Raw genomic sequence first — 115,343 nt, forward strand, 5'->3', positions numbered from 1 at the left:
TGGTCGGCGTGGCTGTTCCTCGGCTTCGTACGCGGCCGGGTGCCCTTCGCCCGCCTGGAACGCTGGCAGACCCGGTACGTGATCGTGTACGCCGTCTGGGCCTGGGTCGTCGTCCTCGCCTTCCCGCTCGTGTTCAACTTCGGCTGAACCCGAGCCGGCCCGAGCCCGGGGCGGTCCACCCGGTCCACCCAGCCCGGCCCGCTCGTCCTGCCTCTCCTCACGGGACAGGGCGCGGCGGTCCGGGCGGGCTGGGTGGACCCGGGCGGGCTGGGTGGACCTTGTCGGCGTCTGCCAGGCTCGGGTGGTGACAACCGGCCGTCCGAACCGCCCCCGTACCCACCGCCCGGTCCGTAACCGCGTCGGACTGGCCGTTCTCGCGCTCGGCGTACTCGCGGCCGTCCTCGTCGTCGCCGTGGTCGTCGTGCCGCTGCTGCGACCACCGGGCCCCCGACCGCTCTTCCAACTACCGGTCGCCTGCGGCGAGACCTGGCAGCTCGGCACCTATCCCGGTCACGACGACTACGACGTCGACATGTTCCCGACCGAGGGCGAGGCGTGGGGGCGGCCGGTGCTCGCCTCCTACGCCGGCACGGTGACCGAGGCGGGGATCAACGGCTCCCTCGGTGGTCGTACGCCCGACGATCCGGACGGTCCACGCGGCCGGGGCGGCGGCTACTGGGTCAAGATCGACCACGGTGGCAAGTGGGAGACGCAGTATCTCCACCTGCTCGAACCACCCCTGGTCCGGGCCGGGGACCGGGTCGCGCAGGGTGAGCAGATCGGGCGGGTGGGCAGCACCGGCAACTCGGGCGCACCGCACCTGCACTACGAGCAGCGTCAGGGTTGGCAGAAGGTGGAAGCGCACTTCGCCGGGGCACCGTCCGGCATCACCCACGACAACACCGAGTACACGGTCACCCGTACCAGTGAGAACTGCGTTCCCGGCCAGCCGTAGCCTCGCCGGTCGGTGACACTCGGCGCCCGAGTGGCGGCAAACACCCCCTGTTCCGGCCCCGCCCGTCGGATGCTCGATGGTGAGCGGAGCGGGGGCGAACAGCATGGAGAACACCCGACCGGCGGACCACCCCGGTGCGCGGGAGGATCTGGACCGGGCCGTGGAGATCTTCACGGGCGTACGGCCACGCCTGTTCGGCATCGCGTACCGCATGTTGGGCAGCGCCGCCGAGGCGGAGGACCTGTTGCAGGAGGTCTGGCTGCGTTGGCAGGGCTACGACCGGGGCAGCGTGGCCGAGCCCGGCGCGTTTCTCGCGACGGTCACCACCCGCCTGGCGATCAACGCGCTCCGGTCCGCACGGGCACGCCGGGAGACGTACGTCGGCCAGTGGCTGCCCGAACCGGTCGACACCAGCGCGGACCCGTACCTCGGTGCCGAACGCGGTGAGGCCCTCGGCCTCGCCGTCCTGCTGCTCCTGGAGAAGCTCACGCCCACCGAGCGCGCGGCGTACGTGCTACGAGAAGCGTTCGACTACCCCTACCCACAGATCGCCGAGATCGTCCAGGTCGGCGAGGCTGCGGCCCGACAACTCGTCAGCCGGGCCCGCAAACACCTCGTCTCCGAGCGCCGCGCCCCGGTGAGCGAAGCCGAACAACGCCGGTTGCTCACCGCGTTTGTCGCCGCCGCCCGCTCCGGCGACCTCACCGGACTGGAGGAACTCCTCGCGGCGGATGTCGTCAGTCACGCCGACGGCGGTGGGGCCGTCCGCGCCACCCGTATCCCCGTCGTGGGGGCACTCCCGGTGGCCAGGTACGTCCGGGCGTTCGCGGACCGGTTCTGGCCCGGGGTCGAGGTGGACTGGGGCGACGCGAACGGGCAGCCGGCCGCGTTGTTGCGCCGGGACGCGGGAGTGTTCGCGGTCCTCACGGTCGACGCCTCCGACCAGGGCATCGACCGGGTGTTCTGGATGTTGAACCCGGCGAAGATCGCGTGGTCGGTCCCCGGGAACGGTGGCCACGGGGGCATTCGGTGACGACCGGGGAACCGGGGGAGCCGCCGGCCCGGCGCCGACACCAGCGGTGAGCTGCTCGCCGTCGGCCGCGCGGGTCGGTGGGCGCCCGGCCGGGCGCGGCCGTTAGCCTGTGCGGGTGCAGCAGGCGGATTCCCGGAGCGGCATCGATGGCTGACGCCGACGACCTCCGTGCCCTGGCGCGGGCACTGCCACACGTGGCCGAGATCGACAGTGACGGCTTCGACTTCCGGGTCGGCGACAAGGGGTTCGTCTGGTCCTACCCCGAGCGCAGACCCGGCGCCTCCCGCGTCATCCGGACCGACATCGCCGTGCTGTACGTCGGCGACGAGGCGGAGAAGCAGGCGCTCCTGCTCGGCGAGCCCGACACCTTCTTCACCACTCCCGCGTACGACGGGTTGCCGCTGGTCATGCTGCGGCTGGTGGCGGTGGACGTCGAACGGCTACGGGAACTCGTCACCGACGCCTGGCGGATGCGGGCCCCGGACGGGCTCATCGAGGACGTCGACGACGGCGTCAGCAGGTTCGACCCGGATCAGCGCGGGGCCGTTCGGTAGGTCCAGGTGACGTTGATCGGCGTCGACCGAGTGCTGAAGATCATCTCGGCGGACGCGGTGGACGCCGCCGGTCCGGCCTAGGATCACCAGCGATGATCACGGAACCTATCGGCATCGACGGCGTGGCCGGTCCGATTGTCGTCACCACCAACGCTTTCTGGGGGCGTCCCGCCGTCACCGTCGGCGGGGTGCCGGCGCCCAGGACGGGCAGGCACCGGTACGCCCTGCCAGCGACGGCCGGCGGTGCGGTCGAAGCCACCGTACGCAGTGCGTTCGCCGATCCTTATCCGACGGTGCAGGTCAACGGCGTACCGCATCGGACCGGGCCCTCGGCGCCGGTCGTCCTGCGGGTACTAACCCTGCTGCCGCTCCTGCTGCTCGCCGTCGGGGGCGCCCTCGGTGGACTGGTCGGCGCGCTGGGACTCGGGGCGAACCTGGCTGTCGCCCGCACCCGGACGCCGACCGTCGTCAAGGTGCTGATCATGCTCGGCGTCAGTGTTGTCGCGTACGTCCTCTGGCTCGCCATCGCCGTCGCGCTCGCCGGGGCGATCAGCGCGGGTTAGGCGTGTGCAGGACGGCGCGGGCCTGTTCGGCGGCACGGGTGATGCTCTCGCTGATGAAGTCGAGGAAGCGGGCGATGTTCTCCAGCCGGTCGCCGGCCGGGGTGTGCGGGCCGAGGATGGTGACCCCCTGGCGCGCGGTCGCGACGAGCAGGTCGTTGGACCGGGCGCTGGCGATCGTCGCCTGGTAGAAGAGTTCGTCGTCGACGACGTACCGGTCGCGGCGGCGTTCGTCGCGCTCCCGGCGGACCAGGCTCTGACTCTCCAGGAAGGCGATCGCCTTGGAGATGGACGCCGGGCTGACCTGGAGGCGCTGGGCCAGCGCGGACGCGGTGAGGCTGCCCGCGTCGGTGGTGAACAGGCAGGTCAGCACCCGGGCTGTCATCTTCGGCAGACCCGAGGCCATGAGGACCGTGGTGAGCGTCTCCTCGTACTCGGCCACGGCCTCGGCGGCGCGTCCGTTCGACGCGGGCACCGGATCCGACCCTCGTGAGGAGACCGGCCTGCGCCGGTGGGCGCGGCGTTCGGTGGCACGGTGGGCGAGATCCGCGCGGTAGGCGGTGGGGCCACCGTTGCGCATCACCTCGCGCGTGATCGTCGAGGTCGGCCGGTCGAGGCGTCGGGCGATCTCGGCGTACGGGAGGCTGTCGGTCAGCCCCAGCGCGATCTGTTGGCGTTCCTGCTGGCTGAGCCTGCCTCCCGGCATCGTGATCTCCTCGCTGGTTCCCGTGCTGCTCGCTGACCCCTCGACAATAGCGTTCATCTCCTAGTCATTGCAATGCTCACCTGCTCGTCGTTGCGTTCTATTCCTAGCCGTTGCAACAGTTTCATGTCGTTGGCCTGGGAAAACTCTGGTCTAGTGCAACAAGCGTGTTGCCGTGATTTGGAAAGCAACGTAGCGTTTCCGGTGTCAGAAACAAGAGCGAGCACGGGAGAGCACGATGCAGAAGTTCGACACCCCCGCCCCGATCTCCGCCGTTCTGGGCATCCCCGCCGGACGCGTCCAGCTCATCGCCGCCGACCGCGCCGACACCACCGTCGAGGTCCGGCCCGCCGACCCGGGCAAGAGCCGGGACGTCCGGGCGGCCGAACAGACCGCCGTCACCTACGTCGACGGCATCCTCCGGATCCACACCCCCGAGCCCGAGAACAAGCTCCTCGGCCCCTCCGGATCGCTCGAGGTCACCGTCCAACTGCCTGCCGGCTCCCACGTCGAGGCAAAGACCGCAAGCTCCGAACTCCGCGGCGTCGGCCGCCTCGGTGACGTCGCGTTCGAGGGTGCGTACCGCCAGATCAAGATCGACGAGGCCGAGAGTGTCCGGCTGACCGCGATCGACGGTGACGTCGAGGTCGGCCGGCTCAACGGCCCTGCGGAGATCAGCACCGCGAGGGGTGACATCCGGATCGGTGCTGCCGTACGCGGCGAGGTTGTGCTCCGTACCCAGTCCGGCGACATCTCGGTTGCCGCCGCCGCTGGCGTCTCGGCCGCCCTGGACGCCGGCACCGGTTACGGACGGGTCAGCAACGCGCTCAAGAACGACGGCACCGTCGAACTCGACATCCGCGCCACCACCTCCCACGGCGACATCAGCGCCCGCAGCCTCTGACGGCAGCGCGACCGCAACTGGTCCGGCCACATGTGCAAGGAAGGGCCCCTTATTAACGCTATGCGTTAATAAGGGGCCCTTCCTTGCACTCAAGTGAGGCACGACCACGCCAACGTGACGGCGCACCACCGGGAACTGGCCGCCGCGCTCACCGACGAGCAGCGACTGAGAATCCTGCGCATCAAGGACGCCTGGCACCGCCGCCCGGAGTACCCGGGCGAGGTGAGCGGCTTCGAGATCTACACCGCCGTGCTGGAGCACGGCGTCGCCACGCCCGAGGAGTTCGGGGCGTGGCTCGGGCCGCCCGCCTGACCGACCGCGACGGAAATGCCGGTGCGTTCCCACGCTCCTCCCCGGTAGGGTCGCCGCCGGCCGTACCGGTCCCCGGACCGAGGTCGCGATGCCCAGTTAGAAACCGGAGGCACCAGCAATGGCCGAGAAGACGTACCAGGTGATCGTGCGTGGCAAGTTCGCGCCACTCGACGACGAGCAGCGGGCCGCGCTGCGCGAGAGGGCCGACGAGCACGACGTGTTCCGGGCGAAGTTCACCGAGGCGGGCACCGTGACCTACGAGCGCTCCCTGGCCGGCTTCACCTTCCGCTGCCTGGTGCCGGCCACCAAATACGAGGACGAGACGGCGGTGATCGGCAGGGCGGAGGCGCTCGCCGTGGCCGCCGTCGCGGGACTCGGCGCCGACTGTCGCGACCTGAAGTCGGTCTCGACCGACCTCGACGACATCAGGATCCGTCGGCGGGTCACGCCCGCTCGGTGAACTCCCATGCCGCCTCGACCAGGGCGGGGAGAACCTCGGCCGCGGGTCCGCGCAGGTTGACCGCGCAGATCTCGTCGAGTGGAGTCGGCCGCGGATTGATCTGGATCACGGTGGCGCCGAACCGTGCCGCGATCCGGGGAATCTCGGCCGCCGGGTACACCAGGCCGGCGGTGCCGACGGTCAGCAGTACGTCGCACGAGGCGGCGGCGGTGACGGCCGCGTTCAACGCCTTCTCGGGCAGGGCCTCGCCGAACCAGACCACACCGGGACGGACGAGCGCTCCGCAGCGTACGCAGAGGGGTGGCGTGATCCGTTCGCCCTCTCCCGGATCGGTCGCCCCGCCGTTCCCGGAGGGAAGGGGCGCGGGATGGGCGGCCTCGGTCACGCAGCGGGGCGCGAAGAGGCTGCCGTGCAGGTGGATCGGTGCCCGGGAGCCGGCCCGCTCGTGCAGGTCGTCAACGTTCTGCGTGATTACGACACTGCCGGGGACGAGGTCCTCGATGGCGGCGGTGGCGAGGTGCCCGGCGTTGGGCTGGGCGCGGCGTACCCGGGCGCGCCGCCACTCGTACCAGCCCCAGACCAGGTCGGGGTCGGCGTGGAACGCCTCGGGGGTGGCGAGTTGCTCGGCGTCGAAGCGAGCCCACAGCCCGGTGAGGTCGTCACGGAAGGTGGGCACGCCACTCTCGGCCGAGATGCCGGCACCGGTGAAGACGACGACCTGACGAGCCCGACCCAGAAGCGCGGCGACACCGGGCGGCGGCGCGTTATCCATCGAGGACATCCTGCCACGACGCCGAAGTCTCCCGGTGGAGCGGCTCCTTTCGGTGCCCACCCGTCCGATCCCGCCCGATCAGGGTGCTGAGGGTGCCCGCGCCGCTGCCGGCGACGGAGAACTCCGCTAGCATTGCCGCGTTCTGGGCAGGCTGACGAATCGAGGCGACATGCGGTGGCTCGGGCTTGTGCTGGGTAAGCGGGAGCAGCAGGTCCAGCACGATCCGGGCCAGCAGGCGGCGTTGCTCCAGGACGTCCGGCACCGATTCGGCGCGCACGCGCAGGTCCGCTTCTCCGACCAGGTCGACGCGATCACCCGGATGCTGAACAGTGACGACGGCCTGGTCGTGGCGGCCGGGATCGTGCGTGAGTTCGCCGAGGACGCCCAGACGGACTTTCTCACCCAGGCTTTCGAGCTGCACCGGCGTACGGGCATCCAGCTCACCGTCGACCGGCGCAACTACCGGCCACTGTGGCGGGCGGCCGGGCCGCAGCTACGCTGGCCGCTGTTCGGGCTGCCGTGCGGCTTCCACCCGTACGCGCAGGTCGCCGCCGCGGTCAAGGTCCTCGGTGCGCAGGCGTCCCGGCTCGCCCGGGTGACCGACCCGATTCCGGTCCTGGCCCAGGTGTTCGAGGTGCTCGACCTGACCGTCGTCGGCTGGGAGTACGGCCGGGCCCGGGTGGACACCGACGCCGCGTCCCTGGCCCACCAGCTCATCTCCACCGCCCGGGACATCCGGGGGACCATGGACGACCCGCCCCCGCTGCCGCCGCCGGTTCGGGAGATGATGCGGCGCAACAACGTCACCGACGTGTACGACCCGGCCGTGAACCGGGTGGTCGGTGCGATCAACCTGGGCGGGGAGATGAGGCCGGCCCTCCTGGTCTGAGGCGGCCCTCCTGGTCTGAGCCGGGTGTCGTCGGCGACCGACCGGCGACCAGCGGCCGGTGACCAGCGACCAGGCCCGAGCGGGATGAGCCCGGTCACAGACCGGCCGCCGGCTGTCACAGAACGCCGGGCTGCCCGGTCCTCCTGGTGAGTGTTCCGAGGAGGTTGCCATGCGCAGGATCCTGATCGTCGGGGGCGGCTACACCGGCTTCTACACGGCCTGGCGGCTGGAGAAGAGGCTTCGCCAGGGCGAGGCCGAGGTGACGATCGTCGACCCCCGGCCGTACATGACCTACCAACCCTTCCTGCCCGAGGTCGCCGTGGGCTCCGTCGAGGCGCGGCATGTCGCCGTCTCCCTCCGGCGCCACCTGCGGCGGACCACCGTCATCGCCGGCAGCGTGACCGCGATCGACCACGCGCACCGGACCGCCACCCTGCGGCCGGTCGACGGACCCGACCGGCAGCTCGGCTACGACACGATCGTGGTCACCGCGGGAGCCGTCACCCGTACGTTTCCCATTCCCGGGGTGGCGGAGGGCGCGATCGGGCTCAAGCACGTCGAGGAGGCGGTCGCCATCCGGGACCGGCTGCTGACCGCGTTCGAGCGGGCAGCCGGTCTGGAGCCGGGAACCGAGCGCTCGCGGCTGCTGACCGTCACGTTCGTCGGCGGGGGGTTCACCGGGGTCGAGGGCTTCGGGGAGCTGCTGTCGTTCGCGACGGCGCTGCTGCGGTCGTACCCGGAGCTGACCTTCCCGGAGCTGTCGTTCCACCTGGTCGAGGCGGAGGACCGCATCCTGCCCGAGGTCACCGGGGACGTGGGCCGCTGGGTGGTACGTCACCTCGAGCGGCGCGGCGGGCGCGTCCACCTCGGCACCCGGCTCGTGTCGGCCGAGAACGGGCACGTCGTGCTCTCCGACGGGGAGGAGTACGACACCGAGCTGTTGGTCTGGACCGCCGGCAACGGCGCCCATCCGGTCGTGGCCACCCACACCGACCTGCCCGTCGACGAACACGGCCTGCTCCGGGTACGGGCCGACCTGCGGGTCGGTACGGAGCACGCCCCGGTTCCCGACGCCTGGGGAGCCGGTGACAACGCCAGTGTTCCGGATCTCGCCTCGCCCGTCCCCGGCGCCCGTACGGTGCCGAACGCGCAACACGCCGTACGTCAGGGCAAGCGGCTCGCGGCGAACCTGGTCGCCGACCTGCGTGGCGGGCGGGTCAGGCCGTACCGGCACCGCAGCCTCGGTGTGGTCGCGACCCTCGGTCTCGGGCGCGGGATCTTCCAGTACCGCCGCCTGGTCGTCCGGGGGTTTCCGGCCTGGCTGATGCACCGTGGTTACCACGTGCTCGCCGTGCCGACCTGGGAGCGCAAGGTGCGCGTCCTGCTGGTCTGGCTGAGCGCCGTGCCGTTCGGGCGGGACATCGTCTCGTTGGCCTCGGTCCAGCATCCCCGGGCCGCGTTCACGGCGGGCGGCAGACCACGCCCCGCCACCGGATTGGTTGCCCGCCGGTCGGGCAGGACGGTGCCCGCCGTCTCCGCCGACCCGGTCACGGGACGGTCCTCGTCCGCCGGCCGCCCCGATCAGATGCCGCCGCAACAGCGAACCGCACCGCGTTCGATCGTGCCCTTCCGCCGAGCCCGCCACCTGCGGCGCCACTAATGCGAGAAACCTCCGTTTTCCGATGAAATCGGACGTAGCCTGGCGTTGGCGGACGCGGGCGCACGAGGGGGCGGCATGGCATCGGTACGGGGTGGACGGGCGTCGACCGGCCGGTACCGACGCCGCTGGCTCGGCCTGGCCGGTCCGGCCCACCTGCGGCTGATCGTGGTCATCGGGCTGGCGGTCGGCGCCCTGCTCGGCGGCGGGTACGTGCTCGGGCACGCGCTCGGCACCCCCGAGCCGGCCAGCGAACTGCTGGGCGGCCCGCCCTCGGCCCCGGCCGACACCGGGGCCGGCTCGCCAGCCCCGGCCCTGGAAGACCAATCGTCGTCGCCCGGCGCCCCGGCCAGCGCGTCCGCCCCGGCGGCCACGCCCGCGCCGACGGCGTCGGCCGGTTCCGATCCGGCGCTGGCCCGCGAGGACGAGCGTCCCCGACTGCGTCTGGCCGGCGGAGGGCCGTACACCAGCCGGGTCACCACCGGCTCGTACGGTGTCGCACTCACCTTCGACGACGGGCCGAACCCGCAGTACACCCCGCAGGTCCTCGCCGAACTCGACCGGTACCGGGTCAAGGCGACCTTCTGCCTGGTCGGCGAGCTGGCGCAGGCGTACCCGGACCTGGTGCGGGCGATCGCAGCCGCCGGTCACACCCTGTGCAACCACTCCTGGTCGCACGATCCGACCCTGGCCAGCAGGACGAGGGCGGCGATCCGTACCGACCTGTCCCGTACCAACGCGGCGATCCGCGCCGCGGTGCCGGACGCCCGGATCGCCTACTACCGGCAGCCGTACGGGTCGTGGACGGCCGGCGTGGTGGCGACCGCCTGGGAGCTGGGCATGACCTCGGTGCACTGGGACGTGGACTCGGTCGACTACCACCGGCCGGGCGCCGGCAGCATCGCGTCGAACGTCACCGCCCGGGTCGGCGCCGGCTCCATCGTGCTGATGCACGACGCCGGTGGTAACCGGCAGCAGACCGTGACGGCGCTGCGGACGATCCTGCCCAACCTGCTCCAGCGGTTCGGGCTGGAATCCCTGCCGACCGGGCCACTCGAGGCCGACCAGAGCCGTCCCGGCTGATCCGGGACGCCGTTCGGGGATCACGTCGGATGCGGGGAGCCCGCAAGGGCAAGCTGCCGACGCCGGTCAGCGCGTTGGTCCCCTGTGGAAGGCACGGGCGAGGCGGCGGACGGCCTCGTCCATCAGGTCCGGTGGCGCGGCGGCGTAGGTGAGACGCAGGTGCGGTGCCGGGGGTTCGGCGGCGTACCAGGGACGGCCGGGGAAGACGACGACGCCTTCGGCGGCCGAGGCGGTGGCCAGCGCGACGTCGTCGACGCCCTCGGGCAGTCGGGTCCAGAGGTGCAGCCCGCCGCGTGGGGTCGGCGAGGGGACGAGTTCCGGGAGATGTCGGCCGAGCGCGGTCAGCAGCGCGTCACGGCGGGCGCGTAGCGCGGTGCGCAGCGCCCTGCGGTGCCGCGCCCAGGCCGGCGCGCTGACGAACTCGAGCGTCGCCTGTTGCAGCGGTCCGGCGACGAAGAAGTCGTCGAGCAGCCGGGCGGCGCGCAGCCGGGCGCCGGCCGGGCCGCGCGCACCGATCGCCGCGACCCGCAGCCCGGGGGCGGCCGACTTGGCCAGTGAACGCAGGTAGACGACGTGCCCGTCGGGGTCGTCGGCGGCCAGCGGCGGCGGGGCTTCCCCGTCGATGGTCAGGTCGCGGGCGTAGTCGTCCTCGATCAGGAACGCTCCGGCGTCGCGTACCGCCCGGGCGACCCGGGGCCGGCGGTGGGCCGCCAACGTGCCGCCGTGCGGGTTGGCGTGCAGCGGCTGGCAGTAGAACAGCCGTGCCCCGGTATGCGCGAACGCGGCGGCGAGCTGGTCGGGTCGTACGCCGTCGGCGTCGGCCGGCACCGGCACCACCCGTAGCCCGGCCGCCCGGGCGGCGGCCAGGGCACCCAGGTAGGTCGGCGACTCGACCAGCACGGTGTCGCCGGGGGCGGCCAGCGCCCGCAACGCGGACGAGAGAGCGGCCTGCCCGCCGGGGCAGATCACCATGTCGTCGGCGCGCAGCCCGGTCCCGGCCTCGCGGGCGAACCAGGCGCGCAGGTCCTCCCGCCCCTCGGCCGGTCCGCGCTGCCACGAGGCGGGTTGGCGGGCGGCGCGGGTGAGCGCGGCGCCGAGTGCCGCGGCCGGTTGCAGGGCCGGCTCCAGGTAGCCGCCGGAGAGCGGGATCGCCCCCGTGGGTGGTAACGCCAGTAGCGCCTGCATCTCCTGCTCGCCGGCTCGGCGGGGGCCGAGCGCCACCGTCTGCCAGGACAGGTCGGGTGCCCGCCGCCGGTCCGGACCGGCGGCGACGAAGGTGCCCCTGCCGGACCGTGTCTCGACCAGCCCCTGGGCCACCATCTGCCGGATGGCCTCGGCGACGGTGACCGGCGAGGCCCGGTGCCGGACGGTCAGCTCACGCACCGAGGGCAGTCGTGTGCCGGGCTCGGCGCCGGCCACGAGCCCACGTAGATCTTGGACAACGCGTTCGGCAGCGTTACTGTTGTTCATGAAGGTACAGAGTAGCGCTACCGTGTCCAATGCGATAACGCCCGAACGGCTCACCGGGCTCGCCCTCGGCGGGCTGGGGGTGCTCGCCTTCAGCATGTCGCTGCCGGCCACCCGGATCGCCGTGCAGCAGCTCGACCCGTGGTTCGTCGCCTTCGGCCGGGCGGTCGGCGCGGCGCTGCTGGCCGGGGCGTACCTGCGGTTCACCGGCGCACCGCGACCCACCGGCGGCCAGTGGCGGCGGCTGTCGCTCGTCGCGGTGGGCGTGGTCGTCGGCTTCCCGCTGTTCACCTCGCTGGCGCTGACCACGCAGACCTCGGCGCACGGGGCGGTTGTGATCACCGTGCTGCCGGCCATGACCGCCGTGTTCGCGGTGGTACGGGCCGGTGAGCGCCCGCCGCCGCTGTTCTGGCTCGCCAGTGCCGGCGGGTTGCTGGCGGTGCTCACCTTCCTCGCCGCCAGCGGCGCGGTACGCGGTGGCCTCGCCCCGGCCGACCTGTTCCTACTGGTGGCGGTGGTGCTCTGCGGCCTGGGGTACGCCGAGGGCGGCGCGCTCGCCCGGGAGTTGGGCGGCGCCCGCACGATCTGCTGGGCGTTACTGCTCTCGTTGCCCGTCACCGGCACCGTCACGCTCGCCGCCGCCGTGGCGAACCCGCCGCACGCCGACGCCGGTGCCTGGTCGGCCTTCGGCTACCTCACCCTGGTCTCCATGTTCCTGGGCTTCTTCGCCTGGTACGCCGGACTGGCCCGGGGCGGGGTGGCCCAGGTCGGCCAGGTCCAACTGGCGCAGCCGGTGCTCACCCTGCTCTGGTCGGCGTCGCTGCTCGGCGAGACCGTCGGTGCGGCCTCGGTCGCGGCGGCGTTGGCGGTGCTGGTCTGCGTGGTGCTGACCCAGCGCACCCGAAACGGCGCCCCGCCCCCGGTGGTGGACCGGGTCTGATCGCGCAAGCCAATGTCGCGCGGAGGGAGTTCGGGACAGTGACGTACTGCGATTCTCGTCACTCGCCGGGCGGGTTGTTCGGGGCACGCACCCACCAATCCGGCCTGACCTGGTGCGAATCACCGGCCTCCCCGATGACCCGTACGGCACCCGGGGGACGGCGCGTTTCCGTGCGGCGTCGCCGATCCACCGACTGCGCGTACCGTCGAATCCGTCGGCTCTTGCCCGTCCGCCCGAGGTTCATTCGACGGCTGGTCGGTGTACGGGTCGTCTTCACGCGTCTTCGGCAGTTTCGGTAGCGTCTCAACGACAATCAGCACTCGCGCGGTCGAACGGCTCTCGCGCGGTCGGAGGATTCACAGACCATGGACAACGCCCCTCAGCTCACCCAGGAGCGCAGCGCCCCGCCAGCCACCCTGGTGATCTTCGGCGCTTCGGGGGACCTCACCCGGCGCAAACTGATCCCGGCGGTGGCGAGCCTGGCCCGCCACAACCGCCTTCCCCGCGAGTTCGCCCTGGTCGGTGTCGCCCGTACGGTGATGAGCGACGAGCAGTTCGCCGACTCCGCGCTCAACGGCCGGGGCCTGCGCGAGAACCCGCAGCTCGACGGCGGGATCAGGTACGTCTCCGGCGGCTACGACGACCCGGAGACGTACAAGCGCCTGGCCGAGACGCTGGACGAGCTCGACGCCCAGCGGGGCACCTCGGGCAACCGGCTCTTCTACCTGTCCACCCCGGCCGAGGCGTTCGAACCGGTCATCAACGGTCTGGCCGGCGCTGGGCTCAACCGGGCCCGCGAGGGTTCGTTCACCCGGCTGGTCATCGAGAAGCCGTACGGCCGCGACCTGGCCACCGCCCGCGAGCTGGACGCGATCGTGCACTCCAGCTTCGACGAGCCGCAGGTCTTCCGGATCGACCACTACCTGGGCAAGGACACCGTCCAGAACGTGATCGCGCTGCGCTTCGCCAACTCGATCTTCCAGCCCATCTGGGACCGGAGCTGGGTCGACCACGTGCAGATCACGGTCGCCGAGACGCTCGGCGTCGGCACCCGTGGTGGTTTCTACGAGAGCGCCGGCGCGATGCGCGACATCGTGCAGAACCACGTTTTGCAGGTGCTCGCGCTCGCGCTGATGGAGCCGCCGGCGTCGTTCGACGCCGAGGGGCTGCGCAACGAGAAGGTGAAGCTGCTCCAGGCGATCCGGTTGCCCACCGATCGGGACATCGCCGACCTGGCCGTGCGTGGCCAGTACACCCGGGGTGGCACCCGGGACGACCTGATGGCCGGCTACCGCGACGAGCCCGGCGTCGACCCGCTGTCGCGGACCGAGACGTACGCGGCGATGCGGCTCAACGTCGACAACTGGCGCTGGGCCGGGGTGCCGTTCTACGTGCGTACGGGCAAGCGGCTGCCGGCCCGGGTCACCGAGGTCGCGTTGCAGTTCCAGCGCCCCCCGCACCTGCCGATCCCGACCAACCAGCTCACCGAGTTGGAGGCGGACGCGCTGATCCTGCGGATCCAGCCCAACGAGGGGATCTCGCTGCGGTTCGGCGCCAAGGTGCCCGGCCACTCGTTCCGGGTGCGTACGGCCAGCATGGACTTCTCGTACGACAGGACGTTCCGCGAGGAGTCGCCGGAGGCGTACGAGCGGCTGCTGCTGGAGGCGTTGCTCGGGGACCCGACGCTGTTCATCCGTACCGACGAGGTCGAGCAGTGCTGGCGGATCGTGGACCCGATCATCGAGCACTGGGCGAAGGACCAGTCCCCGATCCCGACGTACGAGGCCGCCTCGTGGGGGCCGACCGACGCCGACCGTCTGATCGGTCGCAGTGGCCGCAGGTGGCGAAACGACCTCGGCGACTTCTGACGTACCAACCCGACCGACCGGTCCGTCCCGCCCACGGAGGGTGAGGACGGAGACGGATCGGTCCGGATTTCGAGCGGCCACAGTGGGCGGTGTCGGGCTGATGTTCCGGCGCCGCCCGTTGCCGTCCCGCCCTTCGGGATTGTGATCTGCGACGCTCCGCCGTCGCGACGGCGGAGCAGGGAAGCGTCCGAGGCGGTGCCGCCCGGGTGCTTCCGGCTTGTTTCGTGCAGGTTGCACCGTGGCGGCCGGGCCAGCTCAGGCGGCCTGTCGGTGGGATCGTCGCTGCTGCCCGGCGGGTGCGGGCGCCGGATGCCCGGCGCGGTGCGGATCGGGGACCGCGCCGGTGGCCCAGCAAAGAGATGTCGATCGATGACTAGACCGCGTTCGAAGATCGATCTACAGTAGCGCCGATCAGTGCGATGGATCTTCCACGGGGGTGGTGTCCAATCGGTCGTCACCGGTCGTCACCGCCGCCATAAGCGGTAGGGGCAAACCGGAGCGACGTCTTGGAGGTGGCCCCGATGTCCGAGTCGGCGTCCGGTGTCGCGGCCCGGAACCTGCCCTTGCGCAAGCTTCCGGGTCTGCTCCGTCATCCGTTGCGGGCGCTCGTGGAGGCGGGCAACGAGGCGAACGGTGAGATCGTAAGGCTCGGTGTCGGGTCGGTGGGTCCGTACCTGGTGACCTCGCCCGAGCACCTGGAGACGGTGCTGCACAACCCGGAGAGCTACGTCCGCGAGGGGCTGCTCTGGAACGGGGTTCGGCGAGCCGTCGGAGAGGCGATCCTGGTCACCGAGGGTCCGGTCTGGAGGTCCAGCCGGGATGTGCTGCGCCCGCTGTTCACCTCGGCCCGGGTCAACGCGATGACCGACCGGATGGCGGAGGCCATCCAGGACGCGGTCGACGCGTTGGAGGAGCCGGCCCGGGACGGCACGGTGGTCGACGCGGGCGCCGAACTGGCCCGGATCGTGTGTCAGGCGACGACCCGGGTGCTGTTCGGCGACAAGATCAGCGTGGCGGACGCGGTGCGGATGGTCGACGCGTTCGGTGTGATCGCCACGGAGATGATTCCCCGGATCGTGGCGCCGTGGGCACCGCAGTGGTTACCGCTGCCCGGTGACCGCGCCTTCGCCGACGCGGTCGCGACGATCGACGACATCGTGCTGCCGGTCATCCGGGCGGCCAGGCGGAACCCGGACGGCGGCGACGACATCATCTCCGCGCTCTGCGCCCCGCGTCGGGTCGACGGCGAGGAGGTCACCGAGAAGCAGATCCGGGACGACGTGGCGGCCATGGTGTCGACCTCGACCGAGACGACGATCGCCGTACTGTCCTGGCTCTGGCCGGTGCTGGCCGCCCACCGGGAGGTCGCCGACCAGCTCTACGCCGAGATCGACCAGGTCGTCGCGGGAGCACCGGTACGCCGGGCCCACCTGCCCGAGCTGCGCTACACCCGGATGGTGCTGGACGAGTTGCTGCGGCTCTGGCCGGCCGGCTGGTTCATTCCCCGGATGGCGGTCGGTGACCAGGTGCTCGGCGGCACCCGGATCGGGGCCGGGTCGACCATCCTGGTCAGCCCGTACGTCACCCAGCGGATGGCGGCGTACTGGTCGCGGCCGGACGATTTCGACCCGGGTCGGTTCGACCCGGCCGGGCCGAAGCCCGAGCCGCACTACAGCTACTTCCCGTTCGGCGGGGGCCCGCACCGGTGCCTGGGGCAGTACCTGTTCGCGGTCGAGGCCCCGCTGGTCATCGCCACGCTGCTGAACCGGTTCCGGCCCGAGCTGGTCGGGCCGGTGGACTTCACCCCCCGGATGGGCGCCTCCCTGCGCCCGGCGACCGAGGCGAAGCTGGTGCTGCGTCGGGTGCGGCAGGCGGCGTCGTGACCGTCGGGGCGCCGGTGGAGGGCGCGCGGTACCACATCCGGCTCGGTGGTGAACTCGCCGCCGTCGGTGCGCTGACCGTGGCGGGGCAGCGTGACCTGGCGGGCCGGGTGCGGGCCCATCCGGACCTGTTCGCCCCGGCGCCGTTCGACGCCGCCCTGATCGGTGGGGTCGCGTACGCCACCGCCTGCAACGCCACCGGGGCGACCTCGGCCGAGATACGGGTGGCCAACCGGGCGGCGCTCTGGGTCTTCGCGCTCGACTGGCAGGTCGACACGGTGGCGACCGCCGTCGAGCGGGTCGACGAGATCGTGGCGGGTTGCCTCGCGGTGGCGGACGGGGACGTACCCGATCCGGGGTTGCCGCTGGCCGGTTTCCTGGCCGAGATCCGCGACGAACTCGCCACCTCGTCGGCGGCGTACGCGGGGTACCGGTCGCTGTGGCGCGAGGAACTGCGCCGCACGCTGGTCGCGATGGCCCGGGAGTGGGACTGGAAGTCGGGCCGGGCAACCGGTGCCGGGGCGGTGCTGCCCGACCTGGAAACCTATCTCGACTGCGCCGACAACACCGGGCTCGCCTGGGTCAACCTCTGCCACTGGTTGCGTACCGGTGGACCGGACTGCCTGGACCGGCTCGACGAGCTGCGGGCGGTCGGTGGGCAGGTGCAGCGGGTGCTGCGACTGGTGAACGACCTCGCCACCTACGACCGTGACGTCGCCTGGGGCCCCGGCGACCTGAACGTCCTGATGCTCGGGGTCGACCGGGCCGAGGTGACCAGGCGGGTCGGCGACCTGGTCGACGGGTGCGTGCGACTGCTCGCGCCGCTGCGGGCCGCCTGCCCGGACCAGGCGTCCTACCTGGCCCGTCAGCTCGGGTACGTCACCCGTTTCTACGACAGCGGCGTCGATTTCTGGGGCGAGCTGTGAAGACGTCCGTCCGGTGCGGGCCGGCGTGGGACCCGGGCAACGTGCTGGCGGACGTGGAGCACCTGCTCGCCGGTCTGGTCCGCCAGCCGTGGGGTCGGGTCGAGCCGTCGGTCTACGAGACGGCCCGGTTGGTCACCCTCGCGCCGTGGCTGGACGGGCACGGGCGGCGCCTGCGGTTCGTCCTGGCGGCGCAGCGCCCGGACGGCGGCTGGGGCCCGCCGGGCGGTTACGCCGTCGTGCCCACGTTGAGCGCGGTGGAGGCGTTGCTGACCGTACTGGAGCGCGGTGGGCCGTACCCGGTCGGCGCGGCGGAGCTCTCCGTGGCGGCGGGGCGTGGGCTGGTCGCGCTCGCGGGTTGGCTCGGGGACACGACGCTGGTCCTGCCGGACACACCGGCGGTCGACCTGATCGTGCCGGCACTGGTCGAGGCGATCAACGTACGGCTGGGGTGCCTGTCTTCGGCCCCGTCCGGCTGGCGGCCGGACGCGCGGCTCGGGCTGCCGTCGGGTATGACCACCGAGCGGCTGCGCGCGGTCCGGCGTCTGATCAGTTCCGGTGCCACGGTGCCCGCGAAGCTGGCGCACTCGTTCGAGGTGGTCGGGCCCTCGGCCGGGCTGTCGTCGGCGGTCGGTCCGGGGCGGCTCGGCACGGTGGGGGCGTCACCGGCGGCCACCGCGGCGTGGATCGGCGCCGCCGGGGCGGCGGAGGGCACCGTGGAGGCGTGCCGTCACCTGGCGGCGCTGGCGTCGCGCGACGGTGGTCCGGTGCCCTGCCCGGTCCCGATCACCGTCTTCGAGCGGTCCTGGGTGGTGAGCGAACTGGCCCGCGCGGGGGTGCCGTTCACCGCGCACGGCGACCTGGCCGAGAGTCTGGTCCGGGCGCTCGGGCCGACGGGCGCGGCCACCGGGCCGGGGTTGCCGACCGACGCCGACACCACCGCCGTCGTGCTGTACGCGCTCGGGCATCTCGGTACGCCGACCGACCCGGCGGTCCTCTGGGGTTACGACACCGGTGGCCACTTTGTCACCTGGCCGGGTGAGGACGGTGCCTCGGTCACGACAAACGCGCACGTCCTCGACGCCTTCGGTCAGCACCTGGCGGTCCGACCCGGCGCGGGTCCGCGCTACCGGCGGGTCCTGGGTCGGTTGTCGCGGTGGCTCGCGGAGCAGCAGCGCGCCGACGGGGCGTGGCAGGACCGTTGGCACGCCTCGCCGTACTACGCGACCGCCTGCGTGGTGTTGGCCCTGCACGAGTACGGTCGCGGGCCGGTGGCCGCCGGAGCGGTCGACCGGGCGGTCGACTGGGTGCTCGGCAGCCAGCGGTCGGACGGTTCGTGGGGCCGGTGGTCGGGAACGGTGGAGGAGACCGCGTACGCGCTCCATGTCCTTTTGGGAATTGGCCGCCCGCTCGAAGGCGCACTGAACGACGCCGTCCTCGGCGGCTACGTGTACCTGCGGCAGACAGCCGAGCGGCCGTCGCATCCCGCTCTGTGGCACGGCAAAGAACTGTACGTTCCGTCGTCCATTGTAGAGTCGTTCAGGTTGGGTGCGATCCACCTCGCTGCCAGTAGAGCCGACCTGGAGGCATCTGCGGTGTCGTTCTGAGCCCATGCAATCTCATTGTGTGGGCTTGAGGTGACTTGTCCGAAACTGCTAGCGTGTCCGCGCACTCCCGGACAGCCCAGTCAGCGTATCCGGCACGCCGTATCGCTAACTGGTGAAGAGAAACCACAACCCGGCCTGGGACGGTGTCATGGCTCCCCGCACTCCGCGCGGAAGTAGCGCGAATCTGCGTACCAAAGTGGTCGCACTCCTGGTGTCACTCGCGGCCCTGTGGGTGTTCGCCGCGTGGGTGACGTTGCGCGAGGGGACGAACCTCCTCTTCGCCCAGGCGCTGAACACCCATGTCTACGAGCCGAGCGAGCCGCTGTTGCAAGGGCTCCAGACGGAACGCCGGCTCTCGCTGACGTACCTCGGCTCGACCAAGTCCTCCCGCGAGGAGTTGGAAGCCGCGCGGGCCGCGTCCCGGGACCGGGCGGGCGAGTTCCGCCGCTCCGCCCGGGACTGGCAGGCCGACCTCGCCGGCACGTCGGTGCTGCAGGACCGGATCGCCACCACGGTGGCCCAGCTCGACCAGTTGGAGACCCTCCGGACCCAGGTCGACGACCGCTCCATCGACCGGGCCGGGGCGGCGGCCGCCTACACCGACGTGGTGGACAGCATCTTCCACGTCTACGACGCGCTGGGCAGCCTGGACGACGAGACGATCGCCACCCAGGCCGCCGCGCTGATCGACCTCAACCGCCAGTACGAGCTGATCTCCCAAGAGGACGCGTTGGTCGCCGGCATCCTCGCGGCGGGAAGGATCACCCCGGCGGAGTACGCGGCCTTCGCCAAACTCGTCGGCGCGCAGCGGTTCATGGGTGACAAGACGGTCGGCGACCTGGAGCGGCAGGACCAGGCCCGGTATCACGCGATGCTCGACGGCGACGCGTTCACCCGGCTGCACGCCGCCGAGGACCGGCTGATCCTCGGCACCCGGACCGGTACGGTTCCGCCGGTCAGGGCCGACGAGTGGCAGGGCGCGGTCGAGCCCGCGTTGGCGCAGCTCCACGACGTGGTGATCACCGGCGGCGACGGCATCGTCGAGCGCAGCACACCGGGCGCCATCCTGGTCATGGTCCGGATCCTGCTCGCCGCCGTCCTCGGGGCGTTCGCGGTCATCGCCTCGATCATCGTCTCGGTGACCACGGCCCGCGCCCTGGTCGCCCAGCTCGAACGGCTGCGCGAGGCGGCCCGCCAACTCGCCAACGAGCGGCTGCCCAGCGTCGTCGAGCGGCTCGGCCGGGGCGAGGAGGTGGACGTCTCCGCCGAGGCACCACCGCTGGACTTCGGCAACGACGAGATCGGCCAGGTGGGCCAGGCGTTCAACGCGGTGCAGGAGACCGCGATCCGTACCGCTGTCGAGCAGGCCGAACTGCGGCGCAGCGTACGGGACGTCTTCCTCAGCCTGGCCCGACGTACCCAGGCCCTGGTCCACCGCCAGCTCACCCTGCTCGACGCGATGGAGCGGCGGGAGAACGACGCCGAGGAGCTGGAGGACCTGTTCCGGGTCGACCACCTGGCCACCCGGATGCGCCGCAACGCCGAGAACCTCATCGTCCTGTCCGGGTCCCGTCCGGGTCGCGCCTGGCGCCGCAACGTACCGATGGTCGACGTGGTACGCGGCGCGGTGGCCGAGGTCGAGGACTACGCCCGGGTCACCGTGCTCCCGATCGGGCCGGTGGGGCTCGCCGGCCGGGCCGTCGGTGACGTGATCCACCTGCTCGCCGAGCTGATCGAGAACGCCCTGTCCTTCTCGCCCCCGCACACCACGGTCGAGGTCCGGGGGCAGATGGTGGGCAGCGGCTTCGTCATCGAGATCGAGGACCGTGGCCTGGGCATGAGCGAGGAGGAACTCGCCGAGGCGAACCGGCAGATCGTCAGCCAGCAGGAGTTCAACCTCGCCAACGCCACCCGGCTCGGACTGTACGTGGTCAACCGGCTCACCGAACGGCACGGCGTACGGGCACAGCTCAAGGAGTCGCCGTACGGCGGCACGACCGCCGTGGTGCTCATCCCGCTGGTCCTGGTCACCGAGAACAGCACCGAGCCGGGCCGACCCGACGCGCCGGCCCGGCGACCCTCGGCCGACGAGGCGGCGACGGAGCGACGGAGCGGCCCGGCGAGCGCGACCGGCGTACCGGAACAGGCGCCCGCGCCCCAGGCCCCGGGGTCGGTGGCGGTGGCCGACCAGACCGACATGCCGCCGTTGCCGGCCCGGCCGGCGCCGTCACCGCTGACCACCCGGCGGGGGGAGAGCCTCATCCCGCAGCAGCGCTCCCGGTCGATCCTGCCGCCGTCCAACCTGCCACCGGCGACCCCGGTCGCCGCCGTCCCCGCGCTCCCGGTCGTCGACACCACGCCAACCGAGGCCCCGGTGGAGCCGGTGGCGGACCAGGCCGGTCAGACCCCGTCCGGGCTGCCACTGCGGGTCCGGCAGGCGAACCTGGCCCAGCCGTTGCAGCAGGAGAACACGGCGACCGAGGCCGGCGACGAGGCGCCTCGGCCGCCGGAGCGAATCCGCTCGATGATGAGCTCGTACCAGTCCGGCACCAGGCGTGGCCGTTCCGACGCCGCCCGGCTGCTCGACGCGGAGGGGCAGACACGCCCGGCGGCAACTGACGGCGAGGACGACGCGCCCGACCAGCCGCGTACGTGACCGAACCAGGACATCGACTCGGCGCCCCGGCGCCGACCGAGAACAGAGGACAACAAGTGGTGCAAAAGACAGCGTCGAGCGCCGACCTGACCTGGTTGTTGGATGACCTGGTCGGCCGGGTGAAGGAGGCTGAGCATGCCATCGTCCTCTCCGTGGACGGCCTGCTCGTGGCCTCCTCGAAGGGACTGGGCCGCGACGACGGAGAGCACCTGGCGGCGATGGCGTCGGGAATCCAGAGTCTCGCCAGGGGCGCCGGCAGACGGTTCGGCGGCGGTACGGTGCAGCAGACCATCATCGAGATGCAGTCACAGTTCCTGTTCGTCACCGCCGCGGGCCGGGGCGCGTGTCTGGCCGTACTCGCCGAGGAGGACGCCGACATCGGACTGATCGCGTACGAGATGGCGATGCTCGTGACCCGGGCCGGGAAGTTTCTCGCCTCTCCGGCGCGGGAGACCGGGCCGGCGTCACTGTCCGCTGAGGAGAAGTGACACACCATGACCGCCCCCGAGGCAGCATCCACGGAGGACCAGTGGGTTGACGACCACGCGGGGCCGGTGGTCCGTCCGTACGCGATGACCCGCGGACGGACCAAACCGGTCCGAGGCAGGTTCGACCTGATCTCCCTGGTGCTGGCCACCAGGGCCAGCGCCTCACCGGAGGTCGGTGTCGGACCCGAACATGTCGCCATCGTCGGCCTCTGTCAGCGGGCACTCTCGGTTGCCGAGGTCGCGGCGCACCTGAATCTGCCCCTGGGAACCATCCGCGTCCTGCTCGGCGACCTGCTCGAGCGGCACCTCGTCGAGGTGCGGGAACCCCGGCCGGCGACCGCCCCACCCGATGAAAGCGTATTCGAGGCAGTGATCAATGGACTACGAGCACTCTGACGCCCCGGCCGGCGGTCTTCCGCTGCCGACCGCCATCAAGATCCTGATCGCCGGCGGCTTCGGGGTGGGCAAGACCACCATGGTCGGCGCGGTCAGCGAGAGCCAACCGCTGCGTACCGAGGAGGTCCTCTCCGAGCAGGGCATCGGAATCGACGACCTCTCCGGCGTCGAGGCGAAGAACACCACCACCGTGGCGATGGACTTCGGTCGGATCACCATCAGCGACGATCTGGTGCTCTATCTCTTCGGCACCCCCGGGCAGGACCGGTTCTGGTTCGTCTGGGACGAGCTGACGCTCGGCGCGCTCGGCGCGGTCGTACTCGCCGACACCCGACGGCTGGCCGACTGCTTCCCGGCGATCGACTACTTCGAGCGGCAGGGCACACCGTTCATCGTGGCGGTGAACTGCTTCGAAGGCGCCCGTCAGTACCGGCTCGACGAGGTCAAGCTCGCACTCAACCTCGACCCGGACGTACCGGTGATGCTCTGCGACGCCCGCCGCAAGGAATCCGGCAAGCAGGTCCTGATCGCGCTGCTGGAGAAGGCGATGCAACGCCGCAAGCGGGACCACGCCCCGTCGCCGAACTGACCGGCGGACCGGCGACGCGCCGTTGGCGAAGGAAGGGCCCCTTGTTAACGCTATGCGTTAACAAGGGGCCCTTCCTTCGGGTTTAGGTGCCGGCGGTGGGCACCGCGCTGGCACCGGTTCGGCGGGAGTCGGTTTGGCCGGCGCCGCAGCGGGTAGCCCCCGTGGTCGAGGCGGAGCCGCCACCGGGGGTACCGGCGGCGTGGGAGCGGGAGGGCACCATGGGCGACACCGGAGCGGGGCAGCGGCCGGAGGACGCCGAGCGGGACGCTGTGCCGGTCGACTACCAGGAGACCCGCCCCGTGCCGGAGGACGGCGCCTGGCCCGACGAGATCAAGCCGGACGAGGTCACCGAGGACGACGGTTCGGGTGTCGCCGGCGGCAGTTCGGGCGGCAGCGGTGGCGGCTCCACGATGCCCGGCCACCCGGACGCCACGAGGTGACCGGTACGGCGACCGGCCGTCGACAACAGTGCGTACGCCGGTACGCCGACCCTGCGGCGCCGACCCTGCTCGTGGTCGCCCGGTAGTCCATCAAGGAAAGGGCTTGTCCCAGGGACTTCATGGTTGACCGGGCCGATCGTGGGCGCCTAGCATGACGACACTTCGCAGAGAGGTGTGTCGATGAAGAGGCGTACGTTGGCGTCGTTGCCCGTAGTGGCCCTGGCGCAGGCGCCACTGCCCGCCGCGCCGGTCGAGGCATCGCCGGCACCACACCCGGCCCCGGTCACCGTTCCGGTGCCACCGGTCGAGTCACCCGCCGTTGTCGAGGGCAACCTCCCGGTCTTCTTCGAGCGGCTCAAAGCCGAACTGCGCTACCCCCTCGCCTGGGAGAACTCCCGGATTCGCGATTTCCGCACCTGGCAGCGGGCGGCGGCGGCGAAGGTGGAGGAACTGCTACGGCAGGCACCGGACCACACCCCGTTCCGGCCCGAGATCGTCGACGAGCGACCCGCCGACGGATATCGCCAGCGCAGGCTGCTGTTCAACGTGACCCGCCACAGTCGGGTCCGGGCGAGCATGCTCGTGCCCGACGGGCCCGGCCCGTTCCCCGCCGTACTCCTGCTGCACGACCACGGGTCGAAGTTCGACATCGGCAAGGAGAAACTGGTCCGGCCGTGGTACGACGACACCCGCCTCGCCTCCGCGCGGGACTGGTCGGCCCGGTACTTCGGCGGCCGGTTCGTCGGCGACGAGCTGGCCAGCCGGGGTTACCTGGTGCTCGCCGTCGACGCGTTCGGCTGGGGCGACCGGTCCGGTCTCACCTACGACGCGCAGCAGGCACTGGCCAGCAACCTTTTCCACCTCGGCTCGTCCCTGGCGGGCCTGATGGCCCGCGAGGACGTCCGGGCGGCGGCACTGCTGCACAGCCTGCCGGAGGTCGACCGTGGGCGGATCGCCACGCTCGGCTTCTCCATGGGTGGCTACCGGGCCTGGCAGACCGCCGCCCTCTCGCCGCACGTGTCGGCCCTGGTCTCGGTCTGCTGGATGACCACCCTCAAGGAGATGATGGTGGTCGGCAACAACACCCTGCGCGGGCAGTCCGCGTACCACATGCTGCACCCGGGCCTCTACGACCACCTCGACATCCCGGACGTGGCGAGCATCGCCGCGCCCCGGCCGGCGTTCTTCCTCAACGGCGAAAGTGATCCGCTGTTCACCGCCGCCGGCACCACCGGGGCGTATGCGAAGATGCGCGCGGTCTGGCACGCACAGCGCGCCGACAACCGGCTTCGCACCACGATCTGGCCCGGGGTGGGGCACGTGTTCACGCCCGAGATGCAGGACCACGCGTACGCCTGGTTGGACCGCTGGCTGAAGCGTTGACCTCGGTGAGGCGCTGAGCTCGGTGAGGCGCTGAGCTCGGAGCACCCGTACCGACCGTCCGTCCGGAACTCCGACGGTCCACTCCCTACCCCTGCGCACAGATGGGTTCGCGATGACTGAACTTCCCCGACGGCAGGTCATTGCCGGTGTGGCCGGCATGGCCGCGAGCGGCCTGTTCGGCGCCCCGGCACGGACCGCGGCGTTGCCTCCGGCTCTGTTCGCGGTGGCGCATCCGGACGACGAACTCCTGGCCATGGGAGTCGCGATCGCCGAGCATCTGGCGTTGGCTCAGGACGTGCACGTGCTGTGGCTGTCCCGGGGCACCGCCTCCGGTGCTCGTCACCACATCAACGGCACCACGCTGTCGAGTTGGTGGGGGGTCGCCCACGTGCCGGCCGACGAGGGCTACCAACCCCTCGGTCCGGACGAGTTCGGGGCCGCGCGGATCGCCGAGGGCACAGTCGCCGTACGTTGCCTGGCGGCCGGCACTACCGGCACGCTCACCCTGCACGAGGCGGGCTTGTTGGACGGCGAGATCACCCAGGCCCAGGCACAGGCGGCGATCGTCGCCTGTGCCGACCAGATCGCGCCCGGTGGCCCGGTGCGGCTCAAGACCCACTCGCACGTCGTCGACAACCACCCCGACCATGTCGCGGCCGGTCGCGCCGCCCGCGCGCTCCACGACGGGAACCCGGGCCGGTTCGGTGACCTCAGGCAGTACATCCTGCCGCCGTACTGGTCAGATGCCCGGCTCGACCAGGTCAGCGAATCGTGGGATCTGCCCACCGACGCGGCCATCACGCAGCGGGTCCGCAACGCGAGTCGGGCCTACGGGGCGTGGTCGCCGACGCTCGGCTCGTTCGCGATCGGCTGGCACAGTGTCCCCACCTTCTTTTCCGCGCTCGAAACCAACCCGCGCTGCATGGTGCACACCTAGTCGGAACTCCCGGGCGACGCCGCCATAACGCATTCATTGGCACATATGTGGCTCCGGGACGGCTATCCGGAGAACTTCGTCGACTGGATGTTCGCGATCTGGGCCGAATCGGTCCGTTGTCCCGCTCCGCGCAACGAGGAGTGGGCGGCTGTCGTACCCCGGCTGACCGGCCGACCCGGTCGTACGTTTGCCCGGTGGGCCGCCGACCACGCGGCCGACTTCCGGTAGGTCCACGGTGGAGACGGCGGCCACGCGTCGCCGTCTCCACCCGGCGCACTGCCACGTCTGCCGGTGGATCGTCACCCGCTCGCCGTGGGAACGTACCGGCGGGTGGCGTCGCCGCGCCCGGTGACGGTACGCGCCGCCCGGATCAGGGCGGCGAGCGCGGGCTGGTCGCGGCGGTCGGGCAGCCAGGCCAGGGCGGCCGTGCACACCGGCAGGTCGGTGACGCCGACGTACGCGATGCCGGGGCGGGGGTAGAGCTGGCCGGCAGCGGCGGGCAGGAACGCGATGGCCTGCCCACGGGCGACGGCCAGCAGCATCGCCTCGATGTCCGCGACCGGTGGCCCGAACCGCACCGGTCGGCCGTCCGGTCGGGGGTTGACCGTCCAGTGGTCCCACCAGGCGCGGGCCTGTGGCGGTACGTCCACCACCAGGTGGTCGCGAAGCTGGGCCAGGGTGAGTGGTGCCTGCCGCACCAGCGGGTCGTCGACGGGCAGACAGGCGACGCTCGGCTCCGTCGCCAGGTGAATGCTGCGCAGTACGGGCGGCAGCGGTGGACGCAGGAAGGCGTCGTCGAGCTCCCCACGGGTGAGGGCTTCGACCTGGTCGGCGAAGCCGACCGCGCGGATCTCGACGGTGACCCCGGACTCCTGGGCGGCGAGTTCGGCGAGAATGGCCACGGTGTAGGGCATGGCCGCCTCACCGCCGATGGCGCCGATCCTCAGGTGGCCGTTGGCCTGCCGGGCGAAGGACGCGGCGAGTTCCCGCACCCGGTTCATGGCGGTCAGGAGCTCGCGTGCCTCGGGCACCAGGGCCTGACCCGCGGGGGTGAGGTCGACCCGGCGCGAGGACCGCTCCAACAGGTCGACCCCGAGTCGTTCCTCGAGTGCGCGGATCTGCTGACTGAGCGTCGGCTGGGTCACGAACAGGCGTCGGGCCGCGCGGCCGAAGTGCAGTTCCTCGGCCAGCACCAGGAACAGTCGTAGCTGGTGTCCGCTCGGCTCACGGAGCGCGGGGCGGGCCCGGCGGGGCGGTCGCTGCGCGGCGCCATCGTGCGTCATAGAGGAAAGCCTATTGATTTGCCGCAAGAGGCATTGATCGACCGTCCCATGAACGTTGGTGACTGGGTCAGGATGGGTACGGGCAAGCGATTGCCCGTACGGCCGTGCTCGCGACGAGCGGGGCCGGGGGAACGGGGGGCTCACCGGCGACGGGCTGCCGACCCACGGGGGGTCGACAACCCGTCGTACGCCACGTGATGACTCTTGTGCCCTGCGTACAGAATCCATAGGGTTTGATCGACGTCACGTAGCGACACGGGGGAGGGGCGCGTGGCTGAATCCTGGGCTGCCATTGTCCGTACAGGTCTGATCGCCGGCATGGCCGCGCTCACGGTGGTGGGGACACTCGCCGTGACGGGCGAGCCGGTCACCTATCTCGCCGCTGGTCCGGACGGTGTGACCGGCGGCGTGGAAAACCGCTCCGACGAGGCGGTCTCGTTGCGCAAGGCGCGCGAGACCGGCAAGTCGGTGCAGGTCAAGAGCCTCACGTCGGAGACGACGGAGGTCTGGGCACTGCCCGACGGGCAGGTCCGGGTCGACATCGCCGCGGGTGTGCAGCGATTCCGGCGCGGTGCGGACTGGGTCTCGGTCGACCTGACGCTGCGGACCGCGGCCGACGGTGCGGTCGAGCCGGTGGCACACCCCAACGGGCTCCGGATCTCCGGGGCACGCGGCGCGGGCGACCACGAACTCGCCGCGGTCGGCGTCGGTGACCAGCGGGTCGCGATGGGCTGGGCCGGCGCCCTGCCCACCCCGAAGCTCGACGGCCACCGGGCCACCTACGTCGAGGCACTGCCCGGAGTGGACCTCGTGGTGGAGGCGACCCGCTCCGGCTTCGAGCAGTTCCTGGTGGTCAAGCAGCGCGACGCGGTCGCGCAGGTGGAGAAGGTGCGCTTCCCGTTCACCGGACCGGGGGTCGCGACGGCCGAGCGCGAACCGGACGGTGCGGTCACCCTGACCGACCGGGCCGGTCGGGAGACCGCCCGGATCCCGGCGCCCCTGATGTGGGACGCGAAGAGGACCGTCATCGGTGAGCCGCAGACCCGCGAGCCGGTACGGACGGAACTGGTGAACCGGGCCGACGGCGTGGAGCTGACCCTGCTTCCCGATCCCGCCTGGCTCCGCAGCGACTCCACCGTCTTCCCGGTGACGATCGACCCGACGGTCAACCCGTTGACCACGACGTTCGACACCTACGTGCGGGAGCAGGTGAACACCGACCAGAACCAGGAGCCGGACCTGCAGATCGGTCTGCTGGCGACCACGCCGATGACCCTGGCCAGGTCGTTCATCACCTGGGACACCACGGTGCTGGTCGGCAAGCAGATCACCGCGGCGACGGTGTCGCTGTGGAACTTCTGGTCGGACACCTGCACCGCGACCTCCTGGGAGATCTGGTCGACCGGCACCTCCACGTACAGCACCCGGTTCGGCAGCCAACCGGCCTGGAACCACAAGGAGGCGACCTCGACGGCCACGTACGGGTCGACCGACTGTGCGGACGGCTGGGCGACGATCAACGGCAAGAGCTTCTTCCAACGGGCCGCCGACGAGAGCAAGACCCGGGCGGGCATGGGCATCCGGGCCACCGACGAGACCTCCAGGACCGGCTTCAAGCAGTTCCGGTCCCGCGAGGGTGGCAGCGCGGCGGAGGACCCGAAGGCGTCCATCACCTACAACTCGTGGCCGACCGTCACCGCCCGCGCCACCGTGCCGGCATCCACCTGTACGACCGGCGCCGGCCGTCCCCTGGTCAACTCGCTCACCCCGCAGTTGCGGGCCACCGTCTCCGACGGCGACGCCACCGCCATGTCGGTGAGCTTCGAGTGGTGGGCGCTGAGCGCGAGCGCGCCGATCGGCACCACCACCCTCACCGGTGTCGCGTCGGGGGCCACCGCCGCGGTGACCGTACCGGCGGGGGCCTTTGTCGACGGCGGGACGTACCGATGGCGGGTCAAGGCGGCCGACGGCGTCGCCGGCAGTGACATCTGGTCGTCCTTCTGCGAGATGGTCGTGTACGTCACCGCGCCCCCGGTCGCCGGCTGCACGGCCGGCACGGACAGCGACTTCAACGGCGACGGGGTCTCCGACGTCGCCATCGCCGATCCGGAGGCCACGGTCGACGGGCAGGCCCGGGCCGGTCGGGTCCACGTCAGCTACGGCGGCACCGGCACCGTGCAGACCCTGCACGAGAACAACTCCCAGGTCTCCGGTGGGGCCGAGGCGGGTGACGGCTTCGGTACGTCGATCTCCAGTTACGACGCGAACAACGACGGCTGCACGGATCTCGCGGTCGGTGTGCCCTACGAGGACCTCAACGGCCTGGCCGACGTCGGCGTGGTGTACGTGCTGCTGGGCACCCCGACCGGGCTGGCCGCGGGTCCCGCATCGCTGAACTACCACCAGGACGTGGGGGCCACCCCCGACGCGCTCGAGGCGGAGGACTGGTTCGGCTACTCGATCGCCGGTGGTCGTACCGCCAGCGGGGAGCCGTACCTGCTGATCGGCGTGCCCGGTGAGGACCTCGGCACCGCCGTGGACGCCGGTCTGGTCCACTACCTGCGCGGCACCGTCAACGTCGTCCTCGACCAGGCGGTGACCGGCTCCACCGACAGCAACGAGACCGACGACCGGTTCGGCTACTCGGTCACCGGGTCCACGAACCACCTGGCGGCCGGTCACCCCGGCGAGACAACCGCGAACGGGGCGGTGTTCGCCGGCGCGGTCACCATCTACACCCACGAGCTGGTCTCCGGTCGCCCGAAGTGGGTCAAGGACCAGACCGGCGGCGTGGGCTCGCCCAACGCCCAGTTCGGCAAGTCGGTGTCGATGGCCAGCTACCGGCCCACCGGCGCGCCGGCCGGGCAACCCGACTCGTTCATGGTGGTCGGCGCACCGGGTGACCACGCCGGAGGGCAGGCCGACGCGGGCAAGGTCCACCGCTACCACCTGACCCCGACCGCGGCCAACGGCGTCAACGGGGTCCAGCAGGGCTTGGAAGGGCTGCCCGGCGTCGCCGAGGACGGCGACTACTTCGGCGAGCGGGTGGTCGTCGTCAACACCGCGCCCGGTGAGGTCGCCACCCCGGCGACACTGCTGGTCGCCGTCGCGGCACCCGGCCAGGACCTCGACGGTACGACCGACGCCGGCACGGTGTACGTCTTCGGCGCCGCCGCCAACCCGATCACCAGTTCCGTCCTGCTCCGTCGTGGCGCGAACAGCCTGCCGGGTGGTGCGACCGAGCAGGAACTGTTCGGTCTGGCCCTCGGCGCGACAAAGCAGCACCTCTACCTGGCCAGCCCGTACGGGGACGACTCCGTCCACGCACTGGCCTGGTCCGACCTGGCTGCCGGCAACACCGCACCGGTCGCGCAGTGGCGACCCGGCGTGGGCGGTCTTCCCGCCGACGCGGTCGCGCTCGGCGCGGCGATCACCTGATGAAGAAGATGACGATGCGCAGCTCGACGGGGGAGGAGCGCACAGTGACTGTTGACGTACGGAGGAGGGGCCGGCTCTTCACACTCGGCCTCGTGGTCGGACTCGCCGGCCTCGTGTCCACCATGGCGTACGTGTCGGCGGAGCGGCCGGCGCCGGCCGCCGCCCAGGTAGCCGTGGTCGAGGAGGCGCCGGTCCGGGAGACCGAAGCGGAGGCGTTGGTGGCGGCGGCGTCGCTGAACCAGCCGGTGGAGGTGCTGGCGTACCGCAGCGAGTACCGTGACGTCTTCGCCCAGCCGGACGGCACCCTGGTGGCCAACGACCACGCCCGACCGGTACGGGTCCTCCAGGGCGACACCTGGGCACCGGCCGACGCGACCCTGGTACCTCGGACCGACGGCACCATCGCTCCGACCGCCGCGCTGATCGACGTACGGTTCTCCGGCGGCGGTACCAGCGCGTTGGCCGCGATGGACCGTGACGACCGGAGCATGGCCCTACAGTGGCCCTATCCCTTGCCGACGCCGGTGCTCAACGGCGACCAGGCCATCTACCCGGAGGTCTTCCCGGACGTCGACCTGGTGGTCAACGCGACGATCGAGGGCTTCTCGCACGTCATCGTCCTGAAGACCCCCGAAGCCGCGAATCTGCCGGAGTTGCAGGAGTTGGAGCTCGGTGTCTCAGCCACCGGCCTCACCATCCAGGAGACCGAGGACGGCGGCGTCTCCGCGCTCGACCCGGCCACCAGCAACCCGGTCTTCGAGGCGGACGCCCCGCTGATGTGGGACAGCGGCGAACCGCAGGACGCCAGGGCCGCCGGCGCCGAGCCCGCCGACGACCGCGACCCCACCTGGGGGCCGTCCGACAGCGCGACGGTGGCGCCGATCGACCTCAGTCTCGGCAACGGGACGCTCACGCTCACGCCGGACGCCGCCATGCTCGCCGACCCGAACACCACCTGGCCCGTCTACCTCGACCCGGTCTGGCAGTCCACCAGCAAGAGCTCCTGGGCCATGGTGGACAGCGGCTACCCGAGCGAGGAGTACTGGAAGTTCGACGGCAAGCGGCACGAGCGGGTCGGCCTCTGCCCGGAATCCTGCAACAGCTCCAAGGTCAAGCGGCTGTTCTACACGATCTCCACCCCGTACTCGGGTAAAACGATTCTCAGCGCGGAATTCCGGGTCACCATGCAGCACGCCTGGAACTCCACCGCCCGCGCCGCGTCGCTCTACCTCATGCCGAAGGGCATCAGCGCGTCGACGAACTGGGGCAACCAACCGGGCGGAACCAACTGGGACTCCGGCGCGAACCTGCTGGAGACCAGATCTCCGAGCAGCGTCCAGTCGAGTTGCACCTCGAACAACCAGAACGCGGCCTGGAACGCCAAGGAGGCGGTGCAACTCGCCGCCACCAACAAGTGGAGCTCGGTAACCCTGGGGCTGAAGGCCACCAACGAGACCAACTTCCAGCACAGCAAGCGCTTCTGCGACAACGCCCTGCTGTCGGTCCACTACAACCGCGCCCCGCTGATCCCGAACCAGGCCGACCTGAGCCAGTCCCCGGGCGGCCTCTGCGTCTCCGGCACCCCGCCGTACGTCGACACCCCGCCCCGGCTCTCCGCGGTGCTCCGCGACCCGGACCACTCATCCGCCCACGCCGAGCCGATCAAGGGTGAGTTCCGGGTCACCTGGACACCGACCGGGGGGACCCTGCAAACCCGCAGCTACACGACCGGACTCAAGTCCAGCGGCTCACGGTTCGACTACACCGTCCCCACCGACATACCCCAGAACGTCGTGATCTCCTGGGAGGTACGGGCCAGCGACAACACCACCTGGGGCCCATGGAGTTCCGACGGCACCCGCAACCCGTGCGAGTTCGTGTACGACCGCACCAGCCCCAGCGCTCCCGACGTCGACTCGGCACAGTTCCTGCCGCTGGACGCGGCGGACAACGGCACCCCCGAGGCGCACCAGTGCCTGACCGACGACGAGTGGCGTGGCTCCATCGGCGTCTACAGCAGCTTCACCTTCGACTCTGCCGCCACCGACGTGGTCGAGTACCGGTACGGCTTCAACATCAACCCGTCACCCACCAACGTCCTACGCCCGGCGACCGCCGGCGGGCCGGTCACCGTGCAGTGGCTGCCGGACAAGGAGGGACCGCGATCGGTCAACGTCCAGGCCGTCGACCGGGCCGGACGGTCCAGCAGCATCGCCTCCTGCACCTTCCGGGTGGGCAAGCGACCGCCGACCGCGCAGTGGTCGCTCTCCGAGGTCGCGGGTGACCGCAGCGTGGACGACGCGTTCGGCGGGCACGACGCCACGGTCGGCGACGGGGTGACGCTCGGGGTGCCAGGTCCCGGCGGCGCCTCCGACACGGCCGCCCGACTCGACGGCACCCCGAACGGCTACCTCGCCACCACCGGCAACGTCCTGGTCGACACCGCGCAGAGCTTCGCACTGACCGCCTGGGTGAAGGTCACCGACACGAGCAGGCGGCAGGTCGCGATCAGCCAGGACGGTACGGGTGAGACCGGGTTCAGCCTCGGCGTCGAGAACGGCTCGTGGGTGTTCCGGACCCCGGTCAGCGACGTTGTCTCCCTCGGCGAGTGGAAGGTGACCGTCCCCGGTGCGACCACCGGCTGGACGCACCTGGCCGCGTCCTACGACGGCACCCAGCGGACCATGTCGTTGCAGGTCGGGGACTCCGCCCCGGTCACCGCGAGGCGCGGCTCCGTGACCAAGTCACGGGGCTCGCTGCAACTGGGCCGCCGGGTCACCAAGAGCGGCTACACCGACCACTGGGCCGGGGAGTTGGCCGACGTCTCGGTCTTCGACCGACTGATCCAGTCCGCCGAGGTCACCGGGCTGCGCAAGACCGCTCCCCGGCGGGTCGCGTACTGGCAGTTGAACACCGAAGCGGGCCGGGTCAGCCCCGAGTACGCCGGCGGCATCGGCCTGTCGCTCGGCACCGGAACGTCCCTGTTCCGTCATCCGGTGACAGCGGTGCTCGGTGGCGGCCACCTCGCACTCAACGGCCAGCCGACCGCGTACGCCGGCACCACGGCCAACGCCGACACGGCGGGAAGCTTCACCATCGCCGCCCGTGCCCGGCTGAACAGCAGTTGTGTCGGCGCTCCGATGACGGCTCTGTCGCTCAAGGGCACGCACAACAGCGCGGTGGTCGTCCGGTGCAACACCGAGGGCCGGTGGGAGCTGGCGGTGCGGGACGGCGACGCGGTGGCCACCGAGCCGACCGTTCGCGACACCGGGGTGGCACCGAAGACCACCGGTAAGGGCGATCACCTGGCCGTGGTCTACAACGGCTACACCCGGGAGATCCTGCTCTACCTCAACGGCCAGGTGATCGACGCGATCGACCTGATCACCCCGTTCCAGGCCACCGGTGGGTTGCAACTCGGTCGAGCCTTCGTCGATGACGCCTACCGGGAGAACCTCTCCGGCGCGATCGACGACGTCCGCATCTACGACGGAGTCGCCGACCAGACGCTGATCCAGCGGATCAACCTCTCCACCAAGGAACAACCGAGCCTCTGAACCACCTCTCCACCAAGGAACAACCGGGCCTCTGAACCACCCCGTCGTCGGGCCGCCGAATCCTCGGCGGCCCCACGGCCCCTGCCCAAACTCCTTGCCCCTCCCTGACCCCTGGAGCAACCGATGTTCTCCCGAGTCATGGCCGTGTCGAGCGTGTTCCATCGCCAAGTCGTACGACCCGGTGCCTGGGTGGTGGCCGGTCTGATGGGCGTCACCCTTCTCCAGGCGACCACCACCCCCGCGTCGGCCGCCCCCAAGGACGGCAACCGGCCCGCCGTCACCGACCCCACGCGGGTTGTGCCGGCGCGGCCCGCGCTGCCGGTCGAGCCGCGTAAGCCCAACGCGGCCGTCGCGGCGGCGGCCACCAAGCCCGCCCCGGTCGTCTGGCCGGCACCCGGATCGGCGGAACTCGCCGTTCCGAGGCCGGACGCGGGCCGCTCGACCGCCGCGGCATCGTCCGACGCGGTCACCACCGGGAAGGCCGGCGGCCTCACCGTCGCCGTGTCCGCCCCGTCCACCCCGACCTCAACCGACACCGGCAACCGGTCGGCGGTCGCTGCCTCGACGCCGGGCACGGTCAAGGTGGAGATGCTCGACCGCAAGGCGTCCCAGACCGCGGCGGTCGACGGGCCGGTGGTCCGGGTCGGCCGCACCGATGGTCAACCCAGCGCCGGCCAGTTACGACTCAGCCTCGGGTACGAGGGCGTCGCCGGCATGTTCGGCGGTGACTTCGGCGCCCGGCTGCGACTGGTTCAACTCCCCGAGTGCGCGCTGACCACGCCGCACGCGGCCGGGTGCCTGGCGCAGCCGCTGCCGACGGTCAACAACGGCGAGGGCCGTACCCTTTCCGCCGACGTGGCCGCCACGAGCACCGGCGCTCTTTACGCCATGGTCGCCGCCGACGCCAGCTCACAGGGAAACTACGGCGCGACCAAGCTCGCCCCGTCGGCGAAGTGGTCGGTCAGCCCCTCCACCGGTGGCTACTCGTGGTCGTACCCGCTGACCACGCCACCGGTGCCCAGCGGCGGCGGTCCCGGCATCAGCCTCGCCTACTCCTCGCAGTCCGTGGACGGTCGCACGGCCACCACGAACAACCAGGGCTCGTGGATCGGCGAGGGGTTCAGCTACGAGCCGGGGTACATCGAGCGGCGCTACAAGCCCTGTGCCGAGGACGGCCACGAACTCTCCGGCGACCTGTGCTGGGCGTACGAGAACGCCACCGTGATGCTCAACGGCAAGTCCACCGAGCTGGTCAAGGAAGGCAACACCTGGCGGCTCGGCAGCGACGACGGCTCGAAGGTCGAATGGCTCACCGGTGCGACGAACGGCGACGACAACGGCGAGCACTGGCGGATCACCACGGTCGACGGCACCGAGCACACGTTCGGGCTGAACCGCCTGCCGGGCTGGTCGTCGAACAAGGAGGAGACCGACTCGGCGTGGACCGTACCGGTCTTCGGCGACGATGACAACGAGCCCTGCGAGAAGGAGACCTTCGCCGAGTCCCACTGCAAGCAGGCCTGGCGATGGAGCCTCGACTACGTCAAGGACCGGCACGGTAACGTCAGCTCCTACTTCTACGAGCGGGAGAGCAACCACTACGCCCGTGGCGCCCGGGCCGACCTCGACGGGGTCGAGTACCACCGGGCGGGTTGGCTCAAGCGCGTCGACTACGGCCAGCGCGACGGACAGGTGTACAACACCAACGCGCCCGCCCGGGTGCGGTTCGACACCGCCGAACGGTGCCTGCCGACGACGGGCGTCGACTGCGACCCCCAGGACCTGAACAACTCCACCGCGTCGCACTGGCCGGACGTGCCATGGGACCGCAACTGCGCGGCGAACACCAAGTGCAAAATCGACCAGGTCGCTCCGTCGTTCTGGACCCGTAAGCGGCTCACCACGATCACCACCGAGATCCGGGGTGCCAGCGGTTGGAGCCCGGTGGACCGGTGGAAGCTCGACCACCTGTTGACCGACAACGGTGACGGCAGCCGCACCCTGTGGTTGCACAAGATCACCCACACCGGTCTGGTCAACGGAAGCGCCGCCACCCCGCCGGTCGAACTCGCCGGTCTCCAGATGCCCAACCGGATCGACCGTCCGGACGACTTCATCGCACCGCTGATCAGGTTCCGGCTGACCACGATCTACACCGAGACCGCCGGCCAGATCGACATCTCCTACAAGGACCGGGACTGCGCGGCAGGAAACACACCGACCGAGGGCAACAGCACCCGCCGGTGCTTCCCGGTGAAGTGGAAACCCCTCGGCAGCGGCCCCAAGGTCACCGACTGGTTCCACAAGTACGTCGTCCACCAGGTCACCGAAACCGACCGGACCAACAACTCCCCGGACTCCGTCACCCGGTACGACTACCTCGACGGCGCCGCCTGGCGGCACGCGGAGAAGGACGGAATCAGCGACGACGAGTACCTCACCTGGAGCGACTGGCGGGGCTACGGGCGGGTTCAGGTAACCGGCGGCGACGGTCAGACGATGACCACCAAGACCGAGTATCGCTACCTACGGGGCCTGCACGGCGACAAGGACCCGGACGGCGGCACCCGCACCGTCACCGTCACCGACTCGGCCGGCACGGTGCACACCGACCACGAGGAGTTCTCCAGCTTCGAGTACGAAAGCAAGACCTTCGACGGCGCCACCGAGACCAGCAAGACGCTCAGCACGCCGTGGCGCCACACCACCGCCACCGAAACACACAGCTGGGGCACCAAGAAGGCGTACTTCGTCAACACCGCCTCGACCCGCAGCCTCACCTCCACCGGCGCGAACGCCTGGCGGGAGACCAAGACCTCCTCGGTCTTCGAGACCTCGTTCGGACGCACCACGCAGGTCGAGGACGAGGGCGACGTCTCGAAGACCGGCGACGAGGACTGCACCCGTACGACGTACGCCGACAGCTCCTCGGCGTACCTCTACTCGCTGGTCTCCCGGGTCGAGACGGTGGCGGTGAAGTGTTCCGCCACCCCGAACCGCAAGACGCAGGTGCTCACCGACAGCCGGACCTGGTACGACGGCAAGGCGTTCGGCGTCGCGCCCACCAGGGGCAACCCCACCCGGACCGAGCAACTGGCGAGTCACGACGGCACCACCCCGACCTACGTCCGGGCAGCCGAGGCCACCTTCGACACCTTCGGCCGCGCCCTGACCACGACCGACGCGGCGGGCTCGGTCGCCAAGACCGCCTACACCGAGACCAACGGCCTCACCACCAAGGTGGTGCAGACCAATCCGTTGGGACACGAGACCGTCACCGAATTCGCACCGGCACGGGGCAGCCCGATCAGCCAGGTCGACCCGAACGACTTCAAGACCCTCTCCGAGTACGACCCGCTCGGCCGGTTGACCAAGGTGTGGCTGCCGGACACCAGCCGGGTGCCCGGACTCGAACCGAGCATCAAGTACACGTACCTCGTCCCCGCCAACAAGGCGACGGCCGTCAAGACCGAGACGCAGCAGAACGATCTCAGTTACAAGGCCGAGTACCAGCTCTTCGACGGGTGGCTGCGGCCGAGGCAGATCCAGGCACCGGGGCCCGACGGCACCCGCCTGGTCTCGGACACCTTCTACACCCCAACCGGCGAGACCGCCAAGACGTACGCCACGTACCAGGCGGCCGGAGTGCCCTCGGACGAGGTGCTTCCGGTCGACAACGGCGACGTCGACGGACAGACGCTCTACGTCTACGACGGCGCCGACCGGGTCCGCGAGACGATCTTCGCGGTCGCCGGGGTGGAGAAGTGGCGGACCTCGACGACGTACGGCGGTGACTGGACCTCCGTCGACCCGCCCGAGGGCGGAACGCCGCGCACCACGATCACCAACGCCCTGGGACAAACCACCGAGCTGCGCCAGTACAAGGGCGACTCACCAACCGGGGACTTCGAGAAGACCGAGTACACCTACACCCCGGCCGGTCAGCTCAAGACCGTCAAGGACCCGGCCGGCAACCTCTGGGGGTACGAGTACGACCAGCGTGGCCGCAAGGTTCGCTCCGTCGACCCGGACGCCGGCACCACCACGTTCGCGTACGACGACCTGGGCCAGATGGTCAGCTCGACCAACGCGCTGAACGCGACGATCAGCTACACCTACGACCCGATCGGCCGCAAGAAGGCAACCTACAAGGGGTCGGCCGGCAGCGGGCAACTGTTGAGCCAGTGGGAGTACGACGAGGAACTGGTCGGCACCCTCTTCGCCGCCAAGCGCTACGTCGACGGAGCCGCCTACACCACCTACTCCACCGGCTACGACGAGTTCTACCGCCCGCACGCCACCCTCTACGAGGTGCCGGAGCAGGCGGGAGCCGAACTCGCCGGCATCTACACCTTCGGCGCGGAGTACAACCGGGACGGCACCGTCCAGGTCATGGGCATGTCCGACGGCGGTGGTCTGCCGTTCGAGAGCGTCGCCTACACCTACGACGGCGTGCAGCGCCCGGTCGCGATGACCGGCGACGCGCCGTACCTGACGGCGGTCGACTACACCGGAACCGGCGAGGTGCTCCAGAGCGAGGCAGTGCTCGGGACCAACCGGGTCTGGTCGACGTACGAGCGCGAACAGGGTTCCAAGCGGTTGACCCGGCAGCGGCTCGACCGCAGCGGAGCCCCGGTTGTCGACATCGACGCCCGCTACCGCTACGACCCGGCCGGCAACGTCACGTCGATCGTGGACACCCCGACCGGCAACCGCGACGCGCAGTGCTTCACCTACGACCACCTGCGTCGGCTGACCGAGGCGTGGACGTCGGCCAGCACCGCGGCCGAGCCTTGCGTCGGCGGGCCGCAGACCACCGGTGTCGGCGGGATCGCCCCCTACCACCACTCCTACACCTTCGACGCGGGCGGCAACCGCAAGACCGAGACCCAGCACCCGGCGGGCGGCTCGACGCTGGTCGAGCGGACCTACGAGTACCCGCAGCCGGGTCAGCCGCAGCCGCACACCCTGAGCCGGATGACGGAGACGACCTCCGTCGGGGACCGGCTCCACAGCTACGAGTACGACGACGCGGGCAACACCACCCGGCGTACGGAGGTGGCGGACAACCAAACCCTGGCCTGGGACGCGGAGGGCAACCTCGCGTCGGTGACCGAGGCGGGCGTCACCACCAGCTTCGTCTACGACGTGGACGGCTCACGCATGCTCCGTAAGGAGCCCGGCACCACCACGCTGTACCTGCCCGGAACGGAACTGCGACTCGATCACACGACAAGGGTCGTCAACGGCACTCGTTACTACCCGCTCCCCGGCGGCGGGACCATCGTCCGCAAGGTAAACGGTTTGTCGTACATCGCCGCGGATCACAACGGGACCGGACAGGCATCGGTCGACCAGGCCGGAGGCGTGGTCCACCGGCGCTCGACCCCGTTCGGCGGGCCGCGTGGCACCCAGCCGGGCCTGGGGGAGTGGCCGTCCGAAAAGGGCTTCGTCAACGGCAACCAGGACTCCACCACGGGCCTGGTGAACATCGGCGCTCGGGAGTACGACCCGGTCATCGGCCGGTTCATCTCCGTCGACCCGGTGATGGACCTGACCGACCCGCAGCAGATGCAGGGTTACGCGTACGCCAACAACAACCCTGTCTCCTTCAGCGACCCCACCGGTCTGCGACCGGAGTGTGGTGGAGGAACCGGCACCTACTCCTGCGTCAACCCCAACGGCAGCGTCAGCTCCAACGTCGAGCTGACCGGCGAGCAGAAGAAGCGGTACGACAACCACCTCGACGACATCCGAAAGCGCAACAAGTGCCAGGAAAGTTGGTACTGCCGCAACAAGAGCAAGATCGCCGGTGCCGTGGCCGGCACGGTTGTCGGCGTGGGCTGTGGGCTCGCGATCGGCTGGACCGGGGTGGGCGCGGTCGGCTGCGGTGCACTGGCCGGTGCGGTGGGAGCGGCGGTCACCGGCTGGATGGACGGTCAGCGCGGTTGGGACCTCGCGAAGACCACCATCATCGGCGGGGCCGTGGGCGCGGTGACGGCGGGCGTCTTCTCTGCCGCTGGCGCAGGTGTACGCGGCGCCGTCGGCGCCGGTGCGGGCAGCCGAGCGAGTGGATTCGCCAGCGGGTTCGGAAAAGAGGCCAGGAACATCGTCGGGCGTGGCTGTAAGCACAGCTTCGATCCGGAGACGCCGGTTGTCATGGCGGACGGTACGACCAAGCCGATCAAGGATGTCGAGGTCGGTGACAAGGTCCTCGCCACCGATCCGGCGACCGGCGAGACGGTGCCGAAGGAGGTAGTCGGCACCCACAAGAACCTCGACAAGGAGCTCGCCGAGGTCAAGGTCCTGGACCCGAAGACCGGGGTCACGGCCATCCTGAGCACCACCCAGAACCACCCCTTCTGGAACGACTCCGCGAAGGTGTGGAACGAGGCCAAGGACTTGGGCTCGGAAGACCGGCTCGCCACTGTCGGCCCGCGGGCACCGCCGGAGGTTCTCTCCGTCAAGGTCTGGGACGGCGCGGCGGAGATGCGGGATCTCACCGTCGCCGACATCCACACGTACTTTGTGGTCGCTGGTGAAATGCCCGTGCTCGTTCACAACTGTGGCGAGAGCTTTATTGCGAGCGCCAAGGGTGATCGACTTTATGGGCCTTACCACCGGTTGGAGTCACCTACGCAGAAGCCCGAAGTGGCCGATCAAATGGTCAAAAGCGGGGAGCTGTGGGGCAGAGTCTCACGGGTCTCGTTCCAAGATCGGCCTATGGTTCAGGCATATCGTGGCGCTCTGCCGGACGGAAAGCGCGGGGTTGAGTTCTACACACCGATCAAGCCGCTATCGCCGAGAAACTCGCCGCCTGGGGAAGCTAGATGGGTTGCTGGGATGCCAGGTGTGCGAGAGGAAGGTGACTTCGCAAAGATCCCAATTTTCATCACGCGAAACACGCAGAGGTAAGATTCGGTCATGGTTGGCGATAGATTCGGGACGCTTGTGGAGCGAAGTGATGGGGCCATACGCATTTCGATGGATCCGGTAACGGCCGAATGGTTATGGGAAGGTCTGTATGCGCTGGGTGAGCATGTCGCTGCAGGCGTAAGGGTCGAGACCATGCCCACGGACATGGCGGAAAGGCTGGGGTCGTTAATGGATCGTCTCTCGGAGGTCGTCCACCCAAAAGACGGCGACAGTTGATGACCGATCAGGCCGCGCACGTCGTGCAGGGCGTTTGGACCAAGTAAGCAACACGGTTACGTCCGGAAGCCGGGTCCCGGAAACGGGACCCGGCTTCTTGCGTACCCGAAAATGTGTCGGTGTTACTTCGCGAAGACCTGGCTCTCGTCCCGGAACGCCTTGAACTCCAGGGCGTTGCCGGCCGGGTCGCGTACGAACATGGTCCACTGCTCGCCCGGCTCACCGGCGAACCGCAGGTACGGCTCGATGACGAACCCGACGCCACCGTCCCGGATCCGCCCCGCCAGGTCGTGGAAGTCCTCCACCGACAGCAGCAGGCCGAAGTGCGGCACCGGCACCTCGTGCCCGTCGACCGCGTTGCGCCCGGCGTCGACCCGCTCCGCCCCCGGCACGACGTGGGTGACCAACTGGTGGCCGTAGAAGTTCCAGTCCACCCACACGTCGGTCGAACGGCCCTCGTCCAGCCCGAGCACGCCGCCGTAGAAGGCGCGTACGCGTTCCAGGTTGTCGACCGGGATCGCCAGGTGGAAACCGGGACGGGTCACGGCGTACTCCTTCGTTGTCATGAGTTGAGCAACCCTTCAGGACAGCGCCGCGCCGGCGGCCTTCACCAGGGTGATCGTCTGCTCGATGGTCTGCGCCCGGTCGGCGGCGAACGGGCCGTCGATGATGGCGAGCGGGTTCTGCGGGTAGACCAGCGCCGAGATGTGCAGGTGCCCACCGGGTACGTCGGTGGCGCCGAGCGCGGTCCGCAGCCGGTTCGAGCGGTACATGCTCTCGTTCGACAGGTAGTTGCCGCCACCGCCGGCCTGCGCCTGGGCGTCCGCCGAGGGGCCGTTGTTGTGGCAGGAGACCCGCGCCGGGTCGGGGCGGGTGTTCCCGGTCCACTCGCAGATCCGCGGGTTGAGCGCCACCGGCCACGGCGTCGTACCGGCGTCGATCATCCGCTGGTACGGCAGGGTGGTCTCGATGAACTCCGGGTTCGGGGTCGGCTGGGGCCAGTTTGTCACCTGGGGAACCAGCTCGGGCGTGCCCTCGTTGTTGTTGTCCGGGTTGCCACCGCGCCACGCGCCGGCCCACTGTTCGATCGCCATCTGACCGCGCAGGCCCTGGCTGATCGTCATGATCAGGTCGGCGCGCTGTTTGCCGCCCCGGGTCAGGTGCGGGCCGAAGCTGTCCTCGACGTAGCCGAGGTTGAACCCGCTCCAGGTCACCGGCAGCGACACCGCCTGGATCTGCACCGTACGGTCGTTGACCTGGTACTGCTGCCCGTCGAGTTGCAGGGCCGAGGCGCCGGACGGGTTCGACCGCCGGATCTCGCCGTTGAGCTGGTACGGGTCGAAGCCGCTGACCAGCACCCTGGTCACCGTCCGGCTGGTGGAGAAGTCGGTCGAGGAGATGCCCCGGGAGGCGTACTCGAAGGTCTTGAGCAGTGTCGCGCGGGCGGCGGGGGAGAGGGCGAACCGGGGCGTCCACTGTCGCAGGTCGCGGGTCAGGATCAGCCTGGACCAGTAGAGCGGACGGTCGTCGTACCGCTCGATGCTGCCCATCCAGCGCTTGCCCTGGGCCCGGTCGACGGCGGTCCGCCAGAGCTCCTCGCCACGGTTCTGGAGCAGCTTGTCGGCGTCTCGGACCGACCGTGCGCGGCACAACTCGCCGCTGATCCGCTGCACCAGGCCGGTGAAGCCGCCCAGTTCGACAAGCGTGGACGGAACCTGGTTGCCACCGGGGAGCGCGGGTGTGTCGATCCGCGTCTCCTCGTACGTCGTCGGCAGGGTCCGGTCGTGGCAGGGCCCGCTCGGCTGGACGGGTTGCGCGGTCGCCGGGCCGGGCAGCAGCACCAGCGACGCGGCGATGGCGGTGGCACCGAGCCACCGGGTCTTGCGCATGCTCACAGTTGTGCCTTCCTCGGTCGGTGCGCCGGCCGTGGTGGTCGGGTCGCTACCGGCGCCGCAGGGCCGGTGCGACAGGTACGGTGCCGGCGCTGCAACGGCGATGATCGGGCGTGAGTGTCGCCCCGACAGGTTGTCAGACTGATGATCAATCCGTCAATGTCGATGCCGAGATGCCGAGCGGGTGCCGGGCGGTGGCGGGGTGGCGCTGGGTGCCCCGTGCCGGGGCCGGTGGACGACAGCAGCGAGGATCGGCCGGTCAGGGGTCGAGGCGGGCGATCGCGCCGGTCTCCAGGGCCGCCCACACCACGCCGTCCGGGTCGACGACGATGCCGTGTGGTTCCGAGGCGGGGCTGGGCAGGTCGTGGTGGGTGAACTCGCCGGTCGCGCTGACATGTCCGATCCGGTTCGCGCCCCACTCGGTGAACCAACACCCGCCCGCCGGGTCGGCGGCTATCGCGTGCGGTCTGGCCGTGCGTACCGGCAGGGGGAACTCGTGGATGGTGCCGTCGGGGGTGAGCCGCCCGATCTGGCCGGCGGCGATCTCGACGAACCAGAGGGCGTCGTCGGCGCCGAGTGTGATGCCGACCGGCCCGGCGTCGGCGGTGGGCAGGTCGTGCAGCACCGTCGACCCGTCGAGGTCGATGCGGCCGACGGCGTTGGCCTGGTTCAGGGTGAACCACAGGCCGCCGTCCGGCCCGCTGGTGATCATCGACGGGAAGCCGCCCCTGACCGGGAGGGGGAACTCCTGGATCACCCCGTCGTCGGTGACGCGGCCGATTGTGTCGCTGTTCATCCCGGTGAACCAGAGGGCGCCGTCCGGTCCGGCGGTGATGCCGTACGGGGCGCTGTTCGGCGTCGGCACCGGGAACGAGTCGATCTCGCCGTCCACGCCGATGCGGCCGATGCGGTGGTCACGGGAACGGGTGAACCAGACGGCACCGTCCGGCCCGGCGGCGATGATCGTCGGCCCGCTCTCCGGCGAGTCCAGGGGGTGCTCGCTCACCCGGCCGTCGGGGTGGAGGCGGCCGATCCGCCCCGCGTGGACCATGGTGAACCAGAGGGCGCCGTCCGGACCGACGGTCATCCCGTACGGGCCGGAGTGCGGGTCCGTCACCTGGATCTCCCGGATCGCCATCCCGCCCGCCACCTGCCCCTGGCCTCGTTGCCGGGTCGGCCCCGCCCCGGTTCCGCCCGCTGTCGGGGCCACTGTTGTCGCTGTCCGGTCTCGGCGCAACCGATATGCCGGCGTACGGGGGCACGGTCTCGCGGACCGCGCCCCCGCACGCCACGTGCTCCCCGACGGGGTACGCCGATCGGTGTTCAGCCGATCGGGATCTCGTGGTTGGCCTGGAACAGGCCACCGGGGTCGACCGCCCGGCGGATCCTGACCAGCGTCTCCCAGTCCGAGGCGGCGAACCCGGTCGACGGGTCCACCGGCTCCTCCTGGAAGTTCAGGTACTGCCGGCCACGTGAGTAGGGTGCCATCGCGTCGAGCACCCGTTCGCAGTCGGCGATCGTCTGCTTGGCCATCTCGCCGACCATCATGCCGCCGCAGATCAACTGGAATCCGCCGTCGATCCGGGCGGTCACGCCCGCCCCGGGCTGCGGGCGCCCCAACGCCCCGCCGAGCTGCCGCAGCTCGGCCATCAGGAACAGCGAACTGCCGGAGTCGGCGCCGGCGGCCTCGACCAGGCGGTCCACCGCGTCCGGCGGCAGCTCGTCGAGCAGGGCGGACCGGCCGCCACCGGGGGTGGGCTGCTCCGGGTCCATGTGCAGCCGGACCAGTGAGCCGGCCGGCACCCGGGCGAAGGTGTCCAGCTCGGGTCCGAGCTCCCGCAGCGGCGCCAGGATCCGTTCGGCCTCGGCGTCGTCGCCGAGCACCGCCCCGTCGATGATGACCAGTTGGCGGCCCCGGAACGGCTCCGGGATCTCGGGGATCGGCGGGTACTGGAGGTGCCGGTACGACGTGGTGACCGCGTCCGGCGCGTCGACGGCCCACTCTGCCCAGCGGCGCAGCACCCGGTGCGCGTCGCGCAGGTCCCAGACGAGCATGCCGGCGTATGCGGTCCCGATCGGGTAGAGCGTGAACTCGATCGCCGTGACGACGCCGAAGTTGGCGCCGCCTCCGCCACGTACGGCCCAGAACAGCTCCGGGTCGTGCTCGGCGTCGACCCGGACGAGCGAACCGTCGGCGGTGACCAGCTCGACCGCGGTGACACTGTTGGTGGCCAGGCCCAGCGACCGGGCGTACCAGCCGATGCCGCCGCCGAGGGAGTAGCCGACCACGCCGGTGTCCGGTGACGATCCGTGCAGTGCGGCCAGGCCGTGCGCGGCGGCAGCCTCCACCACGGCGGCCCAGAGCGCACCCGCCTCGACCCGGGCCCGTCGGGCGTCGGGGTCGATCGTGACCCCGGCCATCCCGGACAGCCGCACCAGTACGCTGTCGGACAGATCGCCGAGCGGGTGGGCGTTGTGCCCGGTGCCCAGCGGTGCCACCCGCAGCCCGGCCGCCGCCGCGGCGCGGACCACCGCCGCCACCTCCCGCGCGTCGACCGGGAAGGCCACCGCCGCTGGGCGCAGGTCGAGGGCGAGTGCCCAGGTTGTCCTGGCCCGGTCGTAGTCCTCGTCACCGGGCAGGTGGACGCCTCCACCGGCCAGCCCCCGCAAGGACGACAGGTCGCGTCCGGTGCTCTCGGTTGTCACGTGCTGATCCCCCTGAAATAGGTTAATCCCCATCAACCTGCGAATTTTTGAACAAATGTCGCATTCGGTTGTCGCGCGTCAACTGTTGCCGACCGTGTCCGCCGTTAACAGGGGAGAGACTCTCCCCCGGAACCGGCCACGTACGGCGGCTCGACAACCGGCCGCCACCGGGGCGTGAATTCGTTCACACCGCACCCGCGCCGGTCCGCCTCCGCCCCGGTGACCTCGGAGAACGCCGGTAACAATGGTGGCGTGAGCTCCGACGAACTGGCCCAATTCCTCCGTTCCCGGCGCGCGGCGATCCAACCCGAGGAGATCGGTCTGGACGCCCGGTCGCGTCGGCGTACGCAGGGGCTCCGACGCGAGGACGTGGCCGACCTCGCCGCCATGTCCGTCGACTACTACCGGCGGCTCGAACAGGCCCGCACCGGGCCACCGTCGCCGCAGATCCTGGACGCCATAGCCCGCGCACTGCACCTGACCGCCGACGAACGCGACTACCTGTACCGGGTCGCCGACCAGGAGCCGCCACCGGCACCCATCACCAGCCGCCGGGTCGCACCCGCGCTGCGACAGGTCGTTGACGGGCTCGCTGACTCCCCGGCCCAGGTCATGACGCTGCTCGGCGAGACGATCGCGCAGAACCCGATGGCCGTCGCGCTCCTCGGCGACCACTCGGTCTACACCGGCGACGCCCGTAACAGCACCTACCGCTGGTTCACCGACCCGGCCTCACGCTCGGTCCACCCCGTCGAGGAACACGAGGAGGAGAGCCGCGCCCGGGTGGCGGAGCTGCGGGCGAGATCGGTGCGGTTCGGCGACCCGGAGGCCGACCGACTCATCGGTACGCTGCGCGCCCGCAGCACCGAATTCGAGCGGATGTGGCGGGAACAACGGGTGGCGATCTGCCGATCCGGCACCAAGACCCTGGTGCATCCCGAGATCGGCACGATCGACCTGGACTGCCAGATCCTGCGGGCCGAAGGCCCCGACCAACTGCTCGTTGTCTTCACCGCCGCCGCCGGCAGCCGCGCGGCCGAACAACTGCGCCGGATCTCGCCCGTACGCCCGGAGCCGCTGGGCGGGCGGCAACGGCTCCCCGGCGCACGGGCGAACCGCACCCGCGCCCTGGCCTGACGACCGGTGCCGCACCGACCGCCGAGGGGAACCGGGGGCTGGTCCGGACATGCCACGATCTTGTCGTGGACGGCTTGATCGTTGGCCGAGACGCGGTGCTCGACAAGGCATGGCGGCTGCTCGCCGTACCCCCGGCGGTGGCACTGGTGGACGGCCCGGCGGGGATCGGCAAGACCGCGCTCTGGCGGACGCTGGTGTCCCGGGCCGGGCGGGCCGGCTGGCTCGTGCTCACCTGCGCGCCGGCCGAGTCCGAGACCGGCCTGCCGTTCGCGGCCCTGGCCGACCTGCTCCGGCCACTGACCGGGCTGCTAGCCGAACTGCCCCCACCACAGCGGATGGCCGCCGAGGTCGCGCTGCTGGCCGCCGACACCGCCGGGCCGGTCGACGAACGGGCGATCGGCGCGGCCACCCGCGCGCTGCTGGACACCGCGGTCGCCCGCGCCGGGAGTACGCCGGTGCTGGTCGCGGTCGACGACGCGCCGTGGCTGGACCCGCCCAGCGAACGGGCACTGCGGTTCGCGCTGCGCCGGGTCACCCCGGCGATCACCATCCTGGTCACCTGCCGGACCAGCGACCCGGCCCCCGGACCGGTGCCGCTCGGCCTCGACCAGGGACCGGCCCGGGACCGCCTGGTCCGGTTCGGGCTCCCGCCGCTCGGCGTCGGCGCCCTGCACCACATCCTCCGGGACCGGTTGGACACCACGCTGAGCCGTCCGCTGCTGGCCCGGATCGCAGGCGGCGGTGGGTCGGTCCGTTCGGTCACCGACGACGGGCTGACCTGGCGGTTGGACCCGTCGGCCGACGGGGCTGACGAGTTGGCCGTCGGAAAGGTCATGTTCGTCACCGGGCGGGGCGTCGGACGGGTGGTCGACGTACGGCGCGAGGGGGACGATCTCGCCGTGACGATCGGTCCGGTGCAGATCACCGAGGTGATCAGGGACGGCACCTTCGGCAGCGACAAGCCGATCTCGTTCGAGAACGTGGTCACCTACCAGGTCGGTACCCCGTTCTGGAGCGCGGGCGACGGCGGCACCAGCGACTCCGGCGACGGCGGCACAGGTGGCGGCACAGGTGGCGGCGTGGCCGGCGGGTACGTGCCCGTCGCCGTACCGGCGCGACCGGTGCTGCCGGACCCGGGCGACCGGGCGGCGCAGCCGGGACCCCGGGTCGGTGGCGGCGCGTCCCCGGTGGACCTCAACGGGTTCAACGTCACACCGATCTGCTGCGACCACGGGGCGGGGGTCCGGTTCGGATACGACCGGGAGGGGATCCGGCTGCTCGGCGAGGCCGCGTTCACCTGGAACCGGCCGTCCGGAACGTTCAACCTGGACATCAGCGGCGGCACGGTCAGGACGGCGACGTTCCGGATCACCGGGGGAGCGGGCATCCGGTTGAAGATCGAGGGGGCCAGCGCGGTCGGCGCCGGTCACAACATCGATCCCGTACTCAAGCTTCCGGTCGACTTCACCGTCCCGCTCGGGGTCTTCCTCGGGGTTCCGTTCTCCGCCACCGTGAACCAGACGCTGAACATCAGGACCGCGTTCAGCGCCAAGAACGGCAACATCAAGGCCGAAGGCGAGTGGAAGGTCGACGGTGGGCTCGGGTTCGGGTACGCCAACGGCTCCTTCGGCGTCCAGCAGCCGACCCTCAACACCACCAGCAACATCGTCGACTCGATCGAGGGCATCTCGGTCGGGGTCAACGGGATCGTCTTTGTCTACCAGGCGCGGTTCCACGTCGGCATCGGCGCGTTCGGGTTCAACACCGGCCTCTACGCCGCGCTGACCACGAGTGTCGGGCTGACGGTCGGCTCGGCGGCGGGCTTTCCGATCACGTTCTGCCGCAGCGCCCAGGTCGGGGTCTGGCTGGACTACGGCGTCGGTTACAGCATGCCGCAGGTGGTCGCCGACGTGATCAACTTCTTCCTCCGGGTCTTCGACGCGAAACCGATCAACCGCCAGGGCGGCATCGGCGCCACCGAGAACATCTTCAACTCGTACACCGTCGACCCTCCGGACAAGCCCATCTGCCGCAAGTGAGCCGGCGGGTCCGCCGACAGTTCCGCCGGCAGGGGTACGGCAGCCAACTCCCCGCACTCAGCCAGGCATAACCGGAACAATGACCATGTGCCGGACTTTCTGCCCCCCGTACCGTGGCCGCTCGGCCCGAGCCTGGGCGTGTTCGCCCTCGCCGCGCTGGTCACCGTGGTGGGAAGCATCCGGCTGGTCACCCTCGGCGACACCCTCGCCGACCGGACCGGCTGGGGCGAGGCGGTCTTCGGCGTGGTCTTCTTCGGCGTCGCCACCGGCCTGTCCGGGATCGTGATCACCGCCGTGACCGCCGCCACCGAACACCCGGACCTCGCCTACAGCAACGCCGTCGGCGGGATCGCCGCCCAGACCACCGCCGTCGCCGTGGCCGACGCCTTCTACCGGCGCGCCAACCTCGAACACGCCGCCGCGTCGCTGTCGAACCTGCTCTTCGGCTGCCTGCTGATCGGACTGCTCGCCCTGGCCCTGATCGGCAGTTACACCCCGAACGTCACGCTCGGCGGGATCCACCCGATCTCGATCATCATCGTCGCCTGTTACGTCGGCGGCCTCCGGCTGATCCGCACCGCCGGAGCCCAACCCATGTGGCAGGCGGTCGGCACCACCGAGACCCGACCGGACGTACCCGAGGACCACGGTGCCCTCGACGGACACGGCAGCGTCTGGCTCTGGGGCCAGTTCGCCCTGGTCGGCATCGTGGTCGCGGCCAGCGGCTGGGCCACCGCGCTGGCCGCGGAGAGCCTCGTCGACATCACCGGGCTCACCGCCGGCCTCACCGGGGGTGTCCTGCTCGGCATCGTCAACGCCCTGCCCGAGACGGTCACCGCCATCGCCGCCGTACGCCGGGGCGCCGTCACCCTCGCCGTCGCCGCCGTCCTCGGCGGCAACATCCTCGACGTGCTCACCCTGGTCGTCGGCGACCTGTTCGATCGGGGCGGATCCATCTACCACAGCGCCAGCACCGACGAACTCTTTGTCACCACCACCGGGCTCTTCATGACCGCCACCCTGCTCGCCGGCCTCCTGGTCCGGCAGACCGGAGGATGGGGGCGGCTCGGGTTCGAAGGCGTCCTGCTCTTTGCCACCTACGCCGCGATGGCCGCGATCCTCGCCACCTGAGCCGACCCGCCACCCGAGCCGACCCGCTACCCGATTCGCTACGTGACGCGGGCCCGGGACCACCACCTGGCGGTCCCGGGCCCGAGTCACGTACGAGCGTTCGCGACGGTCGGCGTCAGCGCGCCGGAGGCGTCAGGATCCGCAGGTCGGTGACCGTGTAGGAGAGGGAGCTGCGGAACCCGAGCCCGGTGCGACGCGGCGCCAGGTCGGCCAGTTCCTCGCCCGGCGCGGGCAGGAACGTCAGGTTCCCGCCGCCGACCCAGGTGTTCGCCACCTGCGGCGTGTCGAGGATCGACATGGTCAACTCGTGCACGGCCGGGTTGTCGTGCTGACCGGCGGAGAGCCGGGGGAAGTGCCGGAGGTTGACGATCGGCCGGCTCAACGCGGGCAGCGTCGGGGAGGTCTTCTCCAGCGTCACCTTCGCCTCGGCCAGCCGGCGTCCGGCGGCGGACATGCTGGCCGCGAACTTGCCGCCGACGCCAACGGTCGGAGCCGCGTGGCTCGGCACCCCGAACGCCCGGGTCTGGTGGATCTCGCCCATCTTCTTCGGGAAGCCCTGGACCCAGCCCCGCGCCAGCGCGGCGTCGTTGTCGACGTAGATGAACGGGCACCAGGCGACCGGGGTGCCCTGCCAGACGGCATCCATCAGCACCAGGAACTCGCCGTACTGGCTGCGTACCGGGTCGAGGTACTCCTCGTGGTCACCGGAGAACTGCCAGTCGATGAAGAGGGCGTACCCGTGGCCCGACGACGACGGGTCCCGGTCGAGCCCGGTGGGCAACGACGCCTCGGCCGCCTCGGGCGAGGTCCAGAACTCGACCCCGACGATGTCACCGACGTAGTGCCACGGCGGCGCCGAGGCGAGATTGGCCGTACCCCGTGCGCTGAGCGGGTACGTGTAACCCTTCAGCCGCTCCGGGGTGGTCGTGGTGCTGCTGGTGCCGGTCGCCGTACCCGTCGAGGTCTCTCGCGCGGAGGCGGCCGCCGGGGCCGCTACGGCCGTGGTCGCGATCGCTGCCAGCCCGCCGGCGAGAAGGTGCCGCCGACCGATGTCCATTTGATCCACGATATTCATCCTTTGGGTCGTTCGTGCGAACGCTCCGACACTATGGCCCCACCGTTCACGTTCTATGCATAATTGATCTACATGCGGCGATGACCTGGCCAGATCACGTACGGTGAACCCGATCCAGCCAGGCCATCCGCAGTGGATCCGCACTTCACCGCGTCACCCACGGTGGACACGAGCCCGAATCCGACGGCCCGGCCCGGGGTCGGCCCCGGACCGGGCCCGTCGGACTGCCGGCGCTACCTGGTCAGCAGGAAACGCAACGCCTTGACGACCTCTGCCGGCGCCTCCTCGGCCATGAAGTGACCGCAGGTGACGGGCGTGTGGTCCAGGTCCGTCGCCCACTCCCGCCACAGGGCAGCCGCGTCGAAGCCGAGTACGGCACCCCAGTCCTGCTGCAACACGCTCACCGGCATCCGCAGCCGGTTACCGGCCGCCTGGTCCACCCGGTCGTGCTCCACGTCGATGATCGCCGACGCCCGGTAGTCGGCCACGATGGAGGTGACCGCCTCGCGCGACGCCCGCAGGTACGCCGCCCGCACGTCGGCCGGGATCGCCTCCGGGTCACGCGCCCAGATGTCGAGGAAGTGGCCGAAGAAGGCGTCCGGGGCGGCGCCGATGAGCTGCTCGGGCAGGCCGGGTGGTTGGGCCATCAGGTAGAGGTGGAAGCCGACGGCGGCCGTCGTGCCGTGCATCACCTCCCACATGTCCAGCGTCGGCAGTACGTCGAGGCTGGCCAGGTGGGTGACCACCCCGGGGTGGTCCAGGCCGGCGCGGATGGCGACCAGGGCACCACGGTCGTGACCGGCCAGGGCGAACCGATCGTGCCCCAGGGCACGGGCCAGCGCCACGACGTCCGCCGCCATGGTCCGCTTCGCGTACGCGGTCCCGTCGGTGTCGGCGGGCTTGTCGCTCGCCCCGTAGCCGCGCAGGTCGGGGCAGATCACGGTGTGGTCGGCGGCAAGATCGGCCGCCACGTGCCGCCACATCAGATGGGTCTGGGGGAAGCCGTGCAGCAGCACGATCGGGCTGCCCGAACCGCCGACGGCGACGTTGAGGCGGACACCCTCGGCGACCTCGACGCGCCGGTAGTCGAATCCACTGATCCTTGGTTCCACGGACGGAGCCTTTCTGCTCATGACGTACGGTGACGATCTGTCGGAGCCAAGGCTGCGGCGCGGTGATCAGTGCTGGATCAGCGACGGATGAGTGCCTGCCAAGATTGGGGCCATGACCAGGCACTCGACGGCACCGGCGGTCGCCTTCGGCGTGCTCGGACCGGTCGAGGCCAGCACCGACCGGGGGCCGCTCGGGCTGAAGGGCCACCGCCAGCGGGCCGTCATGGCCCGCCTGCTCGTCGCCCGGGGCCGGGTGGTGCCGCTCGACCGGCTCGTCGGCGACCTGTGGGAGCAACCACCGGACGGCGCGGTCGCGGCGATCCGTACCTTCGTGTCCGATCTGCGCCGCGCCCTGGAACCCGGCCGGTCACCCCGGCAACCGGCCCGCCTGCTGGTCACCACACCCCCGGGGTACGCGCTGCGCCCCGCGCCCGACGCCGTGGACGCCTGGCGCTTCGAGACGCTGACCGGCGATGCGGGCCGGCTGCTGGCGGCCGGCGACCCCGTACCGGCGCTGCCCCGCCTCGACGAGGCCCTCGCCCTCTGGCGCGGCCCCGCCTACGCCGAGTACGCGGCAGAGGGCTGGGCGCGGGGCGAGATCAACCGGCTGGACGAACTGCGGATGCTCACCGTGGAGCGGCGGGCCGAAGCGCTGCTCGCCACCGGACGGGCCAACGAGGCGGTCTCCGACCTCCGGGGCCACGCCGACAACCACCCGCTGCGCGAGGATGCCTGGCGGCTGCTGGCCACCGCGCTCTACGCGGCCGGACGCCAGGGCGACGCCCTGGCGGCACTGCGCCGGGTACGCGAGTCCCTGGCGGCCGAACTCGGCGTCGACCCGGGCCCCCGACTGCGCCAACTACAGTCCGACATCCTCACCCAGGCGCCACACCTCACCCCGCCCACAGCAGCCGCCCCCGCACCGGCCGCGCCCGCGCCGGCTGTCTCGCTGTCGGCCGCCTCCGTACCGGTCGTCTCGGTGTCGATCTTCCCGGGCGGGTTTGTCGGCCGCGACGACGAACTTGCCCGGCTCGAGCAGGCGGCCGAGCAGGTCACCCGGCACGGCCAACCGACCCTCGCCCTGGTCTCCGGCGACGCGGGCGCCGGCAAGACGGCGCTGGCCGAGGCGCTGACCCGGCGACTGTCCCGACGCGGCTGGATCACCGCCTGGGGCAGGGTGCCCGAGTACGAGGGCGCCCCCGTCGCCTGGCCCTGGGTGCAGATCACCGAGGCGCTGGCCATGCAGCCGCCGGTGCGGTCTCCACCAGCACCGGCCACGCCCGTCGAGCCGCCGCCGGCCGGGCCTGTTGAGCCATCGCCGGCCGGGCGCGTTGAGCCATCGCCGGCCGGGCGCGCCGAGCGCGTCGAGCCACCGTCGGCCGAGCGCGTCGAGCCACCGTCGGCCGAGCGCGTCGAGCCACCGTCGGCCGTGCCCGTTGAGCTATCGCCGGTCGAGCGTGCCGAGCCAGCGCCAGTCGAAGATTCCGTGCTGGCCCGGTTCCGGCTGCGCCGGGCCACCATCGCCCAGCTCTCGGCGGTCGCCGCTCAGGGGCCGCTGCTGCTGGTCCTGGACGACCTGCACCGCGCCGACGACGGCACACTCGACCTGCTCGCTGCCCTGGTCGGCGAACCCGAGCCGGTCACCGGGCCGGTGTTCGTCATCGGCAGCTACCGGGCCACCGAGATCAGTCCGGAGCTGACCACCGCGCTCGCCCGGCTCGCCCGTACCGAGCCGGTCCGGATCTACCTCGGCGGACTCTCCGAGACGGCCACCGGCGAACTCGCCGGCACCGTCGCGGGGCAGGCCCTCGATCCGGCGACCGCGCACCTGGTCCACCGACGCAGCGGCGGCAACCCCTTCTTCGTACGTGAACTGGCCCGGCTGCTCGCCGCCGAGGGTCCGCAGGCGCTGCGGGACGTACCGGTGGGGGTTCGGGACGTGATCCGGCACCGCCTGGCCCGGCTTCCGGAACCGGCGCGGAACCTGCTGCGGCAGGCGGCGGTGATCGGCCGGGACGTCGACCCGGACGTGCTCGCCGCACTGGCCGGCGACGGGGCACCGCAACTCGACGCCCTGGACGACGCCCTCCACTCCGGATTCCTGACCGAGCAGGAACCCGAAGGGCGACTACGGTTCACCCACATTCTGGTCCGCGACACGATCTACCGCGACCTGTCCGCACTGCGCCGCGCCCGCTGGCACGCCACCGTCGCCGAGGCGCTCGAACGGCTGCACCCGTACGACATCGGTGCCCTCGCCCACCACTTCGACCGGGCCGCCAGCCGCGACACCGCGCCACGCGCCGCCCACTACGGTCGGCTCGCCGCCGAGCAGGCCGAACGCCGCTTCGATCCACACGAGGCCGCCCGGCTGTGGCGGCAGACCGTGCACGCCCACGACCGGGCCGACGGCACCGACGTACGCGACCGGCTGCACGCCGTGCTCGGCCTGGGCCGCACGCTCGCGGTGACCGGACACCTGGCCGAGGCACGGCGGCACCGGTCCGAGGCGATCGAGGCCGCCGAACAACTCGACGACCCGAATTTGGTCGTGGCCGTGCTCGCCGCGTTCGACGTACCCGCGATCTGGACCAGCAACGACGACGCGGACCTGTCCCAGCAGATCGTCCGGGCCGCCGAACGCGCCCTGGCCACCCTCACCGGGAACGAGTCGCCCGCCGATCACCGGCCGCAAACCTCGGACGAGTCGCCCGCCGATCACCGGCCGCCCACCTCGGACGAGTCGCCCGCCGATCACCGGCCGCCTGCCCCGGACGAGTCGGCCGCCGATCATCGGCCGGCACTGCGTAGCCGGTTGCTGAGCAGCATCGCGCTCGAACTGCGCGGCACCACCACCGACCGCGGCCGTGCGGCGGCGACCGAGGCGGAGGCCATCGCCCGCGACGTCGGCGACCCGAGGCTGCTGGCCTTCGCCCTCAACGCCCGCTTCATGCACAGCTTCCACCGCCCCGGGCTGGCCACCGAACGGGCCGCGATCGGCACCGAACTGGTCGCCCTGGCCGCCCGGCACGAACTGGTCACCTTCGAAGTGCTCGGCCACCTCGTCCTGCTCCAGGCCCACAGCGCACTCGCCGACTTCCGCACCGCCGACGCGCACGCCCAGGCCGTCGACGGGCTCGCCGAACGGTACGAGCTGCCGCTGGTCGGCGTCTTCACCCACTGGTACGCCGGGCTGCGGCTGGCGGTCGACGGGCACCCGGCCGAGGCCGAGGCGGCGTACCGGGCGGCCAACGTCCGGCTCACCGGCACCGGCATGTCCGGCATGGAACGGGGCCTGCTGCCGCTCGCCCTGCTCTCGCTGCGCCTGCCGCCGCCAGCCGCGTCCACGGGCGCCGGCCCGGACCCGGGCGAGTGGGAAGGGTGGGACTTCGGCCCGTACGAGCCGTGGGTCCGTCCCCTGGCCCTGGTCGCCGCCGGCCGCCGCGACGAGGCCACCGCCGCCCTGGCCGCCCTCCCGGAGTCGCCGCACGACCTGCTGTACGAGGTCCGGCTCTGCCTCGCCGCCCGCGTCGCCCTCGCCCTCGGCGACCAGGCGACCATGGAACGGGTCCACCGGCAACTTCTCCCCGCCGCCGAAGAACTCGCCGGAGCCGGCACCGCCGCCCTCACCCTCGGCCCGGTGGCCGATCACCTCCGTGCCCTCGGCCATATGATCCGCTCCGGGAGCGATCGAGAAAGCGGGAGCGGCGGATGAGAGTCGGGATCTCCGGGACGCACGGGACCGGCAAGACGACCCTGGTCGAGGCGTTGTGTGCCCACCTACCCGGGCACGTGGCGGCCGAGGAACCGTACTACCTGCTCGAAGAGGCAGGGTACGAGTTCCAGTTCCCGCCGTCGCCGGAGGACTTCCGGGCCCTGCTGGCAGCCTCGCTGCAAAACCTCAACTCGCCGTCGTTCCCGTCGGGGGTCGTGTTCGACCGGACCCCGGTGGACTACCTCGCGTACCTGGCGGCGGGCGGTGTGGCCCCCTCGGACGCGGTCGACGCCGGCACACTGCGCCCGGCCCTCGCCAGCCTCGACCTGCTGGTCATCACCCTCGTCACGCCCGAGACGGAGAGGGTGTTACCGGCCGCGGAGATGCCGGGTCTGCGTACCCGGATGAACGACGCGCTGTTGGAGTTGGTCTACGCCGATCCGTTGGACGCCTGGGAGGACGTACCGGTGTTGGAACTGAGCGGGTCGCTCGACGGCCGTCTCGACGCGGTCCTCGCCGCCCTGGGCCAGCCGGCCGCGTCCCGCCGCTAACCGCCGCCCCGCCGCTGGTCTCCGGCGGCGACGAGCCAGGCGTTGGCGGCGGGCGGCGGGTGAGGCGATGGCGGCGCCGGCTGGCAATGGCGTCCGGAGGGTCAGGCGACGAGCAGGCGGAGGCCAAGCTCCGCCGCGTCGAGACAGACAAGGTCGCGGTTGCGTTCGGCCCAGCGACCCGACGCAAGGTCGTCACGCAGGGTACGCACCACCCGCTGCTCGGCCTCCGATCCGATCCTGGCCCACACCGATGTCCCCCGACGAACATTGTTGTCCAGGTACGCCTCCGGCCGACGCCAGTACGCCTCGAAGAAGCCGTCGGCGCAGTCCCACGGGACGGGCACCGGCTCCACCCGGGCGCCGATCGAGTCGGCCAGCTCGGTCAGCGAAGGCCGCTCGACGAGAAGGTCGGCGATCTCGGGCAGGTAGTCGCGGGTGAGCCAGAACCGATCACGCCACCCGGTGTCACTGGTGTCGTGCGTGAAGACCACCACGCGGCGAGCCACCCGCCGCATCTCACGCAACCCCGCGACCGGGTCCCGCCAATGGTGAAGGGTGGCAAAGGCCATCGCGGCGTCGAAGGACTGGTCCGCGAACGGGAGGTGTTCGGCGGCGGCGGCCACGCACGGCGCCGTCCCGGCCGCCCGCTGCGCGCGCATGACCGTCGACGGTTCCACCGCGGTCACGTGACGGTCGGAGGGCTCGTACGAGCCGGTGCCCGCCCCGACGTTCAACACCGTACGCGCGTCGCCGAGCGCGGCCCAGACCTGCGCGGCGATCCGTGGCTCGGTACGTCGCGTCACGGTGTAATCGGCCCCGATGGTGTCGTACAACCTCCTGCTGGACACGCCGCCGTCCCTTCCTGGCTCTCGCCCCTCACCCACCGCGCACGGGGCCGATCGCGCCGGCCGGGGTCGGTGCACAGGTCCTCGACCACACCGCCGACCTCGGCGATCGGACCGTGCGCCGAGGCGCCGCCGGCCGACGCGTCATCACATCAGAGTCGCATGAATCAGCCGCTGGCGGACGCGTCATCACATCAGAGTCGCATGAATCAGACTCGCATGAAGTCGAGCAATTCGGCGGCGGCTGGAAACGGGGCCTCCTCGGCGAGCCGGCCTATGTAGACGACGGCCTCCTCGTCCTGGCTGTAGGAGTAGCTGTCCAGGGCCGGGCCGATCACGAGGACGTTGCTGCCGCGTCGCCAGGCGGCGTACCGCCACGAGTACGAGCCGAGGGAGATCCGCCTGCCCTCGGCCCTGACATCCCACTCCGGCGCACCGAGCCGTCCGGCGAACTGGTCGATGACGGCGTCGACGTGCGCCCCGAACTCGGCGCGGCCGGCTCCCCGCCGGCTGGTCCAGCCGGGCAGGGTCCCCCAGAAGTCCTCCGAGCTCAGCTCTCCGCCCACGTCGTACGAGTGGACAAACGGCATGTAGAGCCCGGAGCCGGTGTAGACGGCGTGACCGGCGGCGGTGACAAAACTGGCGCCGTCGATCGGAACCCTGGTGGACCAGCCGAGGTCGCGGACCGCCCGGTCGGCGACACCCGGTTCGTCCCACGGCAGAGCGGCCAACTCGACGATCTGACCGACCAACTCCGGCCCGACCGGACAATCCGCGACGTAGCTCTCGATCTCCGGCTCGTCCGCGCCGCCGCTCTCAAACAACTGATCCTCCGACACGACCGACGATTCTCCAAGTGCTCGCCGCCGCCCCGCAAGCCCGTCCACACGTTAGGAAGGGCCCCTTCCTATACAGAATGCGATAACAAGGGGCCCTTCCTTCACATGATCGCGGCGGAGAGGCGCATGGTCAGGCCCGGGACGACGCGCGGTCCGTGGCCGAGGCCGCGCAACGCCGCGTACGCGACCTGGTCCGGCGTACGGGTGCCCGGGGCGGGGCGGCTCTTCGCGCCGGCGAGGTTCGGGGTGGCGACCGCACCGGCGACACAGGTGACCACGTCCACCCCGGTGCCGCGCAGTTCCGCCCACAACCCCTCGGCCAGGATCGCGCCGAACGACTTGGTCGCGGCGTACACACTGATCGGCGGCGAGCCCTGCATCCCGGCCAGCGATGACATGACCACAAGACCACCGCGTCGCCGCGCCACCATCGGGGGAAGGAAGTGGTGCGCCAGCTCCAACGGCATCCGACAGTTCAGGTCCAGGGCGCGGCGGCTGCGCGCCGGGTCCATGTCGACGAACCGGCCGATCGGCGAGTAGGCGGCGTTTGCCACGACGAGCCCCACCTCACGCCCCCGCGCCGCCTCGACCACCCGGCCCAGTCCCTCCACCGTGGACAGATCGGCCGGCACGGTGAGCGTACGGGACGTACCGGCCAACGCCCGGGTAGCCGAGTTCATCCCGTTCGACCAGTTGCTGCCGTACACCGACGTCATGGTCAGCAACGGCGGGTACGGTGGCGTCCAGCAGGCGCTCAGCCTCGGCGTGCCGCTGGTCCTGGCCGGGCTGAGCGAGGACAAGGCCGAGGTCACCGCCCGCGCCGCCTGGACCGGCGCGGCGATCAACCTGGCCATCGAACGGCCGGAGGAAACTCAGATCCGCGCCTCGGTCGAGAAGGTGCTGAACGACTCCAGCTACCGGAAGCAGGCCAAGCGGCTACGCTCCGAATACATCACCCACAACCCGTTCGACGCGATGAGCGCCGCGATCGAGGAACTCACCGCCGGGCCGGAGGCGTAACGAGCCACCATCGGCCGGCGCGGGCAGCCATTCACTCCCCGCCGGCCGAGCCGACCGGCGCTCAGATCGAACGCGGCCGGCGGCGTGCCGGTCGGTCGTCGACCCAGCCGAGGAACCTGGTCTCGGCCTGTTCGCGGGTCAGGTCGGGCAAACTTGCCAGTGCCTTGTCCCGGAAGCCGGCCATGACCCAGGCCAGGCGTCGTCGGTCCGTTTGGTACCAGGTCCACATCCGGCGTTTGAAGGTTTGGCAGGGCCATTCGTCGCCGTCGTCGGTGCAGCGCCAGTTGGTGCCGGGCCGGTGTGGTACGCCCTGTGGTGTGTCGTCGTGGTCTTGGTCGTTGGGTTCGGTCACGGTGTTGGGCTCCAGGTCAGACGAGGTAGACCTCGATGGGTGTGCCGCCGTGTGGGGTGATCGAGAATCGGTGACCCGGGGCGAGATCGAGGAGCATCGCGGAGACGAGGACGGCGCGGTTGAGGGTGTCGGTCTTGGTCATTCGTTGGGTGGTGGCGAGCCGGGCGAGGGCTTCGTTGGCGGCGGGGGTGAGGTTGACGGTGACCTTGACCAGTGGCACCCGTTCCGGGTCGGTGGCCGGTGCCGCCTCGTCGTCCGGTGTTCCGCTCATACTCGGGCTCCCATCCGGTCGGCGAGGTCGGTTACCAGGGCGGGTGGGGTGCCCGGGGTGCGGCGCAGGATTTCGGCCATGACGTCGCTCGCGATGGGTCGGGTGCGGATTTCGGCCGGGGCGATCTGGTCGGCTTCGACCAGGCATTCCCCGGCACGTCTCATGTCGCCTTCGATGACGTGACTTCGGGCGATGTCGAGGAGGTGTTGTGCCCGGCGTTCGGGCATCAGGGCGTCGAATCGGCGCTGGTTGAGGCCGTGGTGGATGGCGACCGCGCGTCCGCCGTCGCCGAGTTCGACGGCGGCTGCGGCGACGTGTAGTTGCAGGTTGGTGGGGCCGAAGGAGGTGCGTAGGTGGTTGTCGTCCTTGCCGATGCTGTCGGCCGCTACTTTCGCCTCGCGTAGGAGCTCGCGGACGCTTGCATGGTCGCCGAGGTGCGCTGCCGCCATCGCGGCCTGGAGCAGTAGTGATCCGTACACCGACACTCGGTCGGGGTCGGCCCAGGTGGCGCCGTCGGGGGCGAGGCGGTGGGCGGTGACGATGTTGGCCTCGAATGCTTGTCGGGCGTGGCCGGCGGCGAGGAGCGCGTTGGCGAAGCGGGTGGTGCCGGTCCCGGCCCGCAGCGCGTCGCCGGTCCGGACCGCGATCGAGATCGCTCGTTCGGCGGTCAACCTGGCCAGGTCGTACGCACCCAGCTTGCGTAGTACGCAGGAGGTGACCTGGTACACCTGCCCGAGCAGGCTCGCGGCCCGGTCACCGTTACTTCCGCTGTGGTAGGCGTCGGCGGCCTGGACCTGGCCGAGTAGTCCTGGTAGGTCGCGGACGAGGGTGTCGTACCGGGCGTGTTGGAGTGTCAGCCACGCGTGCGTGACGGCCTTGTTCAGGTCGGTGAGCGGCAGCGGTGGTGCCGGGTTGCCGAGGTACGCGGCCGGTGCGAAACGCGTCAGCGCGAGCCGGAGCCGGTCGAGGTCGACGTGGTCGGTAGTGACCACGGTCTGGGTGTTCTCGGCCTGGCCGATGAGCGTGTCGACGCTGATCTGGAGGACGCCGGCCATGTCGAGCAGGACGCTGAACTTGTCCAACCGCCGCTCGCCACGCTCGACCTTGTCCACCCAGCTCTTCGACTTCCCGAGCCGGTCGGCGAACACCTGCTGGGACAACTTCCGCCGCCCCCGCCAGTACGCCACCCGCCGCCCGATCGGCAGCTCCTCACCCACCGGCTCAGCCCGCAGAGTCACGTCGTACGCGTCCGGACACCCCGACCGCGAAGAACTCCAACGGCAGAGGCTTACTCCCGGCGTCGAACCGGCCCTGGTTCGGCTGCCGACGACGAGTGCCAGGAGCCGGCGGAAGGTCAGGCGTCCGCTCATCAGTGCGCGGATTGTCCACGGGTGATGTTGTCTTGTCCTCGTTCTTGTGCACGGCGTGCCTCCATGTCGATGTTGGAACGGGGCCGTTCCGATGGGGAAGGGAACGGCCCCGCGCAGTCCCGCCCGTCCTGCTTCTCGGGGAACGAGGTGGATGGATCCGAGCGGGCCTGTCTGAGTCACACCTTGTCGGCGAGGGTCGATGCGTGCAATCGTCCTGACTGAGACAGTTCAGAGATGGCGTTGCTTTCGCAGCAGCCACTGGCGAACAGTCTCATGCTCGCTGTGATGGTTGCGTCATCCTGAGACAGGAGTCCGAATGACTGATGCCGGATCGTCCGTTCCACGCAGGCAGCTAGGGCGATACCTGAGGCAGGCGCGAGAGCAGGCAGGGCTCTCGCTGGAGGCGTCCGCGAAGGAGTTGGAAGTCTCGCGGGCCACCATGTACCGCATCGAGGGCGGACAGACAGCCGTGCGTAAAGCTGACGTCGTAGCCATGTGCACCACGTACGGCACGCCACCGGAGATGGCATCGGTACTGATCGCGTTGGCCGCCGAGACCAAAGCCAAGGGCTGGTGGCACGCCTACGGCGACGCCATCCCCGCTTGGTTCGAGCTGTACGTCGGGCTGGAGGCAGCCGCCTCACGGCTGCGACACTGGGAGCCGGCCTCACTTCCGGGCCTACTGCAGACGAAGGAGTACGCCGAATCTCTGCTTTGCTCCAACCCGGACACCCCCGGCCAGGAGGTCGACCGACTGGTCACGGTCCGAATGGAGCGCCAACAGATCCTCGCCCGCAGGTCACCCGCTCCGCCAAAGCTCGAAGTTATCCTCGATGAGATCGTGCTGCGCCGGAAGGACCCGGCCATGCCCCAGCAGCTTGTTCACCTCAGCGAGCAAATAGCCCGGGGTGCTGCGGTCATCCGGGTGGTGCCGACGCGGACCGCCGGGATCAACTACGCGTTAACCGGCGGAGGGTTTGTCATCCTAGACTTCCCTGCGATCGGGATCCGGACCCCGGAACCGACCACGGTCTACAGCGAGTCACTGACGGGTGCCCTCTACCTGGACAAGCCGACGGAAGTTGCGGCGTACGCTAGGGCATGGCGAGCGCTTGAGGCGATCTCGCTGGATCCGATCCGGTCGGCCGACCTTATAGCCATGATCGCCAAGGAGAGTAGCGATGAGTAACCTAACCGGCGCCGTGTGGCGGACGTCGAGCCGCAGCAACGGTTCGGGTGGACAGTGTGTAGAGGTTGCCGACAACCTCTCCGGCGTTGTAGGAGTCCGCGACAGTAAGAACCGCGATGGCGGCACCCTGACCTTCGGGTCCGAGGCGTGGCGCGCGTTCGTCGCACTGGCGAAGCAGCAGTAAGCGGTAGTAGTAGGCACTTGTCAGAGGCGGTCCACGAGAGTGACAGACCCCGTCTTCTTGTGCCTCGCCTGGGTCGATGCTGAACTGGGCGGGCGTTCGGGATCGGGACGCCCGCCCAGCCGGCAATTCAGTCGAGTTGATGAAGGGAGTTGTGGCGTCATGGACCTGATCGGTGCCAAGTGGCGTAAGTCCACCCGTAGCGGCTCTGGCGGCGGCGACTGCGTGGAGGTAGCGGACAACCTTCCCGGCGTGATCGGCGTACGGGACAGCAAGGACCCGACCGGCCCGACCCTAATCTTCGCTCCGTACGTCTGGCGGGCGTTTGTAGGGCTCGCGAAGCAGGGCTAAGCGTTTAGGACGGGCTGATCGACCTGGGCGCCCGTCATCGTCAAGGAGGCTGAGCAATGCATGAGCTGACCGACGCCCGGTGGCGTAAGTCCAGTCGTAGCGGATCTGGCGGCGGCAACTGCGTGGAGGTAGCGGACAACCTTCCCGACGTGATCGGCGTACGGGACAGCAAGGACCCGACCGGCCCTGCCCTAACCTTCACCCCGCACGCCTGGCGAGCCTTCGTGCGCGTGGCAAAGCAGCACTAGACCCGCAGGTGCCGATCGACAACAGCGACAAAAAACGTCATTCCGTTGTTGCTCTCCTTAAGAAGACGGAAGTTTTCTGCGAGAACATGCGGAGTGACGTTTTTTGTGATCTGCGCCAGCGCCCAAGCGGGCTGAACATGACGCTGTGTTGTTCGAGCTTGCGGTGCGGACGATGTGGCGGCGGAGGCAGCTGGGTGGCGCACGCTCCGGAGAGGCGTACCAGGTCTTGAGGATCGACGCTCGGATGTCGCCGACCATGCTGGACAAGCGGGGCCAACGCCGTCTTCAGGTTCTTGCCGTTCGAACGAGGTAACCCGGTGAGGTCGGCAGTACCCGGTGCTCGACGGTTGGGTTGGCTCGTTCGTGATCTAGGAACCCGAAGCTCGCATCGAAACGCGGTGGGTTCCGAACCAGTAAACCTGGATAAAATGAAGAAATCTGACCATGAACCGAGATGGCTTGAATCGATAATTTGCTATCTTGCCTGTTCGTGAACCGCTGCGCCCGCTCCCTGGACCGAGCGAGGATCGCAACGCCAACTACCGTCTTCGCGTCAACGGCGAGTCCGGGCTGCTCCCGGTCCCGAGACCGGGTGAGGATCGCAACGGGCATCACCGCGACCGGTGGCCCAGAACTTCAGCGCTGCGCCGGGTCCTCGGACCGGGCGAGGATCGAAACGTCGTGGCCCAGGAGCTGGAGCCGACTGTGGCCGTGGCGCTGCGCCCGGTCGACGGACCAGGTGAGGATCACAACAACACCTACCAGGGCCTCCGTCACATCGACGACATCGGCTGTGTTCGGTCAATCGGTGCGGCCAGAATCGCAAGCTGTGGGCGGCTTGTGGCCAGGCTCGGCCGCGTCAGAGGACGACCCGGATGATCAGCAAAGGGCGCGGACGGTACGCGGCGCGGACCGGTCACCGTCCCCGCGACGGACGTGCGGGTGTGACCGGTTCCGGTGCTAGTGGTTGTTAATGCCCTCGACGGGGGATCGCGTGTACCAGGTAGTCGTTGCCACTACCTGGAAGCCCAGGGACTCGTACAGCGGTAGCCCGGCGTCCGTTGCCACCAGTGTGATCGGCCGTTCCGGGTTGGCCTGGATGATCTGACGCATCAGTGCGCGGCCGAGTCCCGCCGAGCGGTGGTCGGGTGACGTGACCAGCCAGTAGAGGCCCACGACGTGGCCGTCGTCGTACGTGTAACCAGCGGCGGCAGGCTCGCCGTTCCGATACGTTAGCCAGACCGTCCACCCTTTGACGCCGAGCACGTGCGGCGGAAGCGCCACGCCCCTGCGCCACGGCAGCAGCGCGGGCACCGGGAAGTCCTCCACGATCAGGCGCTCGGCTACCGCCAGCTCGTCCAGATCGGAGACGTGGACGACGCGTACGGTGTCGTTGGTGACGGCCGACCCGGCTGGCGTCGCGGCGCGGGCCATGACCGGCATGCGCAGGACCCGCGTGGTCGGAACGGGTAGTGCGTTGTCGTGGCCACCGAACACGTCTTCCACGAGCACGTTCTTGGCCGAGGGTGCGCTGTCGAGGAGGACCGACAGCTGCTCCGCTGGCATCGGTGCGCGAAGGATAAGCCGGGTCATCCACGGCAGGTCGGCGCGGAAGTATGCCTCGTCCCGGTGGCTGGTGGGGGCGACCACCTGCCACGTCGCCGACGCGTTCTCGACATAGGCATCGCGGCTGATCACTTGAAAGACGTTAGCACCGCGCCAGGCTAAGACCGTGGCTCTTCTGTGGAGCTTGGCACGCTGTGCGTCGACGGGGTCGGCCTCCGGCGTCTGCGGTCGGGCATGATGCCGATCGCCGGCAGGATCGCCTGGTCGACGATCGCGGCGAGCTGCTCGTCGTTCGGCAGTGTGTCGGTGTCAGAGGCATGTTTGAACACCAGGGCTTCCCCGATGTCGCGCACCACCGGCGTTATCAGATCGGGGTCAATCTGTCCCTGCTCGGCGTAGTGGCGCAGCACCGTGTACGTGAAGGTGGTGCCCCGGGCGTCGAAGACCCGGTTGAACAGCGCCTTGACCAGCTCCGGATGGCGTTGCCGTTCGGTCATGATGGCTATGACGGCGTACCCGGCCGGTGAGACCATCCAGGTGACGAGCTGTTGCAACGCCCGGATCAGGTCACCGCGCAGGTCGTCGGCGCCCGGCGACGGTCGTTCCTCGGGATGCGCCTCGTAGAGCGCCTCGAGCAGCAGCTCTCGTGGCGAGGACCAGCGTCGGTACAACGAGGTCTTCGCGGTCGCCGCGCGTTTGGCGATGCCCTCCATGGTGAGCCCGCCGACTCCGACCTCGGCCACCTCGGCGAGCACCGCCGCGTGGATGGCCCGGAGCAGCTCGTCTCCTCGACGCCGGGAGCGCCGAGATGTGGCGTTTTGCGATTTTTCAGTCAAGGCGGCTCCAAGTTAAGACACGCTTGCGTATCTTACGTCTCCCGATATTAGATACGCGTGCGTAGCTAGTTGTCCGGGCCTGGTGCAGGTACCCGGCAATTTTGCCGTGCCTTCACGAAGGTCCAATTCCGAAAACGGGGTGTCACGTGACCAGACTCGTCATCCAGCCTGCCGCCGGTTCGCCCGGTGCCGCGACCAGACTGTCAGACAGATCGCTCGCACCCGATCTTGCCCGTGGCGCGATGCTGCTGCTCATCGCACTGGCCCACGCACACATGTACCTCTACGGCCACCCCACCGGATTCCGCGGCTACCGTCTGGACGGCTCCGTGATCGACCGGGTCGTTGCCGGCCTCCAGGTGCTCCTGGTCGACGGCCGCGCGCTGCCGATGTTCGCCGCACTGTTCGGCTACGGGCTGGTCCAGCTTGCCAACCGACGGTACGCGGCCGGGGCCGACTGGCCGGACGTACGTCGCCTGTTGCGACGCCGCAGCCGTTGGCTGATCGCGTTCGGCTTCGCCCACGCGCTGCTGCTCTTCTTCGGCGACATCCTGGTCACCTACGGGCTGCTCGGGCTGATCCTGGTGGGCATGGTGCAAGCCCGTGACCGGGTGCTGCTCCGGGTCGCCGGGCTGTGGATCCTGGTGTACGCCGCCATCGCGACGCTCCCGGCCTGGGCCTTCATCACCATGGGGTCGGCGCCGCTACCCACCAGCGCCGAGTCACCGATCGAGGCGGTCGGCCAGCGGCTGGTGGTCTGGGCCGGGCTCGGACCGATGCTGGCCCTGGACATCGTCACCCCGTTCCTGCTCGGCATCTGGGCGGCCCGGCGTCGCCTGCTCGACGAACCCGGCCGGCACCGAGCCCTGCTGACGCGGGTTGCCGTCGGCGGCATCATCGTCACGATCCTCGGCGGTGCCCCGCTGGCGCTGATCGACGCCCAGCTCTGGACGGACTGGACGACGGCCACGGCGATTCCCGCGTACGTGCTGCACGGCGCCACCGGCATCGCCGGGGGACTCGCGTACGCCGCCATCGCCGGCCTCGTCGCGCACCGCTTCGCCGACGCACCCGGACCGGTGGCCACCGCGCTCGCCGCCTGCGGCCAGCGGTCGCTCACCTGCTACCTGCTCCAGTCGGTCGGATTCGTGGCGCTCTTCGCGCCCTACAGCCTCGGACTCGGCGGGCGGCTCGGTGACGCCGGAGCATCAGCGTTGGCCATCGTCACCTGGCTGGCAACCGTGCTGCTGGCCGAGCTGATGCGCCGAGCCGGACGGCGCGGACCGGCCGAGGGACTGCTCCGCCGGCTGACGTACGGCGCTCGTCAACCCCTGAGGCCGAACGAGCCGAGTCGATGATGGGTGGGTGACCCGCAGTTACGGCCGACGCCCCGGGGTGAGGCGCCGGCCGTGACCGACTGAGTGGGCCGGTATTGGGCTCAGTAGATCGAGGGCATGAGGTAGATCATCCGGCCCGGTGACGAGCCACTGGTGATGTGCTCGGTCACCGACCAGAGGTGCCCCGTGGACTGCCAGATGGAGAGGTCTTCCGGGCCGATCGGGGTCTTGATCGGGTCGCCGTTGAGACGAAGGGTGCTGCCGGAAGGCAACGCCTTGTGCAGGTTGCCGCTGTTGCTGTTACCTCGGCTCTGGTTGAAATAGAAGTTGATGCCGTTGGTGGCGGCGCCCTGGACGTTGCTAACCGGGAGGTTCCAACTCGCGTCGGGCACGCCGTTGGTCGGCTGGTGGTCGGTCATGTTGTAGGCCACCAACCGTCCGTTGGACGCGTCGTCCGCCGTGCAGTACTCGCCGACGATCAGCCGGTCGGGCACCGCGATCCGGTCGAGGCTGATGTAGGAGAACCGGGGGTGGGCCCCGGAGGCGAGGCAGAACTTGTTCGTCTCGCTCTTCGTCGGCCGCTGCCAGAACCCGATCTGCATCATGGCGTACTTGTAGGTGGAGGCGCAGTAGCTGTCCGGGGCGGTGCCGGCGTCGTCCGTGTCGACCCAGCCGATGCCGCTGCACGACGTGGTGCCGTTGGTCGAGGCGCCGAGGTCATAGATGTGCTTCATGCCAAAGACACGGATTCCCCAGGACGTGTCGACCACGTAGAGGTAGTCCCCGTACCAGACCATGCCGCCGACGTGCAGATTGTCGAGGGCCTTGAAGTTGTACCGGCCGAGGGTGCTGTCCCAGTAGGGATTCGCCAGCAGCACGTGCCGGTACGCGTCGGTGGAGGTGTTCATCACCGAGATTCGGGCTCCGCTCGAACCCTCGTGGTACCAGCCGACGATCAGCCCGGCGTGCCCGTTCCAGTTCTCGTCACCGAGGGCGTCGGAGACCGTGGTGACCGCCTGTGGGATCCACGCGGTCGGGTCCAGGTCGGGGCCGGGACGGAGGCTGCTGCCGTCCGTGGACGCGAAGCAGTACCAGGCGATCGGCGTGGACTCGCCCAACGCGCCCCGGCAACTGCTTCCCCGGTAGGCGGCGGTGTGGTTGCCGTCCTGGAGGACGGCGGTCATCGACGCCTTGACCATCGGGATCGCGTCAGCGGCGGGGTAGGACGTCCAGGACAGGGTGAAGTCGCCGATCGTGTCCGCGTGCGCGGCGGGTGCCGACACGGTGACCCCGAGGCTTGTGACGAGCAGCGTGGCCATCGAGGCTGCGGCACGCCGTAGCCAACGACGCGGGCGTTGGTCTTGTGTCATGGTTGGCGCCCTCCTGGTGAACGGCTGGTGGCGCGCTCATTGCCGAGGTCTGACGCCCGGTTGAACGCGCCCCCGATCGAACACCGTGGGAGTGTCGCAATCCTTGAGAAGACCTTGAATCCGCTGGACAGCGCGGGTGCCGGCGACGTGTGCGTTACCCGATCTTGCCCGGAGTCGACCCACCCGAGATCGCGACTGACCGCTGGGCCGCGTGCCGGCGCAGTGCCCGGATCGCGAGTTCCGAGTGGATCAGCGCGCCGTCGGCGAGCACCCGGTCGTCGAAGACCGCGCGTGGGCTGTGGTTGCTCGGTGCCTTCGCCGGGTCGTCGGCGGCACTCGCGCCGAGGATGAGGTAACAGCCGGGCACGGCGTTGAGAACCTCGGAGAAGTCCTCGGCGGCGCTCACCGGGGACGCCAGCTGGTCGAACCGCTCCGCGCCGAGCACGTCGGAGACCACGGTACGGACGAACTCGTACTCCTGCTTGTCGTTGACCGTCACCGGGTAGCCCTCGACGTACTCGATCTTGGCCGTCAGCCCGTACGCCTCGGCGATGTGCTGGCACAACCGGGTCACCTCGGCACGCAGCCGGGTCTGGTTCGCCGCCGAGAAGGTGCGTACCGTTGCCTTGATCTCGGCCGTGTCGGGCACGATGTTCGACGTGGTCCCGGCGTGGATCGAACCGACCGTGACGACCACCGGGTCGAAGACGTCGAAACGTCGGGTGACCAGGGTCTGCAACGAGGTCACGATCTCCGCCGCCACGGTGACCGGGTCACGGGTCAGGTGCGGCATGGAGGCGTGCCCGCCGGCCCCGTGCACCGTCACCCCGAGCTGCGCGGTGGCCGCCATCAGCGGGCCGGGTCGGCTGCGGAACAACCCACTGGGAGTTCCGTACGAGCGCACGTGCATGCCGTACGCCGAGGAGACCCGTGGTCCGGCGGCGTCCAGTACCCCTTCGTCGATCATGCGGGCGGCGCCGTTCCACCCCTCCTCGCCGGGCTGGAACATGAACACCACGTCGCCGGCCAGCGCGTCGCGGTGTGCGCCGAGCAGTCGGGCCGCGCCGACCAGCATCGCCGTGTGCAGGTCGTGCCCGCAGGCGTGCATCGCGCCGCCCACCTTGCTGGCGTAGTCCAGCCCGGTCGTCTCGGTGATCGGCAGGGCGTCCATGTCGGCCCGCAGCAGCACCGCGGGAGCGGGTTCGCCGTCCGGCGTCGTCGCGCCCGGCTTCCCGCCGCGCAGCACGGCGGTCACCGAGCTCAACGACCTGCCCGGGGTGATCTCCAACCCGAGCCCGGCGAGCTCGTCCAGTACCGCTCGCTGGGTCTGCGGCAGGTCGAGACCGATCTCCGGGTGTCGGTGGATGGCACGCCGTAGTCGTACCAGGTCGTCCTGCAAGGCCGCGGCGTCGTCGCGCAGCCGGTCCGGCAAAGCCATCGGGGTGTCCCGTCGTCGGGCCGGCCGGGCGCGAGCCCGGCCGGCGATTGTGTGGCGTGGGTCCTGCGGTCGGTTGGTCAGCCGGCCAGCATCGCGGCCATCTGGCGCGGGTGCACGACGTGCGGGAAGTGGCCGCTGTCGGGCAGCACGGTGATGACGAGTTCCGGCAGCGCAGACTTCAGCCACCCCCGGTACGCCGGATCCGGCTCGTAGCCGGTCACGTAGTGGTACGGCACACCCTCGGATCGGATCACGCCCAGGTCGCGGACCCGGCGTTCGCCGAGCTCCTCGGCGGACTTGGTCAAGATCTCGTTCCAGTAGCCAAGTAGCAGGTCCTGCCGAGGGTCGGTAGCTGTGGAGACGAGGTCCCGCGCCGGCTGCGGCAACTGGTCGACCTGCATGTTGACGAGCATCCGGTTCCAGACCTCGCCCCAGGCCGGGCTGCGCAGCACCGGTTCGGCCTGCCGCAGGATCTCGCCGAACTTCCCCACCAGCAACGGCTGGTCGATGTTGACCACGCCACGGGTCGGGTAGGTCGCCGCGTACATGGTCACCAGCACGCCGCCGAGCGAGTGCCCGACGACGACCGGGGCGGTGAGTCCGGCGGCGGTCACCGCCGTGTGGATGGCGGCAACGACCTCGTCAAGGTCGTAATTCTCCCACCGTGGCGACTCCCCGTGTCCGGGCAGGTCGACGGCGAGTACCTGTCGGTCCGGGTCGACGGTCGCCAGCTCGTCCAGCAACGGCCCCCACTGCCGCCGGTCGTAACTCAGACCGTGTACGAGGACCAGCGGCGGCCGGTTGTCGGCCGTGCCCTGAATGTCACCGGCCAGACGGCCGAAATTCTGCGCGTCACGTGTGTCCGTCATATCCCTCTCCCGTCGCCAAAGCTCACGAGGGTGGCGTAACCAAGGGGTGCACAACCTGTACGTGGCGCAGGCCACAGGCACACCGCAGCCATCACCACGCGGAGGCGGGGCGGCGACTCCAAATGGATAGGGTGACTCCGAGTAACTTGTTCCGATCATCCCATTTATTCGACTGGTTGCCGCCATAATGGGGGAAGCGACCGGCGCCTACCGGTTCATTCAGGGTTGTGCGTTTTCATGTTGACCGATGGCGCGGAAGGTGTCGCCGAGCTTCCCATCGGCTGCCGGCGACCCGGATCAGGGTGGCGAGCGGCACCCGGTGCGGTGACCAGCATAGGCGAAAACCGCAACTCGCCGGTTTTTGAGTGCGGCGGATCAGTAGGTACTCGTTGCCGGTGGCGCCGATGACGATCCGCGCCCGGTGGGGCCGGCTGCATTGAGCTGCTCCGACCGTCTCAGCGTGTGTCTAGGATGCGGACATCCGTGCTGCTCAGGACGTTGCGGACCGTTCCTGGAGAGGTCGTGATGCCCAGGGTGGCGTCTTCGTGTGTGTGCAGGCGGGTCCGCGTCGGAGGAACACTGATGGGCCGGTGCATCACTTGCGCCGGCCCATCGGTCGTACTCCGTGCTTAGTTTCCGTTCATGATTGTCCGGATTTGGTTGGTGTCGGTGATGGGTCCGACGTAGGCGCGGACGTCGTCAATGGTGCCGGGGAAGAAGCCGGCGTTGTTGTCGAGGTACTTGTAGCTGCCGATGCGGATGGGGCCGGTGGCGGCGACGCCTGCGGTGAGGGTGCCGGTCGCGGCTTGGGCGCCGTTGACGAAGAGGGTCATTTTCTTGTTGTTGGGGTCCCAGACGCCGCAGAGGTGGGTCCAGGTGTCGGGGGTGGCGGTGCCGGGTGCGGCGACGGTGGCGTAGGCGCTGTCGCTGGTGGCGATGACGAACTCCCATGCCCCGACGGCGTTGGTGCGGAGGTAGAGGCCGCTGGACCGGGATGCTTCCTGGCTGACGACGGCGTGCCAACCCAGATCCGTGTTGTTGTGTTTGGCCCAGGCGCAGATGGTGTAGCCGATGGTGCTGTTGAGGGTGTTCGGGGCGGTGGCGTAGTTGGCGCCGTTGAGGGCGAGTCCTTCGCCGTACTTGCCGCCGTTGCCGGTGGTTGCTCCGCCGACGAGGGTGAGGTTGCGGTAGCTGCCGGAGGTGTCGGTGGTGCCGCCGGTGGCGTTGTCGAACTTCCACTCGCCGGCCAGGGCGTGTTGGGTGCCTGGTGCGGCTGCGGAGTATCCGTTCATGATGTCGTTGACTTCGTCGGTGTCGGTGATGGGTCCGTCGTAGGCGCGGACGTCGTCGATGGTGCCGGGGAAGAAGCCGGCGTTGTTGTCGAGGTACTTGTAGCTGCCGATGCGGAGCGGTCCGAGGGTGGATACGCCGCCGGTGAAGAGTTGCCGGTTGGCGAGGGCGCCGTTGACGAAGATCATCATTTGGGTGGTTCCTGGGTCCCAGACGCCGCAGAGGTGGGTCCAGGCGTTGGGGGTGGCGGTGCCGGGTGCGGCGACGGCGGCGTACGCGCTGTCGCTGGTGGCGATGACGAACTCCCACGCTCCGACGGCGTTGGTGCGGAGGTAGAAACCGCTGGAGCGGTTTGCCTCTTGGCTGAAGATGGCGTGCCAGCCCAGGTCGGTGTTGTTGTGTTTGGCCCAGGCACAGATGGTGTAGCCGATGGTGCTGTTGACGGTGTTTGCCGCCGTGGCGTAGTTGGTGCCGCTGAGGGTGAGTCCTTGGCCGTACTTGCCGGCCCCGGTGGTGGTTGCGCCGCCGACAAGGGTGAGGTTGCGGTAGCTGCCGGAGGTGTCGGTGGTGCCGCCGGTGGCGTTGTCGAACTTCCATTCGCCGGCCAGGGCGTGTTGGGTGTTGGTCGCGCCGAGTTCGGTGGGAGTGAGGGCGGCGTTCCAGGTCTGGACGTTGCTGATCTGTCCGGAGTAGTACGAGGAGGGGGCGCTGTTGGTGAGGTAGCGGCCGATGACGAACTTGCCGCCGGCGGGCCAGGTGACGGCTGGGTTGTGGTAAGCGGTGTCAGCGAGGGTGCCGCTGACGTACAGGGACATGGTGTGTGTGCTGGCGTTGAAGACGGCGGCGAGGTGGGTCCAGAGACCGAGTTGGGCGCCGGCCGGGGCGACGGCCTGGTCGTATACCCAGCCGTTGGTGTCGCCGGTGGCCATGCCGAATCGCCAGGTGTTGTCGTCGGCGTTGTCCCAGAGGATGAAGCGGGACGAGTGGGCGCCGTCCTCGGAGAGGATGACGCCGCCGGCACCGGTGGGTTTGACCCAGACGGAGAAGCTGAACGATTTTGTCGTGTCGATGAGGGTGCTGTTGCTGGTCAGGACGTCAGTACGGGTTCCGTCCGGAGTGGTGCCGTTGGCGGAGGTGTTCATCAGCAGGTCGGGGCTGTAGAGGTCGCCGTCGTGCCAGATGGGACGTCCGCTGACGGTCAGTGGTGTGCCGCCGGTGGTGTCGGCGGCGTTGGTCGCGACCGTGTTGTCGGTGCCGTCGTTAAGCGGCCAGGTGTGGGCGGAAGTGACGAGGGTTTGAGTCGGTTGTGCCGTGATGGTGGGGGTCGTCGTCAGATTGCTGGTCAGGTACGCGGTGACCCGGCCACCGGTGCCTACGGTCCACAGGTCGGGGTTGCCGTCCCGGTTGATGTCGGCGGCGCGTAGGACGAGGTTGGCGGCGGTGTTCCAGCCGCTCGCGAGCTGTGATTGGGTGTAGGTGAAGTCGATTCCGTCGAACGCGAGGCGCTGCCAGAGGTAGAGCGCTCCGGTGCTCTTGTTCCAGAGGAACAGTGCGGTTCCTCCGGTGGGCGTTTCGGCGCTGGTGATGGTCCAGTTGTTCCAGTCCGTGCCGCCGGTGGGCGTTGCGGTGGCGAGGGTGACGGGCCATTGGTAGTTGGCGGTGCCGTCGCCGCTGGCGTAGTAGTTCAGGTAGTAGCCGTGGTCGCTGTCGCCGGTGACGGAGAGCAGGTCGGCCCAGGCGAGATGTTGGCCGGATGCGTCTCCGGCGCTGACGATCTGGTTCGGGTTCAGGTTGTTGTCGTCGAGCAGGTCATCGGTGCGGATTCTGACCCCGTTCTGCGCGGTCGGCATCGGGGAGCCGTCACCGCTGCCGGTAAGGTAGGCGCCACTGCCAGCGCGTGAGCCGGTGGGGTAGTAGGCGAGTACGCCTTGCAGGCCGTTGCCGGTGAACCGGCCGGTGCTGATTTGAGCTCCGCCGAAGTCGGCCGGGTCGCGGGATCCGAGTAGTCCGTCGGCGCCGAAATTGCTCGCGTTGGTGGCCAGTGCGTTGGTGGTCTTGCCGTTGGCGAGCCAGAGCCCCGGTGGGAGTCCGTTCGCTGATCCGGCGACGAGCAGGTCGGAGACGTTGTCACCGGTGAGGTCGGCGTCCGCTGCGGCGGTGGCGGGCCGCGAGTTGAAGGTGACCGTGGCCGTTTCCCCGAAGTTGCTGGCGGCGGAGAGGCTGGTGACGGTCAGCGTGTTGGTGCGGCGGGTGGGGGTGACGGCGATGGTCGCGGCGCCGCCGGTCGAAGCGGTGACCGTGCCGGGGGCGCCGCCGTTGAGCTGGTAGGTGTAGGCGGTGGGTACGGTGCCGGACGCCGGTGGGTTGACCGTGATCTCGGCGGCCGTCCCGATGGTGGTGGTGTCCTCACCGGGCGTCGGCACGTTCGGGGCGCCGGTTCGAGTCGGGTCGAAGTCGAAGTTGCAGGTGGTCGACCAGTTGCTGGTGGCCAGGGTGTCGGTGACCTGCACTTTCCAGGAGAACCGGGTGACGGCGTTGCCGGAGGCGGCCTTGAGGGTCGCCTGCGCGACGCTGAGGACCGCGGTGGTGCCGGAGGTGTAGGTCAGGTTCGCGGGGTTGGACGAGGCGACGGCCGTCTGGTTGGCGTCGGTGGTCTTCCAGAGCTTGAACGCGACCCCGAGGCTGCCCCCGTCGGGGTCGGAAACCGGCGCGTAGAGCGATACCGGGCCGTCGCCGAGGGCGGTCGGCGTTGAGGCGGCGCAGGATGTGGCCGGGGAGGTGTGCAGGCCGCCGGGTGTGTTCGGGGTGTGGTTGTAGGTGATGCTCAGTGTGGGGCTGGTCTGGAGGAATTCTTTCCAGCTGTTGAGGTCCGACGATTCGTTGACGCCGGTCATGACGAACGTCTGGAGTTTTTTGTTCTTGCTGACGGCGGATCTGATGGTCGAGAGCACGTCGAAGGACACACCGGCCTGCGGGCAGGACGAGCTGTATCCGTGCGCGACCTTTTGTGACGCGGCGACGCCGCCCAGGTCGACGCCGTCCCAGTAGTTCCAGGTCGCGTTCGATGAGGAGAGCGTTGTTGACGGGGCGTAGACGTTCACCGTTGTGGCGGTGCAGGAGTACGAGTACGTCTCGGTGATTTTGAACGTGGCCGAGTTGATGGTCGCGCCCGCCAGTACGGCGGTGTTGATCGGGAAGTTGATGAGGGTGTGCGACCACATGCTGCCGGCGTTGCCGACCTGCATCCTTCCCTGCGGGTCCGGGGTGTTCTTCCAGTAGTTCGTGCTGGGAAACGGCTTGCCCACCGTTGCCCAGCCGTTGTTGCTCGCACCGGAGGAGGACCAGCTCGGATCGATGAAGAGCGGGTAGACCGTGTCGGCGCCGGACAACAGTTTCGGGTCGGGCGCGAGGACGATCTTGTTGGCCTGGACGGTGGCGCCGACCTTGGCCGTGTGGGCGCCCCGGCCCGGTCCGCTGGCGCTCGACGTGTTGGCGGTCGCGGCCTTTCCTGCGGTGGTGGGGCTCGGGGTGGCGCCCTTCGCGCCGGCTGCCGGTGTGGCCTGGGTGGTGGAGTCCCACATCAGGGGCGTCGGCGCGGTGAAGACCAGCCGACCGGTACGGTCGCTCGCGGTGAGGTTGCCGGCGTCGTCGGCGGCGAGGGTGACCCCGTTCGTCGTGGTGCTCAGGGTCAGTTGCTTCAGCGCGGGGTTGGCCGCCGCGGCTGCGGTGTGCACGACGAAAACCTGCCGGAAACCGCCCTGGGCGTCCGCGCTTACCTGGAGGTCCACGTCGGCCAGGACGTCGGCGTAGGTGGCGGTGTCACCGGTGAGGGTCGGTGCCGGTAGTGGCATCGGTGCGGTCAGCGCGAGTGAGCGTCCGCCGTTGTCCATGGTGGCCAGGGGGCCCGTGCCGCCACCGGAGAAGGTGACCGAGGTGGTGGTGACGGCTGGTCTGATCGTGCCGTCCGTCGCGCGGGCGAGGTCGGTGTCGAGGCTGTGCCAGTCGTCGCCGACCCGTTTGCGTACCGGCACCGCCGAGCGGGTCAGCGTCAGGGTGCCATCCGCGTTCGCGGTCACCAGGTCGGTGGCGGTGGTCGCTCCGACCACGTCGACCGCCTTGCCCGAGCGCTGTGCCTGGGCGAGTGCCTGCTCCGTGGTGAGGACCGACGAGAGTGACGAGGGGGGCTCGTCGACCGGTGCGGCCGACGCGGCGGGCGCGGGGACGAGTCCGACGGCGCCGAGTAGCGCGGTGGCCGCCGCGACGGCTCCGGCCAGGACTTTGTTCGGTGGGCGACGTGTGGATACACGCATGAATGGCTACTTTCGCGCGCTGTGACAGTTGGGGTGCCCGAAGGCTTCGACAGCTAATCAAGATCATCCCGACGGCCACCATGCGTGAGATGCGAGTCACTGTCCGTTTGGCGCGAGAGCGTCTACTTCGCCCACTTTTTGATCTTGGACCGTTACCTGTTCGTGATCGTGTCCGGCGGTTTGATCATGGGACAGTGGCGCCCGGCCTGCGGCGGATGGACTCCGTACGGGTCGGTTGGTTCCTCGAGTTTGACGGGGTGAGGGTGCGATGAGACGACACGCGGTGCTGTCGCGTGGGGCACGGATTCGGCGCGTACTCGCCGCCGCCGTGACCGTGACGATGCTGGGTAGCGCGGTGGCGGTCACCCCCGCCTCGGCAGCGAACGTGAGCGCCAAGCCCACACCGCCGCCGGCCACACCCGTGGTCCGGTCCGTGCGCGGGGTGAAGCCGCTACCGACGCACTTCGCGCCACAGGCGGAGCGGTCCAAGCCGTACGCCCCAGCGCACACCACCTGGCCGGCGGCTCGTACGAGCTCGCTCACCTTGGGCACACCAACCACCGCCGCCAGCGGCGCTCAGTTGCGGAAGGTAGGCGCCGAGGGCTCGCCGGTATGGGCGCAAGCGGTAGCCGACGGCAAGGGCCACTACTCCGGTCCGCCCGCGCTCGACGTTCGGGTCCTCGACCACACAGCAGCACAGGCCGCGGGCGTCGCGGGCGTGCTCCTGACGGTGGCGGGCACCGGTGCCACCGGTGCCACCGCCGCGAGAACTGCCGGCGCCGCTGTTCAGGGCGAGGCCACCGTCGGAATCGACTACTCCTCGTTCGCGCAGGCGTACGGCGGCAACTACGGCCTGCGGCTGCGACTGGTCGCCCTACCCGCCTGCGCCACGACGACTCCGGCCCTGCCCGCCTGCCGGCAGGCGACACCGCTCCCGTCGACAAACGACGCCGCCAGCCAGAGCGTGTCGGCGCGGGTGAAGCTCACCGGAACGGCGCCGATGGTCCTCGCGGCCGTCGCCGCCGCCTCCACCGACGGCGGCAAGGCGGGCACGTACGCGGCCACCGACCTGATGCCCTCGGGATCCTGGACAGCCGGGACCAACACCGGATCGTTCACCTACTCGTACCCGATGACCGTCCCGACGACATCGTCGCCCCTGATCCCGTCGGTGTCGCTGAACTACGACTCCAGCAGCGTCGACGGGCAGACCGCCTCAACCCAGGCCCAGTCGTCCTGGGTCGGTGACGGCTGGTCCACCCCGAAGTCGTACATCGAGCAGTCGTTCGTGTCGTGCTCGGACAACCCAGGCGGCAGCGCCTCACCGGTATCCACCCCGGACCAGTGCTACGACGGACCGATCCTGACCCTGTCGCTCAACGGCTCGTCGTCGTCCCTGATCTGGGACGAGGGCAAAAAGGTGTGGAAGGCCGAGAGCGACAAGGGTGAGGTGATCACCCACGTCACCGGCTCGAACAACGGCACCGGCACGTACAACACCGACTACTGGCGGGTGACGCTGCGCGACGGTACCAGCTACGAGTTCGGCCGCAACCAGGTACCAGGCTGGTCTTCGGGGAAGCCGACGACGAACTCGGTCGACGTGCAACCGGTCTACTCGCCGCACTCGGGCGACCCGTGCTACAACGCTGCTGGCTTTGCCTCGTCGGTCTGCACCATGGCCTACCGGTGGAACCTGGACTACGTCAAGGACATCCGCGGCAACGCGATGGCCTACTACTACAAGCAGGACACCAACTTCTACGGCCGCAACAAGGGCGCGAGCAACGTCGCGTACACCCGCGACAGCTACCTGGCGCGGATCGACTACGGCTTCCGCGACGGCGGCGCCTACGGCACCGTCCCGAACCAGGTCCTCTTCAACACGGACAACCGGTGCCTGTCGGGCACCTGCGCACCGTTGAGCGACAGCACCAAGGCGAACTGGCCCGACGTGCCGTACGACCTGGTCTGCGCGGCCGGCACCACCTGCATGCCGTGGAGCCCGTCGCACTTCTCGACCGTCCGGCTGAAGTCGATCAGCACCCAGCAGTGGTCTACCGCCCTGTCGAAGTACGTGCCGGTCGACACCTACGTCCTCGCGCACAGGTTCCCGGAGACCGGTGACGGAACCTCTCCGACGCTCTGGCTGGACTCGATCACCCGCACCGGGTCGACCGTCAAGGCCGACGGCTCGACCGAGTCGATCACGCTCCCGTCCGTCTCGTTCACCGACACGAAGTTGGAGAACCGGACCAGCCCGAACGACGGTCTGCCCGTCTTCTACCGCCGCCGGATTGGAGCCGTTACCACCGAAACCGGCTCGGTGATCAGCGTCACCTACTCGCAGCCGAACCCCTGCGGCAACACGTCGACGCTCGACCCTGCCACCAACACCTCCTCCTGCTACCCGGTCTACTGGACCCCCGACGGCTTTGCCGACCCGATCAAGGACTGGTTCAACAAGTGGGCCGTCACCAAGGTGACCTCGACCGACCCCACCGGGGGCGCCGCGGCGACCGCGACCAGCTACAGCTACACCGGCGGGGCGGCGTGGCACTTCGACGACAACGAACTCGTCAAGGCCAAGAACCGGACGTACGGGCAGTTCCGCGGCTACGCGAAGGTGCAGACCAGGAACGGTGACGGGGTCAACGACCCGCGTACGTTGTCCGAGGCCACCTACTACCGTGGCATGTCGCGCAACAACGGCGGCGCGGCGGTGAGCATCACCGACTCCCAGGGCGGCAAGCACGACGACGCCGACGAACTGTCCGGCATGCTGCTGGAGTCGACGTCCTACCTCGGTGACGGTGGTCCGGTCGACAGTTCCACCATCACGTCGTACTGGGTGTCCGCGGCAAGCGCCACCCGCACCCGCACCGGGCTACCGGCTCTGACCGCGAACGTCGTCGCGCCGGTGTTGACGTACAACCGGCAGGCCGTCACCGGCACCGGGGCGACGACCTGGCGGGTCACCCAAACCGACAACAGCTACGACACCGCCACCACCAGCACCTCGTTCGGGCTGCTGCAACGCACCTACGTCCACACGGTTCCGGCCGACCCGGCCTACGACCAGTGCACCACCAACACCTACGCCCCGGCGAACGTGACAAAGAACCTCGTCGGCCTGCCCGCCGAGGCCGAAACCGTCGCGGTGGCCTGCGGCGGCTTCACCCAGGGCTCCCCGGCCTCGGTGCCGGGAAGCGTCAACACCCTGACCGCCCCGGCCACGGTGTCCCGCCCGTCCCAGGTCGTCAAAGCTGTCCGCACGTACTACGACGACCAGGACTGGTCCAGCACCTGGCCCCAGTCGACGGTGCCGAGCACGGGCGACGCGACGATGACCCGTACGGCCACGGACTACACCGCAGGTGCGTACGTGTGGCAGACCACCAGCCGCGCCGGCCTCTACGACAGCTACGGGCGTCCGACCGTCGCCTACGACGCCAACGGCAACAAGACAAGCTCCTCGTACGCGGTGAACGCGGTCGGGCTGACCACCGGCGTCAGCATCACGAACCCGCTGAACCAGACCTCGTCCACCACCCTGGAAACGACCCGGGGTCTGACCCTCACCGCGACCGACCCGAACGGGGTCGTCACCACCCAGCAGTACGACGCGCTCGGGCGGAACAAGGCTGTCTGGACCGACTCGCGGGCAACGAGTCTTCCAGCGAACTACACCTTCGACTACCAGGTGTCGAAGACCGGAGTGACCGCCACCACCACCAAGACGATGAGTGAGGGGGCGTTCTACCGGACATCGGTCGCCATCTACGACGCGATGCTGCGTTCCCGGCAGGTTCAGTCGATGACGCCGAACGGTGGCCGGATGATCACCGACTCGTTCTACGACAGCCGAGGCTGGGTCACCCGCACCTACAACAGTTGGTGGGACAGCCGGTCCCTGCCGGCGGTGTCGACTCCGGTCAGCGCGGCCGACCTACATACCCAGGTCGCGGACCAGACCTGGAACACGTACGACGGCCTTGGGCGGGCGGTCGTCGTCACCGCCGCGAAGGACGGCCTGGCCGTCTCCAGCACGACCACCGTCTACAACGGTGACCGGACCACCGTCGTTCCGCCAACCGGCGGTGTCACGAAGACCAGCGTCCTCGATCCGCTCGGACGCACCAGTCACCTCCTCGAATACACGACTCCGCCGACGGTCAACATTCCGTCGAACATGTTTACCGGCGTCTTCACCGTCACCGACGGCACCGCCGTCGACACCAGCTACGGCTACGACGCCCGTGGCAACCAGACAACCGTCACCGACACCGCTTCGAACACCTGGACCTCGACGTACAACCTGCTCGGCCAGGTCGTCGCGAAATCGGACCCGGACGCCGGCACCAGCAGCATGCGCTACGACGACAACGGCAACCTGATCCAGAGCACCGACGGGCGGAACAAGACCCTGTCGTACACCTACGATCCGCTCAACCGGAAGACCGGCAGCTACGCCGCCACCGTCGAGGCGCAGTCGACCGCCAACCGGGTCGCTTCCTGGGTGTACGACAACTCCGACAACGCCGTGCCCACGATGAAATACCCGATCGGGCACCTCACCACCAGCACCTCCTACGTCAACGGTGCCGCCTACAAGGTCCAGTACAACGACTTCAACGTCTTCGGCAAGTCGCTCAGCGAGACGGTCACGATCCCCGCGACCCTCGCCGGGCCACTCCTCGCCGGCAGTTACACCTACGCCCACAAGTACGCCAGCATGACGGGCCTGCACACCAAGGACGTCCTCACGTCCCACGGAGGTCTGCCGAGCGAAACGATCAACTACGCCACCACCGGTCTCTTCGACGTGGTCAGCGCAGTCGCCGGCACGGGTAGCTACGCCCTCAACATCCTCTACGACGCCTACGGCCGCGTCACCCAGCAGGTCCTAGGCAACTCGACCAACCAGGCATCGGTCACCTACATCTACGACCCGCACAACGGCCGACTCACCGACCAGCTCGTCAACCGCGGCACCGCCACACCCAAGGACACCGACAAACAGACCTACAGCTATGACCTGGCCGGAAACATCCTTCGCAAGACCAGCACCCGGCTGTCCGCCGCAACCCCGTCGGAAACCCAGTGCTACGGCTACGACGGCCTCGCCCGACTCACCTCCGCCTGGACCGCCACCGACAACTGCGCCACCACCCCGACCACCACGAACCACACCATGGTCGGAAACAACATCGGCTCGGGCAGCGCCTACTGGACGAGCTGGCAGCTCAACCCGATCGGCAACCGCACCCAACAGGTCGAACACAACCTGACCGGCAGCGCCGACACCACCACGAACTACCAGTACAGCACCGCGCAGCCGCACGCCCTGACCTCGACCACGGCCAACCCTGCCGGCACCACCACCTACGGGTACGACACCGCCGGCAACATGACCACCCGTAACGCCGGCCAGGGCAACCAAACACTCACCTGGAACGAGGCGGGCAAACTCACCGCCGTCACCGGCGGCACCGCCGGCAACAGCGACCTGGTCTACGACGCCGACGGCAACCTCCTCCTCGAAAAGAATCCATCAAGCACCATCCTGTACCTGCCAAACGAGCAACTCGAACTCCGCAACGGTGCCACCGCTGTCACGGGCACCCGCTACTACCCACTGCCGGGTGGCGGCACCGCCATCCGCACCGGCGGTGGCGCCAACTTCTCCTTCGCCATCAGCGACCAGCAGGGCTCCCCGAGTCTCTACCTCGACTCGACCGCCCAAATCCCCACCTGGCGGCAACAGACTCCGTACGGTGCACCCCGGGGTGCTGTCGGCACGTATCCCGACAACCGTGGGTTCCTGAACAAGCCGGTCAACGCCGACATCGGGCTTGTCCATGTCGGTGCCCGGGAGTACGACGCGACGATCGGCCGGTTCGTCAGTGTCGATCCGGTCCAGGATTTGACCGACCCACAGCAGTGGAACGGCTACACATACGCCAACAACAGCCCCGTCACCATGAGCGACCCCACAGGGTTGCGCCCGGAATGCGGAAGCGGAAGCGTCTACGACTCTTGCGACAACGCGGTCAAAGCGGCGTCAGGGTCGGACGAGGCGAAGAGCTTTGGCGGATGGAGCAACAACAAGGTCGGCTACAACCACTGGGACCGACCGGTGCAACACGTACGGCAACCAGGCGAAGAAGCGCCCGCCCGCAAAACCAAGGCCAAGAGCGACAGCAGTTGGTACAGCCACGCATTCAACAGCACCATGCACTTCGCTCAAGAACACCCCGTACTGACCGGAATAGTCGTCGGACTGGCTGTTGAAGTCGGCTGCACCCTAGCCACGGGCGGAGCGGGAGCAATCGGATGCGCCGCCCTAGCCGGAGCCGCCGGCAACGCCACGACCAGCGCACTCGAAGGCGGTTCGACCGGAGATATCCTTGTCAGTGCGCTTGAGGGGGCCGCGATCGGCGCCGCATTCGCTGGAGCAGGCGCAGCACTCGGTCGAGTCGGTAGGGCATGCAGCAAAGCCCACAGCTTCGACCCAGACACACCAGTCCTCCTCGCCGACGGCACCACCAAGCCGATCAAGGACGTTCAGATCGGCGACCAGGTCACCGCAACCGACCCCACCACCGGCACCACCACCGCCCAACCAGTCACCGCTCTACATAACAACAACGACACCGAGCTGACGGACCTCACGATCGTCGTCGCTGGTGTGGCGACCACGCTGCACACCACCACCCATCACCCCTTTTGGGACGCGACGACCAGCGAGTGGACCGACGCGAGCAAGCTGCGCACCGGCCACCTCTTACGCGCCCAAAACGGGCAAACCGCAACCATCGCCGAAGTGCACAACTTTACCTCCTCGCGCCAGATGCGCGACCTCACCGTCGATCAGTTTCATACGTACTACGTGGTCGTCGGCGAGACTCCGGTCCTGGTCCACAACTGCCCGATAGACGAGGCGGCTTCAGTTGCCTCTGAGGCGACGGTCCGGATGCGGCATTATACTAATTCGAAGGGTGCTGCTGGTATTGTGGAGAGTTCCGTGATTCGAGCGAGTGATCAGAACAAGGTCTTCTTGGTGCCTGCTAAGGGTCGCCCGATGAGCCCTCGTGATGCTGAAGCTACTCTGGGTATCCGGACCGGTCGTGGCCGGAAGGTGCTTGAATTTGATGTGCCGGCTAGTCGCGTGTCTAGTCGGTATAATTCAATGATGGGTATCACTGAATGGGTTGCAGATGGCGACCTTTTCGTATCGAATATTCGGGTGGTGCGATGATAATTGGTCCAGAATGCCGGATTGGTATTAGCGATGCAACTGATATTGCGACCGATTTGAACGAGTTCGTTTCGACCTTCGATCAGATTTATTCGCGGATTGCTTTCGAGGGTGCGGGAGCAGACTTGTTGCTTCAGTATTTCAACGATCGCAATGTGCGGAGTCGGTTGGCAAGGGCTCGCAACATCGTATTCGACGCGCTTGAGGCTGAAGTCGGCCAGGATGCTGCGGATGAGATTGGCGAGCGGGGGTACCGTTATTTCGATTCTAGATAAGTGAGTTACCGCAGCAAGGATTCAAACCCGGAAGCGGTCACTGTCCGGCTCGTGTCGTGGTTCGGACCTCTTCCCGAAGTCGGAAGGGGTCAGGGCGTTTGAGGCGTTCGGAACTCGGCGGGATCCGGGCGCCCACGGAGCATCGCGCTCAACTGGGATTGGTCTCACGGCAACTGCCGGACTGTCTCAATGGCATACTTCATTGCCGGCTCTGCTTGCACGTCGACCGTCTCGTTGTCTCCGATATAGCGGCCGACAGGGTAACGTCGTCCCACCCGGGTACACCGCTGCGCACCTCATTCGGCAGGAGTTCATGACTGAACCTCATCGCCCGCTCGAATGACGGGGTCTCCTTCGGCTGCAGACCCTTACGCGTCCGATATGAGTTTGATGAGCCTTGCGATCGGTTCAGTCTCCGCGTCGTGGTGAACACGATGGCCTGCGGCACCGAAGATCAAACGGGCTTCGGCCCTAGCCAAGTCGGCCAACGCCGCGACTGCTCCTGGCGCGAGCATGCGCCCCTCGGCCACTTCGGCCTGCGCCGCCAGCGCTTCGATGAATCGGTCCAAGACCTGCTCCCGCATCTCGTCGTCGATCACGGTATGAGCGCATGGCAACCACGCCCATGCCTTGCCGGGGACCTTGAAGCGGACGGGACGACGGCGACACCAATGACTTGGTACCCGCATCTCGGCAGTTTCGGACGTCGGCCGACGTGGAGGGCCAGCCACGGGGCGTGACGAATCCTGGCTGGCTGCTGGAACGGACGGCGGCATGAGAAGACGCTGCGGATCGGCCGGATTGCCCGCTGGTGCGCCAGGCAAGTTCCGCGCACCAGGCCTCGGAGATCCTGCGGCCAGCGCCGATCTTGTCTCGACGCTATCGTGACCTAATGTCCGAAACTGAAAACATCTCCGTCGTCTACTTCAGCGCGGCTACACCCGGTGCCTTGTTCGCTCAGGCAGCTCAGTGGTGCAACTCCAACGATGGCCGGTACGTCATCGAGGCCATCCGCTACAAGGAAGACTGGCACCTTGAGACCGACGAGCGGTACGAACTGGGCCTCTACTTCGAGCCTCAAACCTAACTATTTGATCGGGCGCGGTGACGATCAGATCGGGTCGTCCACGTATCATGCATGGTGCGAGGCCTATAGCGCGTCTATACCTTGCTCGGTGTCGACGTCTCCATCAACCCGGACAGCACCAGCGACGGAGTCTCGACCCCGCGGGCTCCGCGATGCATCGACGCCAACAGCCAGCGTGCAGCCGCTCGACCCACCAGGATCGGGCGTGCTTTTATCGACATGATCCGGCGCCGCGCTGGCGTCCGTTCGCGGCCACGCTCCGTGACCCGCGCGCAGCCCGGCGCCGCGCCTGCTCAGCGGCAGATCCGGAGGTTGCCTCCTCGGGATTGGGCATGATCGCCGGATAAGGCTCTGAGCCGTGGGTCGCCGCTGTTCGTCAAAAATCGTGCTGCCGGCGTTGGCGTTCGGCCTGAGTGCAGATGATCATGTTTGTTACCCTGGTCCGCCGTGAGCTACTACGGCACCATCCTGATGACTCGGGCCGATGTGGTCATGACCGGGTTGCCGCACATCGAGTCCATCGGGTTTCGGCACCGGCGGTTGCGCGAACTCGGGGACGGCTGGCAGGTGGTGGAGACGTCGGGCTGGGACGACCCGCCGGATCTGGAACGGGCTGTCGGTGAGGCGGCCCGCTGGTGGAAGGCTCCGGTGTTCGGCGCGTACGTGGCGGACATCTGCGCCCAGATTCACGGCGCGGCTGCCGGTCTGGCCACCTGGTCGGGGCATCTCCCGGACGCCGGTGACGTGGACTGTGGGATGCGCCACCGGCCGGCCGTGTTGGCCGGCGACACTCTGGACGATCTTGAAGCTCGCATCATCGACTGGGCTGCCGCTGTCGGCTTGCTGGTGTCCGCCGCACGGTTGAGCCGTGCGCTGCGATACCGGCATACCCGGCAGGGTGATTCAGACGGCCCGTATCTCTCGCAGCACGATCAGATTTTCGAACTGTTACACGCGTTCGGCTTTCCCGTGATGTCCGCCCCACGGGCGTACGCCCTCGATCCGGACGACGAACCATTCGCGGAGGTGACCGCGGGCATGTGGGGACTGGCCTCGCAGGCCCGTTCGGCTGCCGCGTATCGCGCTGCTGGTGCCCGGAGCGACCAGGCCGCTGATTGGGAGGCCGAGGCGATCGCGCTGGACCTGGACGTCTATGCCGCGTTGTATGGCGGTGGGCATCCGGTTGCGGAGTTGACCGCACGGGCCGAGTGGATCAGCTCGCTGTACCGTGCGGCACGAGAGGGCACACCGCCGCCCCCGCGAGAGCTAGGCGTCGGCGGATCGCTGGTTCGTAACCCACAGCACATCGCGCACGATCTGGGCCCGAGCATGATCGCGAGCCAACTGGCGGCCAGACGAGAAACCGGTGACGCGATGTCGAACGAAACTTACCTCGCCGACCCGACGAACGGTCCCGGCAGGTGGCCGGACCTGACCTGACCACGCCGACACCACCGCCGCAACAACGTGACCTCGACGGTCGAATAGATCGCTCTCGCACGAGTGGACGCCCAGCCAGCCCCGGGAGCTACCCGCAGCGTGGTGTCACGTCGGCGGCAACGCCCGCGTCGCGGCAAATCAAGACATCCGACCTTGATGGCCGCGTCAGCGTTCTGTCACCCCATAAACCCGGTCCGGCGTGTCACCAGACCCGGCCAACGTTCGTGGTCACAGCACTAGCGACCACCACGTGACGGCACCCCGCTCTGTGCGTCCCTCAACAGTTTCCCTGTCGCGGCGAAGCGTTCTGCCGCCTCAGCGCTGCGTTGGATCTCGTGACCGTCATGCTGTTGCCTATCAACGAGTGCTTCGTTGGAGCCAACCACGCCCGACGCAACGTGTAGCTGTTGGGTTACGTTGTGATCTGTTGAGGTGTTTCTGCTCGTGGCCACCCTGGTCGTGTCGCCGGACGTCACGCGGCTGCCGCTCGGCCCCGTCAGCACCATCAGGTTCTGAGCCCACCCTCGTCGAGGTCCTGCGACCCGGTTGGCGGCGCCGGCTAAGCGGCGACCAGGTCCCACATCGCCGTGGAGTACCGCTGGGACGGCCGTGCACTGACCAGCACGGTGTGGATTCCGCCGAACCATCCGACAGGCCGATTCAAGCCGCGATCGGCGGCGCCTGGTCCGGCGTAGCGTGCAACAACACCCACACCGGCCCATCGCCGCCGCTGGACGCCGTCGACGTCGGCCGCACGCTCGGACTCCGCCACGCTGGTACCCCCGGAGACCGACCTCATCAACTACCCGATGCGCACTGCCGAAGACCACGATCCGTACCCAACAGCGACTCAACAGCCCGCGGCTGTCGGGTACTGGCGGCGCGTTGTTGGGTGCCCGCGATGCGTTGTTGGGCTCCCGCGACGCGCTGTTGGGTCGCCCCAGCCTGGACGCGGGCGACGGGCAGGGCTCGCGAGGCTGTGGCGACACGAACACAGGTCGCCTCCCGGATAGCTGCACGAGTCGGCGTTTGTCTTCGACCGCCGCAACGGCGTCAGACCGAACTGATGCCGGGCGTCGTCCCGGCCCGAGCGAGGGTGGCGTTCTCGAGTGGCGTCGCGCCAATCAGGTTCGCCATGTTGGGTCAGAGGATCGGTCAGAAGTGCGCCGTCCGTCCGTGACGCGAATCTCACCCAAGTCGGGGAGGTGGCCGGCGACGGCCCGGTCCCGTCACCGCCGGGACCGGGCCGCCATCTCGTACGGAGTGTCGGGTCAGTGGGCTGGCGGCTCCTCGGGGAGGTCGTCGCCGTACGGGTAGTAGCTGGTGCCGAGCTTCGGTCCCCACTCGACGGTGAGGACGGGCTCCGGCTCGTCGTCCGGCTGGCGCAGCGGGAAGCCGGGGTTGAGCAACGGTTGCCACTCGACGGTCAGGTACGGCCCGGTCGTCATGCCCACGCCCTCTCCGCCACCAACGGGTCGTTCGACAGTTCCGGCGGCACGACCTGTTCGGCCGGGGTCAGCTCACGCGCACGTTCGCCGGTGAAGGTCGGGTCCGGTGGTGCCGCCCGGTGGTGCGTGGGATGCCGGTCCTGGTAGTCGATGGCGGCCTGGACCAGGGCCGGCTCGGAGAACCGTGGTCCCCAGAAGGCGGCGTTGATCGGCAGTCCCTCGGTGCTGTCGTAGCCGATCGGGAACGACACCATCGGCCAGGCCAGCGCGTTCGGGAGTTGGTAGAAGGTGCGGTAGTTGGGCAACTGGGTGCCGCCCGACCGGGGTCCGATCCGTGCGCCGATCGGCAGCACCAGCATGAAGTCGACCCCGGCGGCGTCCAGTGCCCGCTGGTAGTTGGCCTGGAGGGTGCGGCGGCGGCGTTCGCCCTCGTCGCGTACGGAGGTCGGGACCGTTCCCGCGATGGCGGTGTTGGCGGCGAAGTCCCCGAACTGCCGGCGCAGCGCCTCGGCGTTCTCCGGGTGCGACTCGGCGAACGCCTCGACCGCCTGCCAGTAGCGGATCTCGTACCGGTTGGGGCCGAGTACCGCCGTGGCGGGTGTGATGGGGCTGCCCACCGGCACCGGCAACCGGTCCGAGGTGCGGAAGTAAGGATCGTTCTCCGGCACGGTGACGTCCAGGCCGGGGAAGTCCTTGACCGTGGCCCCGAGTCGGACCAGTTCGGTTCTGAACCGTTCGAGGGCCGCCCGGTGGTCGGGGTCGTACGTGTCGGCCGGCGGCACTCCGGTCCCGCCCCGGGTCATCCAGTCGGTCTGCGGCACCCCGATGGTCACCCCGGCCAGCGGTGACCTGCCCCGCCGGGCGGTTACCGGGAGCGCCGGGAACGGGTGTGGGGCGGCCAGGGTCAGCGGGTCGGGTGCGGGGTCGGGGCCGAGGATCGCGCTGAGCACGAGGGAGGCGTCCCGGACCGAGCGGGTGATCGGCCCGAGCACGTCGTAGCCGGGGGAGAGCGGCATCACGCCGGCCGTCGAGACGAGGCCGAGCGAGGGTTTGATGGCGCTGGCTCCGTTGGCGGCGGCCGGCATGATGATCGAGCCGCCGGTTTCCTCGCCGATGGCCGCCGCCGCCAAGCGGGCGATCGGGGCGACGCCGGAGCCCTGGCTCGATCCGCCGGGGACGAGGCGCGGGTTCCAGGCGTTTCCGGCGAAGGTGCCGGCGATGGAGCCGGAGAACGCCGAGGCGATCGTGTGGCCGATGATGACCGCGCCCTGCGCCCGCAGCTTGGCCACCACCGTGGAGTCGCGACGGGCCAGGTTGCCGGTGTACGCGTGGGTGCCGTTCTTCGCCTCCAGTCCGCGTACGCCGATCGAGTCCTTGATGCCGAACGGGATGCCGCAGAGTGCTGCTGCCGTACCCTTGCGCAGCAGTTTGTCGGCGGCGGTGGCCTGGGCGAGCGCACCGGCCCGGTCGATGCGGACGAAGGCGTTGTATCCGCCGTTGTCGCCGTAGGTCTCGAACGGGCCGTTGAACCGGTCGATGCGTTCCAGGTACGCCTCGGTCAGCTCGACGGAGCTCAGTCGCCGGGCTCGCAACAGGACGATCAGTTCGGCGATCTCGTAGTCGACGATCCTGGGGCGGCGCGGGATGTCGTGCACCGAGGGGAGGGACTTGAGCAGGTCTGTGGACTCGTCCTGGGTGGCGGCTGCGGGGTCCGCGACGACGAGCGTGGTGACCGTCGCGCCGGCCATCGCGGCGCCGCTGCCGAGCAGCGTCCGGCGGCTCAACCCCGGTCGGGTGGTGTCGTCGGTCGGGGTGGGAGAGGTGTGTGACTCCTTGGGCATGTGCTGAGGGCTCCTGTCTTCGCCAGGATGGGGCACCACGCCGAGATGCCCGCTGGCCACCGGTCGGCGACCCGCTCAAGATCATTGCACACTTGGACTCTCGTCGATTTCGTCAATTTTGCGCACCGGTAAATTGGCGTCGTCCCACGGTTCATCCGGCGAAAATCATCTGCGGGTGTTCGCGACGGATTGTCCGGACTCCGGCCGGCGCCCGGCCGGTGCTCGGCCGGCGCCCGCCGTAATCACCGGCTCGGGATCACCCGGGCGGTTACGCACCCTGCGTGTCGATGCGCTCCGTGACCGTACGCTGAGGTCGTGGCCTTGATCGGACGCCGCCGGGAACTCGCCGCGGTGGAACAGTTGCTCGACCGAGTCGTGGCCGGCGTCGGCGGGCACCTTGTTGTCACCGGGCCGCCCGGCGCGGGTCGGACCGCGTTGACCGACGCCGCCGCGCTGCTCGCCCGCTCCCGTGGGGTGCCGGTGTTCCGCACCACCGGCACCGCCCTCGACTCCGGCCTGCGGATCTGGGACCACCTGCTGCGCGATGTCGACCTGGCCGAGCTGTCGGGCGACACCGGTCCAGCGGACCTCGACCGGGCCGCCCAGGCGATCGCCGTCGGCGGGCCCCGCCTGCTGCTGGTCGACGACGTGGACCGGGCCGGTACGCAGGCCGTGGCGTTCCTGGCCCGACTGGCGCCCCGGCTCGCCTCGGGCGCGACCGCGCTGCTGGCGACCTCGGCCGAATCGCTCGGGCTGGCGCCGGAGCTGCATCTGCGCGGGCTGACCGAGTCCGAACTCGCCGACCTGACCCCGGAGCTGTCCGCCGACGCGGTGCACGCGGTCTGGTTGGCCTCGTCCGGGCTGCCCGGGGTCGCTCTCGGTCTGGCCGGCGAGCTGGACGGGCTGGGCGTCGACGGGGACGCGGTCATCCATCTGGCGCTGACCACACCGTCACGGGCGGAGTTCCTCCAGCTCGACGTCGGCCTGATCCGGCTGCTGGAGGCCGCCGCCGAGCGCCCGTTGCCGCCGACCACCCGGGCCCGGGTGCTGGCCCGGCTCGCCCGTGAGCTGCTCGGCGATCCCTCCGCCGGTGCGCGTCGACGTGAGCTGGTGGACGAGGCGGTGGCGTCGGCGAGGACGACCGGCAGCCCCGGCACCATCGCCGAGGTGCTCGACGCCCGGCTGCACGCGCTCTGGGACCCGGCTGCCGCGTACGAGCGGTTGAGCACGGCGGCGGAGATCGTGGCGCAGGCCCGGCAGGCCGGCGACGCGGTGGTCGAGCGGCGCGGACTGTTCTGGAGCTTTGTCGCGCTGGCCGAGCTGGGTGACCTGGGCGCCGCCGAGACGGCTCTGGCCGCGTACGCCCAGGCTGCTGAACTGGGCGGCGACCCGGAGGCGGCGGTGATGGTGCTGGCCCGTCAGGCGATGCTCGCGACGGTCCGGGGTCGGTTCGACGTGGCGGCGTCGCTCGCGGCGCAGGTGGGTGCACAGGGCCGTCGGGCCGGGCTCAGTGACACGGACCGGCTGGTCGCGTCGCTGCTCGGGCGGATCGCCCTGCTCCGGGGTGAGCACGGTTCCGAGGCGGAGGGTCTGCTGTTGCTCGCCCGGCGGCTGCCGGGTCACTTCTTCGAGGCGACCGCCGCGCGGACCCTGGCCGAGTCGGGTCGTGAGGCCGAGGCGCTGCTCGAACTGGAACGGGTGCTGCCGGCGGTGCTCGCCGGTTCCGGGCCGCGCTGGGTCGGAGCCCTGGCCGACCTGGCGGTCGTGGCGGCCCGGGTCGGCGGCCCGGCGGACGTGCGGGCGTTGTACGACGCACTCCTGCCCTATCGGGGTCGGCTGGTGGTCTGGGGTGGCGCCAACACCATCACCGGCCCGGTCGACACCTACCTGGGCCGGCTGGCCGCCCGGTTGGGGCGACTCGACGACGCGGTGTCCCATCTTGACCAGGCGGCCGACCTGGCGCAACGGATCGGTGCCCTGCCGTGGCTCGCGGACACGCTGGTCGCCCGGAGCCGAGCCCTGTCCGAGCGGGATGCAGCCGGCGCTCGGCACCAGGCTGGCACTCGGCACCAGGCTGGCGCTCGGCACCGGGCCGGTGACTGGGACCGGGTTGGTGACCGGGACCGGGCCGGGGACGATCTCGGTCGGGCTCGTTCGATAGCCGAGCAGCTCGGACTGGCCGGGCTGCTGGCGACGCTGGCTCCGGCGCCGGACGAGTGGCGGTTGGGCCGGGACGGCGACGACTGGCTGCTCGATGCGGGCGCCGAGACGGCCCGGCTGCGCGACGGGCGTGGGGTGCGGTATCTGCGGAGCCTGCTGGCCGCGCCCGGCCAGGAGATCGCCGCCCTGGACCTGGTCGCGGGTGGTTCCGGTCTGCGAGTGCCCGACGGTGAGCCGGTGCTCGACGACACCGGCCGCGCCGCCTTCCGGCGTCGGTTGGCGGTCCTCGGTGAGGAGTTGGAGGCCGCCGACCGGGCCGGCGACGTCGAGCGGGCGGGCGCCGCCGAGGCGGAACGGGCCGCGCTGCTGGCCGAGTTGCGCCGGGCCACCGGGCTGGGCGGCCGGTCGCGTGCCCAGGCTGGCGAGGCCGAACGGGCCAGGGTCAACGCGACCCGGGCGTTGCGGTCGACCCTGGACCGGGTGGAGTTGGCGGCGCCGCTGGCCGGCGCCCACCTGCGGGCGTCGCTGCACACCGGTCGGTTCTTCCGCTACCAGCCGGCGGCGGGTGGCCCGTCCCGGTGGAGGGTGTGACGCGGGCGTACGAGCGACGCCGGTCGCTCGTACGCCCTCCGGGTCACCGGTTGTGTTCGGCCGCACACGTTGTGCTCGGGCTGGGCGTGGGCCGGTGGGTCGCGTTCGCAACGCACTGGAGGAGTATCTGACCGGCCCTCGGGCGGTGTCGCGGAGCGGGCGCCAGCTCAGAGCCAGCCACGCTCCCGGGCCAGGCGCAACGCCTCGGCCCGGTTGCGCGCGTCGGTCTTGCCGATCGCCGAGGAGAGATAGTTGCGTACGGTGCTCGCCGACAGGTGCAGCCGCGTGGCGATGTCCGCGATCGTCGCGCCACCGGTGGAGGCGTCGAGGACCTGACGCTCCCGCTCCGACAGCGGGTTCGGGCTGGCGCTGAGCGCCTGCGCGGCCAGTTGCGGGTCGACGGCGATCTCACCGGCCAGGCACCGCCGGATCGCGGCGGCCAGCCGCTCCACCGGCTGGTCCTTGACCAGGAACCCCCGCGCGCCGGACTGGAGCGCCCGTTTGAGGTAGCCCGGACGGCCGAACGTGGTCACGATGATGACGACACAACCGGGCAGCGTCTCGGTCACCTCGCCGATCACCTCAAGGCCGCTGCGCCCCGGCAGTTCGATGTCGAGCAGGGCCACGTCGGGGCGTTCCCGGCGTACGGCCGGCAGGATCTCGTCGCCGCGACCGACGCTCGCCACCACCTCCATGTCCTCTTCGAGGTTGAGCAGGCTCGCCAGGGCCGAGCGCATCATGCCCTGGTCCTCCGCGATCAGAATCCTGGTTACCGACGTCATCACGGCCTCCCGGATAGCGCGGGTACCGGCACCGCCACCGCCAGGCGGAACCCGGAGCCGGTCGTGGCGGCGGTCAGCTCACCGCCGAGGTCGGCGACCCGTTCGCGCAGCCCCCGCAGCCCACTGCCGCCGTCGCCCGGGTAACCGTCGCGCCCCTCGTTGCCGTCACCGTCGTCGACTACCTCGACCCTGGCGATTGCGCCGTCGAACGCCACCGTGATCCGGCAACCGCCGGCCCGCGCGTGCCGCAACACGTTTGTCGTACCCTCCCGGACCACCCAGCCGAGCAGCGAGTCGACCCGTGGGTCGAGCGCCACCGCCGGCGCGCTGATGTCGACCCGTACGTTGCCTGCGGTCAGCGCGGTACGGGCGTTGGACAACTCCTCGGCGAGGCTGACCGAGCGGTAACCGCTGACCGCCTCGCGCACCTCGGTCAGCGCCCGCCGGCCGATCGACTCGATGTCACCGGCGTGCTCGACGGCCGCCTCCGGGTCCCGGTCGAGCAGTCGTCGGACCGCCTCCGCCTTGACCACCACCACCGACAGTGTGTGACCGAGCAGGTCGTGCAGGTCACGGGAGAGACGCAGCCGCTCCTGCGCGACGGCGGCCCGGGTGAGCTGTTCCCGGGTACGGGTGAGTTCGTCCACGACGCCGACTAGGTACTGCACCAGGAACGTGGCCGCACCGGCGAAGAACGTGGAGAAGCCGAGGAACAGGGCGGCCTGGAGCGACCGGCTCTCCACACCGGCCGCGATCGCGCCGCTGACGGCCAGCGACCAGATCAGGCTCAGCGCCCACCGGGGCCGTACGGCCACGGCGGCGGCGATCGCGAGCAGCGGGAACACGAACTCCCGGTCGGTGCGCCAGGCCACCAGGTAACCGGTGCCCAACACCGCGAGAAGCAGCAGCAGCCACTCCGCGTTCCGATGTGCCCGGACACCGGCCTGGAACGGCAGCCGGACCGTGGCCGCGTACGCCGCCCCGAGCAGCACCAGCGACCCGGTCCGCAGCACCTGCCCGGCACCCACCGCGGCGACGACCGGTGCCAGCAGCAGCACGGGCATCCACACCAGCGCGAACCAGGGGCCGGGATGACGCGCGACCCAGGCCGTGGTCGGGTCGATCTCGACGCAGTCGAGCGTGCTGTCGTCCGATCTCATCGACATGTCCGCTCAGCGACCCGAGGTGCGCTCGGCCGGGGCCGGTGCGAGCCCGACGACCAGCGTTACCGCGACGACCAGGTGCATGGCGACCAGGGTAGCGACCACGCCGGCGGCGGCGCCGGCCGTGGCCGGTCCGACCAGGGAGAGGGCGAGCACCGCCCAGGCCGTGAAGCGCCAGACCCGGCGACCGTCCGGCCGGCGGCGCTCCAGCCACGCGAGCAGTGCCCACCCCGCGCCCCCGGCCAGGATCGGCACGAGCGCCACCGCGGCCGGGCCGATCGACCGCGCGTCCGCGCCGGCCCCGACCGTCAGGTCGAGGCCCGCCACGGGCACGGCCACCGTCCAGACGGCGAGCGCCGACACGGCGGCCGCCGCCAGCGTGACCGCCCGCCGCGCGCCCGAACCTCGGGCCGCCGACCGCCGCACCTCGAATGTTTCCGTCATCGCCCTGCCTCCTCGTCGATTCCCACCGGCTCATTCCCGGTGACATCGACGCTACGGAGCGGGCAGGGTGTGGTGGCAGGCCGCGATATCCCGTGATCCGCAGGACAAATGTCCTGGCCGGTGGCGCAACTCGGCGGCTGGCGCAACTCGGCGGGTGGCCCGGCCTGGGCGTGGCCGAGACTGACCGGTGGTTCAGCCCGTCCGCTCCAACAGCGCGACCCGGGACTTCTCCGGGGAGGGTCCGTGCCACGACCGGGTCACCCGGCTCATCAGGTACGTCAACTGCTCCCTGGGCGCGTTCGGGATGCTGGAGGTCTGCGCGGCCACCGACCAGAGGTGCTCGTGTTCGACCAGCAGCCAGCGGCGGGCCGCCTCGGCGTCGTCGAAGCGGAAACCGCCGGGCCCGGGGTCCGGCAGGGTGGTGCCGGCGTCCGTGGCGAGCGCGTCGCGCATGGTCGTGACGTAGAACCGGGCCATCCTGGCCAGCGCGGCGTCGCACTCGGCCCGGCCTTCCTCGATCAGCGCCCGGCGGCGGGCGAAGGCGCGTACCGGGTGCAGGTAGCGGTAGCGCGCGTCGGCGCCGGGCTCGATCAGGTGTACGTCGGCCAGCGACTCCAGCAGGTTCTCCGTCTCGTCGACGGAACGGTCCAGCACGGCCGCCGCCGCGTGCAGGGAGATGTCCGGCCCGTCCGGGACCGCCAGCAGTCGCAGCGTACGGGCCTGTGCCGGGGACAGGTCGGCCAGGGCGGACTCGTACGGGCGCTCGATCGCGTGACATTCGGACTGTCGTGGTTCGAGGTCGGTGGCACAGCCCGTGACGCGTCGCAGCGAGGTGGCCAGGGTCCAGTCCGGGCGGGACGCCAACCGGTCGGCGATCCCGTGCACGACATGCGGCAGACCGGCGGCGAGGCGGACCAGGCGACGGGCCTCGCCGGGCTCGGCCCGGACCCGTTCCGCCCCGGCCAGGCGCTCCAGCAGTGCGAGCGACTCGTCCTCGGGCAGGCCGTCGAGCTTGAGCCAGTGTGCGTACGCCAGGCCGAACAGGCGTCTGCGGGCGGTGACCACCACGGCGGCCCCGCCGGGACCGGGCAGCAGTGGTCGTACCTGCTCGACGTCGCGGGCGTCGTCGAGCAGCAGCAGCATCCGGCGGCCGGCGGTCAGCGAGCGCCACAGCCCGGCGCGTTCGGTCGGACCCTGCGGTACGGCGTCGCCGACCACGCCGACATCGCGCAACAGCACCGCGAGCGGATCGGCGGTCGCGCCGAGGTCGACGAAGAACCGGCCGTCCGGGAAGTCCCCGGCGAGGGCGTGTCCGGTGTGTACGGCGAGCGAGGTCTTGCCGACCCCGGCGATGCCGGTGAGCCCGAGCACCGGCACGGTCACGTCCGACGGGGTCAGCGCCTCGGTCAGCCGGTGCAGCGGATCGGTGCGCCCGGTGAACTCGGCCAGGTCCGGGGGGAGGTGGGTGGTCCGCTCGACCGGTTCCGGTCGCGCCGGCCGGCGCAGCGGTGACGAACCGGCCGGCGGTGGCCCGGCCAGCGCCGGGTCGGAGCGGAGGATGCGACGCTGCATCTCCCGCAACTCCGGCCCGGGATCGAGACCGAGTTCGTCGGCGAGCAGACGCTGGGTCTCCTGGTAGACGCGGAGCGCCTCGGCCTGCCGTCCGGACCGGTACAGCGCCAGCATGAGCAGCTCACGCGGCCGTTCGCGCAGCGGCTGCTCGGTCAGTACGGGCAGCAGGCTCGCCGCCGCCTCGATGTGCCGGCCCAGCTCCAGGTCGACCGAGGCCAGCTCCTCCACTGCCGCGCACCAGCTCTGGAACAGCCGGGTCCGTTCCGGCTCGGCGTACGGGGCGCGGATCCCGGCGAGCGGGGCGGCCTTCCACAGTGCCAGTCCGGCGCGCAGCTCGGTCGCCTCGGCGTCGAGGTCGCCCCGGTCGCGGGCCCGGCGAGCGCCGGCCAGGTGCTGCTGGAAGTCGGCGACGTCGAGGGTGCCCGGCCCGGTCGGCAGGGCGTAGCCTCCGCCGACCGACTCGATCACGGTCGTCGGGTGCCCCTCGTCCAGCACCCGCCGCAGTCGTGAGACGTACGAGCGGACCATGCCCAGCGCGGCGCGGGGCGCCTTCTCGCCCCAGATCGCGGTGACCAACCGGTCCGGTGTCGCCACCGCGCCGTCACGCAGCAACAGGGTGCCGAGCACGGCCCGCTGCTGGGGTGAGCCGAGTTCGACCTCGGTCTGCCCCCGCCATGCCCGCACCGGCCCCAGCACCTCGAACCGCAGTTCCTCGCCCACCAGCAACGTCCCTCCCGAAGCCTTCCCCCGGATCGGGCAACAGCGGCCGGATGGGTGGTATTCCGGCGCCCGGTCCGTACCGGGCACCCATCGGGGCCGCGCTCCGGTCGACCGGGGAACGGCCGGAACGTGGCCGCCAACCGGCCGCGATACACACGTCCGGGGTGCCGTTCCGGTTCACCTCGAACCGTCCCCGGTCGATGACCTGCGGGTACCTGCTGAGGCAGCACTACAACGACGTGCTCCCCCGGCCGGGGGCGCCGGGGGAGCACTGGTACGTCGTCCGTCCGTCCACGCCGGCCCCGGGTACGGATCAGGGGCCGGCGGTGGACGGCCGGTCTAGCCGCCGGTGATCACGAAGCTCGATCCCGGTTGGGTGACGATGTTGCCGTCGGCGGAGTTGGTGATGGTGACGTTCGACAGCGTCGCGCTGCCCCGGGCACCGCTCATGGCGAGGATGCCGGCGCCGTTGTTGGACCTGTCGATCCGTACGTTGCTGATCACCACGCCCGGTATGCTGCCGCCGCCGGTCTTGAACTGGATGCCGTCGTAGGTGGAGTCGACGATCTCGGTGTCCCGGATGGTCACTCCGACGATGTCCCGGGTCGCCGCGAAGAGCGTGATCGCGCCGAACTCCTGGGCCTCGCCCCAGAACGCCCCGCCGGTACGGTACAGCCCGTTGTTGGCGATCAGCGTCTGCCCGGAGAAGGGCAGCGGGTCGTGGTCGGTGGCGAGCATGATGCCCGGGTAGTTCATCGTGTCGTAGATCAGGTTGTTCTCGATCTTGTTGCCGTAGCCGCCGTAGACGGCGATGCCGTTCGCCCGCCAGGGCAACTGGATGGTGTTGTTGGCGAACACGTTGTCGTGCGCGATGTCGACCGAGGGGTCCTTGACGTACCGGTTGGCCCAGACCGCCAGGGAGTCGTCACCGGTGGTACGGAACGACGAGTTGAACACCCGCGAGTTGCGCGTGCCGTTGGTGAAGTTGATGCCGTCGGCGTACGTGTCGCGGATGCGCATGCCACTGAACTGCAACCCGTCGGCCGGGCCCCACAGGTCGGGGATGTTGTCGTAGTCCCGGCCGACCCAGACCCCGACGTTGGCGTGTTCGATCCAGACGTTGCTGATCCGGGTGTTCTCCCCGAAGCGCCCGTTCAGGCCGACGCCACCCTCGGCGCCGCCACCGCCACGGATCCGGCCGGAGCCGAAGATGGCGATGTCGGAGATCTGGGTGTTGTCGTCGATGTCGAAGCCGAAGTTGCCCTCGTGCGGGTGGTTGATGCCACCGACCGCCAGGTGCGGCTCGGTCAGCGTGTACAACTGCGAGTGCCACATGCCGGCGCCCCGGATCGTGACGTTGCTGATCCCCACCTGGTTGTACTGGCCCCGGTTGAGCGGGTCGTCGGTGAGGATCTTCTTCTCCTGCCGCCACTGCCCGGCCGGGATCCAGACGCAACCGATGACCCCGTTCTGGTCGTCGGTCACCGCCCGCTGGATGGCGTCGGTGTCGTCGATCCCGTCGTTGGCGACCGCACCGTACGCGGTGATCGAGGTGCAGCCGGCCGGCTGGCTCGTCGCCGGTGCCACCTGCTCCAGGTCGACGAAGTCGATGATGTAGAACGACGCGGTGTCGCCCGCGTCCCGCTGCAACCTGAACCGGGTGCCGGCCGGGTAGGACTGGGCCAGCAGGGCGTGCGCCTCGTCGAAGAGCCGCCGGGCGTCACCCTGCGGCGTGTTCGTCAACCCCTCCGGGTCGTCGGTGCTGCCGTACAGCCAACTGTGCCGGGACGAGAGCGTCAGCTTCTGGGCGAAGGTGTCGTTGACGTACAGGCTGATGCTGGCCTCGATGCCACCACCGCCGGCCGCGTCCGGGATGGAGTTGCGCACCACGATCGAGTTGGCCGCGTTGGTCGAGGTGAACTCGACGAACTGGCCGGAGCTGTTCAGCCGTACCGACTTGCGACCGGAGGACTCGGTGGCGAAGTTGGTGTGTCCGAACGTGCGCTCGGCGTCGGTTTCCAGCAGCGTGCCCTGGTAACGGGCCGCCTCGGCCTCGTACGAGACCCACGGCACCGCCGCCCCGCGCCCGACCACGATCGCCTGGGTGAAGGTGTTGTTGCCCTCGTTGGTCTCGGCGACCGCGTTGGTCGCGTCGGCGGTCACGGTGATGGTGGCGCCGCCGCTGGTCGCGGTCCAACTGCCGGAGATCGCCACGGCGGTGGTCGCACCGGCGGCGATGGACGGGGTGTTGGTGTTGAGCGTGGTGCCGCCGACCGTCAGCCGGGTGACCGTGGTCGCGCCGGACGCGGTGGTGCCACGGTTGTTCAGCGTCGCGGTGAAGGTGACCGGTGCGCCGACCGCCGGGTTCGGCGGGTTGGAGGTCACCCCGAGCACCTGCAGGTCGGGGCCGGGGGCCTGGGCGACCACCAGCGGGGACGGTGCGGTGAAGCTGTTGTTGGCGTTGTTCTGCTCGATCACGGTGTTGGTCGGGTCGACCACGGCCGTGACGCTGTAGCTGCCCATCGCCCGGGTGCCGGCGTTGAACGACACCGTGGTCGAGGCTCCGGCGCCGAGCGCGCCGACCGGGGCGCTGCCGACGACCGCGCCGCCCAGGCTGAAGTTGACCGTGGTCGCGCCGGCCGCCGCCGAACCGATGTTCTGCACGGTGGCGGAGAGGGTGATGGCGCTGGTCTCGGTCGGTGACGCGGGCGTCCAGGTGGTCGAGGTGACAACCAGGTCGGGGTTGGGCGCCGGGGTGCCGCAGACCTCGAACTCGGCCACCTGCCCGGACGGGGCGCCGGTGTTGGAGTTGAACTGGAGCCGTACGTCGGCCGTGGTCGCGCCGACCGGGACGCTCACCACGTTGTTGCCCTGGACGAACTGGTAGTTCGCCGCCGCCACCAGGCTGGTGTAGGTGGTCGAGCCCTGGTCCCGGCCGAGGATCTGGAAGTTCTGGGTACGGGTGCCCCAGGCCGGGTCCGGGTTGAGCTTCACGTTCACGGCGCTGAGGACGTGGTTCGCGCCCAACGCCACGGTCAGGTTCTGCGGGTAGGACGGCGCGCCCTCCCAGTAGGTGGCGAGCGACCCGTCGTTGGCCTTCTCGGGGGTGAAGGTGAAGGTGGAGCCGCTGGCCGTCATGGTCTTGCCGGCGGCGACGTTGGTGCAGCCCGGCGGCTGCGTACCGGTCCGGGTGACGGTGTTGCTGTTGCCGGAGAGGTTGCCGGCACCGTCACGCGCCCGGACGTGGTAGGAGACGGTCGCCGTCGGCGGCTGGCTGTCCTGGTAGCTGAGCCCGGTGCCCAGGGTCGCGACCAGGCTGCCGCCACGGTAGACGTTGTAGCCGGCCAGCCCGCTGCCGCCGGAGTCGGTGGAGGCACCCCAGGTGAGGGTGATGGTGCTGCCCGAGGTGGCCTGCGAGAGCGCGCCCGGCACGGTGGGCGCGGTGGTGTCGCCGCCGCCGCTGCCGGTCCGGGTGACGGTGTTGCTGTTGCCGGAGAGGTTGCCCGCGACGTCGCGCGCCCGGACGTAATAGGAGACGGTCGCGGTGCTTGGCTGGGTGTCGGTGAACGTGGTGACGTTCCCGACCGACTGGAGCAACGTACCGTTGCGGTAGACGTTGTAGCCGGCCATGCCGCTGCCGCCGGGGTTGTCGGTCGACGCGCCCCAGTTGAGCGTGATGGTGGTGCCGGACTGGGTGTAGGACAGGGTCCCCGGCACGCTCGGCGCGGTGGTGTCGGCGCCGGTCTCGGGTCCGTAGATCTCCAGTTCGGAGAGCTGACCGGCGGGCCAGCCGCTGTTCGCGGTGAAGTTGAGCCGGACGTAGCGGGTGGTGGCCTGGCCGAAGGTGATGGTGACGGAGTTGGCGTTGACCGCCGGGTTGAAGGTGTACGTCTGCGAGGCGACCAGGTCGCCGAAGGTCGACCCGTTGGTGCTGCCCTGCACGCTCAACACCTGGGTACGGGTGCCCCAGTTGGTGCCCGGCAGCTTCAGGACGATCCGGTTGACGGCCACCGAGGAGCCGAGGTCGACCTGGAGCCATTCCGGGAAGGAGTTGTTGACGCTCTCCCAGTAGCTGGCCTGGTTGCCGTCGACCGCCCGGGAGGAGTCGTAGACGTCGGCGTGGCCGCTCTCCTGGGTGGGACGGCCCTGGGCGAGGTTGCCGACCGCGTCGGCGGCGACCGCGCGGGCGGTGGCGGTCTCGTCGAGCAGGTGGTGTGGGTCGCCGGCCGCGTTCGCGGCGGGCGACCACCCTACGGTGGCGATCATGGCGGTGGCGAGCGTCGTCGCCAGCAACCTGATCAGGTTCGTTCTTCTCATCTCTGTCCTTGTCGCGTGGAGGGACGTTTCCGCGTGTGTTCCGATCCCCCATGGGCGTGGGGTTGGGGTGCGAACGGGGCCGAGGGGGTGGTGGGGAACCGACGGCATCACCGGGCCTCTCCGGTACGGGGAGGAAACACCGCCGGGGGAGCGGCCCCACTCGAAATTGCAGATTCGAGCGATAAACCAAGCAGGTCTTTGTCGCAATCTTGCAATCCTTTGGCCGAATGTTACCGACGTGCTACCGGTGCGTCAACACTCCGGTCGATGTGTCCCATCGATCCTGAAGAATGGGCGTCCCGGGTGGTGAACCCGTACGCCGTCGCACGACCGCCGCTGAACAGCACCCGGAGACGCCGAGCCGCCCGGCGTGGGGGAGGGTGGGAGGATGCGATTCAGCCGAGCCGAACTGGCGGCGTTCCGTGGCGCTACCCTGCCGGACCTGGTCGAGCCCGGCGTCCGGATGCTCTTCGTCGGTGTCAACCCCGGGCTACGAACGGTTGCCGTACAGGCCCATTTCGGCCGGCGCGGCAACCGGTTCTACCCCGCGCTGTTCCGCGCCGGCATCGTGGACCGGCTGATCGACGCCTCCGCCGGGCTCTCCCCGGACGATCGGTCCCACCTCGTGGCGCGGGGGATCGGCATCACCAGCCTGGTCGCCGGAGCGACCGCACGGGCCGACGAGCTCAGCGCGCAAGAGCTGACGGAAGGTGCGCTCGCGTTGGCGCGACGCGTCCCGGAAATCGGCCCGGCGGTGGTGGCGGTCCTCGGCATCACCGCCTACCGCGTCGCCTTCGGCCGTCCCAAGGCGACGGTCGGCCGCCAGCCGCAGGAGATCGGTGGGGCGCAGCTCTGGGTGGTGCCGAACCCGAGCGGGCTCAACGCCCACGCCACCGTCGCCGGGCTGGCCGACGCCTACCGCGAGGCCGCCACCGCGGCCGGGATCGAGATCCTCGACGGACGACCCGAGCCGGGACAGCCCTGAGCCGGGCCGGGGCGCGGTCCGGGGGAGGGGCTTGCCATCGATGACAGGATGGGCGAATGGATCTGGAATCGGGAGCGGGTCTCCTGCACCGGCTGACGACGTACGAACGCGGTCGAGCGTGGACCGTGCCGGTCGACGACCCGCGGGTACGCCAGGACCTCACCCCGAACGACCCGGAGACCAGACCAGCACCGATGAAGGAATACCGGGATCTGCCGGTCGTGCCGCTGCCACGCGACCTACCCGATCCGGGAGTCTCCGCGACCGCCGCGCTCGCCGGCCGCCACGGCGCGCCGGGCAAACTGGACGCGGCCCAGCTCGGCCGGGTGCTCTTCCTCGGGGCCGGGGTCGTCCGCCTCGCCGAGCGCGACGGAAAGCTGCTGCCGTTCCGCGCGTCCGGTTCGGCCGGCGGACGTTTCCCGCTCGAGGTGTACGCCAGCACCCGTGACGTCGAGGGCATCCCGGACGGGGTCCACTGGTACGACGCCCGGCAGCACGCCCTGGTACAAATCGCGCCCGCCGCCGACGGCGTCGCCACCACCCTGGTCGTCACCGGCGTGCCCTGGCGTACCGGCTGGAGTTACGGCGAGCGCGGCTGGCGGCACCTCTACTGGGACGCGGGCACGCTGCTGTCGCAACTGACCGCCGGGGCCACGAGCGCCGGGCTGCGACCGCGACTGCACAGCCTCTTCCCGGATTCCCGCCTGCGGGCGCTGGTCGGCGCCGACGGTGTGCACGAGTACCCGCTGGCACTGCTCCGCCTGGGCGACGGCGTCCCGGCGGTGACCCCGACCGGCCCGGCGGCAACGGGTGAACTGCCCCCGGTCGAACTGCCGCTCTGCACCGTGGCGCAGCGCGCGGGCGAGCGGGACGAACTCGGTGCCGCCTGGCCGGAGGGGCCCGAACTGCTCGACCCGCCCCCGTCGGACTCGCTGGTCGAGGTGGTCCGCCGCCGTGGGTCGCAACGGCGGATGGACCGTCGCGGCACTCTCGCCCGTGCGCTGCTCGAATGGCCGCTGCGGGCGGCGCTGCGCGGTGTCGACGTGCCGCACTGGGTGGTCGTGCACGGCGTCGACGGGATGGCACCGGGCGTCTACCGGTGGCCGGACCTGCGCACTCCGCTGCGCTCGGGCGACCTGCGCGGCGAGTTGGCGCGGGTCTGTCTCGATCAGGGCCTGGCCGGCGACGCGGCGTACGTCGTCATCGCGGCGGTGCCGCTCGCCGGCCTCGACGACCGTGGTTACCGCGACGCGCAGCTCGCCGCCGGCCTGGTGGAGGGGAGGCTGCACCTCGCCGCGTACGCCCTCGGTGCGAGCGCCTCCGGGATGACCTTCGTCGACGGGGAGGTGCCCGCGCTGCTCGGCGAGACCGACGACCTCGCCGGGTTGCTCTTCACCTGCGTCGGGGTGCCCGAGTACGTCGGCCGGCGCGGCGGAGCGCCCGGCGCCCCGACCACGTTCCGGCCGGTCCAGCCCCGGATCCTGCCGCCGTCGTGACCGGCACCGGGGCAGACCAGGTGAAACATGGCCGTCGTCACTCCGGCTTCGTCCGGCCGGTCGGGCGGCAGTAGCGTGCTCGGCGTGGAACTGATTGGTGAGATCTCCGCCGACCGACCGTTGCTCGTCCTGGCGGTGAAGGAGGAAGCGCAGTTTCTCGACACCACCCTGCCGATCCTGCTCACTGGCATCGGCAAGGTGAACGGGGCGGTCGCGCTCGCCACCGTCCTGGCCCGGGGCCCGCGCCCCTCCGGGGTGGTGAACCTGGGCACCGCCGGCGCGCTGCGCCCGGGATGGACCGGCACCCACGCCATCGGCACCGTGATCCAACACGACCTCGACACCCCCGTGCTGCGCGCGCTCACCGGCGAGACCTACGGGGCGCCGCTGACGTTGGCCGACGCCGACGGCCCGACCCTCGCCACCGGTGACACCTTCGTCGCCGACGACGACGCCCGGGACCGGCTGGCCGTACAGGCGCCGCTGGTGGACATGGAGGGTTACGCCCTCGCCTTCGCCGCCGCGCAGGCCGGCGTCCCGCTGCGCATCATCAAGCACGTCAGCGACGACGCGGGGGACGGCGCGGCGAAGACGTGGCGCGAGTCGGTCGCCGCCTGCGCGCGGGTCCTCGCCGACTGGTCCGCCCGGCACATCGGGGCCTGACCCCGTCCGACCGCCTGACGGGTGGCCTGACCCCGTCCGACCGCCCGGTGGGGTGGCCGGAGCGGGTCCGACCACCCCGTCGCGGAGCGGGTGGTGCCGGCCGCGTCCCCGTCGGGGTCAGCCGGGTGTGGTGCCGGTCAGGACGCCGTGCAGGACCGCACCTGCGGGCGGGTCCAGTTGCCGTTCGCCATGGTGGTGAAGCCGAACACGTTGCCGCTGCCGTTGGACCTCATGGTCATCACGCTGCCGCTGCTGTCCCAGCTCGGGGTGCCGTTCCAGGTGGAGGAGACCCGTTGCGGCGGGGTCACGGCGACCACGACGGTCCAGTTGGTGGCGCCGCTGACGGTCACCTCGCTGTTGAACCGGTCGCCCCAGCGGGTGCCGTCGCGCAGTGTCGCCGTGCAGCCCCCACCGCCGGGTGGCGGGGTGGTCGGGCCGGTCGTCGGGCCCGTCGTCGGCGGGGTGGTGCCGTTGTTCAGCGCGGCGAGGACCGCGTCGTACGCCGGCTTCTTGTTGCCGCTGTTGTTGAACAGCAGGGGGGTCTGGGAGGCGCGCCAGGAGTCGCTGTCCCGGATGCCCCAGACCGTGATGCCGGTGCAGCGGGAGACGGCCAGGCAGTCGTTCACGACGTTGCGGTACGAGGTGGCCGGTGCCCCCTCGATGTCCAGTTCGGTGATCTGCACGTCCACCCCGAGCGCCGCGAAGCTGGACAGCGTGGTGCGGTAGTTGCTGGGGTAGGGGGAGGCGTTGTTCATGTGCGACTGCAGGCCGACGCAGTCGATCGGCACCCCGCGTTGCTTGAAGTCCTGCACCATGCGGTAGACGGCCTGGGTCTTCGCGTGGGTCCAGTCGTCGGTGTTGTAGTCGTTGTAGCAGAGCTTCGCGCCGGGGTCGGCGGCGCGCGCGGCGCGGAACGCGACCTCGATCCAGTCGTTGCCGGTCCGTTGCAGGTTCGAGTCGCGCCGGGCGCCGCTGCTGCCGTCGGCGAACGCCTCGTTGACCACGTCCCAGGAGTGGATCTGGCCCCGGTAGTGGGTCGCGACCTGGGTGACGTGGTTGAGCATCGCGTTGCGCAGGGCGGTGCCGGACATGTTCTGCGCCCAACCGGGCTGCTGCGAGTGCCAGGCCAGCGCGTGGCCGCGTACCTGCATGCCGCGCTGGCGGGCGTGGCTGACGATGCGGTCGGCGTTGGCGTAGTTGAACTGGTTCTGGGACGGCTCGGTCGCGTCCCACTTCATCTCGTTCTCCGGGGTGACGCTGTTGAACTCCCGGTTCAGGATCGTGGTGTAGACGCTGTCGCTGAGCTTGTTCGCCGCGACCGCGGTGCCGAAGTAACGACCGCCCCGCTCGGCGGCCGACGCGCCGAGGGTGGTGGCGGCGCTGGCGGTGCTGGGCAGGACCATGGCGGCGGTCGCGGTGAGGAGACCCACGGCGCTGACGACCAGGGCCGCTCGTGCTCTGGACCCGAGTCTCGGGCGGGTACCCGTACGGGGCCTGTCGATCATCTCTGCCTCTTTCCGGGGCAATCGGCGGGCTGGTGAGACCCGTCCGGTGGCGGTGGCTCGGCGGGGTCCGGAGTGGTCGCCGGTGGGACGCCGGGCGACCGCCGCATCGAGCCAGGTGGATGTGAAGTATCCCAGCGGGCCAGATCGACAGCAATGAATTCCGGAAAACTATCGGAAGGCGTTGGTCACCCGGGTTTCGCGGTCACGGGTTGACCAGCGCAGCCGGATGGGCCCTCGCGGACGCCCGTGGCGAGGCTGAGGGAGTACGTCTTTCCGGAAGGATCCGTTACCCTTTCGGGGCCGACGCCGTCAGCTTGACGCGTGCCTCGAAGCGGGTGAGTTCGGTCGGCGCGGAACGGTCACGCGCTGCCGTCCGTACCTCCACGGTCGCCTCGACCCGCAGGTCGAGACGGGTCTCCCGGCCGGCGGCGATCTCCACCGTCACCGTCGCCCGGCCGGCGGCGGGTACGTCACCTCCGGCTTGCGCGCCCTGCCGTGGCGGACGGGCCACCACCGTCACCTCGTGCCGTCCCGCCGGCAGGCGATAACACCAGGTGCGCCAGGACAGCGGCCGTGCCACACCGTCGATCAGCAGGGACGGCCACGGCAGCCAGGCGTTCGGATCCGTCGAGGGTCTCGCGGCGACCTGGGTGCCGTTCCAGACGTACTGCCGGGTCGCCGTGGCGGTGACCACGAGGACGCCGTGACCGTCGTCGGCGAGCCCGGCCGGTGCGGCGGCGTCGCCGAGGAACACCCCGGCCCGCGCCGCGCGCACGTCCGTGTCGACCTCGGGGGACACCGCCGCGCGGTACCGGCGGTCGACCCGGCGCTTGGCCCCGATGGTCAGCGCGGCCGCCGCCACGGCGACCACGAAGACGGCCGCGACGAGAGCCGCGTTCGGCCGCAGCCCGGCCGCGTCGGCGACCAGCACGACGCAGGCCACGGCGAGGAGCGCGGCCGCGAATCCCCACCCGCCCGACCCCAGCCGCCGCCGGGCCGGCGCCGGAACGAGTACGCCGTCGGCGCCGCCGAACGACGCCGGCACCCAGTACTCCAACTCGGCGATCTGCCCGGTGTGCAGGCGTACCAGCCGGGTTGTCTCGGTCGACGACCGGCCGCGCACCTCGACAAGATGGTCACCGGGATCGGTCAGCACCACCGCGCGCCCGACGCCGTGCCACATCGGACGGTCGTCGACACCGATCGCCTTGGCGGACACAAAGTTGGCCGGGTCGGTGCTCCTCGTCCGGACCCGTACGGATATCCCGGCCATCCCGGAAGGTATGGCGGGCGCGGGCTCACCCTCCGACCACGCCACGACGGGCGCCCCCGGGTACGGCGTCGGCGGTATGAGCTTTTCCCAACGATTCATCGGTTGGTGTCCAGTGCCTCGTCGATCTCGCTGTCGGACATCTGCGGGTCACCCGCCTGTTCGTTCTTGATCCCACCGGTGCTGACGTTGACAAACGGCCCGGAGTAGCCTCGCCAGTCGGCGAGGACCGAGGTGGCGATCCGGATGCCCGTCGACAGGGTCGCGCTGGCGGCGGAGAACTCGATCACGCTGCTGCCGACGTTTGTCTTCAGCGGGCCGGGCAGGATCTTGCCGAGCAACGCGCCGATCTTGTTGAGCAGGGTGATGACCTTGTCCACGACCTGCACCGCCCGGGAGGTCGCGGAGGTGGCCTGCACCGCCGTCGCCGCCCCCGCCGCGGCGACCGACCCACCCATCGTCGGGCCGGCGAGGGCCATCGCGGCGACCCACTCGATGATCATCCACTCGATCAGGGTGGCCATGATCCCGATGATGATCTGCTGTGCGGCGGCCATGATCTTCGAGAACAGGGTCAGCAGACCGGCGATGGAGGCCGCCTCGCCGCCGGTCGCCCGGATCGCCTCGCTGAACTCGGTCAGCCGGGCCTTCGCCGCCTCGGCGTCCTTGCCCTGCCACTCGATGAGCTGGTCGTTCGCCGCCTGCAGGGTGGCCGCGCCCAGCGGCACCAGCGCCGCGCCGAGTTCCTGCCACTTCTGCGCGTACGCCTCGATCCGTTCGGCGTTGCCGGTGAAGAGGCTCAGCAGGTCCTCGAGGGGCTGGACAAAATCGATCAGGAAGGTCAGCCCGGCCGAGATGAGCCAGTTCAGGGGGTCGATCGCGAACGAGAAGGCGTTGCCGACGAGGTCGGCGGCCCCGGCGTAGATGTCCGACCACTCGCCCTCGGTGATACCGGTGTAGAGGTTCGCCGTCGCCTCGCCGAGGGGCAGGACGGACTTCGGGTCGAGGTCGACGGCGTCGGTGATGCCGAGGTCGCCCGCGTACGGGTCGTCGCCGCCGTCGTTGCTGAGGTAGGCGTCGTCCAGGTCGGTCACCCGAACCCACCTCCGTCACCGGGGGACCGGGGCTGGCTCACTTGCCGCCGCCCAGCTTCTCCTGGAAGCGCCTGAACGCCTGCTCCAGCGCCTCGTCCAGGGCGCAGTACCGGTCCGCGGTCTCCTGGATCGCGCCGCCCTGCGAGTTCAGCGCCTCGGAGATCTTCCTGACGTGGTCACGCGCCTCGGCCGCCTTGGCGTCGTACGAACCCTTCATCAGCAGCCCGAGCGCGCCCCAGAGCACGTCGGGCGGATCGGCGTCGCGCAGCCCGTCGGCGATCTGGGTGGCGCTGGTGCCGAGCGCCTTCAACACCTCGGCCGTGCTGGTGAGCTTGTCGGTCGGCACCACCACTCCGTCACCCACCGGTGCCTCCTCTGCACTCTCGTCGTACGGTCACCGGCGGCGCTCCCCACGGTGCTCGACCGCGTCGCGGACGTGCTCGGGAATCGCCTCGCGCACCATCTCGACGGTGCGGCCGGCACCGAGCGCCGACCCGAGTTCGGCCAACTTCAGGGCCCGTGCGGCCTGTGCCGCCCGGATCGCGGTGAGGATCATCTCGGCCAAATGCCGGCCCCGGCGCAGGGCCGAATCGGGTATGTCCAACGTGGCGACGATCCCGTCCCGGTCCACCTCGGCCCGTACCGACCCGTCGGTGGAGAAGCCCTCGCCGGTGAGGTCGCCGACCCGCTCGACGTACTGCTCGTAGCGTTCGATCGCGTTCCTGTTGTCCCGCCTGATCCCCTCGACAAAGGCGAGCACCTCGTCGGGATGGTGGAACTCCCGCTTCGGGGCCGGGCCGGTCGACCGGGGAGGTTCTCCACTCACCGGGCGCCACCGCCCTCCCGGTCGAGTTGGGTGCGCAGTTGTGCCGGCGTCGGCAGCGGGCGGAACGGCCCACCGGTCCGGTCACCCATGACCTCGGCCATCGCCACCGAGAGTTCCTCGCCCATCCGGGCGTGGGCCAGCCGGATCGTGTCGACCACGATCTCGCCGAGCCGGGCCCCGTCGTACTGGAACGCGCGGCTGCTCAGGTGCAGGTCGCGTACTGCTCCGCCCGGTCCGACCACGACGGTCACCGCGTGGTCGTCGCTGGTCAGCTCGACGGACGCCTCGGCGATCGCCTCCTGTACCCGTCGCGCGCGTTCGGTCATCGCGTGGGAGTCCACCCCCGGTGCTCCTTCCGCCCCCGATGCCAGCGGGCGCACCAGGGTTGCGAACCACCTTAGGTGTCCGGGACGTCCCACGTACGCCCGTGATCGAACCGTTCCCTTTTTGCGTCGATCGGCGTGCCGGCGGTGTCGGTGCCGCGCCGTCGATCGGTGCCGGGCCGTCGATCGGTGCCGGGTCAGCGGGTGGCGGGAGGCGGCGCGGTGCTGGCGCGTACGACCAACCGGGTGGGGACCAGCGTGGTGCCCGGGTCGGTCGACTCGTCGTTGATCTGGCGCAGCACGCCCTGTACGCAGCGCCGGCCGACCTCGGCGAAGTCCTGGTGCACGGTGGTCAGTGGCGGGATGAACGAGGCGGCGTCGGGGATGTCGTCGAAACCGACCACGCTGACGTCCCGGGGGACGTTGCGACCGCGCTCGTGGAACGCCCGCAGCAGGCCCAGCGCCATCTGGTCGTTGGCGGCGAAGACGGCGGTGCAGTCGGGCTCGTCGGCCAGGCGCATCCCGGCCCGGTAGCCGGACTCGGCCGACCAGTCGCCGCCGAGCACCGGCGGCACCGGCCGACCGGCCTCGGTCAGCACGTCCCGCCAGGCGTTGGTACGGCGCTCGCTGGCGAACGAGCCGCTCGGCCCGGTCAGGTGCCAGACCGTACGGTGGCCGAGGTCGAGCAGGTGGCGCACGGCCTGCCGGGCGCCGTCGGTCTGGTCGGTGTCCACCACCGTGTAGTGCTCGCCCGCGTCGGAGTCGACCACCACCACCTGTACGCCCGGCGGCAGCGTGACCGTGGTGCTGTCCAGCAGGTGGACCTCCATGATCACGATGATCCCGTCGACGGCGAGCTCCCCGAGCCGGGTGAACGCGCCCAGCACGCCGTCCTGGGTCGGTACGGCCACCGGGATGAGGGTGATGGCGTAGCCCTCGCGGGCGGCGTGGGTGGCGATCGCCTCCACCGTGCGGCTGTTTCCGGTGGTCGAGAGTGTGAAGAGGATGACTCCGATGGTGCGGAACTCGCCGAGTTTGAGGGCCCGGGCGGCGCTGTTGGGCCGGTAGCCGAGCTGCCGCATCGCTTCCAGCACCTGCTGCCGGGTGGAGTTGACCACGCCCGGGTGCCCGGTGGAGACGCGGGACACAGTCTGCGACGAGACGCCGGCCAGCCGGGCGACGTCGGCCATGGAGACGCCCCGGCGAGGACGCCCGGCCCGCCGGGTCGGTTCCCGGGGGGTCTCCTCCGACGCTGGGGCGGCGGTCATCGCCGTACGGCTCCTTCCGGCCGGCGCGATCCGGCCGCCGTCCGCCGGAGTTTCCGGCTGGCGAGGTCCGGGCAGATCCGGTCTTGACGATCCTCGTACGCGGTGAAACTATCACCCCCGCAATGTTTACGTAAACATCACGCGGTGATCGCCGTGGTGACCTCTCCGTAACTCCGAGCTACGCTGAGTTGTCATCTCTTCTGACCAGGGTGTTTACGTAAACATACGGGTCGCATCGGAGCGACGGGAAGGATGCGTGAGGTGGCACTTCCACAGGTGGCGGTAACCCGCCCCGGCCCGATCGGGCGGGCGCCCGGCCGCACTCGACGATCCTGGGTGGGCTGGCGCTTCGTGGCCCCGTTCATGGCCGTGTTCGCGCTGGTCTTCCTCGCCCCGATCGCGTACGCGATCTATCTCAGCCTGTTCCAGAACCGGCTCGTCGGCGGCAACTCCTTTGTCGGCCTGGACAACTACCAGAAGGCGCTCGGCGACCCGCAGCTCTGGTCGGCGATCGGCCGGGTCTCGCTCTTCCTGGTCGTCCAGGTGCCGGTGATGCTCTTCATCGCCCTGCTGGTGGCGCTCGCGATCGACAGCGGCCGGCTCTACGGCAAGAGCTTCTTCCGGATCTCGATCTTCCTGCCCTACGCGGTGCCGGCCGTGGTCGCCACCCTGATGTGGGGCTTCATGTACGGCTCCCGGTTCGGCCTGGTCGGCAACATCAACGACGCGCTCGGCACCTCGCTGCCCGACCCGCTGACCCCCAAGCTCGTCCTGGCCTCGATCGGCAACATCGTGACCTGGGAGTTCGTCGGCTACAACATGCTGATCTTCTACGCGGCGCTGCGGGTCATCCCCGCCTCCCTGTACGAGGCGGCCGAACTCGACGGCGCCTCCCAGTTCCGGGTGATCACCGCGATCAAGCTGCCGGCCATCCGGGGCGCGCTGATCGTCGCCACCATCTTCTCGATCATCGGCAGCTTCCAGCTCTTCAACGAACCGAGCATCCTGCAGAGCCTGGCGCCGAACGCGATCACCACGTTCTTCACCCCGAACCTGTACGCCTACTCGCTGTCGTTCGCGGGCCAGCAGTACAACTACTCGGCGACCGTCGCCATCGTGATGGGCGTACTCACCATGATCGTCGCGTACGTCGTTCAGCTCCGCGGCATGCGGAAGGAGCGCTGACCGATGACCACGACCACGCGTACCGACCCCGCGCCGGTCGGCGCCCCCGACCGTAGGCCCGCGCCACGCCTACGCTCCCGACCCGCCCCGGCACCGCGCCGCCGCCCCCGGCGCAGCATCCTGCTCACCGCGCTCACCGCGATCGTCCTGGTCTACAGCCTGATCCCGCTGGTCTGGCTGGTGATCAACGCGACCAAGACCCAGGACGGGCTGTTCACCTCGTTCGGCCTCTGGTTCGACGGCGACTTCGCCCTCTGGGACAACCTGCGTGACACGCTGACCTACGACAACGGCATCTTCCTGCGCTGGCTGGGCAACACCCTGCTCTACGTCGTGGTCGGTGCCGGCGGGGCCACGTTCCTCGCCGTGCTCGGCGGCTACGGGCTGGCCAAGTACGACTTCCCCGGCAAGCGCGGCGTCTTCGCCACCGTCATCGGCGCCGTCGCGGTCCCCGGTACGGCACTGGCCGTACCCACCTTCCTCATGTTCAGCAAGATGGGCATCACCAACACCCCGTGGGCGGTGATCATCCCGTCGCTCATCTCGCCGTTCGGGCTCTACCTCATGTGGACCTTCGCCACCGAGGCGATCCCCACCGAGATGATCGAGGCGGCGCGGGTCGACGGGGCGAGCGAGTTCCGTACCTTCTTCCGGATTTCGCTGCCGATGCTCGCCCCCGGCATCGTGACCGTGCTGCTCTTCACGATGGTCGCGACCTGGAACAACTACTTCCTGCCGCTGATCATGCTCAAGGACCCGGACTGGTACCCGCTCACGCTGGGGCTCAACGCCTGGAACGAACAGGCGTCCACCGTCGGCGGGCAGGCCGTGTTCAACCTCGTCATCACCGGGTCGCTGCTGACCATCCTGCCGCTGATCGCCGCGTTCCTGCTGTTGCAGCGCTACTGGCAGTCGGGGCTCTCCGCCGGCAGCGTCAAGGACTGACGCCGGACGCCCACCCCAGTCGTCGTACCCCCTCTTTTCGCTGGTTCGGAAGGACAGTCATGATGAAGTTTCCCCGGCGGGGCCTTCTCGCGGCAGCAGCCGTGGCCACCGCCGCCACCCTCGCCCTCGCCGCCTGCGGCGGCTCGGGCGACTCCGGGTCGAGCGCCGGCGAGAGTTTCTCCGACGCCGACGTCCAGTCCGCGCTCACCAAGGGCGGCGACCTGACGGTCTGGGCCTGGGAGCCCACCCTCAAGCAGGCCGTCGCGAAGTTCCAGCAGCAGTACCCGAACGTCAAGGTGAACCTGGTCAACGCCGGCACCGGCAACGACCAGTACACCGCCCTGCAGAACGCGATCACCGCGGGCAACGGCGTGCCGGACGTGGCGCAGATCGAGTACTACGCGCTGCCGCAGTTCGCCCTGGCGAAGTCGGTCACCGACCTGACCGCCTTCAAGGCCGGCGACCTCGACGGCACCTTCACCCCCGGACCGTGGGCGTCGGTGCACTCCGGCAAGGGCATCTACGCGCTGCCGATGGACTCGGGCCCGATGGCGCTGTTCTACAACAAGGAACTGCTCGACAAGCACGGCATCGCCGTACCCACCACCTGGGACGAGTTCCTGACCGCGGCCCGCAAGCTGCACGCGGCGGACCCGAAGGCGTACATCACCAACGACACCGGTGACGCCGGCTTCGCCACCAGCATGATGTGGCAGGCCGGGGGCAAGCCGTACCAGGTCGACGGGACCAACGTGAAGATCGACCTGGCCGACCAGGGCGCCACCACCTTCACCAAGGTGTGGCAGCAGATGATCGACGAGAAGCTGCTCGCCCCGATCACCTCCTGGAGCGACCAGTGGTACCAGGGCCTGGCCAACGGCACCATCGCCACCCTGGCCACCGGCGCCTGGATGCCGGCGAACCTGGTCTCCGGCGTGCCCGGCGGCGCCGGCAAGTGGCAGGTCGCCCCGCTGCCGCAGTGGCAGGCGGGCGCCACCGCCAGCGCCGAGAACGGCGGCAGCTCGCTGGCCGTCCCGAGCGCCAGCAAGAACAAGGCCCTGGCGTACGGCTTCGTGAAGTACGTCAACGCCGGTGACGGTGTGCAGGTCCGGGTCGACAACGGCAACTTCCCGTCCACCACCGCCCAGTTGCAGTCGCAGGCGTTCCTGGACACCGAGTTCCCGTACTTCGGCGGACAGAAGGCCAACCAGATCTTCGCCGACTCGGCGAAGAACGTGGTCAGCGGCTGGTCGTACCTGCCCTTCCAGGTCTACGCCAACAGCGTCTTCAACGACACCGTCGGCAAGGCCTACGTCTCCGGCACGAAGTTGCAGGACGGGCTGAAGGCCTGGCAGGACGCCAGCGTCAAGTACGGCACCGAGCAGGGCTTCACCGTCAAGTAACACTCCCGCCCCGGGGCGCCCGCCGACCGGCCGGCGCGCCCCGGGGCAACCCGGTCGGCGTACCCCCGGCACGGCCGGGGAGCGTCGCCGTTCGAACGTGCAAGGAGCACCAGTGGTAACAGCTTCCACCCCCACCTGGCTGCGCTGGCCCGATCCGGCGCCCGGTGCGCGGCTGGCGTTCGGCGCCGACTACAACCCGGAGCAGTGGTCGCCCGACGTCTGGGCCGAGGACGTCGCGGCCATGCGTGCCGCCGGGGTCAACATCGTCTCCCTGGCCATCTTCTCCTGGGCCCGGATCCAACCGACCGAGGAGAGCTACGACTTCGAGTGGCTCGACCAGGTGATGGACCTGCTGCACGCCGGTGGCATCGCGGTCGACCTGGCCACCGCCACCGCCTCACCGCCGCCGTGGCTCACCACCAGACACCCGGAGATCCTTCCCGTCGACGACCGGGGGGCGACCATCTCGCCCGGTGCGCGGCAGCACTGGCGACCCACCTCGCCGGTCTTCCGGGATCACGCCCTGCGGCTGGTCCGCACCATGGCCACCCGGTACGCCGACCACCCCGCGCTGGCCGCCTGGCACGTCTCCAACGAACTCGGCTGCCACAACGTCTACGACTTCTCCGACGACGCCGCCGCTGCCTTCCGCACCTGGCTGCGCGACCGGTACGGCAGCCTCGACGCGCTCAACACCGCCTGGGGCACCGCCTTCTGGTCCCAGCGCTACAGCGCCTGGGAGCAGATCCTGCCGCCCCGGCTCGCCGCCTCGCACCCCAACCCGACCCAGCAGCTCGACTTCAAGCGGTTCTCCTCCGACGCGCTCAAGGACTACCTGCGGGCGGAGCGGGACATCCTGCGCGCCATCACGCCGGACGTACCGGTCACCACGAACTTCATGGTGATGGGGGAGATGCGCGGGATGGACTACGCCGACTGGGCGGGCGAGGTCGACTTCGTGGCCAACGACCACTACGTCCTACCCGGCCCGCAGGCCCTGGACGAGCTCTCCTTCTCCGCGAACCTGACCGGCAACATCGCCGGGGGTCGGCCCTGGTTCCTGATGGAACACTCCACCAGCGCGGTCAACTGGCAGCCGATCAACGTCGCCAAGCGCCCCGGTGAACTCGCCCGCGACTCGCTCACCCACGTCGCGCACGGCGCCGACGCGGTCTGCTACTTCCAGTGGCGTCAGTCCGCCGCCGGGGCGGAGAAGTACCACTCGGCCATGCTGCCGCACGCCGGTACGGAGACCGAGGTCTTCCGCTCGGTCACCGACCTCGGCGCCACCCTGGCCCGGCTCGCGCCGATCGCCGGGTCGCGCCGCCGGCCGGCCCGCGCGGCGATCCTCTT

The 115,343-nt window shown here is 70.1% G+C and carries 86 protein-coding genes and 1 pseudogene (2 of these 87 only partly in view); 50 read left to right on the forward strand and 37 right to left on the reverse strand.

Translation table 11 applies throughout. The annotated features are described in order from the left end of the window. The 5 genes from ACI2K4_RS01120 to ACI2K4_RS01140 form a co-directional block, all read left to right on the forward strand. Positions 1-147: the 3' end of a permease prefix domain 1-containing protein gene (locus tag ACI2K4_RS01120; protein ID WP_404507798.1), read on the forward strand. It extends 1,224 nt beyond the left edge of the window; only the last 147 of its 1,371 coding nucleotides appear in the window; the start codon falls outside the window, past its left edge; the stop codon is at positions 145-147. 157 nt (positions 148-304) lie between these two features. Beyond that, on the forward strand, positions 305-955 hold the full coding sequence (locus ACI2K4_RS01125) for a M23 family metallopeptidase (protein ID WP_404507800.1): 651 nt from the start codon (positions 305-307) through the stop codon (positions 953-955). A gap of 76 nt (positions 956-1,031) precedes the next feature. After that, positions 1,032-1,988, forward strand: coding sequence for an RNA polymerase sigma-70 factor (locus ACI2K4_RS01130; RefSeq protein WP_404507802.1), 957 nt, complete (start codon positions 1,032-1,034; stop codon positions 1,986-1,988). A gap of 146 nt (positions 1,989-2,134) precedes the next feature. Further along, complete coding sequence (locus ACI2K4_RS01135) at positions 2,135-2,542, forward strand: MmcQ/YjbR family DNA-binding protein (RefSeq protein WP_404507804.1); 408 nt, start codon at positions 2,135-2,137, stop codon at positions 2,540-2,542. A 92-nt stretch (positions 2,543-2,634) separates the two neighbouring features. Next, positions 2,635-3,105 carry a hypothetical protein gene (locus tag ACI2K4_RS01140; RefSeq protein ID WP_404507805.1) on the forward strand — a complete coding sequence of 157 codons (471 nt, stop codon included), beginning with the start codon at positions 2,635-2,637 and terminating at the stop codon, positions 3,103-3,105. Here the strand turns inward: ACI2K4_RS01140 and ACI2K4_RS01145 are convergent. Beyond that, a complete protein-coding gene (locus ACI2K4_RS01145; RefSeq protein ID WP_404507807.1) occupies positions 3,092-3,808 on the reverse strand; it encodes a helix-turn-helix domain-containing protein in 717 nt (238 codons plus the stop codon). The genes ACI2K4_RS01140 and ACI2K4_RS01145 overlap by 14 nt on opposite strands. A 235-nt stretch (positions 3,809-4,043) precedes the next feature. On the opposite strand from ACI2K4_RS01145, the gene ACI2K4_RS01150 reads away from it, so the two are divergent. From ACI2K4_RS01150 to ACI2K4_RS01160, 3 genes are all read left to right on the forward strand, one after another. After that, positions 4,044-4,709, forward strand: coding sequence for a DUF4097 family beta strand repeat-containing protein (locus tag ACI2K4_RS01150; RefSeq protein ID WP_404507809.1), 666 nt, complete (start codon positions 4,044-4,046; stop codon positions 4,707-4,709). Positions 4,710-4,802: 93 nt separating this feature from the next. Beyond that, the gene (locus ACI2K4_RS01155; protein WP_404507810.1) at positions 4,803-5,021 is read left to right on the forward strand and encodes a hypothetical protein; all 219 of its coding nucleotides are present in this window, start codon (positions 4,803-4,805) and stop codon (positions 5,019-5,021) included. Between the two features lie 118 nt (positions 5,022-5,139). Then, a complete protein-coding gene (locus ACI2K4_RS01160) occupies positions 5,140-5,481 on the forward strand; it encodes a DUF6204 family protein (RefSeq protein WP_404507812.1) in 342 nt (113 codons plus the stop codon). Here ACI2K4_RS01160 and ACI2K4_RS01165 read toward each other — a convergent pair. Further along, positions 5,465-6,253, reverse strand: a complete 789-nt coding sequence (locus ACI2K4_RS01165) for an SIR2 family NAD-dependent protein deacylase (RefSeq protein WP_404507813.1) — start codon at positions 6,251-6,253, stop codon at positions 5,465-5,467. The genes ACI2K4_RS01160 and ACI2K4_RS01165 overlap by 17 nt on opposite strands. 169 nt (positions 6,254-6,422) lie before the next feature. Between ACI2K4_RS01165 and ACI2K4_RS01170 the strand changes: the two genes are divergently transcribed. The 3 genes from ACI2K4_RS01170 (at position 6,423) to ACI2K4_RS01180 (ending at position 9,882) form a co-directional block, all read left to right on the forward strand. Beyond that, complete coding sequence (locus tag ACI2K4_RS01170) at positions 6,423-7,142, forward strand: hypothetical protein (protein WP_404507814.1); 720 nt, start codon at positions 6,423-6,425, stop codon at positions 7,140-7,142. 169 nt (positions 7,143-7,311) lie between these two features. Then, the gene (locus ACI2K4_RS01175) at positions 7,312-8,802 is read left to right on the forward strand and encodes an NAD(P)/FAD-dependent oxidoreductase (RefSeq protein ID WP_404507815.1); all 1,491 of its coding nucleotides are present in this window, start codon (positions 7,312-7,314) and stop codon (positions 8,800-8,802) included. A gap of 75 nt (positions 8,803-8,877) precedes the next feature. Continuing rightward, a complete protein-coding gene (locus tag ACI2K4_RS01180; RefSeq protein ID WP_404507816.1) occupies positions 8,878-9,882 on the forward strand; it encodes a polysaccharide deacetylase family protein in 1,005 nt (334 codons plus the stop codon). A 66-nt stretch (positions 9,883-9,948) separates the two neighbouring features. Here the strand turns inward: ACI2K4_RS01180 and ACI2K4_RS01185 are convergent, their stop codons facing one another. Next, entirely contained in the window at positions 9,949-11,352 is a 1,404-nt protein-coding gene (locus ACI2K4_RS01185; RefSeq protein WP_404507818.1) for a PLP-dependent aminotransferase family protein, read from the reverse strand. A 22-nt stretch (positions 11,353-11,374) separates the two neighbouring features. Between ACI2K4_RS01185 and ACI2K4_RS01190 the strand changes: the two genes are divergently transcribed. The 13 genes from ACI2K4_RS01190 (at position 11,375) to ACI2K4_RS01250 (ending at position 25,684) form a co-directional block, all read left to right on the forward strand. Further along, entirely contained in the window at positions 11,375-12,289 is a 915-nt protein-coding gene (locus ACI2K4_RS01190; protein WP_404507819.1) for a DMT family transporter, read from the forward strand. 365 nt (positions 12,290-12,654) lie between these two features. Continuing rightward, positions 12,655-14,157 carry a glucose-6-phosphate dehydrogenase gene (gene zwf / locus ACI2K4_RS01195; protein WP_404507820.1) on the forward strand — a complete coding sequence of 501 codons (1,503 nt, stop codon included), beginning with the start codon at positions 12,655-12,657 and terminating at the stop codon, positions 14,155-14,157. A 557-nt stretch (positions 14,158-14,714) separates the two neighbouring features. Next, positions 14,715-16,040, forward strand: coding sequence for a cytochrome P450 (locus tag ACI2K4_RS01200; protein ID WP_404509143.1), 1,326 nt, complete (start codon positions 14,715-14,717; stop codon positions 16,038-16,040). Beyond that, on the forward strand, positions 16,037-16,963 hold the full coding sequence (locus ACI2K4_RS01205) for a terpene synthase family protein (protein WP_404507822.1): 927 nt from the start codon (positions 16,037-16,039) through the stop codon (positions 16,961-16,963). Before ACI2K4_RS01200 ends, ACI2K4_RS01205 begins: the two co-directional genes overlap by 4 nt. Continuing rightward, positions 16,960-18,567: a prenyltransferase/squalene oxidase repeat-containing protein gene (locus ACI2K4_RS01210; RefSeq protein WP_404507824.1), complete on the forward strand. Its 1,608-nt coding sequence runs from the start codon at positions 16,960-16,962 to the stop codon at positions 18,565-18,567. The genes ACI2K4_RS01205 and ACI2K4_RS01210 overlap by 4 nt, the downstream gene beginning before the upstream one ends. 112 nt (positions 18,568-18,679) lie before the next feature. Beyond that, on the forward strand, positions 18,680-21,223 hold the full coding sequence (locus ACI2K4_RS01215) for a nitrate- and nitrite sensing domain-containing protein (RefSeq protein ID WP_404507826.1): 2,544 nt from the start codon (positions 18,680-18,682) through the stop codon (positions 21,221-21,223). A 56-nt stretch (positions 21,224-21,279) separates the two neighbouring features. Further along, positions 21,280-21,711, forward strand: a complete 432-nt coding sequence (locus tag ACI2K4_RS01220; protein WP_404507827.1) for a roadblock/LC7 domain-containing protein — start codon at positions 21,280-21,282, stop codon at positions 21,709-21,711. Between the two features lie 6 nt (positions 21,712-21,717). Continuing rightward, positions 21,718-22,107 (forward strand): DUF742 domain-containing protein, encoded by a 390-nt coding sequence (locus ACI2K4_RS01225; protein WP_404507828.1) that lies wholly within the window; start codon positions 21,718-21,720, stop codon positions 22,105-22,107. Next, positions 22,088-22,696 (forward strand): GTP-binding protein, encoded by a 609-nt coding sequence (locus tag ACI2K4_RS01230; RefSeq protein WP_404507830.1) that lies wholly within the window; start codon positions 22,088-22,090, stop codon positions 22,694-22,696. The genes ACI2K4_RS01225 and ACI2K4_RS01230 overlap by 20 nt, the downstream gene beginning before the upstream one ends. Positions 22,697-22,791: 95 nt before the next feature. Then, complete coding sequence (locus ACI2K4_RS01235; RefSeq protein WP_404507831.1) at positions 22,792-23,136, forward strand: hypothetical protein; 345 nt, start codon at positions 22,792-22,794, stop codon at positions 23,134-23,136. A gap of 180 nt (positions 23,137-23,316) precedes the next feature. Then, positions 23,317-24,519: a dienelactone hydrolase family protein gene (locus tag ACI2K4_RS01240; RefSeq protein WP_404507833.1), complete on the forward strand. Its 1,203-nt coding sequence runs from the start codon at positions 23,317-23,319 to the stop codon at positions 24,517-24,519. A gap of 112 nt (positions 24,520-24,631) precedes the next feature. Next, the gene (locus tag ACI2K4_RS01245; RefSeq protein WP_404507835.1) at positions 24,632-25,456 is read left to right on the forward strand and encodes a PIG-L deacetylase family protein; all 825 of its coding nucleotides are present in this window, start codon (positions 24,632-24,634) and stop codon (positions 25,454-25,456) included. 45 nt (positions 25,457-25,501) lie between these two features. Further along, positions 25,502-25,684 (forward strand): hypothetical protein, encoded by a 183-nt coding sequence (locus ACI2K4_RS01250; RefSeq protein WP_404507836.1) that lies wholly within the window; start codon positions 25,502-25,504, stop codon positions 25,682-25,684. Between the two features lie 71 nt (positions 25,685-25,755). On the opposite strand, the gene ACI2K4_RS01255 is transcribed toward ACI2K4_RS01250, so the two are convergent. Then, entirely contained in the window at positions 25,756-26,739 is a 984-nt protein-coding gene (locus ACI2K4_RS01255) for a LysR family transcriptional regulator (RefSeq protein WP_404507837.1), read from the reverse strand. 318 nt (positions 26,740-27,057) lie between these two features. On the opposite strand from ACI2K4_RS01255, the gene ACI2K4_RS01260 reads away from it, so the two are divergent. The 3 genes from ACI2K4_RS01260 (at position 27,058) to ACI2K4_RS01270 (ending at position 40,649) form a co-directional block, all read left to right on the forward strand. After that, entirely contained in the window at positions 27,058-30,177 is a 3,120-nt protein-coding gene (locus ACI2K4_RS01260) for a DNRLRE domain-containing protein (RefSeq protein WP_404509144.1), read from the forward strand. Between the two features lie 92 nt (positions 30,178-30,269). Next, positions 30,270-33,734: a LamG-like jellyroll fold domain-containing protein gene (locus ACI2K4_RS01265; protein ID WP_404509145.1), complete on the forward strand. Its 3,465-nt coding sequence runs from the start codon at positions 30,270-30,272 to the stop codon at positions 33,732-33,734. 123 nt (positions 33,735-33,857) lie between these two features. Next, positions 33,858-40,649: an RHS repeat-associated core domain-containing protein gene (locus ACI2K4_RS01270; RefSeq protein WP_404507838.1), complete on the forward strand. Its 6,792-nt coding sequence runs from the start codon at positions 33,858-33,860 to the stop codon at positions 40,647-40,649. A gap of 359 nt (positions 40,650-41,008) precedes the next feature. Here ACI2K4_RS01270 and ACI2K4_RS01275 read toward each other — a convergent pair whose 3' ends face one another. The 4 genes from ACI2K4_RS01275 to ACI2K4_RS01290 all read right to left on the reverse strand — a co-directional run bounded on the left by ACI2K4_RS01275 (position 41,009) and on the right by ACI2K4_RS01290 (position 45,484). After that, on the reverse strand, positions 41,009-41,431 hold the full coding sequence (locus ACI2K4_RS01275; RefSeq protein WP_404507839.1) for a VOC family protein: 423 nt from the start codon (positions 41,429-41,431) through the stop codon (positions 41,009-41,011). A gap of 36 nt (positions 41,432-41,467) precedes the next feature. Beyond that, positions 41,468-42,775 carry a hypothetical protein gene (locus ACI2K4_RS01280; RefSeq protein WP_404507840.1) on the reverse strand — a complete coding sequence of 436 codons (1,308 nt, stop codon included), beginning with the start codon at positions 42,773-42,775 and terminating at the stop codon, positions 41,468-41,470. Between the two features lie 262 nt (positions 42,776-43,037). Further along, positions 43,038-43,988: a virginiamycin B lyase gene (locus ACI2K4_RS01285; protein WP_404507841.1), complete on the reverse strand. Its 951-nt coding sequence runs from the start codon at positions 43,986-43,988 to the stop codon at positions 43,038-43,040. 113 nt (positions 43,989-44,101) lie between these two features. Next, positions 44,102-45,484 (reverse strand): FAD-binding oxidoreductase, encoded by a 1,383-nt coding sequence (locus ACI2K4_RS01290; RefSeq protein WP_404507842.1) that lies wholly within the window; start codon positions 45,482-45,484, stop codon positions 44,102-44,104. 252 nt (positions 45,485-45,736) lie between these two features. Between ACI2K4_RS01290 and ACI2K4_RS01295 the strand changes: the two genes are divergently transcribed. The 3 genes from ACI2K4_RS01295 (at position 45,737) to ACI2K4_RS01305 (ending at position 49,791) form a co-directional block, all read left to right on the forward strand. Then, positions 45,737-46,621, forward strand: coding sequence for a helix-turn-helix transcriptional regulator (locus ACI2K4_RS01295; protein WP_404507844.1), 885 nt, complete (start codon positions 45,737-45,739; stop codon positions 46,619-46,621). 65 nt (positions 46,622-46,686) lie between these two features. Next, positions 46,687-48,660 (forward strand): AAA family ATPase, encoded by a 1,974-nt coding sequence (locus ACI2K4_RS01300; RefSeq protein ID WP_404507846.1) that lies wholly within the window; start codon positions 46,687-46,689, stop codon positions 48,658-48,660. Between the two features lie 87 nt (positions 48,661-48,747). Continuing rightward, positions 48,748-49,791 (forward strand): sodium:calcium antiporter, encoded by a 1,044-nt coding sequence (locus ACI2K4_RS01305; RefSeq protein ID WP_404507847.1) that lies wholly within the window; start codon positions 48,748-48,750, stop codon positions 49,789-49,791. Positions 49,792-49,906: 115 nt separating this feature from the next. Here ACI2K4_RS01305 and ACI2K4_RS01310 read toward each other — a convergent pair whose 3' ends face one another. Together ACI2K4_RS01310 and ACI2K4_RS01315 are read right to left on the reverse strand one after the other, a co-directional pair. After that, positions 49,907-50,848 carry an acetoacetate decarboxylase family protein gene (locus ACI2K4_RS01310; RefSeq protein WP_404509147.1) on the reverse strand — a complete coding sequence of 314 codons (942 nt, stop codon included), beginning with the start codon at positions 50,846-50,848 and terminating at the stop codon, positions 49,907-49,909. 251 nt (positions 50,849-51,099) lie between these two features. Then, positions 51,100-51,978: an alpha/beta fold hydrolase gene (locus ACI2K4_RS01315; RefSeq protein WP_404507848.1), complete on the reverse strand. Its 879-nt coding sequence runs from the start codon at positions 51,976-51,978 to the stop codon at positions 51,100-51,102. 112 nt (positions 51,979-52,090) lie between these two features. Here ACI2K4_RS01315 and ACI2K4_RS01320 point away from each other — a divergent pair, with 112 nt between their 5' ends. Both ACI2K4_RS01320 and ACI2K4_RS01325 read left to right on the forward strand, forming a co-directional pair. Beyond that, on the forward strand, positions 52,091-55,693 hold the full coding sequence (locus ACI2K4_RS01320; RefSeq protein WP_404507849.1) for a BTAD domain-containing putative transcriptional regulator: 3,603 nt from the start codon (positions 52,091-52,093) through the stop codon (positions 55,691-55,693). Then, positions 55,690-56,244 (forward strand): AAA family ATPase, encoded by a 555-nt coding sequence (locus ACI2K4_RS01325; RefSeq protein WP_404507850.1) that lies wholly within the window; start codon positions 55,690-55,692, stop codon positions 56,242-56,244. The genes ACI2K4_RS01320 and ACI2K4_RS01325 overlap by 4 nt, the downstream gene beginning before the upstream one ends. A 101-nt stretch (positions 56,245-56,345) precedes the next feature. Here the strand turns inward: ACI2K4_RS01325 and ACI2K4_RS01330 are convergent. The 3 genes and pseudogenes from ACI2K4_RS01330 to ACI2K4_RS01340 all read right to left on the reverse strand — a co-directional run. Further along, positions 56,346-57,083: pseudogene (locus tag ACI2K4_RS01330) on the reverse strand (class I SAM-dependent methyltransferase); the annotation flags it as partial. Between the two features lie 215 nt (positions 57,084-57,298). Continuing rightward, positions 57,299-57,913: a hypothetical protein gene (locus ACI2K4_RS01335; RefSeq protein ID WP_404507851.1), complete on the reverse strand. Its 615-nt coding sequence runs from the start codon at positions 57,911-57,913 to the stop codon at positions 57,299-57,301. Positions 57,914-58,029: 116 nt separating this feature from the next. Then, complete coding sequence (locus ACI2K4_RS01340; RefSeq protein WP_404507852.1) at positions 58,030-58,560, reverse strand: SDR family NAD(P)-dependent oxidoreductase; 531 nt, start codon at positions 58,558-58,560, stop codon at positions 58,030-58,032. Here ACI2K4_RS01340 and ACI2K4_RS01345 point away from each other — a divergent pair. Beyond that, entirely contained in the window at positions 58,541-58,948 is a 408-nt protein-coding gene (locus ACI2K4_RS01345) for a glycosyltransferase (protein WP_404507854.1), read from the forward strand. The two genes, ACI2K4_RS01340 and ACI2K4_RS01345, sit on opposite strands and share 20 nt — an antisense overlap. A gap of 61 nt (positions 58,949-59,009) precedes the next feature. On the opposite strand, the gene ACI2K4_RS01350 is transcribed toward ACI2K4_RS01345, so the two are convergent. Genes ACI2K4_RS01350 through ACI2K4_RS01360 form a run of 3 tightly spaced genes read right to left on the reverse strand, consistent with a single transcriptional unit; the run spans position 59,010 to position 60,809 of the window. Then, entirely contained in the window at positions 59,010-59,300 is a 291-nt protein-coding gene (locus ACI2K4_RS01350; RefSeq protein WP_404507855.1) for a hypothetical protein, read from the reverse strand. Between the two features lie 16 nt (positions 59,301-59,316). Continuing rightward, entirely contained in the window at positions 59,317-59,571 is a 255-nt protein-coding gene (locus ACI2K4_RS01355; protein ID WP_404507856.1) for a hypothetical protein, read from the reverse strand. Continuing rightward, complete coding sequence (locus ACI2K4_RS01360) at positions 59,568-60,809, reverse strand: helix-turn-helix domain-containing protein (protein ID WP_404507857.1); 1,242 nt, start codon at positions 60,807-60,809, stop codon at positions 59,568-59,570. The genes ACI2K4_RS01355 and ACI2K4_RS01360 overlap by 4 nt, the downstream gene beginning before the upstream one ends. Before the next feature lie 448 nt (positions 60,810-61,257). Between ACI2K4_RS01360 and ACI2K4_RS01365 the strand changes: the two genes are divergently transcribed. The 4 genes from ACI2K4_RS01365 to ACI2K4_RS01380 all read left to right on the forward strand — a co-directional run bounded on the left by ACI2K4_RS01365 (position 61,258) and on the right by ACI2K4_RS01380 (position 62,910). After that, positions 61,258-62,130: a helix-turn-helix domain-containing protein gene (locus tag ACI2K4_RS01365; protein WP_404507859.1), complete on the forward strand. Its 873-nt coding sequence runs from the start codon at positions 61,258-61,260 to the stop codon at positions 62,128-62,130. Then, the gene (locus tag ACI2K4_RS01370; RefSeq protein WP_404507861.1) at positions 62,123-62,314 is read left to right on the forward strand and encodes a DUF397 domain-containing protein; all 192 of its coding nucleotides are present in this window, start codon (positions 62,123-62,125) and stop codon (positions 62,312-62,314) included. Before ACI2K4_RS01365 ends, ACI2K4_RS01370 begins: the two co-directional genes overlap by 8 nt. Before the next feature lie 159 nt (positions 62,315-62,473). Next, the gene (locus ACI2K4_RS01375) at positions 62,474-62,662 is read left to right on the forward strand and encodes a DUF397 domain-containing protein (RefSeq protein WP_404507862.1); all 189 of its coding nucleotides are present in this window, start codon (positions 62,474-62,476) and stop codon (positions 62,660-62,662) included. 56 nt (positions 62,663-62,718) lie between these two features. Continuing rightward, complete coding sequence (locus tag ACI2K4_RS01380) at positions 62,719-62,910, forward strand: DUF397 domain-containing protein (protein ID WP_404507864.1); 192 nt, start codon at positions 62,719-62,721, stop codon at positions 62,908-62,910. A 960-nt stretch (positions 62,911-63,870) separates the two neighbouring features. Here ACI2K4_RS01380 and ACI2K4_RS01385 read toward each other — a convergent pair. Together ACI2K4_RS01385 and ACI2K4_RS01390 are read right to left on the reverse strand one after the other, a co-directional pair. Next, the gene (locus ACI2K4_RS01385; protein ID WP_404507865.1) at positions 63,871-64,608 is read right to left on the reverse strand and encodes a GNAT family N-acetyltransferase; all 738 of its coding nucleotides are present in this window, start codon (positions 64,606-64,608) and stop codon (positions 63,871-63,873) included. A gap of 26 nt (positions 64,609-64,634) precedes the next feature. Next, entirely contained in the window at positions 64,635-65,312 is a 678-nt protein-coding gene (locus ACI2K4_RS01390; RefSeq protein ID WP_404507866.1) for a TetR/AcrR family transcriptional regulator, read from the reverse strand. A 146-nt stretch (positions 65,313-65,458) separates the two neighbouring features. On the opposite strand from ACI2K4_RS01390, the gene ACI2K4_RS01395 reads away from it, so the two are divergent. After that, positions 65,459-66,670, forward strand: a complete 1,212-nt coding sequence (locus ACI2K4_RS01395; RefSeq protein ID WP_404507867.1) for a DUF418 domain-containing protein — start codon at positions 65,459-65,461, stop codon at positions 66,668-66,670. An 80-nt stretch (positions 66,671-66,750) separates the two neighbouring features. Here the strand turns inward: ACI2K4_RS01395 and ACI2K4_RS01400 are convergent, their stop codons facing one another. The 4 genes from ACI2K4_RS01400 to ACI2K4_RS01415 form a co-directional block, all read right to left on the reverse strand. Beyond that, positions 66,751-68,019 carry a hypothetical protein gene (locus ACI2K4_RS01400; protein WP_404507868.1) on the reverse strand — a complete coding sequence of 423 codons (1,269 nt, stop codon included), beginning with the start codon at positions 68,017-68,019 and terminating at the stop codon, positions 66,751-66,753. 154 nt (positions 68,020-68,173) lie between these two features. Further along, positions 68,174-69,457, reverse strand: coding sequence for a M20 family metallopeptidase (locus ACI2K4_RS01405; protein WP_404507869.1), 1,284 nt, complete (start codon positions 69,455-69,457; stop codon positions 68,174-68,176). Between the two features lie 77 nt (positions 69,458-69,534). After that, positions 69,535-70,326 carry an alpha/beta fold hydrolase gene (locus tag ACI2K4_RS01410; protein ID WP_404507871.1) on the reverse strand — a complete coding sequence of 264 codons (792 nt, stop codon included), beginning with the start codon at positions 70,324-70,326 and terminating at the stop codon, positions 69,535-69,537. Positions 70,327-70,955: 629 nt separating this feature from the next. Next, positions 70,956-75,926, reverse strand: coding sequence for a LamG-like jellyroll fold domain-containing protein (locus ACI2K4_RS01415; RefSeq protein ID WP_404507872.1), 4,971 nt, complete (start codon positions 75,924-75,926; stop codon positions 70,956-70,958). Between the two features lie 268 nt (positions 75,927-76,194). Here ACI2K4_RS01415 and ACI2K4_RS01420 point away from each other — a divergent pair, with 268 nt between their 5' ends. After that, on the forward strand, positions 76,195-83,187 hold the full coding sequence (locus tag ACI2K4_RS01420) for a polymorphic toxin-type HINT domain-containing protein (protein ID WP_404507873.1): 6,993 nt from the start codon (positions 76,195-76,197) through the stop codon (positions 83,185-83,187). Further along, positions 83,184-83,462 carry a hypothetical protein gene (locus ACI2K4_RS01425; RefSeq protein WP_404507874.1) on the forward strand — a complete coding sequence of 93 codons (279 nt, stop codon included), beginning with the start codon at positions 83,184-83,186 and terminating at the stop codon, positions 83,460-83,462. Before ACI2K4_RS01420 ends, ACI2K4_RS01425 begins: the two co-directional genes overlap by 4 nt. A 368-nt stretch (positions 83,463-83,830) precedes the next feature. Here ACI2K4_RS01425 and ACI2K4_RS01430 read toward each other — a convergent pair whose 3' ends face one another. Then, positions 83,831-84,061: a hypothetical protein gene (locus tag ACI2K4_RS01430; protein ID WP_404507875.1), complete on the reverse strand. Its 231-nt coding sequence runs from the start codon at positions 84,059-84,061 to the stop codon at positions 83,831-83,833. A gap of 293 nt (positions 84,062-84,354) precedes the next feature. On the opposite strand from ACI2K4_RS01430, the gene ACI2K4_RS01435 reads away from it, so the two are divergent. Both ACI2K4_RS01435 and ACI2K4_RS01440 read left to right on the forward strand, forming a co-directional pair. Further along, on the forward strand, positions 84,355-84,549 hold the full coding sequence (locus tag ACI2K4_RS01435; protein WP_404507876.1) for a hypothetical protein: 195 nt from the start codon (positions 84,355-84,357) through the stop codon (positions 84,547-84,549). Positions 84,550-84,996: 447 nt separating this feature from the next. Beyond that, positions 84,997-85,989, forward strand: coding sequence for a hypothetical protein (locus tag ACI2K4_RS01440; protein WP_404507877.1), 993 nt, complete (start codon positions 84,997-84,999; stop codon positions 85,987-85,989). A 1,271-nt stretch (positions 85,990-87,260) separates the two neighbouring features. Here ACI2K4_RS01440 and ACI2K4_RS01445 read toward each other — a convergent pair. Both ACI2K4_RS01445 and ACI2K4_RS01450 read right to left on the reverse strand, forming a co-directional pair. Continuing rightward, on the reverse strand, positions 87,261-87,443 hold the full coding sequence (locus ACI2K4_RS01445; protein ID WP_404507879.1) for a hypothetical protein: 183 nt from the start codon (positions 87,441-87,443) through the stop codon (positions 87,261-87,263). Continuing rightward, on the reverse strand, positions 87,434-89,278 hold the full coding sequence (locus ACI2K4_RS01450; RefSeq protein WP_404507880.1) for an amidase: 1,845 nt from the start codon (positions 89,276-89,278) through the stop codon (positions 87,434-87,436). The genes ACI2K4_RS01445 and ACI2K4_RS01450 overlap by 10 nt, the downstream gene beginning before the upstream one ends. Before the next feature lie 315 nt (positions 89,279-89,593). On the opposite strand from ACI2K4_RS01450, the gene ACI2K4_RS01455 reads away from it, so the two are divergent. Beyond that, positions 89,594-92,029, forward strand: a complete 2,436-nt coding sequence (locus ACI2K4_RS01455; protein ID WP_404507881.1) for an AAA family ATPase — start codon at positions 89,594-89,596, stop codon at positions 92,027-92,029. A 167-nt stretch (positions 92,030-92,196) separates the two neighbouring features. Here the strand turns inward: ACI2K4_RS01455 and ACI2K4_RS01460 are convergent, their stop codons facing one another. The 5 genes from ACI2K4_RS01460 to ACI2K4_RS01480 form a co-directional block, all read right to left on the reverse strand. Further along, the gene (locus ACI2K4_RS01460) at positions 92,197-92,811 is read right to left on the reverse strand and encodes a response regulator transcription factor (protein WP_404507883.1); all 615 of its coding nucleotides are present in this window, start codon (positions 92,809-92,811) and stop codon (positions 92,197-92,199) included. Further along, complete coding sequence (locus ACI2K4_RS01465; RefSeq protein WP_404507884.1) at positions 92,811-93,971, reverse strand: sensor histidine kinase; 1,161 nt, start codon at positions 93,969-93,971, stop codon at positions 92,811-92,813. The genes ACI2K4_RS01460 and ACI2K4_RS01465 overlap by 1 nt, the downstream gene beginning before the upstream one ends. 12 nt (positions 93,972-93,983) lie before the next feature. Beyond that, positions 93,984-94,418, reverse strand: a complete 435-nt coding sequence (locus ACI2K4_RS01470) for a DUF6069 family protein (protein ID WP_404507885.1) — start codon at positions 94,416-94,418, stop codon at positions 93,984-93,986. Positions 94,419-94,610: 192 nt separating this feature from the next. Next, a complete protein-coding gene (locus ACI2K4_RS01475; RefSeq protein WP_404507886.1) occupies positions 94,611-96,710 on the reverse strand; it encodes a BTAD domain-containing putative transcriptional regulator in 2,100 nt (699 codons plus the stop codon). A 339-nt stretch (positions 96,711-97,049) separates the two neighbouring features. After that, a complete protein-coding gene (locus ACI2K4_RS01480) occupies positions 97,050-101,027 on the reverse strand; it encodes a CARDB domain-containing protein (RefSeq protein WP_404507888.1) in 3,978 nt (1,325 codons plus the stop codon). Positions 101,028-101,415: 388 nt separating this feature from the next. On the opposite strand from ACI2K4_RS01480, the gene ACI2K4_RS01485 reads away from it, so the two are divergent. The 3 genes from ACI2K4_RS01485 (at position 101,416) to ACI2K4_RS01495 (ending at position 104,171) form a co-directional block, all read left to right on the forward strand. After that, the gene (locus ACI2K4_RS01485; RefSeq protein ID WP_404507890.1) at positions 101,416-102,012 is read left to right on the forward strand and encodes a mismatch-specific DNA-glycosylase; all 597 of its coding nucleotides are present in this window, start codon (positions 101,416-101,418) and stop codon (positions 102,010-102,012) included. 56 nt (positions 102,013-102,068) lie between these two features. Next, a complete protein-coding gene (locus ACI2K4_RS01490) occupies positions 102,069-103,508 on the forward strand; it encodes a hypothetical protein (protein WP_404507891.1) in 1,440 nt (479 codons plus the stop codon). An 84-nt stretch (positions 103,509-103,592) separates the two neighbouring features. Continuing rightward, positions 103,593-104,171: a nucleosidase gene (locus tag ACI2K4_RS01495; RefSeq protein WP_404507893.1), complete on the forward strand. Its 579-nt coding sequence runs from the start codon at positions 103,593-103,595 to the stop codon at positions 104,169-104,171. Between the two features lie 137 nt (positions 104,172-104,308). Here ACI2K4_RS01495 and ACI2K4_RS01500 read toward each other — a convergent pair whose 3' ends face one another. From ACI2K4_RS01500 to ACI2K4_RS01530, 7 genes are all read right to left on the reverse strand, one after another. Then, positions 104,309-105,676 carry an endo-1,4-beta-xylanase gene (locus ACI2K4_RS01500; RefSeq protein WP_404507894.1) on the reverse strand — a complete coding sequence of 456 codons (1,368 nt, stop codon included), beginning with the start codon at positions 105,674-105,676 and terminating at the stop codon, positions 104,309-104,311. 286 nt (positions 105,677-105,962) lie between these two features. Next, positions 105,963-106,949 (reverse strand): hypothetical protein, encoded by a 987-nt coding sequence (locus ACI2K4_RS01505; RefSeq protein ID WP_404507895.1) that lies wholly within the window; start codon positions 106,947-106,949, stop codon positions 105,963-105,965. A gap of 95 nt (positions 106,950-107,044) precedes the next feature. Then, on the reverse strand, positions 107,045-108,040 hold the full coding sequence (locus tag ACI2K4_RS01510; protein ID WP_404507896.1) for a hypothetical protein: 996 nt from the start codon (positions 108,038-108,040) through the stop codon (positions 107,045-107,047). A gap of 37 nt (positions 108,041-108,077) precedes the next feature. Further along, complete coding sequence (locus ACI2K4_RS01515) at positions 108,078-108,404, reverse strand: hypothetical protein (RefSeq protein ID WP_404507897.1); 327 nt, start codon at positions 108,402-108,404, stop codon at positions 108,078-108,080. A gap of 30 nt (positions 108,405-108,434) precedes the next feature. After that, positions 108,435-108,866: a hypothetical protein gene (locus ACI2K4_RS01520; RefSeq protein ID WP_404507898.1), complete on the reverse strand. Its 432-nt coding sequence runs from the start codon at positions 108,864-108,866 to the stop codon at positions 108,435-108,437. Further along, positions 108,863-109,207 (reverse strand): YbaB/EbfC family nucleoid-associated protein, encoded by a 345-nt coding sequence (locus tag ACI2K4_RS01525; protein ID WP_404507899.1) that lies wholly within the window; start codon positions 109,205-109,207, stop codon positions 108,863-108,865. Before ACI2K4_RS01525 ends, ACI2K4_RS01520 begins: the two co-directional genes overlap by 4 nt. Before the next feature lie 179 nt (positions 109,208-109,386). Continuing rightward, the gene (locus tag ACI2K4_RS01530) at positions 109,387-110,457 is read right to left on the reverse strand and encodes a LacI family DNA-binding transcriptional regulator (RefSeq protein WP_404507900.1); all 1,071 of its coding nucleotides are present in this window, start codon (positions 110,455-110,457) and stop codon (positions 109,387-109,389) included. 261 nt (positions 110,458-110,718) lie between these two features. On the opposite strand from ACI2K4_RS01530, the gene ACI2K4_RS01535 reads away from it, so the two are divergent. The 4 genes from ACI2K4_RS01535 to ACI2K4_RS01550 form a co-directional block, all read left to right on the forward strand. Next, a complete protein-coding gene (locus ACI2K4_RS01535; protein ID WP_404507901.1) occupies positions 110,719-111,642 on the forward strand; it encodes a carbohydrate ABC transporter permease in 924 nt (307 codons plus the stop codon). Positions 111,643-111,645: 3 nt separating this feature from the next. After that, a complete protein-coding gene (locus tag ACI2K4_RS01540) occupies positions 111,646-112,587 on the forward strand; it encodes a carbohydrate ABC transporter permease (protein WP_404507903.1) in 942 nt (313 codons plus the stop codon). A gap of 59 nt (positions 112,588-112,646) precedes the next feature. Further along, positions 112,647-113,990 (forward strand): ABC transporter substrate-binding protein, encoded by a 1,344-nt coding sequence (locus ACI2K4_RS01545; RefSeq protein ID WP_404507904.1) that lies wholly within the window; start codon positions 112,647-112,649, stop codon positions 113,988-113,990. 112 nt (positions 113,991-114,102) lie between these two features. Next, a protein-coding gene (locus ACI2K4_RS01550) for a beta-galactosidase (protein ID WP_404507905.1) crosses the window boundary here: on the forward strand, positions 114,103-115,343 show its 5' portion. The gene runs 805 nt beyond the window's last position; 1,241 of the gene's 2,046 nt are visible here — the first part of the coding sequence; it begins with the start codon at positions 114,103-114,105; its stop codon lies beyond the right edge, outside the window.

This window comes from Micromonospora sp. NPDC050397 (assembly GCF_044901685.1).
Taxonomy (GTDB): Bacteria; Actinomycetota; Actinomycetes; order Mycobacteriales; family Micromonosporaceae; genus Micromonospora_G.

Coding starts and splice junctions, on each gene's coding strand:
- ACI2K4_RS01355 (WP_404507856.1), bottom strand. CDS start 59,571: ATGAGCGGAACACCGGACGACGAGGCGGCACCGGCCACCGACCCGGAA.
- ACI2K4_RS01185 (WP_404507818.1), bottom strand. CDS start 11,352: ATGAACAACAGTAACGCTGCCGAACGCGTTGTCCAAGATCTACGTGGG.
- ACI2K4_RS01230 (WP_404507830.1), top strand. CDS start 22,088: ATGGACTACGAGCACTCTGACGCCCCGGCCGGCGGTCTTCCGCTGCCG.
- ACI2K4_RS01170 (WP_404507814.1), top strand. CDS start 6,423: ATGCGGTGGCTCGGGCTTGTGCTGGGTAAGCGGGAGCAGCAGGTCCAG.
- ACI2K4_RS01480 (WP_404507888.1), bottom strand. CDS start 101,027: ATGAGAAGAACGAACCTGATCAGGTTGCTGGCGACGACGCTCGCCACC.
- ACI2K4_RS01225 (WP_404507828.1), top strand. CDS start 21,718: ATGACCGCCCCCGAGGCAGCATCCACGGAGGACCAGTGGGTTGACGAC.
- ACI2K4_RS01240 (WP_404507833.1), top strand. CDS start 23,317: ATGAAGAGGCGTACGTTGGCGTCGTTGCCCGTAGTGGCCCTGGCGCAG.
- ACI2K4_RS01435 (WP_404507876.1), top strand. CDS start 84,355: ATGTCCGAAACTGAAAACATCTCCGTCGTCTACTTCAGCGCGGCTACA.
- ACI2K4_RS01320 (WP_404507849.1), top strand. CDS start 52,091: ATGACCAGGCACTCGACGGCACCGGCGGTCGCCTTCGGCGTGCTCGGA.
- ACI2K4_RS01465 (WP_404507884.1), bottom strand. CDS start 93,971: ATGAGATCGGACGACAGCACGCTCGACTGCGTCGAGATCGACCCGACC.
- ACI2K4_RS01150 (WP_404507809.1), top strand. CDS start 4,044: ATGCAGAAGTTCGACACCCCCGCCCCGATCTCCGCCGTTCTGGGCATC.
- ACI2K4_RS01460 (WP_404507883.1), bottom strand. CDS start 92,811: ATGACGTCGGTAACCAGGATTCTGATCGCGGAGGACCAGGGCATGATG.
- ACI2K4_RS01500 (WP_404507894.1), bottom strand. CDS start 105,676: ATGATCGACAGGCCCCGTACGGGTACCCGCCCGAGACTCGGGTCCAGA.
- zwf (WP_404507820.1), top strand. CDS start 12,655: ATGGACAACGCCCCTCAGCTCACCCAGGAGCGCAGCGCCCCGCCAGCC.
- ACI2K4_RS01270 (WP_404507838.1), top strand. CDS start 33,858: ATGTTCTCCCGAGTCATGGCCGTGTCGAGCGTGTTCCATCGCCAAGTC.
- ACI2K4_RS01365 (WP_404507859.1), top strand. CDS start 61,258: ATGACTGATGCCGGATCGTCCGTTCCACGCAGGCAGCTAGGGCGATAC.
- ACI2K4_RS01145 (WP_404507807.1), bottom strand. CDS start 3,808: ATGCCGGGAGGCAGGCTCAGCCAGCAGGAACGCCAACAGATCGCGCTG.
- ACI2K4_RS01135 (WP_404507804.1), top strand. CDS start 2,135: ATGGCTGACGCCGACGACCTCCGTGCCCTGGCGCGGGCACTGCCACAC.
- ACI2K4_RS01325 (WP_404507850.1), top strand. CDS start 55,690: ATGAGAGTCGGGATCTCCGGGACGCACGGGACCGGCAAGACGACCCTG.
- ACI2K4_RS01370 (WP_404507861.1), top strand. CDS start 62,123: ATGAGTAACCTAACCGGCGCCGTGTGGCGGACGTCGAGCCGCAGCAAC.
- ACI2K4_RS01245 (WP_404507835.1), top strand. CDS start 24,632: ATGACTGAACTTCCCCGACGGCAGGTCATTGCCGGTGTGGCCGGCATG.
- ACI2K4_RS01160 (WP_404507812.1), top strand. CDS start 5,140: ATGGCCGAGAAGACGTACCAGGTGATCGTGCGTGGCAAGTTCGCGCCA.
- ACI2K4_RS01260 (WP_404509144.1), top strand. CDS start 27,058: ATGGCCGCGCTCACGGTGGTGGGGACACTCGCCGTGACGGGCGAGCCG.
- ACI2K4_RS01130 (WP_404507802.1), top strand. CDS start 1,032: ATGGTGAGCGGAGCGGGGGCGAACAGCATGGAGAACACCCGACCGGCG.
- ACI2K4_RS01530 (WP_404507900.1), bottom strand. CDS start 110,457: ATGACCGCCGCCCCAGCGTCGGAGGAGACCCCCCGGGAACCGACCCGG.
- ACI2K4_RS01425 (WP_404507874.1), top strand. CDS start 83,184: ATGATAATTGGTCCAGAATGCCGGATTGGTATTAGCGATGCAACTGAT.
- ACI2K4_RS01540 (WP_404507903.1), top strand. CDS start 111,646: ATGACCACGACCACGCGTACCGACCCCGCGCCGGTCGGCGCCCCCGAC.
- ACI2K4_RS01255 (WP_404507837.1), bottom strand. CDS start 26,739: ATGACGCACGATGGCGCCGCGCAGCGACCGCCCCGCCGGGCCCGCCCC.
- ACI2K4_RS01490 (WP_404507891.1), top strand. CDS start 102,069: ATGGATCTGGAATCGGGAGCGGGTCTCCTGCACCGGCTGACGACGTAC.
- ACI2K4_RS01165 (WP_404507813.1), bottom strand. CDS start 6,253: ATGGATAACGCGCCGCCGCCCGGTGTCGCCGCGCTTCTGGGTCGGGCT.
- ACI2K4_RS01485 (WP_404507890.1), top strand. CDS start 101,416: ATGCGATTCAGCCGAGCCGAACTGGCGGCGTTCCGTGGCGCTACCCTG.
- ACI2K4_RS01380 (WP_404507864.1), top strand. CDS start 62,719: ATGCATGAGCTGACCGACGCCCGGTGGCGTAAGTCCAGTCGTAGCGGA.
- ACI2K4_RS01505 (WP_404507895.1), bottom strand. CDS start 106,949: ATGGCCGGGATATCCGTACGGGTCCGGACGAGGAGCACCGACCCGGCC.
- ACI2K4_RS01405 (WP_404507869.1), bottom strand. CDS start 69,457: ATGGCTTTGCCGGACCGGCTGCGCGACGACGCCGCGGCCTTGCAGGAC.
- ACI2K4_RS01545 (WP_404507904.1), top strand. CDS start 112,647: ATGATGAAGTTTCCCCGGCGGGGCCTTCTCGCGGCAGCAGCCGTGGCC.
- ACI2K4_RS01415 (WP_404507872.1), bottom strand. CDS start 75,926: ATGCGTGTATCCACACGTCGCCCACCGAACAAAGTCCTGGCCGGAGCC.
- ACI2K4_RS01375 (WP_404507862.1), top strand. CDS start 62,474: ATGGACCTGATCGGTGCCAAGTGGCGTAAGTCCACCCGTAGCGGCTCT.
- ACI2K4_RS01180 (WP_404507816.1), top strand. CDS start 8,878: ATGGCATCGGTACGGGGTGGACGGGCGTCGACCGGCCGGTACCGACGC.
- ACI2K4_RS01470 (WP_404507885.1), bottom strand. CDS start 94,418: ATGACGGAAACATTCGAGGTGCGGCGGTCGGCGGCCCGAGGTTCGGGC.
- ACI2K4_RS01310 (WP_404509147.1), bottom strand. CDS start 50,848: ATGGACATCGGTCGGCGGCACCTTCTCGCCGGCGGGCTGGCAGCGATC.
- ACI2K4_RS01420 (WP_404507873.1), top strand. CDS start 76,195: ATGAGACGACACGCGGTGCTGTCGCGTGGGGCACGGATTCGGCGCGTA.
- ACI2K4_RS01140 (WP_404507805.1), top strand. CDS start 2,635: ATGATCACGGAACCTATCGGCATCGACGGCGTGGCCGGTCCGATTGTC.
- ACI2K4_RS01400 (WP_404507868.1), bottom strand. CDS start 68,019: ATGACACAAGACCAACGCCCGCGTCGTTGGCTACGGCGTGCCGCAGCC.
- ACI2K4_RS01450 (WP_404507880.1), bottom strand. CDS start 89,278: ATGCCCAAGGAGTCACACACCTCTCCCACCCCGACCGACGACACCACC.
- ACI2K4_RS01280 (WP_404507840.1), bottom strand. CDS start 42,775: ATGCGCAAGACCCGGTGGCTCGGTGCCACCGCCATCGCCGCGTCGCTG.
- ACI2K4_RS01410 (WP_404507871.1), bottom strand. CDS start 70,326: ATGACGGACACACGTGACGCGCAGAATTTCGGCCGTCTGGCCGGTGAC.
- ACI2K4_RS01250 (WP_404507836.1), top strand. CDS start 25,502: ATGTGGCTCCGGGACGGCTATCCGGAGAACTTCGTCGACTGGATGTTC.
- ACI2K4_RS01175 (WP_404507815.1), top strand. CDS start 7,312: ATGCGCAGGATCCTGATCGTCGGGGGCGGCTACACCGGCTTCTACACG.